General features: G+C 68.4%; 83 protein-coding genes and 2 pseudogenes (1 of these 85 only partly in view). 56 read left to right on the top strand and 29 right to left on the bottom strand.

Features of this window, described 5'->3' with window-relative positions:
* The 3 genes in view from RZR99_RS00725 to RZR99_RS00735 are tightly spaced (at most 55 nt apart) and all read left to right on the top strand, a layout consistent with a single transcriptional unit that may run on beyond the window.
* On the top strand, positions 1-105 hold the 3' portion of the coding sequence (locus RZR99_RS00725) for a sensor histidine kinase (RefSeq protein ID WP_323118020.1). It extends 966 nt beyond the left edge of the window; the window shows 105 of its 1,071 coding nt (coding positions 967-1,071); its start codon lies beyond the left edge, outside the window; it ends in the stop codon at positions 103-105.
* A 55-nt stretch (positions 106-160) separates the two neighbouring features.
* Entirely contained in the window at positions 161-910 is a 750-nt protein-coding gene (locus RZR99_RS00730) for a response regulator transcription factor (protein ID WP_323118021.1), read from the top strand.
* On the top strand, positions 907-2,358 hold the full coding sequence (locus tag RZR99_RS00735) for a secretion protein (RefSeq protein WP_323117800.1): 1,452 nt from the start codon (positions 907-909) through the stop codon (positions 2,356-2,358). The genes RZR99_RS00730 and RZR99_RS00735 overlap by 4 nt, the downstream gene beginning before the upstream one ends.
* A gap of 173 nt (positions 2,359-2,531) precedes the next feature.
* On the opposite strand, the gene RZR99_RS00740 is transcribed toward RZR99_RS00735, so the two are convergent.
* On the bottom strand, positions 2,532-3,638 hold the full coding sequence (locus RZR99_RS00740; protein WP_323117801.1) for a type IV pilus twitching motility protein PilT: 1,107 nt from the start codon (positions 3,636-3,638) through the stop codon (positions 2,532-2,534).
* 299 nt (positions 3,639-3,937) lie between these two features.
* Here RZR99_RS00740 and RZR99_RS00745 point away from each other — a divergent pair, with 299 nt between their 5' ends.
* The 10 genes from RZR99_RS00745 to sctC all read left to right on the top strand — a co-directional run bounded on the left by RZR99_RS00745 (position 3,938) and on the right by sctC (position 15,328).
* Positions 3,938-4,471, top strand: coding sequence for a toxin co-regulated pilus biosynthesis Q family protein (locus RZR99_RS00745; protein ID WP_323117802.1), 534 nt, complete (start codon positions 3,938-3,940; stop codon positions 4,469-4,471).
* Positions 4,471-6,210, top strand: a complete 1,740-nt coding sequence (gene pilN / locus RZR99_RS00750) for a PilN family type IVB pilus formation outer membrane protein (protein WP_323117803.1) — start codon at positions 4,471-4,473, stop codon at positions 6,208-6,210. The genes RZR99_RS00745 and pilN overlap by 1 nt, the downstream gene beginning before the upstream one ends.
* Positions 6,207-7,487: a type 4b pilus protein PilO2 gene (pilO2, locus tag RZR99_RS00755; protein WP_323117804.1), complete on the top strand. Its 1,281-nt coding sequence runs from the start codon at positions 6,207-6,209 to the stop codon at positions 7,485-7,487. Before pilN ends, pilO2 begins: the two co-directional genes overlap by 4 nt.
* 16 nt (positions 7,488-7,503) lie before the next feature.
* On the top strand, positions 7,504-7,992 hold the full coding sequence (gene pilP / locus RZR99_RS00760; protein ID WP_323118022.1) for a type IV pilus biogenesis protein PilP: 489 nt from the start codon (positions 7,504-7,506) through the stop codon (positions 7,990-7,992).
* Positions 7,989-9,569, top strand: coding sequence for a GspE/PulE family protein (locus RZR99_RS00765; RefSeq protein WP_323117805.1), 1,581 nt, complete (start codon positions 7,989-7,991; stop codon positions 9,567-9,569). The genes pilP and RZR99_RS00765 overlap by 4 nt, the downstream gene beginning before the upstream one ends.
* Positions 9,559-10,635 (top strand): type II secretion system F family protein, encoded by a 1,077-nt coding sequence (locus RZR99_RS00770; protein ID WP_323117806.1) that lies wholly within the window; start codon positions 9,559-9,561, stop codon positions 10,633-10,635. The genes RZR99_RS00765 and RZR99_RS00770 overlap by 11 nt, the downstream gene beginning before the upstream one ends.
* A 38-nt stretch (positions 10,636-10,673) precedes the next feature.
* Entirely contained in the window at positions 10,674-11,228 is a 555-nt protein-coding gene (locus RZR99_RS00775; protein WP_323117807.1) for a type 4 pilus major pilin, read from the top strand.
* A gap of 37 nt (positions 11,229-11,265) precedes the next feature.
* A complete protein-coding gene (pilM, locus tag RZR99_RS00780) occupies positions 11,266-11,748 on the top strand; it encodes a type IV pilus biogenesis protein PilM (RefSeq protein WP_323117808.1) in 483 nt (160 codons plus the stop codon).
* Positions 11,748-13,412, top strand: coding sequence for a shufflon system plasmid conjugative transfer pilus tip adhesin PilV (pilV, locus tag RZR99_RS00785; RefSeq protein WP_323117809.1), 1,665 nt, complete (start codon positions 11,748-11,750; stop codon positions 13,410-13,412). Before pilM ends, pilV begins: the two co-directional genes overlap by 1 nt.
* 113 nt (positions 13,413-13,525) lie before the next feature.
* Positions 13,526-15,328 (top strand): type III secretion system outer membrane ring subunit SctC, encoded by a 1,803-nt coding sequence (gene sctC / locus RZR99_RS00790; RefSeq protein WP_323117810.1) that lies wholly within the window; start codon positions 13,526-13,528, stop codon positions 15,326-15,328.
* A gap of 64 nt (positions 15,329-15,392) precedes the next feature.
* Here the strand turns inward: sctC and RZR99_RS00795 are convergent, their stop codons facing one another.
* From RZR99_RS00795 to RZR99_RS00805, 3 genes and pseudogenes are all read right to left on the bottom strand, one after another.
* Positions 15,393-16,190, bottom strand: a complete 798-nt coding sequence (locus tag RZR99_RS00795) for a transporter substrate-binding domain-containing protein (protein ID WP_323117811.1) — start codon at positions 16,188-16,190, stop codon at positions 15,393-15,395.
* Positions 16,191-16,440: 250 nt separating this feature from the next.
* Positions 16,441-17,145 (bottom strand): annotated as a pseudogene (locus RZR99_RS00800) (GNAT family N-acetyltransferase); the annotation flags it as partial.
* Between the two features lie 116 nt (positions 17,146-17,261).
* On the bottom strand, positions 17,262-17,384 hold the full coding sequence (locus RZR99_RS00805) for a hypothetical protein (RefSeq protein WP_323117812.1): 123 nt from the start codon (positions 17,382-17,384) through the stop codon (positions 17,262-17,264).
* A gap of 532 nt (positions 17,385-17,916) precedes the next feature.
* On the opposite strand from RZR99_RS00805, the gene RZR99_RS00810 reads away from it, so the two are divergent.
* From RZR99_RS00810 to RZR99_RS00825, 4 genes are all read left to right on the top strand, one after another.
* Positions 17,917-18,102: a DUF1843 domain-containing protein gene (locus RZR99_RS00810; RefSeq protein ID WP_323117813.1), complete on the top strand. Its 186-nt coding sequence runs from the start codon at positions 17,917-17,919 to the stop codon at positions 18,100-18,102.
* A gap of 69 nt (positions 18,103-18,171) precedes the next feature.
* A complete protein-coding gene (locus RZR99_RS00815; protein ID WP_323117814.1) occupies positions 18,172-18,789 on the top strand; it encodes a DUF1842 domain-containing protein in 618 nt (205 codons plus the stop codon).
* A gap of 52 nt (positions 18,790-18,841) precedes the next feature.
* Positions 18,842-19,426, top strand: coding sequence for a DUF1842 domain-containing protein (locus tag RZR99_RS00820; RefSeq protein ID WP_323117815.1), 585 nt, complete (start codon positions 18,842-18,844; stop codon positions 19,424-19,426).
* Positions 19,427-19,499: 73 nt separating this feature from the next.
* On the top strand, positions 19,500-20,966 hold the full coding sequence (locus RZR99_RS00825) for a GDL motif peptide-associated radical SAM/SPASM maturase (protein ID WP_323117816.1): 1,467 nt from the start codon (positions 19,500-19,502) through the stop codon (positions 20,964-20,966).
* A gap of 43 nt (positions 20,967-21,009) precedes the next feature.
* Here the strand turns inward: RZR99_RS00825 and RZR99_RS00830 are convergent, their stop codons facing one another.
* The 3 genes from RZR99_RS00830 to RZR99_RS00840 are packed head-to-tail and all read right to left on the bottom strand — an operon-like array spanning position 21,010 to position 23,192.
* A complete protein-coding gene (locus RZR99_RS00830) occupies positions 21,010-21,729 on the bottom strand; it encodes a hypothetical protein (protein WP_323117817.1) in 720 nt (239 codons plus the stop codon).
* Positions 21,730-21,773: 44 nt separating this feature from the next.
* Positions 21,774-22,844 (bottom strand): radical SAM protein, encoded by a 1,071-nt coding sequence (locus tag RZR99_RS00835; RefSeq protein WP_323117818.1) that lies wholly within the window; start codon positions 22,842-22,844, stop codon positions 21,774-21,776.
* 27 nt (positions 22,845-22,871) lie between these two features.
* The gene (locus RZR99_RS00840; protein WP_323117819.1) at positions 22,872-23,192 is read right to left on the bottom strand and encodes a hypothetical protein; all 321 of its coding nucleotides are present in this window, start codon (positions 23,190-23,192) and stop codon (positions 22,872-22,874) included.
* A 520-nt stretch (positions 23,193-23,712) separates the two neighbouring features.
* Here RZR99_RS00840 and RZR99_RS00845 point away from each other — a divergent pair.
* The 3 genes from RZR99_RS00845 (at position 23,713) to RZR99_RS00855 (ending at position 26,838) form a co-directional block, all read left to right on the top strand.
* Positions 23,713-24,201 carry a hypothetical protein gene (locus RZR99_RS00845; protein WP_323117820.1) on the top strand — a complete coding sequence of 163 codons (489 nt, stop codon included), beginning with the start codon at positions 23,713-23,715 and terminating at the stop codon, positions 24,199-24,201.
* 211 nt (positions 24,202-24,412) lie between these two features.
* Positions 24,413-26,329 (top strand): collagenase, encoded by a 1,917-nt coding sequence (locus RZR99_RS00850; protein ID WP_323117821.1) that lies wholly within the window; start codon positions 24,413-24,415, stop codon positions 26,327-26,329.
* 137 nt (positions 26,330-26,466) lie between these two features.
* Positions 26,467-26,838 (top strand): MAPEG family protein, encoded by a 372-nt coding sequence (locus tag RZR99_RS00855; protein ID WP_323117822.1) that lies wholly within the window; start codon positions 26,467-26,469, stop codon positions 26,836-26,838.
* Positions 26,839-27,026: 188 nt separating this feature from the next.
* On the opposite strand, the gene RZR99_RS00860 is transcribed toward RZR99_RS00855, so the two are convergent.
* Positions 27,027-27,971 carry an AraC family transcriptional regulator gene (locus RZR99_RS00860; protein ID WP_323117823.1) on the bottom strand — a complete coding sequence of 315 codons (945 nt, stop codon included), beginning with the start codon at positions 27,969-27,971 and terminating at the stop codon, positions 27,027-27,029.
* A 135-nt stretch (positions 27,972-28,106) separates the two neighbouring features.
* On the opposite strand from RZR99_RS00860, the gene RZR99_RS00865 reads away from it, so the two are divergent.
* Complete coding sequence (locus RZR99_RS00865; RefSeq protein ID WP_323117824.1) at positions 28,107-29,072, top strand: SDR family NAD(P)-dependent oxidoreductase; 966 nt, start codon at positions 28,107-28,109, stop codon at positions 29,070-29,072.
* A gap of 176 nt (positions 29,073-29,248) precedes the next feature.
* The gene (locus RZR99_RS00870) at positions 29,249-30,076 is read left to right on the top strand and encodes a hypothetical protein (RefSeq protein WP_323117825.1); all 828 of its coding nucleotides are present in this window, start codon (positions 29,249-29,251) and stop codon (positions 30,074-30,076) included.
* 120 nt (positions 30,077-30,196) lie between these two features.
* On the opposite strand, the gene RZR99_RS00875 is transcribed toward RZR99_RS00870, so the two are convergent.
* Both RZR99_RS00875 and RZR99_RS00880 read right to left on the bottom strand, forming a co-directional pair.
* Positions 30,197-31,384 (bottom strand): YncE family protein, encoded by a 1,188-nt coding sequence (locus RZR99_RS00875; RefSeq protein ID WP_323117826.1) that lies wholly within the window; start codon positions 31,382-31,384, stop codon positions 30,197-30,199.
* Between the two features lie 99 nt (positions 31,385-31,483).
* On the bottom strand, positions 31,484-32,443 hold the full coding sequence (locus RZR99_RS00880) for a LysR family transcriptional regulator (RefSeq protein ID WP_323117827.1): 960 nt from the start codon (positions 32,441-32,443) through the stop codon (positions 31,484-31,486).
* Positions 32,444-32,557: 114 nt separating this feature from the next.
* Between RZR99_RS00880 and RZR99_RS00885 the strand changes: the two genes are divergently transcribed.
* Together RZR99_RS00885 and RZR99_RS00890 are read left to right on the top strand one after the other, a co-directional pair.
* The gene (locus RZR99_RS00885; protein ID WP_323117828.1) at positions 32,558-33,964 is read left to right on the top strand and encodes an MFS transporter; all 1,407 of its coding nucleotides are present in this window, start codon (positions 32,558-32,560) and stop codon (positions 33,962-33,964) included.
* 24 nt (positions 33,965-33,988) lie between these two features.
* Entirely contained in the window at positions 33,989-34,387 is a 399-nt protein-coding gene (locus RZR99_RS00890; RefSeq protein WP_323117829.1) for a DUF4440 domain-containing protein, read from the top strand.
* A gap of 128 nt (positions 34,388-34,515) precedes the next feature.
* Here RZR99_RS00890 and ahpF read toward each other — a convergent pair whose 3' ends face one another.
* The 6 genes from ahpF to RZR99_RS00920 all read right to left on the bottom strand — a co-directional run bounded on the left by ahpF (position 34,516) and on the right by RZR99_RS00920 (position 42,942).
* Positions 34,516-36,114: an alkyl hydroperoxide reductase subunit F gene (ahpF, locus tag RZR99_RS00895; protein WP_323117830.1), complete on the bottom strand. Its 1,599-nt coding sequence runs from the start codon at positions 36,112-36,114 to the stop codon at positions 34,516-34,518.
* A gap of 91 nt (positions 36,115-36,205) precedes the next feature.
* Positions 36,206-36,769 (bottom strand): alkyl hydroperoxide reductase subunit C, encoded by a 564-nt coding sequence (gene ahpC, locus RZR99_RS00900; protein WP_323117831.1) that lies wholly within the window; start codon positions 36,767-36,769, stop codon positions 36,206-36,208.
* A gap of 264 nt (positions 36,770-37,033) precedes the next feature.
* Positions 37,034-38,740, bottom strand: coding sequence for a M4 family metallopeptidase (locus tag RZR99_RS00905; protein WP_323117832.1), 1,707 nt, complete (start codon positions 38,738-38,740; stop codon positions 37,034-37,036).
* A 623-nt stretch (positions 38,741-39,363) separates the two neighbouring features.
* Positions 39,364-40,452: a lytic polysaccharide monooxygenase gene (locus tag RZR99_RS00910; RefSeq protein ID WP_323117833.1), complete on the bottom strand. Its 1,089-nt coding sequence runs from the start codon at positions 40,450-40,452 to the stop codon at positions 39,364-39,366.
* 66 nt (positions 40,453-40,518) lie between these two features.
* Positions 40,519-42,126, bottom strand: coding sequence for an FAD-binding oxidoreductase (locus RZR99_RS00915; RefSeq protein ID WP_323117834.1), 1,608 nt, complete (start codon positions 42,124-42,126; stop codon positions 40,519-40,521).
* Between the two features lie 501 nt (positions 42,127-42,627).
* Positions 42,628-42,942 carry a hypothetical protein gene (locus RZR99_RS00920; RefSeq protein WP_323117835.1) on the bottom strand — a complete coding sequence of 105 codons (315 nt, stop codon included), beginning with the start codon at positions 42,940-42,942 and terminating at the stop codon, positions 42,628-42,630.
* Positions 42,943-43,261: 319 nt separating this feature from the next.
* Here RZR99_RS00920 and RZR99_RS00925 point away from each other — a divergent pair, with 319 nt between their 5' ends.
* Positions 43,262-43,684 (top strand): hypothetical protein, encoded by a 423-nt coding sequence (locus tag RZR99_RS00925; RefSeq protein ID WP_323117836.1) that lies wholly within the window; start codon positions 43,262-43,264, stop codon positions 43,682-43,684.
* 317 nt (positions 43,685-44,001) lie between these two features.
* On the opposite strand, the gene phnN is transcribed toward RZR99_RS00925, so the two are convergent.
* Genes phnN through phnF form a run of 3 tightly spaced genes read right to left on the bottom strand, consistent with a single transcriptional unit; the run spans position 44,002 to position 46,062 of the window.
* A complete protein-coding gene (phnN, locus tag RZR99_RS00930; RefSeq protein WP_323117837.1) occupies positions 44,002-44,568 on the bottom strand; it encodes a phosphonate metabolism protein/1,5-bisphosphokinase (PRPP-forming) PhnN in 567 nt (188 codons plus the stop codon).
* Positions 44,565-45,308: a DUF1045 domain-containing protein gene (locus RZR99_RS00935; protein ID WP_323117838.1), complete on the bottom strand. Its 744-nt coding sequence runs from the start codon at positions 45,306-45,308 to the stop codon at positions 44,565-44,567. Before RZR99_RS00935 ends, phnN begins: the two co-directional genes overlap by 4 nt.
* Positions 45,289-46,062: a phosphonate metabolism transcriptional regulator PhnF gene (gene phnF, locus RZR99_RS00940; protein ID WP_323117839.1), complete on the bottom strand. Its 774-nt coding sequence runs from the start codon at positions 46,060-46,062 to the stop codon at positions 45,289-45,291. Before phnF ends, RZR99_RS00935 begins: the two co-directional genes overlap by 20 nt.
* A 181-nt stretch (positions 46,063-46,243) precedes the next feature.
* On the opposite strand from phnF, the gene phnG reads away from it, so the two are divergent.
* From phnG to phnE, 10 genes are all read left to right on the top strand, one after another.
* Positions 46,244-46,726: a phosphonate C-P lyase system protein PhnG gene (gene phnG, locus RZR99_RS00945; RefSeq protein WP_323117840.1), complete on the top strand. Its 483-nt coding sequence runs from the start codon at positions 46,244-46,246 to the stop codon at positions 46,724-46,726.
* Positions 46,726-47,346: a phosphonate C-P lyase system protein PhnH gene (phnH, locus tag RZR99_RS00950; protein ID WP_323117841.1), complete on the top strand. Its 621-nt coding sequence runs from the start codon at positions 46,726-46,728 to the stop codon at positions 47,344-47,346. The genes phnG and phnH overlap by 1 nt, the downstream gene beginning before the upstream one ends.
* Positions 47,346-48,491 carry a carbon-phosphorus lyase complex subunit PhnI gene (locus tag RZR99_RS00955; protein ID WP_323117842.1) on the top strand — a complete coding sequence of 382 codons (1,146 nt, stop codon included), beginning with the start codon at positions 47,346-47,348 and terminating at the stop codon, positions 48,489-48,491. The genes phnH and RZR99_RS00955 overlap by 1 nt, the downstream gene beginning before the upstream one ends.
* On the top strand, positions 48,488-49,432 hold the full coding sequence (locus tag RZR99_RS00960; RefSeq protein WP_323117843.1) for an alpha-D-ribose 1-methylphosphonate 5-phosphate C-P-lyase PhnJ: 945 nt from the start codon (positions 48,488-48,490) through the stop codon (positions 49,430-49,432). Before RZR99_RS00955 ends, RZR99_RS00960 begins: the two co-directional genes overlap by 4 nt.
* On the top strand, positions 49,429-50,199 hold the full coding sequence (gene phnK / locus RZR99_RS00965) for a phosphonate C-P lyase system protein PhnK (protein ID WP_323117844.1): 771 nt from the start codon (positions 49,429-49,431) through the stop codon (positions 50,197-50,199). The genes RZR99_RS00960 and phnK overlap by 4 nt, the downstream gene beginning before the upstream one ends.
* A gap of 8 nt (positions 50,200-50,207) precedes the next feature.
* The gene (phnL, locus tag RZR99_RS00970; RefSeq protein WP_323117845.1) at positions 50,208-50,975 is read left to right on the top strand and encodes a phosphonate C-P lyase system protein PhnL; all 768 of its coding nucleotides are present in this window, start codon (positions 50,208-50,210) and stop codon (positions 50,973-50,975) included.
* A 1-nt stretch (position 50,976) separates the two neighbouring features.
* A complete protein-coding gene (locus RZR99_RS00975; protein ID WP_323118023.1) occupies positions 50,977-52,134 on the top strand; it encodes an alpha-D-ribose 1-methylphosphonate 5-triphosphate diphosphatase in 1,158 nt (385 codons plus the stop codon).
* Between the two features lie 218 nt (positions 52,135-52,352).
* Positions 52,353-53,201 (top strand): phosphonate ABC transporter ATP-binding protein, encoded by an 849-nt coding sequence (gene phnC / locus RZR99_RS00980; RefSeq protein ID WP_323117846.1) that lies wholly within the window; start codon positions 52,353-52,355, stop codon positions 53,199-53,201.
* A 61-nt stretch (positions 53,202-53,262) separates the two neighbouring features.
* A complete protein-coding gene (phnD, locus tag RZR99_RS00985; RefSeq protein ID WP_323117847.1) occupies positions 53,263-54,225 on the top strand; it encodes a phosphonate ABC transporter substrate-binding protein in 963 nt (320 codons plus the stop codon).
* A complete protein-coding gene (gene phnE / locus RZR99_RS00990) occupies positions 54,222-55,043 on the top strand; it encodes a phosphonate ABC transporter, permease protein PhnE (protein ID WP_407655386.1) in 822 nt (273 codons plus the stop codon). The genes phnD and phnE overlap by 4 nt, the downstream gene beginning before the upstream one ends.
* A gap of 34 nt (positions 55,044-55,077) precedes the next feature.
* On the opposite strand, the gene RZR99_RS00995 is transcribed toward phnE, so the two are convergent.
* Positions 55,078-56,295, bottom strand: coding sequence for an FAD-dependent oxidoreductase (locus RZR99_RS00995; RefSeq protein WP_323117848.1), 1,218 nt, complete (start codon positions 56,293-56,295; stop codon positions 55,078-55,080).
* Between the two features lie 135 nt (positions 56,296-56,430).
* Here RZR99_RS00995 and RZR99_RS01000 point away from each other — a divergent pair, with 135 nt between their 5' ends.
* The 5 genes from RZR99_RS01000 to poxB all read left to right on the top strand — a co-directional run bounded on the left by RZR99_RS01000 (position 56,431) and on the right by poxB (position 61,856).
* Complete coding sequence (locus RZR99_RS01000) at positions 56,431-57,231, top strand: AraC family transcriptional regulator (RefSeq protein ID WP_323117849.1); 801 nt, start codon at positions 56,431-56,433, stop codon at positions 57,229-57,231.
* A gap of 123 nt (positions 57,232-57,354) precedes the next feature.
* On the top strand, positions 57,355-58,197 hold the full coding sequence (locus RZR99_RS01005; protein ID WP_323117850.1) for an aldolase/citrate lyase family protein: 843 nt from the start codon (positions 57,355-57,357) through the stop codon (positions 58,195-58,197).
* Between the two features lie 52 nt (positions 58,198-58,249).
* Positions 58,250-58,777, top strand: a complete 528-nt coding sequence (ripB, locus tag RZR99_RS01010) for a (R)-specific enoyl-CoA hydratase RipB/Ich (RefSeq protein ID WP_323117851.1) — start codon at positions 58,250-58,252, stop codon at positions 58,775-58,777.
* An 11-nt stretch (positions 58,778-58,788) separates the two neighbouring features.
* Positions 58,789-60,108, top strand: coding sequence for an acetyl-CoA hydrolase/transferase family protein (locus RZR99_RS01015; protein WP_323117852.1), 1,320 nt, complete (start codon positions 58,789-58,791; stop codon positions 60,106-60,108).
* 26 nt (positions 60,109-60,134) lie between these two features.
* Positions 60,135-61,856 (top strand): ubiquinone-dependent pyruvate dehydrogenase, encoded by a 1,722-nt coding sequence (gene poxB, locus RZR99_RS01020; RefSeq protein ID WP_323117853.1) that lies wholly within the window; start codon positions 60,135-60,137, stop codon positions 61,854-61,856.
* A 45-nt stretch (positions 61,857-61,901) separates the two neighbouring features.
* On the opposite strand, the gene RZR99_RS01025 is transcribed toward poxB, so the two are convergent.
* Complete coding sequence (locus RZR99_RS01025) at positions 61,902-62,684, bottom strand: class I SAM-dependent methyltransferase (RefSeq protein ID WP_323117854.1); 783 nt, start codon at positions 62,682-62,684, stop codon at positions 61,902-61,904.
* A 358-nt stretch (positions 62,685-63,042) separates the two neighbouring features.
* Between RZR99_RS01025 and RZR99_RS01030 the strand changes: the two genes are divergently transcribed.
* Together RZR99_RS01030 and RZR99_RS01035 are read left to right on the top strand one after the other, a co-directional pair.
* Positions 63,043-63,663: a response regulator transcription factor gene (locus tag RZR99_RS01030; protein ID WP_323117855.1), complete on the top strand. Its 621-nt coding sequence runs from the start codon at positions 63,043-63,045 to the stop codon at positions 63,661-63,663.
* Positions 63,664-63,905: 242 nt separating this feature from the next.
* Positions 63,906-64,034, top strand: coding sequence for a hypothetical protein (locus RZR99_RS01035; protein WP_323117856.1), 129 nt, complete (start codon positions 63,906-63,908; stop codon positions 64,032-64,034).
* Positions 64,035-64,225: 191 nt separating this feature from the next.
* Here the strand turns inward: RZR99_RS01035 and RZR99_RS01040 are convergent, their stop codons facing one another.
* The 3 genes from RZR99_RS01040 to RZR99_RS01050 form a co-directional block, all read right to left on the bottom strand.
* Positions 64,226-65,821 carry a S8 family peptidase gene (locus tag RZR99_RS01040; RefSeq protein ID WP_407655387.1) on the bottom strand — a complete coding sequence of 532 codons (1,596 nt, stop codon included), beginning with the start codon at positions 65,819-65,821 and terminating at the stop codon, positions 64,226-64,228.
* Between the two features lie 1,553 nt (positions 65,822-67,374).
* The gene (locus RZR99_RS01045) at positions 67,375-67,854 is read right to left on the bottom strand and encodes a hypothetical protein (protein ID WP_323117858.1); all 480 of its coding nucleotides are present in this window, start codon (positions 67,852-67,854) and stop codon (positions 67,375-67,377) included.
* 91 nt (positions 67,855-67,945) lie between these two features.
* Positions 67,946-68,566, bottom strand: coding sequence for a nitroreductase family protein (locus tag RZR99_RS01050; protein WP_323117859.1), 621 nt, complete (start codon positions 68,564-68,566; stop codon positions 67,946-67,948).
* Positions 68,567-69,156: 590 nt separating this feature from the next.
* Here RZR99_RS01050 and RZR99_RS01055 point away from each other — a divergent pair.
* Entirely contained in the window at positions 69,157-70,785 is a 1,629-nt protein-coding gene (locus tag RZR99_RS01055) for a ShlB/FhaC/HecB family hemolysin secretion/activation protein (protein WP_323117860.1), read from the top strand.
* Positions 70,786-70,904: 119 nt separating this feature from the next.
* The gene (locus RZR99_RS01060) at positions 70,905-73,010 is read left to right on the top strand and encodes a filamentous hemagglutinin N-terminal domain-containing protein (protein WP_323117861.1); all 2,106 of its coding nucleotides are present in this window, start codon (positions 70,905-70,907) and stop codon (positions 73,008-73,010) included.
* Positions 73,011-73,344: 334 nt separating this feature from the next.
* Here the strand turns inward: RZR99_RS01060 and RZR99_RS01065 are convergent, their stop codons facing one another.
* The gene (locus tag RZR99_RS01065; RefSeq protein WP_323117862.1) at positions 73,345-74,010 is read right to left on the bottom strand and encodes a cation diffusion facilitator family transporter; all 666 of its coding nucleotides are present in this window, start codon (positions 74,008-74,010) and stop codon (positions 73,345-73,347) included.
* Positions 74,011-74,112: 102 nt separating this feature from the next.
* Positions 74,113-75,099 carry a LysR substrate-binding domain-containing protein gene (locus RZR99_RS01070; RefSeq protein WP_323117863.1) on the bottom strand — a complete coding sequence of 329 codons (987 nt, stop codon included), beginning with the start codon at positions 75,097-75,099 and terminating at the stop codon, positions 74,113-74,115.
* A 298-nt stretch (positions 75,100-75,397) separates the two neighbouring features.
* Here RZR99_RS01070 and ansP point away from each other — a divergent pair, with 298 nt between their 5' ends.
* From ansP to RZR99_RS01105, 7 genes are all read left to right on the top strand, one after another.
* Entirely contained in the window at positions 75,398-76,897 is a 1,500-nt protein-coding gene (gene ansP, locus RZR99_RS01075; RefSeq protein ID WP_323117864.1) for an L-asparagine permease, read from the top strand.
* Between the two features lie 107 nt (positions 76,898-77,004).
* Positions 77,005-78,456 carry a circularly permuted type 2 ATP-grasp protein gene (locus RZR99_RS01080; RefSeq protein ID WP_323117865.1) on the top strand — a complete coding sequence of 484 codons (1,452 nt, stop codon included), beginning with the start codon at positions 77,005-77,007 and terminating at the stop codon, positions 78,454-78,456.
* Positions 78,457-78,522: 66 nt separating this feature from the next.
* A complete protein-coding gene (locus RZR99_RS01085; protein WP_323117866.1) occupies positions 78,523-79,464 on the top strand; it encodes an alpha-E domain-containing protein in 942 nt (313 codons plus the stop codon).
* An 8-nt stretch (positions 79,465-79,472) separates the two neighbouring features.
* Positions 79,473-80,414 (top strand): transglutaminase family protein, encoded by a 942-nt coding sequence (locus RZR99_RS01090; RefSeq protein ID WP_323117867.1) that lies wholly within the window; start codon positions 79,473-79,475, stop codon positions 80,412-80,414.
* Positions 80,415-80,568: 154 nt separating this feature from the next.
* Positions 80,569-83,976: a transglutaminase family protein gene (locus tag RZR99_RS01095; RefSeq protein WP_323117868.1), complete on the top strand. Its 3,408-nt coding sequence runs from the start codon at positions 80,569-80,571 to the stop codon at positions 83,974-83,976.
* A 200-nt stretch (positions 83,977-84,176) separates the two neighbouring features.
* Positions 84,177-86,780 carry a circularly permuted type 2 ATP-grasp protein gene (locus RZR99_RS01100; RefSeq protein ID WP_323118025.1) on the top strand — a complete coding sequence of 868 codons (2,604 nt, stop codon included), beginning with the start codon at positions 84,177-84,179 and terminating at the stop codon, positions 86,778-86,780.
* Entirely contained in the window at positions 86,771-87,817 is a 1,047-nt protein-coding gene (locus RZR99_RS01105) for a transglutaminase family protein (RefSeq protein ID WP_323117869.1), read from the top strand. Before RZR99_RS01100 ends, RZR99_RS01105 begins: the two co-directional genes overlap by 10 nt.
* Before the next feature lie 76 nt (positions 87,818-87,893).
* Here the strand turns inward: RZR99_RS01105 and RZR99_RS01110 are convergent.
* Positions 87,894-88,493, bottom strand: a pseudogene (locus RZR99_RS01110) (GNAT family N-acetyltransferase).
* A gap of 454 nt (positions 88,494-88,947) precedes the next feature.
* Here RZR99_RS01110 and RZR99_RS01115 point away from each other — a divergent pair.
* Together RZR99_RS01115 and RZR99_RS01120 are read left to right on the top strand one after the other, a co-directional pair.
* Positions 88,948-89,823 (top strand): lipid A biosynthesis lauroyl acyltransferase, encoded by an 876-nt coding sequence (locus RZR99_RS01115; protein WP_323117870.1) that lies wholly within the window; start codon positions 88,948-88,950, stop codon positions 89,821-89,823.
* Between the two features lie 235 nt (positions 89,824-90,058).
* Positions 90,059-90,319 carry a fucose-binding lectin gene (locus tag RZR99_RS01120; RefSeq protein ID WP_323117871.1) on the top strand — a complete coding sequence of 87 codons (261 nt, stop codon included), beginning with the start codon at positions 90,059-90,061 and terminating at the stop codon, positions 90,317-90,319.
* Between the two features lie 285 nt (positions 90,320-90,604).
* Here RZR99_RS01120 and RZR99_RS01125 read toward each other — a convergent pair whose 3' ends face one another.
* Positions 90,605-91,129, bottom strand: coding sequence for a substrate-binding domain-containing protein (locus RZR99_RS01125; protein WP_323117872.1), 525 nt, complete (start codon positions 91,127-91,129; stop codon positions 90,605-90,607).
* 19 nt (positions 91,130-91,148) lie between these two features.
* Between RZR99_RS01125 and RZR99_RS01130 the strand changes: the two genes are divergently transcribed.
* Positions 91,149-91,679 carry a YybH family protein gene (locus RZR99_RS01130; RefSeq protein WP_323117873.1) on the top strand — a complete coding sequence of 177 codons (531 nt, stop codon included), beginning with the start codon at positions 91,149-91,151 and terminating at the stop codon, positions 91,677-91,679.
* Positions 91,680-91,898: 219 nt separating this feature from the next.
* Positions 91,899-92,339 carry a hypothetical protein gene (locus RZR99_RS01135; protein WP_323117874.1) on the top strand — a complete coding sequence of 147 codons (441 nt, stop codon included), beginning with the start codon at positions 91,899-91,901 and terminating at the stop codon, positions 92,337-92,339.
* Between the two features lie 16 nt (positions 92,340-92,355).
* Here RZR99_RS01135 and RZR99_RS01140 read toward each other — a convergent pair whose 3' ends face one another.
* A complete protein-coding gene (locus tag RZR99_RS01140; RefSeq protein ID WP_323117875.1) occupies positions 92,356-93,264 on the bottom strand; it encodes a LysR family transcriptional regulator in 909 nt (302 codons plus the stop codon).
* Between the two features lie 126 nt (positions 93,265-93,390).
* Here RZR99_RS01140 and RZR99_RS01145 point away from each other — a divergent pair, with 126 nt between their 5' ends.
* Positions 93,391-94,410 carry a zinc-dependent alcohol dehydrogenase family protein gene (locus RZR99_RS01145; protein ID WP_323117876.1) on the top strand — a complete coding sequence of 340 codons (1,020 nt, stop codon included), beginning with the start codon at positions 93,391-93,393 and terminating at the stop codon, positions 94,408-94,410.
* Positions 94,411-94,441: the final 31 nt, after the last annotated feature.

Consider the following 94,441-nt stretch of genomic DNA (forward strand, 5'->3'; position numbering starts at 1 on the left):
GGCACGGTGTTCGTGATGCGACTGCCGCTGCTGGCGCGCGCCGCCGCACCGGCGATCCCCGACGGCGCGGCGCGCTGGCGATCGAGCGTCGCGCCGGACGGCTGAACGGCTGAACGGCGGAGCGCTTTCTTTTGATGGATTCACGTACTTCATGAACACGATGTCCGAACCGAACATGCAACGCACCGTGCAGCAGCCCAAGCAGATCGTCGTCGTCGAGGACGACCCGGTGCAGCGGACGCTGCTCGTCACCTGGCTCAAGGCCGAGGGCTACCGCGTCGAAGCGTTCGACAACGGACTCGACGCGCGCCGCTTCCTCGGCGACAGCTGGGCCGACCTGCTGGTGCTCGACTGGGATCTGCCCGGCATGACGGGCGAGCGCCTGCTCGGCTGGGTGCGCGGCCGCGCGCGCTCGATCGTGCCGGTGATCTTCCAGACGGTGCACTCGGAGGAGGAGGACATCGTCAAGATCCTCGATGCGGGCGCCGACGATTTTCTGATCAAGCCGCTCGAGAAGCAGACGCTGCTCGCGCGGGTGCGCGCGCTGCTGCGCCGCTTCGCCGCGCTGTCGGTCGACAGCGGGCGGATGCACGTGGGCCGCTACGTCCTGTCGCGCGCCGCGCTGACGGTCTCGGACGGCGAGGCCGCGCACCCGTTCAGCGCGAAGGAATTCGATATTCTCTGGCATCTCGCCGCACACCCCGGCGCGGTCGTGCAGCGCCAGGATCTGCTGCGGCTCGTCTGGGGGTCCGAGGCGCCCGCGCAAACCCGCTCGATCGACATGTACGTGAGCCGCCTGCGCAGCCGGCTGAAGGCGGCGGGCATCGGCTGGTCGGTGCAGGCCGCCTATGCGAGCGGCTACCGACTCAACCTGGGCGCGGAGTCCGATCCGGCGGACGGCGCGCCGTGACGCGGCGCCCGGCCGCGCTGGCGGCGCTCGCGCTGCTCGCACTGGCCGGGCCGGCTGTGGCGGTGCCGCTCGTTTGGCCGCTCGCGCGCTTCGATTACGCGGTGCGCGACGCGAGTGCCGCCGACGCGCTGCGCGCGCTGGCGCGCCGCTCCGGCATCGCGATCGAGGCGGACGAAGGCGCGGCGTGCCGGCTCGGCGTGCAGGATGCCGCGCCGCCGCAGCGGTTCGTCGATTCCGTCGCCGCCGCGTGCGGGCTGGTCGGATACTACGACGGCGCGGTACTGCAACTGGTGCCGCCCGATGCCTTTCGGCACGCGGCCGCGCGGCTCAATTACGCCACCTTGTCCGACCTGCGCGCGACGCTCGCGCGGCAGAAGATCGTCGATCCGCGCTGGCGGCCCGACTACGACGACGCCGCCCGGATCGTTCGTGTCACGGGACCGTCCCGCTATGTCGCGCTGGTGCTGGCCGCCGTGCGCGCGCTCGACCGGGCGGCGCAGGCGCGGGTGCCGGCCGAGACCCGCGCGTTCAAGCTGCGGGCGCGCACGGCGGCCGATCGCGTCGTGGCCGGCGCGACCGGCGATGCGATGCTGCCGGGCGTGGTCACGACCTTGCGGCAGCGGCTCGAGCAGGACGGCGTCGTGTCGCACGCCGCGCCCGACGTGCTCGAATACACGACCGCGCTGCCGGTCGTCGACGCGGACGCCCGCTCGAACACCGTGCTGATTCGCGATCTGCCCGAGCGGCTCGCCCGCGACGCTCGACTGGTCGGGCAACTCGACACGCTGCCGGCGGCGCTGCGGCTCGACGTGTTCGGCGCGACGCTGCAGGGGGCACCGTTCGACGCGGCGGGGCTGCGCTGGCGCGACGCGCCCGGTGCCGCGCCCGGTGCGGCCCCGCTGCGCGTGGCGATTGCCGCGAGCGGCTGCGCGCCGCTGCGCACGCGGCTCGAACAGCTTGCCGCGCACGGCGGCGCGGCGATCGATCTCGACCGTTCGACCTTGACGTCGCCCGACGGCAGCGCGGATTTCGAGCGCCTGCAGCGGAGCTTCGTCGCCACGCGCATGGGCAAGGGCGATACGCCGACGCTCGAAGCCCTTCGCAGCGGCTTCGCGATGCGGATCACGCCGCGCGAGACCGCGCAGGCGAGCCGGATCGCGCTCGACATGCGGATGGTGGAGCGCTGGGCGAGCGGCGACGGCGGCGGCGCGCCGGAGACCGGCTCGCGCGACAGCGCATGGACCGCCACGCTCGCGGCCGGCGAGTGCGCGGTGGTGGCGCTGCCGCCGCCCGCCGCGCGCATGGGGCCGCGGATCGTGCTGGTGGCGTCGCGCATGACGGCGGGGGCCGCGCCGGAACCGGTACGCGCGACGGCGGCCGCCGTTCGTCCGGTGGCCGCGGCGGGCAGCATCGGCCTGCGGATTCAAACCCGGCTGCTCGCCAATTGATGCCAATAATATTCATCATTAAAGGCCCGGCCGGACTTAATTGGAATTAGCCGAAAAAAACCGCCTATTAAATAAGGACCGTTGGTCGATCAATAAGCAGTTCGGCCTGTTTATCTGAATTTTTATTGATTTTAGTTGAATCGGTAAAATCGACTGACAACGCATTTGTGTACTTACCGATTAACAATCGACTGCATCATTTCATGTAGCTCGATGCGATTATAGGTGGCGCGCAACGCGTCCTTCGGCGCGATCCGGTTGCGTGCCGCCAGCGCGGCGAGATCGTCGTTCAGCGAGCGCGACATGTTGTCTTCCCGGCGCCGCATGAAATCGTTCACGAGGTGCAGCTTCGCCGGATCGGCGATCAGCTTCGCCACCTGGTTGTTGTTGTTGAAGAGCAGCTCGCTCGCGAGCACCAGGCTCTCGCCGTCGGCGCTCGGCACGAGGCTCTGGCAGACGATGCCGATCAGCGATTCCGCGAGCGCGACCGCGTGCCGGTCGCGCTGCTCGGCCGGAAAGAACGACAGCAGCTTGTTGAGCGCGCTGACCGCGCTGCCCGTGTGCATCGTCGCGAGCACCAGGTGCCCCGATTCGCCCGCCTGCAGCAGCGTGTCCGCCGTCTCGGCGTCGCGCACCTCGCCCACCATCACCACGTCCGGCTTCTGCCGCAGCGCCTCGCGCAGCCCGTGCGGGAAATTCGGCGTATCGGTCGGCACTTCGCGCTGGGAGATGATGGACTGGCGGCGCTCCAGATAGTATTCGATCGGCTCCTCGATCGTGACGATATGGGTGTTGCGGGTGGTGTTGATGTGCTCCAGCAGCGACGCGATCGTGGTGGTCTTGCCGGACCCGGTCGGCCCGGTGACGAGGATGATGCCCTTCGTGTTGTCGAGCATCGAGCGCACGTAGGCGGGCAGGCCGAGCTGGTCGAGCGGCAGCGGCGAGAGCGGCAGCCGGCGCATCGAGATCACGATCTTGCGGCCGCCGCCCGCCCGGTACACATGGCAGCGCAGCCGGCAGCGCGTGAGCACGAACGGGCGGTCGAGCGTGCCCCGGTGCAGCGCGCTCTCCCAGTGCTCGTCGATCGCGTCGAGCAGCGGCCGCATCTCGTCGAGCAGCGCGGGCTCCTCGCTGGTCTCGATCCAGCCGCGCGGGGTCTTGATCATGACCGGACGGTCCTGCTCGATGTGGATGTCGGTGAACATCTGCTTCAGGTCGATCAGGCCGAGCACTTCACCCGCGAGATCGCGAAGCGGCGCGGCGGCGGCATGCTGATTCATCTGGATTCGATTCGATTGAGCGGCGTATTGCGCGCGCGGCGGGTGGGAAATTGAATAACTTGTTGAATTTTGCACGCCAACTAGCTTTTGTCAAACTGTTCGGGTTATATTTGCCGCGAAATAATGAATTAAATAAAGCATATTCACGCGTAGATCCGACGTGTAAGACCATAGTAATCCAGGGTTCGATGCGGTTATTGCCGACCCATGGAACGGGGCGGTCCTGCACATGGGTCTTCGCGCTTCGGGATGCCGGAGCGCGGCGCGTGCGAATGCGCTCAAGTCACGAGGACATCACCATGCAGGGCGCCAGGGCCGCCGCGATCGTATCGCTTGCGATCGCGTTTTTTGCCACCGATTGCGCGGCGAGCAGCGCGTCGGTCGACTCCAATCCAGTCGAAAGTACCGTCGGCGAGCGCTTCGATCACGCGCCGCTCACGGCGCAATACGCGGACGTGTCGCGTCCGCCGTCGTCCGGGGGGCGGGCCGCGTCGACCGCGGTCGCCACCGTCGAGGCGGACGTCGCCGCGCCGGCCGCGATGCCGCCGTCCCGGCCGATGCCGCCGGCCGCGCCGCTGCCCGCCTGGGACGTGCGCGCATCCGACGGCACGATCCGGGGCGTGCTGACGCGCTGGGCGCACAGCGCCGGCTGGCAATTGGTCTGGGACGCGCCGGTCGATTTCAGCATCGATGCGCAGGCCACGCTGCACGGCTCGTTCGAGGACGTGCTGCAAACGCTGGTGGCCAGCCTGGGCCGTACCTCGACGCCGATCCAGGCGATTCTCTACCGTGGCAATCATGTGTTGCGCGTCGTCGCGCAGGGAGCGGGCTGATGCGCGTCTTCGTTGGCATTTCGTTGTTGGCCGCCGCGCTGCTGAGCGGCTGTACGGGTTTGCGGCAGGCGATCGATCGGGACGTGAAGCACGATTCGAGCGAATCCGCCGCGCTGATCAAACGCGCGTCGGACGGCGACAACCGCGTGCACGGGCTGCCGCCGGTCGTCGTCGACGAAGGACTGTGGGTGTCGGCCGGCGCGGTGAAGCTGCAAAGCGACGAGCGCCTGCCCGCGCTGTTCGACGAAGCGGCGTCGTTCGACCGTTCGGTGTCCTCGCTGTCGGAGTTCGCCGAGCAGATCACGCGGCTCACCCAGATCCCGACCCAGGTGTCCACGAACGCGCTGCAGGCGGCGGCGCGCTCGCAGCAGGGCGGTGCGGGGGACGGCGGCGGGCGCGGCGCGCCCGCGTTCCTCGATGCCGCGGGCGGCAAGTCCGTGCCGCCGCTGCCGCCGGGCATGCCGGCGGGCGCGGGCGGCGGCAAGGCGGCGGGCGGCTCGGACGGCGGCGGCGCCACGTCGTTCGCGGCGGTGCGCATCCTGTACGGCGGCGGCAGCCTGCGCGGCCTGCTCGACGCGGCCTGCGCGCGCTTCGGCGTGTTCTGGAAATATGAGCAAGGCACGATCCGCTTCTTCCATACCGATACCCGCACGTTCCAGGTCAACGCGATTCCCGGCGATTCGTCGCTCAACGCATCGGTCGTGAGCGGCGCGACGAGCGATAGCGGCTCGGGAGGCGCGCAGTCGGGGGGCGGCTCGTCGGGCGCGACCTCCAGCACGCCGGGCATCACCGCGAACAACACGGCGAACACGGCGGTCAATTCCCAGCTGTCGGTGTTCAACGGGCTGCAAAGCGCGATCCAGTCGATGCTGTCGCGCTACGGCAGCTCGGTCGCGTCGCCCGCGACCGGTTCGATCTCGGTGACCGACACGCCCGACGTGCTCGAACGCGTCGCCGCGTTCATGGCGCAGCAGAACCGTTCGCTGTCGCGCCAGGTGCTGCTCAACGTGACCGTGCTGAGCGTGACGCTGTCCTCCGGGGATACGTACGGGATCGACTGGACGCTGGTCTACAAGACCCTGTCCGCGCAATTCGGGATCAAGAACGCGTTCGCGGCGGCCGCGACGGCGGCGACGACGCCCGCCACGCTGTCCGCGTCGGTGCTGAGCCCGACCAGCCGTTTCAACGGCACGTCGCTGATGATCCGCGCGCTGTCGGAACAGGGCCAGGTGCGCCGCAAGACCTCCGCGTCGGTGACGACCCTCAACAACCAGCCGGTGCCCGTGCAGGTTGCGACCCAGGTCGGCTATCTGGCGGCGGTGTCGACCACCAACACGGCGAACGTCGGTTCGTCGACGGCGCTCACGCCGGGCACGGTGACGACGGGCTTCAACATGACGCTGCTGCCGCACGTGCTCGACGACGGCACGGTGATGCTGCAGTTCTCGACCAACATCTCGTCGCTGCTGCGGCTGAAGGAAGTGAAGAGCAGCGACGCGAGGGATGCGATGCGGATCCAGACGCCCGAGATCGACACGCGCAACTTCCTGCAGCGCGTGTCGATGAAGTCGGGCGAGACGCTCGTGATCAGCGGCTACGAAGGCGCGAACGATGCGCTGAACCGGCAGGGCGTGGGCACGCCCGACATGATCGCGCTCGGCGGCGGCTACGACGCGCAGCGCGCCCGCGAGGTGATCGTGATTCTGATCACGCCCGTGACCCAGCGGGGCGGCGTGTGACCGAAGAACGGACGTCCGGCGCGCAGGTGGTGCAGATCGGCCGCCAGCGCTTCGTTTGCGGGCTGTTCTGGCAGTCGCTGTCGCGCCGCAACGAGCTGCGCGCGGAGGCGGTCGAACTGGCGCGCAAGCTGAAATTCGACCTGATGGTGCTGCGGATCGACCGCAGCGTCGCGGCGGCGGGCTACGCGAATACGCGCGACGGCTTCGCGCCCGGCCATCTGTCGCTCGGCGCGATGGTGTCGCGCGCGATCGGGCTCGAAGGCGCGTTCTACAACGGCCGTCGCCAGCCTGCGCCGAACTGGCTCGGCGCATTCGCGCTGCCCGACGGGCGCTGGGCGTACTTCGCGGTGCGCGACCATGCGTTCATGCCGAACGGCGATTGGATCGGCAGCCGCGAGGAAGCGCTCGAACGGCTGCATACCGATTACGCATGGGGCGGCTGGAACGTCGTGATCGGCGAGCCCGAGCTTGAGCGGCAGGGCTTCCAGAATTTTCAGCCGAAGCGGCTCGACGATCTGCTGCCGCGCCGCGGCGGCCGGCCGCGCACCGAACGCTGGTGGGCGCTGCGGCCCATCGAACGGCGGCTGTCGGCGCGCACCCTGCTGATCGCCGCGACGCTCGCGTGCGTCGTGGGCGGCGGCGCGCTGGCGTATTGGCATCACCGCGCGAAGGTCGAGGCGCAAGAGCGCGAGGCGGCGCTCGAGCGCGTGCGCGCCGAGCTGGCCGCGCGGCAGGCGAGCGGCGCGCGCGCCGCGCATCCGTGGGCGGGTCTGCCCGATGCGCTGGCGTTCGCGCAGGCATGCGCGGCGCGCTTCGGCCGGCTCGCGCCGGGCGGCTGGCTGCTCGAGCGCTACGAATGCGTGCCGGATACGGCGCGCTATGCGTGGGCGCGCGGCGAATCGAACGTGCGCTATCTGCTCGCGGCGGAACCCGCCGCCGTCGTCGACACGGACGGCGAGCACGCGACACTCGACACGCCGCTCGCATTGCCCGCCTCGGGCGATACGACGATCGCCGACGATTCGTCTGTCAGGACGCAACTTCTGTCGCGTCTCCAACTGCTGGGCGTGGTCGCTAAACTCGACGTGCTGCCTGCCGAGCTCGGCTCCGGCGCGCCGCTTGCGTTCGCCTGGCACGCCTACCGGTTGAGCGCGAGCCTCGGCGGTCTGACGCCGCCCGACTTCATGCGCGCGATCGCCGTGCCCGGATTGCGCGTGCAGCGCATCGCGTATCAGAACAATCAGTGGACTCTCGAAGGGGTGCTCTATGCGAAATAGCTGTCAGGTTCGATGGATCGGCGCGCTCGGCGCGGTGCTGCTGGCCGGCGCCGCGTGCGCGGCCGAACCCGCGCTGCCCGATGACGGTGGCGACACCGCCGCACGGCTCACCCGGCTGCAAAGCGAGACGCTGCTGCTGCAGGCGCAACTGAAGAAGCTCGAGACGGAGCAGCAGGTGAGCGACCGGAGCGCACAGCTCGCGCGCTCGCGCGGCGGCGCATCGGCCGGGCAACTGGCGGTGACCGCGATCGAGGGCGTCGGCCGGCGCGCGTTCGCGACGATGCGGATGAGCGGCGGCGCCGAGTTCGAGGTGCAGCGCGGTGACGCACTGCCGGACGGCGGCCGCGTGGTGGCGATCGAGCCGCGCGCGGTGGTCGTCGCGAACGGCGGCCGGACCTACCGGCTGACGACGGCGTCGAGCGCGGCGGCCGCGTTCAGCGGCAATCCGCCCCTGCCGCGCGATGCGGTGCCGATGTTGCCGACCTTGCCCGCGAGCGGATCATGAGCCAGCCGACCCCCCTGTCGCCGGAAGGCGACGCCGTCCGGCCCCGCGATCCGCGCGCCGTCAGCGAGGCGGGCGATTTCGCGGCCAGCGTCGAGGAACGCAAGTTCGTCTGCCTGCTGGACGATGGCCGTCTGCTGATCGCCGACGGCCACGAGATGAATCCGTTCGTGCTGTCGTATCGCGCGCGGCTCGACCGGATGGGCCGACCCTACCGGCTCGCGCCCGCGACCATGCTGCAGGTGCGCGACGCGTACCGGCAGGGCATGTCGGGCGGCGGCGAGCGGCTCGACCACACGGTGATGCAGGTGCTGGCCAAGGAACTGATCGGCCGCGCCTGCCGCGAGCGCGCGTCGGATATCCATGTGCGCGTGCACCGTTTCAGCACCGAGGTGTTTTTCCGGATCCACAACGAACTGACGCGCGTCAACGAGCACACCCGCGAACACGGCGAGCGGCTGCTGGCGACGCTGTACGGCGCGATGACAACCGTCTCGGACAACAGCTACCGGCCGAGCGAGCGGCAGGACGCGAGCATCGGCGATCGCGACAAGCTGCCGGATGCGCTATACGGCGTCCGGATCGCGACGACGCCGACGAGCGACGGCAGCCTGATGGTGCTGCGGCTGCTGTACAACGACGCGGGCGATTCGACCGATCTCGCGGCGCTCGGCTTCGCGCCGGAGCATGTCGCGGCGTTCGACGCGCTGCGCGCGCAGCCGCACGGGATGAACATCATCAGCGGGCCGACCGGCTCCGGCAAGTCGACCACGCTGCAGCGCATGCTGGCCGCGCAGATCGACGAGTCGCACGGCAGCCTGCACGTGATCACGGTCGAGGATCCGATCGAATATCCGATCGACGGCGCGGTGCAGACGCCCGTCGCGAACGCGCCGACCGAGGAGGCGCGCGGGGCGGCGTTCACGGCGGCGATCACCAATGCGATGCGGCTCGATCCGGACACGATCATGATCGGCGAGATCCGCGACCGCGCGTCGGGGCAGACCGCGCTGCGCGCGTCGATGACGGGCCACCAGGTGTGGACGACCGTGCACGCGAACAGCGCGCTCGCGATCGCCGACCGGCTGATCGATCTCGGCCTGCCGGCGCGGATGGTCACCGACCATACGGTGATCTCCGGGCTGATCAGCCAGCGTCTCGTGAAACTGCTGTGCCCGCACTGCAAGCGCCGGCTAGCCGATCACGCCGACGCCGTCGATCCCGGGCTGCTCGCGCGGCTGCGCCATGCGCTCGACGGCCGCTTGCACGACGTCTGCATCGCGGGCGAGGGCTGCGCGCACTGCCGCGAGCTAGGCACGGTCGGCCGCACGGTGGTCGCGGAGGTGATCCTGCCCGATGCGCGCCTGTTCGAGTACCTGCGCGACGGCGACAAGGCCGGCGCGATCGAATACTGGACCCGCACGCTCGGCGGCGTGACGCTGGCCGAGCACGCGCTGCGCAAGGTCGCGGCGGGGCTGGTCGACCCGCGCGGCGTCGAGCGGGTGGTCGGCCCGCTCGCGCAGGCGGTGGGCGAGGCGAGGCAGCAGCTGTCGCTGGTCGGATTCAGTTATGGCACTTGAGCTGAACCGTCGCTGGGCGAAGTTTTCGCTGAACGCGGACGAACGGCTGCGCCTCTATCGCAAGATCGCGAAGATGCTCGGCAACGGGCTGCCGCTGCTGAAAGTGCTGGAAGAACTCGAATGGCGCGCGTCGCGCGAGGGCCGCAAGCCGAACGAGCCGCTCGCGATCGTGCTGTCCGACTGGCGCTTCGCGGTGCAGAACGGCCAGATGCTGTCCGAGGCGATGCACGCCTGGGTGCCCGCGACCGAACAGATGATCGTGTCGGCGGGCGAGCAGGCGGGGCGCGTCGAGGCCGCGCTGGTGTCGGTGACCGACATCGTGCTGTCGGCCCGCCGGATCCGCCGCGCGATCTCGGGCGGGGTCGCGTACCCGGTCGGGCTGCTCGTGATGATGCTCGGCTACCTGTACCTGTTCGGCACGCGGGTGATTCCGAAATTCGCGCTGATCGCCGACCCGGAGCATTGGCACGGCGCGGCGCGCTCGCTGTACGTGATGTCGCTGTTCGTGCAGAGCTGGATGCTGCTGGTGGTCGCGGTGCTGGCGGCGTTCGGCGCGGCGCTCGCGCTGTCGCTGCCGCGCTGGCGCGGCCCGCTGCGGATCTATGCGGACCGCGTGCCGCCGTATTCGATTTACCGCCTCGTCGCGGGCAGCGGTTTTCTGATCGCGTTCGCCGCGCTGCAGGGCGCCGGCGTGACGGTCGAGCGGGCGCTGCTGAAGATCGGCGCGATCTCGGGGCCGTGGCTGCGCGAGCGGATCGACGACACGCTGCTCGGCGTGAAGTCGGGCCTCAACGCCGGCGAGGCGCTGCATCACACCGGCTATCAGTTTCCGTCGCGCGAGATCGTCGAGGATCTGTGCATCTACGCCGAGTACGGCGGCTTCGACAACGCGCTCAAGACGCTCGCGGACGAGTGGCTGGACGAGGGGGTCGCCCGGATCGCCGCGCAGATGCGCGTGCTGAACGGCGTCGCGATCGTGGTGATGGCGATCGTGATCGGTTGGCTCGTGACGGGTTTTTTCGGAATTCAGCAGGAAATCGCCGCGATGACGCGCGCGATGCATTGACGTTGCCTACCTTCAATAACAGCACCAGGAGAACCACCGTGAAACCACTTGGCATGCCCGCCGCCTACCGGCACGAACCGGCTTTCTGCCGCCGTCACCACAAGCAGCGCGGCGCGTCGCTGCTGGAAAGCATCGCGTATCTGGGGGTCGCGGCGATCGTGATCGTCGGCGCGATCGCGTTGCTCGGCTCCGCGTTCTCGAGCGCGAATACCAACCGGCTGACGCAGGAACTCAACGCGATCCAGACGGGAACGCGCAAGCTTTACATGGGACAGATGAACAACTACGGGGCCGGCGACATGAATCCGAACCTGATCGCGGCCAAGGTGTTCCCCGGAACGCTGACGCCGGCCGACAAGGGCGCGGTTTCAAATACGTGGGGCGGGACGGTCAAGGTGACCGGCACGGGTCAAACCTTCACGGTTGCCTATACGCAGGTGCCGAAGGAAGTGTGCATCAATACGCTGACCGCGGGCGGTAACTGGAAGTCGGCAATGTTGGACGGCAAGAATGAAATGCCGTATCCCATCTCGCCCGACACGGCGACGGCGAACTGCACGGACAACGCGACCATTACCTGGAAGTCGAACTGACGCGGCCCGCGCCGCCGGCCTAGTCGCATCCGCCCTCATGTACGCCCTCGCCATTACCCTGATCCTCGCGTCGGCCGCCGCCGTCTACGCCACGCTGTCCGGCGGGGGCGCGTCCGCGCTGCCGCCGCCGCAGGCCGCGCAGGCGCTGGCCGAAAACCTCTCCGTGTACCGGCAGGCAACGCTCGACTACGCGCGCCAGAACCCCGGCACGCACGGGCCGGTGACCGCCGCGCAGCTGCAACCCTGGTTTCCGGCCTGGTACCGGAGCGCGAATCCGCTCTGGCGCAACTACGTGTCGGACGGCACCGTGGTCACCTATGCGGCGGCGCGGCCGGTCGTCAACATCGTCGGCGAGATCGAAACGCTCGCGCAGGGTTCGCTGTTCGCGGGGCAGGCGTATCGCGGCGCGGTCGTGCATTCGGGCTTCGCGGACGGACGGCTGCCGGCGAACGGCGTGCCGTTGCCGGCCGGCGTGACCATCGCCGACGGCCTGCCGGTCTGGATGGGACGGGCGTACTGATGGCATACGGACCGATTCGCCGCCGAGCGCGCGGCTTCGCGTTGATCGAAATACTCGGCGCGCTGGCGATCGCGGCGCTGATGCTGGCCGGCATCGCCGCGATGATGAACACGTCGATCGAGGACGTGCGCGCGCAGCAGGCCGCGCAATACCAGGCGCAGGTGACGGCGGCGGCCGCCCGCGCGCTGAAGCGCGACTACGACGCATGGATGCAGAAGGCCAATACGCAGCAGCCGGTCGTGATGACGCTCGATGACCTGAGGGGCAGCAACGATCTGTCGGCGACGCTGCGCCCGCTGAACGCGTATGCGCAAGGCACCTGCGTGCTGATCAAGAAAACCGCGAACGCGCAGGGGCTCGACGCGCTCGTCGTGACGACGGGCGGCGAGGCGATCAAGGACGTGGAGCTGGGGCCGATCGCGGCGGGGTCCGGGCCGGGCGGCGGCTCGGTCACGGCGGCCTATCCCGCGGAGGCGCGCGGCGCCTACGACAACTGGCGCATGGCGCTGGACGCCTACATGGGCGGCGCGACGCCCGACAAGTGCGCCCGGCCGGGCCCGGGCCACCTCGCCAACGAAATCTTCTTCAACGGCCCCGGCCAGCAGATCAACAGCGACTACCTGTACCGGGTCGGCGTCAACGGCCATCCGGAGGCGAACGCGATGCAGGTGCCGGTCTGGCTCACGCACACCTTCGTCAACGGCAGCGCGGACGCGGCCAACTGCGGCACGAACGGCAATTACGCGAACGGCAAGGTCGCGGCCGACGGCGCCGGTAACGTGCTGAGCTGCAAGGCGGGCTACTGGCGCAACGTGGGCGGGCACTGGAAGGATCCGGTCGCCACGGCCTACCAGCTGCCCAACGACAACACCAATGAACAGGGCGACGTGCGGCTCACGCTCGACACGTTTCGCGCATATGCGTGGACAGGCAACGGCTGGCAGGCGCTCGCCGTGGACAAGGACGGCAACATGATCGTGCCCGGCATCGTCGCGGCGAACCGGCTGGAGATCACCGGCACCGTGGTGGTGAACAGCCGGTGCTCGCCGGACCCGGCCCGGCCGGGCGCCGGCCAGGTGTCGATGGGCGCGGACGGCCAGCTGCTGACCTGCCAGAACGGCAAGTGGCTGCCGCAATCGGGCATCAAGGTCGGCGACACCGACATCGGCTGCGAGATCATCATGGCGACGCCGGGCGCCAACGACTTCAATTGCGCCCGCACCTATTACGGCCCCTACCACGGCGGCGCGGTCGGCCATTCGAGCGACGGCACCTACACGTACAACATCGAACGCCAGGTGAAGCTCGACAACAACGGCCTGATTTCGGTGAGCGCGTACATGCACATGAGTTACGCGAACTGCAACAAGACGGGCTGGGAAGGGCAGATGCGGCTGATGGTCGACATCGTCGACCTCCAGAGCGGCAACAGCATCGCGCACGGCGAGGCGCAATCGACCAAGCTCAGGGACGACGCGTCGACGATCAACGTCACGCTGAACCAGGCCGCCGAACCGCGCGGCGGCTACAAGGTGGTGCTGTCGAGCAACTGGGCGACCTACGACCGCGATGCGACGCCCTGGACGTCCAACTACTGCAACAGCACGCAAACCTTCCTGCAGACGCCGCTCGTCACCGGGTGGACCGTCAATTCGTTCTATTGAACGGACCTTCGCCACGCGCGGCACCCGCCGCGCCCGGCTGAGGTCTACTGCATGGGTCTCCTTTTCACGGTGCGCGACGGCCCAGCGGCCGCCCGCCCCTTCCGGACGGACCCATGAAGGCCAAGATTCCCGTTTTGCTGTCGTTGTTGCTGTTGTGCTCGTTCGCGGGCGCCCCCGCCGATGCCGCGCCGGTGCGCTGGCGCAGCCCCGAGATCCAGTATTCGGCGGAGGGCAAGGACGTGAAGGACGTGCTGCGCGACCTGGCCGCGAGCCAGAACGTCGCGGCCAACATCGCGTCCGGCGTGAGCGGCGTCGTGAGCGGCAAGATGAAGATGTCGCCGCAGAAATTCCTCGACACGCTCGCCGCGTCGTTCGGCTTCGTCTGGTATTTCGACGGCACGGTGCTGTACGTGACGCCCGCGAGCGACATGAAGAGCACGCTGCTCAAGCTCGATCACGCGAATACCGGCGACCTGCGCGACCTGCTCGAACAGATGAAGGTCGCCGATCCGCGCTACCCGATCGTCTACAGCGCGCAGCAGCGCACCGCGCTGGTCGCGGGGCCGCCGCGCTATGTCGAGCTGGTGGCGAGCGTCGCCGCGCGCCTCGACGAGAACTCGGCGCGCACCGGCGGCACCACGATCCGCGTGTTCTCGCTGAAGCACGCATGGGCCGCCGACCGCGACGTGAACGTCGACGGCAAGACCGTATCGATGCCGGGCGTCGCGGCGCTGCTCAACCGGATGTATCACCCGGGCAGCGGCAAACCCGGCTCGCAGACGACCGTGGGCCGCCCGATCAACCGCGCCGCGCCGATGACCGATCTCGGCGGCGGCCAGGGCGGCAGCGGTGGCAGCGGCGGCACGGCGCCGTTGCCGCCGCTGCCGCCCTACCTGCAGACCGGCCAGCCGGGCGCGGGCGGCGGGGGAACGGGCGCGCCGGGCGGGCTGGGCGCCGCGCTGTCGAGCCCGGGCGGGATGCGCGCGCCGGGCGCGCCCGGCGATGCGCCGGCCGGCGTGCAGGCCGACGGCGCCGATGCGAACGAACTCCCGGTGATCCAGGCCGATCCGCGCACCAACTCGATCCTCGTGCGCGACGCGCCCGAGCGCATGTCCCAGTACCCGGACCTGATCGCGCTGCTCGACGTGAAGCCCCGGCTGATCGAGATCGAGGCGCACATCATCGAGATCGACGAGGGCGCGTTGAAGCAGCTCGGCGTCGACTGGCGCGCGCACAACAGCCACCTCGACATCCAGACGGGCACCGGGCAGACCCTGCAGAATTCCTACGCGAACGGCTCGTTGAATCCGACCTTCGGATCGATTTCGCTATCGGGCAACGGCGATTCCGGCAGTGCGCTGGCGACGCCGATGGGGCTGTCGCTGACGGCGGTGCTGGGTGACGCGGGGCGCTATCTGCTGACGCGGATCAACGCGCTGGAATCGACCAATCAGGCGCGGACCGATGCCAGCCCGAAGGTCACGACGCTCGACAACATCGAGGCCGTGATGGACAACAAGACGCAGTTCTTCGTGCGGGTCGCGGGCTACACATCGGCCGATCTGTACAGCATCTCGACGGGCGTGTCGCTGCGCGTGCTGCCGATGGTGATCGAGGAGGGCGGGCGCACGCAGATCAAGCTCGACGTGCGGATCGTCGACGGCGAACTCTCGTCGCGGTCGGTCGACAACATCCCGGTGATCGTGTCGAACGAAATCAGCACGCAGGCGTTCATCGAACAGGGCCAGGCGCTGCTGATCGCGGGGTACAAGGTGGATTCGCGTTCCAGCATGCTGTCGGGCGTGCCGCTGCTGTCGAAGCTGCCGTTCCTGGGCGCGCTGTTTCGCTCGACGGACAAGAAGGATAGCCACACGGAGCGGCTGTTCCTGGTGTCGCCGCGGGTGATCGAGCCGTGAGAAAGCCCGGCATGAAGGCTCGGGCGCCGCGTGCATGCGGCGGACGGCACCCGAATCCTGTGCGTTACGCGGCGGGCTTCGTGTAGTCCGCCCCGAACCACTTCACCGACAGCTTCGCCAGCGTGCCGTCCTGCCGCAGCGCATTCAGCGCGCCTTCGAGTGCCGCCCCGAACTTCGGATTGCCCTTGTGGTACGGAATGCCCATCTGCGTCTCGCCGCCCTTCACCGTTGCTCCGGGTTTCAACGGCAGGTTCGAGGTCTTGATGAGGTAAGGCAGCATCAGGCGATCGTCCATGCTCGCGTCGACCCGCTTCGTGGCGACGTCGCGCAGCTTCTCCGGCGCGCCCGGATAGGTGAGCACGGTCACGCCGGGAATCGTCTTCGCGAGATCCGCGAAGTTGGTGCCGAGCGTCACGCCGATCTTTCGGCCGTTCATCGCGCCGGGCGCGCCGTAGTCGTGGTTGTCGTCGGCGCGCTGGATCAGTTGGGCCGCCGAGTACAGGTACGGCTGGCTGAAGTCGATCGCCTCGCGGCGTTGCGGTGTGATCGTGACTTGATTGACGATCACGTCGAACTTGCCCGCCTGCAGCCCCGCGATGATCCCGCTCCACTCGACCGTGACGAACTGCGGCTTCATGCCCAGCTTCGCCGCGACGGCCTTGGCGACATCGATGTCGAAGCCCTCGAGTTCACCCTTGTCGTTGCGATAGCCGAACGGCGGGTAGGTGCCTTCGATACCGATCTTCAGCACGCCGCTCGATTTGACCGAGTCGAGCACGTCGGCCGCATGTGCGGCGGGCGCGACGAAGTTCAGCGCGGCGGCCGCGACGACGGTGCGCAGCAGGAAGGACAGAGGTTTCATCGCAGTCTCCGGGTGGCGGGTTGTGTCCGGCCGGGACGGGGGAGCGGCGCGCTCGCGCGCGCCCGAACCTTCGGGCCGGCGGACCCGATTCTCGCCGTTTGGCCGGAAGATGGGAACCGGACAAAAATAACCGGCGCGCGCGACGCGGACGAGCCGGCGCGGCGGTGAGGTTTTTCGGGAGCGGCGGCGCGGGACAGACCGGGTGCGCGCGTCGCCCGCGCGCACCCGCAGCACGATCGCGCTACGCGTTGCGCGCGGCGCGGATCTCGGCCAGCGAGCGCCGCTGCGCGCCCGCCGCGTCGAAATTGCCGGCGGCGAGCCATTGCTCGAAGTCGTCGCGGCGGGCGGGCCATTCGCCGTCGACGATCGAGTACCACGCGGTGTCCCGGTTGCGTCCCTTGTAGACGATCGCTTGGCGGAAGATGCCTTCGAACTGGAATCCCAGCCGCGCGGCGCTCTGGCGCGACGGCGCGTTGAGGCTGTCGCATTTCCATTCGTAGCGGCGATAGCCGAGCGTATCGAACGCGTACTTCATCAGCAGGTATTGCGCTTCGGTGGAGCAGGGTGTGCGCTGCAGCAACGGCGAGAACGTGACGGATCCCACTTCGATCACGCCGTTCGCCGGATCGATCCGCATCAGCGCGAGCGTGCCGACCGCCTTGCCCGTGCGATGGTCGATCACCGCGAAATGGAAGGGATCGGCGCTGGCCGCCGCGCTTTGCGCATAGACGCGGTAGCCGGCGGCATCGGCGAACGGGCCGACGCCCATGTAGGTCCAGGCGCGATCGTCGGGCGCTTGCGCGTAGGCGGCGTACAGATCGTCCGCATGGCGGTCCGCGTCGAGCGGCATCAACGTGCAGTAGCGGCCCGCCAGCGTGTCGCGCGCGGGCCTCGGCCGCGGCGTCCAGCCGGCGAGCGGCGTGCCGATGGGTTGATCGTAGGTGTTGGTGGGCATGAGCAATCCTGATGAACAGTGGCACGGGACAACCGCTAAAGATACCGTGCCCTTGGCTCCCCGGGAAGAGCCAGGCGATGCAAACCGGCTGGGGCCATCGAGCCGTTGCGGCGCGCTTACCCCTTGACGGTCACGCACACCGGGTTCGAGCAGAACCCGTCGAGATTCGCTTTCGACTGCCGTCGTTCCGGCACGGTGCCGAGCGGCGTTTGCGCGTCGTCGGCCCGGGCCGCGTGCATATGCCGGTCTCCTGTCGTCCCTCCGCCGGCGTCGCGGCGCCGCCGTCGCCGCAGGCGGACCGCGACAGCGCGGCGGCGAGCGCGAAGCAGAGCGGGGCTCGCATGGCAACGATAAGGACTCGAAAGAAAATCACACCGCCTTCGCTTACAAGACGGCATCGGTGTTATCCGGCGGTAAGGCGCGCGATGCCGACGCGCATCGCCTACCAGATCTGGTAGATAGCGAACCCGTGGAAGCGACCTAATCTATTACACAGACCAGATCACGATACGCAAAGCGTTCCGCTCCGACGGCGGGACGCACGGGGCTCACTTGATTCGCCGTTGTCGCCGCATGGCGCGCCGATCTGTCCGCGATGGGCCAGTCGCGGTATCGCGCGCGGTGTGGGCCGCGCGTTTCCCCGAGCGGGCCGACACCGGCCCATGACTGTTTTTCGCAACGCGCGACGCCGCGCGCGGCGTCGGCATGGCCGCCGCCGTCCACGGGGATCGCCGGGCCGTCAACCGCCGTTCCTGTCCAACGAGGAAAACCATGAGTCAAGCCGAATCCCATCCGGCGCCGCCCTACGGCGTCGCGATTCACCAGGCCATCTCCGAGGGCGATCTGGCGCGGATGAAAGCGCTCCGCACGCAGGCGCGCTCGCTGCTGAGCGAGCAAGGCAACCTCGCCGTCGCGCTCGAGCTGCTCGAAGTCGAAATCGCCAGGCTCGAATCGTAGTCGCCGTCGCTTCCACGCTGTTTTTACCGTTCCGTTGTCGCTCGACAACTCGACCCCCAGGAGACACACATGTCCGAAGATCTGCGCGTTGGTCTGTTCCCGGTTCGCTACACCGTCGGCACCGGCGCACCCGGCGCGCCGCAACTCAAGCTGAACCTGCTCGTCTTTGCGCCGGAGAGCAGCGTCGCCGGCACCGCGGCGGTCACGCAGGTGGTGAGCCCTCCGTCCGTCGAGTTCCACGCGGACGTCTGGGGCACCTATCTCCGCGGCCACGGCCCCGCGCCGGGCGGCACGGTCGTGCACGTCTCGCTGACAGGCAACGACGGCGGCCCGCATTCCAATTCGATCCTGACCTTCCACGCGGAACTGCTGCTGGCCGCCGACGGACGCACGGGCGTCGGCACGTATCGCTATTTCTACGACGGCAGCTGGCGCGTCGTCGAGCACGTGCCGGTCAAGATCGATCCGGAGCTGGTGCCGTTCGAACCGGGCCCGGTCATCGACCCGGGTACCGGCCCGGTGCCGCTGTACGGCGTCGGCCTGCAGGCCGCGGCCGCGTCCGGCAGTCTCTCGCACATGCAGACGCTCGCCGCGTATGCCCGCCAGCAACTGTCGAGCCGCGACGAGATCGCGGCCGGACTGGACGCGCTCAAGGCGGAAATCAGCAAGCTCGAAGGCCGGCACTGAGCCGTCCCGCGATACCTCGTCGTCAATCATTCCTTCTCGCGGAGTTATCGTCATGACCATCGGTCTCTTTCACGTTCAATATCGCGTCGCAGTGCCCAATCTGCTGGGTCCGGTCCTGTACCTGAACCTGCTCGTCAACACGCCGGACAAATCCGTCTCCGGGTTCTCGGTCATCACCCAGGCGCTGGCGCTGCCGCCGATCCGCGGGCGCGTCTGGGGGCGCTACGCCGAGCTGAAGCCGGATCACGCGGCCGAGTCGCTGATCACGCTGTCGCTCCACGGCACCCCGGCCGGCCCCGTCAGCGCGCAGGTGGAAGTGCTGGAGTTCCACGGCCTGCTGAAACCCGACTGGCAGTCCGGCACGGCGCACTACCGGTTCTTCGAGAACGATCGCTGGCACGCGATCCAGCATGCCGTCGTGACCCGGGATACGTCGCCGATCCCGCACCTGCCGCCGCACGATCATCCCGTGCCGCTGTACGGCGTCGGCCTGCAGGAAGCGCGCGCGTCCGGGGATCTGAGCCGGATGAAGGCGCTCGCGCGGCAGGCCGAGCAGCAGCTTGCCGACCACGACGCGATCTCGGCCGCGCTCGCGAAGCTCGAGACGGAAATCTCGCGGCTGACGGCGCGCCGCTAAATCGCGACGAACCGCCGCGCGCGGGCCGCGAGGCCGTGCGCGGCGGCCGGCAGTTCGATCGGGAGACCTCGACATGAGCATCACGCAAGCGCGCCCGGCCCGCTATCTGACCGACCGGGACCGTCAACGCCTGGTGCCGGTGCACGCCGTCTGGGAAATCACGCTGGCCTGCGATCTCAAGTGCCTGCATTGCGGTTCCCGGGCCGGCCATCGGCGAACCGGCGAGCTGAACACGGCCGAGTGCCTGGAGGTGATCGACGCGCTCGCGCGGCTCGGCACGCGCGAGGTCTCGCTGATCGGCGGCGAGGCGTATCTGCGCAAGGACTGGACCCAGCTGATCCGCGCGATCCGTGCGCACGGCATGTATTGCGCGATCCAGACGGGCGGCCGCAACCTGACGCCCCGGCGGCTCGCCGAGGCGGTGGAAGCCGGCCTGAACGGCGTCGGCGTGTCGCTCGACGGTCTCGCGCCGCTGCACGACAAGGTGCGCAACGTGCCCGGCGCGTTCGAACGCGCGACGGATACGCTGGCGCGCGCCCGCGCGGCCGGCCTGGCGGTGAGCGTGAACACGCAGATCGGCGCCGCGACGATGCCGGATCTGCCCGCGCTGATGGACACCATCATCGAACTGGGCGCGACGCACTGGCAGATTCAGCTGACGGTCGCCATGGGCAACGCGGTCGACCACGACGAACTGCTGCTGCAGCCTTATCAGCTGGCGGAACTGATGCCGCTGCTCGCGAAGCTGTACACCGACGGCCAGAGCCGCGGCCTGCTGATGACGGTCGGCAACAACATCGGCTATTACGGCCCGTACGAGCATCTGTGGCGCGGCTTCGGCGACGAGCGGGTGCACTGGACCGGATGCTCGGCCGGGCAGTCGGTGATCGCGCTCGAGGCCGACGGCACCGTCAAGGGCTGCCCGTCGCTCGCCACCGTGGGCTTCGCGGGCGGCAACGTGCGCGACCTGTCGCTCGAGGACATCTGGCACGACAGCGAGGCGATCCATTTCGGCCGCCTGCGGTCGGTGGACGATCTGTGGGGGTTCTGCCGGAGCTGCTATTACGCGGACGTGTGCCGGGGCGGCTGCACGTGGACTTCGCATTCGCTGCTCGGCAAGCCGGGCAACAATCCGTACTGTCACTATCGGGTGCTGGAGCTGCGCAAGCAGGGGCTGCGCGAACGGATCGAGAAGGTCCAGGAAGCCGGGCCCGCGTCGTTCGCGGTAGGGCGCTTCGACCTCGTGACCGAGCGTATCGCCGACGGCGAACCGGTCTCGAGCATCGTCCGCTCGGGGCAGGTGATCGAGCTGACCTGGAAGAACAAGGGCAAGCGCGCGCCGGAGGTCGGGCGGATTCCGCCGAGGCTGAATCTGTGCCGGGGCTGCGACGGGTATGTGCAGGCAAGCGAGCAGACGTGCCCGCATTGCGGCGCGGATATCGAGGCGGCGGCGCACGCGTACGAGGCGGATGCGCGGCATCGCCGCGCGCTGATGCGCGACCTGGAACGGATGCTCGGCCTGCCGGCGGGCGATGCGTGATCCGGTCGGGGAAGGCGGGTGACCCTCCTTCCGCCTTCCTGTTTCAAGGAACCACCACGCCCGACTGGTTGCCGTCGCTCACGCCGGATGCCGTGCCGTGCAGCGTGAAGTTCATGCCTTGCGACGCGCCTTCGTTCGCATGCAGATAGAACACCGCGTAATTGGTGTTGACCTGCATCGTCGCGACGTACGGGCCGCCGCTGCGCGGGCCGTCCTGCGTGGCCGAGAACGAGACGATGGGCGGATTCGCGGTGATGGTGACGGCCATCGGCGTCGAGAGGGAGAGCACGCTGTCGAGCTGAACCACCGCGAATTGCGGTGTCGACAGCCCCGCGACGACGGGCGTCTGGTCGGCGGTTGCCGCGAAGAGCAGCTGCGGCGGCGTGAAGTTCATCGTGACCGACGGAAAGACGCAGAAGAAGCCGCAGGTGTCGTTCGCGACCAGCGCGTGCGCGGCGGTCGTCGGATAGTTGGCGGGCGACGGCGGCTGCGGCAGCGGCAGATGACTGGTGCCGCCGGCCGCGGGCGGCGGCGTCAGCTTCGACGTGACGTCGACGTTGTCGTAGGTCAGCGAGAACGCATTGGACGGATCGAAGTTGGTATTGAAGATGACGGTCGCGCTGGTCACGGGCTCGGTCGCCTTGCACGAGCCGGTCCCGTTCGCCGAGATCACCTGGCAGGGGTTCGTGAACGCGACGGGGGCGACGCAGCCCGACGACAGCAACGCGATGGCGGCTAGCAGCGGGGGCAGCAGGCTTTTCATGACGGTCTCCTTCGGGTTGTCGTTGTGTGTGATGCGGCGACGGGTCAAGGCGGCGGTGCGCGATGCGCGCGCGCGGCGCGCGGCGCCGGGAGCGGGACACCGGTGCCCGCCGCCTGGCTGCGGGCGACGATGCGTTCGTGCCAGTTCATCAGCAGCGGCGCGTCGCCCGCGCGGATCGCGGCGAATTCCTGCCGGCACAGCGCGGTGAAGCGCCGGTATCCGTCGTCCCGATAGGCCGGCCACGCATCCGCCAGCCGCTGCTCGTGGACGTTGCACAGCGCGTAGCGCCGGTCGAAGCCGTGCGACACCGGCACCACGGTGCCGTCCGCCTGCAGCACGATCACCTTGAGCAGCGACGCGGGCGAGGCGGTTTCGTCGGCGGCCGGATCCGACGCATAGACGAGATCCGGGCGCGCGGCGATCGTGTCCCGATGCAGCAGGTCGATCTGGATCTGCATGCGGTCCGCGTACTTGCCGGACAGCGCGGCGGCGAGCAGATAGGCGCGGCCCGCGACATCGAACGGCGGCGCGTCGCCGGGCATCGTGTCGGCGGCGCGGCCGCTCAGTTCCAGCGGATGGATCTGCAGCAGCCCCGCCTTCTTGCGCGCGGCATACGCGGCGACCCACATCAGGTGGGCCCACGTATGCTGGGTGAGCGTGTGGATGAAGCCGAACTCGATGCCGGCCCGGCGCACGTTCGCGAGCCCGGCCGCGAGCCGCTGGAACGCGCGCGGCGACCCGCGCATCGCGTTATGCAGCGCGGGCGGGCCGTCGAGGCTCAGCGCCAGCAGATCGACGCGGCCGCGCAGCGCATCGAGATGCTTCGCGTCGAGAAAGAAGCCGTTGCTCGTCACGGTCGTGAGCAGGCGTAGCGATTTCGCGTGGTCGAGCAGTTCCACGAGACCGTCGTAGAGCATCGGTTCGCCGCCCGATACCGACACCACGCGATACCCCATGCGCGCCGCGTCCGACACGGCGTCGCACGCGGTGGCGAGATCCAGCCGCAAGGCGGCGGACGGACCGGAATGCGAGTAGCAATGCCCGCACGACAGATTGCAGCGCAACGAAGGATGGATCTGGATGACCGGCAACTGCCCCGCGCCGTTGCACGCCATGACGCCCCCGGAATGGTGTGGACGGTGTCAGCCTTCGAGCGCGTTCGCCTGCTGGTTCGTCGCGCCCAGTTCCACCGTCACGCCGACCATCTCGACGTTCGGAATGCCGTACGGAAACACGATGACGCCGTGGACGCGCGCCGTCTGCAGCACGACGTTGGACAGGATGGCGCTGAACGCCTTCGGTTCGACCACGGCCTGCACGGTCAAACCGTCGACCACGGGCGGTATGCCGCGCGGAAACACGCGGATGTTCTGGAGTCCGGAGGTATGCAGCCCCGCGACCAGCGTGACCAGTTCGGCGAGATTGTCGTCGTCCAGTCCGCCGAAGCGGAGCGTTTTAAGCAAGGCCTTTTCGAAGGCGCGTGAATCTTCGGGCGTGGCAGCCATGTCGTCCCCCTGGCGTATTCGCTATTTAAACAGCTAGCGAGAAGCTGGATTTGAATCGCCGATTCGGATCGGATCGATGAACAACTTAAACGTATGGATATCGGGCTATCGGCATGGTTATGAGCGTAGGTCTCTAATTTCGGTATTGCAAACTTTTGCGGGAAGGATTTTCCCGCAGTGAAAATCGGTAAAGACACCGATAAGAAATGGTTCGGGAAACGGTTCCGCCCAGGCGGTAAAACGCATGACGACGCGGATCGGCCGAGGGTCGGTCGAGCGGGTCGGATCGGCGCGACGGCGGATACCGACGGCATGCTCGGCCGGCACCGCGACGTGCGTCGGCGCTCGGCCGATCGGGCAACCTGGGCGCGGCGTGGGCGGACCGATGCGCGCACGCGGGTAAAATCGCTGTTTTGCCTGTGCCGGCCGCTCGCCGGGCGAGCCCGGCGCGGATGTTTCCCCCGTATTTTCAAGACTTATGACCGATTCCGATTTGCAACCCGACGACACCGCGATTCACGAAAGCGGCCTGTGGCGCGACGACGGCTGGACCGCGCGCGTGATCAAGAACGAGGACGACGACGGCTGGGCGGTCGAGATGATCAAGGACGGCGAGGCCGAGCCGGCGCTGGTCGGCCCGTGGACGATGGGGCGCGACAAGAAGAATCCGAAGCCGCTCGATTCCGCCGCGTTCCGCACGCTGGTGAAGACCGCATCCGAGGTGTTGCGGCGGCACGAGCAGCAGCGCCACGCGATGCTGCACAAGGCGGTGACGGTGTGGGCGAACGAACAGGAAGTGACCGTGACGCTCGATATCGTGCCGGACGAGGACGACCCTTACGCGGATCTCAAGGCGTTCGCGCCGGACGGCACGCTGCTTGCGCAGGCTCGGGTGTCCGCGGGCTACAAGCTTTCCCAGACGAGCGCGCAGAAATGGATCGCGGCGGATTTCAACCGTCCCGACTAGGCCGCCGGCCCGTCGAGCGTCGATGCCGCGCCGCGCGCGGCTTGATTTGCGTCAGGCAATGGATAAATAAAAATATTGTTGAATTATTTGCCTAAATAATCTTAATCATTCAACGAAATGTAAATCTGCCGTAAATTTCGTAATTGAATTGACGGGAAAGTTTTCGCTGTTATAAATTCGCCCTCTTCTTTTAATAAGAAGAGTGGAAATCATGATAATAACGAGAGTCTCGAGGGCGGCATGCCAATGGGTTGCCGCGTTTGCCGTGCTGGGTGGCGTTTCCGTCGCGGTGGCCGGGCCGGCCCCGGGGCAGGCGCAGCAGGCGAGAATGCCGCGCGCGCCGCAGAACCTGCCGGTGTCGCCGGAACAGTCGGCGTACAACCTGCCGCTCAGCAAGCAGGATCGCGCCGCGCTGCTGCAGCCGTCGCAGCCGCGGCCGGCGAACGCGCGCAGCAAGCGCAGCACCGCCGGCGACGATTGCCGCGACATGAACGCGATCGCGCGCTACCGCGGCGCCGCGCTGGCCGACGCCATCGCGAACCTGCCCGACTACGAATGCCACTACGGCCTGTTCTCGGTCGACAAGCCGCTCGCGACGGTCATCTTCAGCGGAGAGAACGTGCACGCGGTCGCGAGCCGCTTCGTGCAGGAGATCCACGGCTACGACGCGAGCAACCTGGTGCTCGTCAACTTGCTGATCTATCTGCGCGCCGCGTATTACCAATACGACGTGAGCGGGCTCGCCGATCAGGTGCCCGGGTTGGCGGTCGCGCTGCGTCCGTACATCCAGCGCAGCCTCTCGGGCGACGCCTTGTACCGGGAAAACGCGCGCGCGCCCAGCACCGCGAGCGAGCTGATGAAGCTCATCACGAACCTGAAGGACGAGGCGTACTACCTGCCGACGCTCAAGCAGCGCGTCGCGGCGTACACCGCGAGCGCGGCCGACCCGCAGGCGGCAGCGCCGCTGCGTCAGCCGAGCGCGGCGGGCGGTTTCACCGGACTCCTGACGGTTTTCTTCTACGCGCATCAGCGGGCCGACGCGCGCCGCACGCTCGAGAGCGACGCATCGCTGCCGGACACGCTGAACCGCTTCGTCACCGCGAACCGTGCGAGCTTGTCGAACACGAGCGCCGCGTATCAGCTGGCGGACGCGGCGCGTGAAACCTACCGGTTCCTCCGCTATCCGGCGCAACTGCCGCGCGTGAAGCCGATGGTCCGGCAGATGCTCGCGTCGACCAGCATGACGGGGGCCGACAGCGACCTGTGGCTCGCGGCGGCGGAGGCCGTGCAGTACGGCGACCCGGATCACTGCGCGGATTACGGCGTCTGCGACTACAAGAGCAAGCTGACGGCCGCGGTGCTGACGCAGCGGTACGCGTGCAACGCGCAGGTCCGCATCGTCGCGCAGGAGATGACGACGGCGCAGATGCAGTCGGTTTGCGCGGCGGTCGCGCAGCAGGACGCCTACTTCCACCGGATGATGAAGACGGACCGCAAGCCCGTGGCCGGCGACCGCAACGATTCGATCGAACTCGTCGTGTTCGACGACTACGACAACTACCGCAAGTACGCGTCGGTGATCTACGGAATCGGCACGGACAACGGCGGTATGTACCTGGAAGGCGATCCGTCCCGGCCGGGCAATCAGGCCCGCTTCATCGCGCACGAGGCGTCGTGGCTGCGCCCGCAGTTCAAGGTCTGGAACCTGGAACACGAGTTCACCCACTATCTCGACGGCCGCTACGACATGGCCGGCGATTTCGCGGTGAGCACGGCGAAGCCGACCGTGTGGTGGATCGAGGGTGTCGCCGAGTACCTGTCGAGAAAGAACGACAACCCCGAATCGATCGAGGCGGCGCGCAGCGGCGCCTACCGCTTCTCCGACGTGCTCGCGACCCGCTACACGTCGGCCGACTACGTCGCGCGCGCGTACCGCTGGGGCTATATGGCAACGCGCTTCATGTTCGAACGGCATCGCGCCGACGTCGACGCGATCGTCGCGCGCTTTCGCACCGGCGACTACGACGGCTACGCGAACTATGTCGAGGACCTCGCGCCGCGCTACGACCAGGAGTTCGCCGACTGGGCGCGGGTGGCGACCACGGCGGGCGAGCCGCCGCAACCCTGAGCCGGACGGGGCCGCCGCCGGTTCTTGCAGCGCGGCAGAGGGCCCCGTCTAGAAAACCGGTGCGCGCGGGGCGGGGCGGGGTGCTAAGCTTCGGCGAATTCTGTCATTCATCGATGTAACAATCAGGAGACCCGGAGATGAACACGTCGCAGACCTGCCTTTTGATCGTCGCGTTGCTGCCGTTCGTCTGGACGATGTGCGCGAAGTCGCAGAAGGGCTACGACAATCGCACGCCGCGCGCCTATCTGGCGAAGCTGGAAGGCTGGCGCGCCCGCGCGAGCGCCGCGCACCAGAACTCGTGGGAGGCGCTCGCGCTGTTCACGGCGGCGCTCGTCGTCGCGTGGCACAACGGCGCGAATCCGCTGCGGGTCGATCAACTCGCGATCGCGTTCGTCGTGACGCGCGTGCTGCACGGCCTGCTGTATCTGGTGAACTGGGCGGCGCTGCGCTCGCTGGTGTGGTTCGTCGGGCTGATTTGCATCGTCTGGCTGTTCGTCGCGGCGGCTTAAGCGGGGCCGTCGAAGCCCGGATTGTACGGGGCGCGTACCGGGATGATGGGACGGTGTCGGTTAGGGGCGGGGGGCCGTAGCGATCCATGCGACCGGCCATCGCCATGACGTCCGCGCGTTCCATTCGGGTGCGTCCGGGTGGGGCACCCGGTCAGGATGCCTGAACGATCCGCGATCTGTCGGCCGGATCAACCCACCGGATCGGCGCTCGGCGCGCCGAATCGCGTCGCGGCCGGATCGTCGCGATAGTCCCGGGGCGAACGTCCGACGACTCGCTTGAATGCGTGGCTGAACGCGCTGTCCGAGTCGTAGCCGAGCGACTGCGCGATGACGGATACGGGCGCTTCCGAGTGCCGCAGCTCGCGCGTCGCGAGCTGCATGCGCCAGCGCATCAGATATTCGAGCGGCCCGAATCCCATCCGCTGCTTGAAACGCAGCGCGAACGTCGAGCGCGATACGTTGCAACGCGCGGCGAGATCGTCGACGGTCCAGCGGCGCGCCGGTTCCGCATGGATCGAGTCGAGCGCCGCCGCGATCCGCGTGTCCGCGAAGGCGGCCAGCCATCCCGTCTCGCCGTGTGCGCGCGAATCGGCATAGCACCGCAGAATCTGCACGAGCATCATGTGCGCGAGATGCCGGATCATCAGCGACGTCCCCGGAGACCGCGAGCCGAACTCGTGGGCGAGCCGCTGCAGCGTCCAGCGCAGCACCTCCGCCTGCTCGGAATGACCGTTCACGATCGCCACGGGCGGCAGGCCGCCCAGCAGCAGCTGGACGTTGTCCTCGAAAGAAAACCGTCCGCCGATCAGGAAAAAGTCCTTCGGCTCGCCATAGTGCGCGATGCCGTTCTCGACGAAGCGATAAATGTCGGCCGCTGGGACCGGAGGAACCGACGGATCGCTCGCCAGAGAAAACCTGCGCGGCTCCGTGAGCAGGAAGCAGTCGCCTTCATGCAGCAGCACGGGCGGTCCCGCATGCTCGACCGTGAGCCAGCAGCAGCCTTCGACGACCGCATTGAACTTGATGCCGTCCGGCGGGGGGATGTCGATCGCCCAGCGGCCGCCTGCGCGCAGGCCCGTGAAATACGAGCTGCGCGTTTCCAGCAACGACAGTACTTCCGACAACGGGTCCATGCATCGGCTCCGGACGATCTCGATAGAAATTCGGAGCCGGAGGCATTCACGGTCCGAGCGAGCGGTTCGAGAATGGTACTGCACGACGCCGCGGCCGATGGTCGGCCGCCGCGGCCGCGCAGACAAGGAACCCAGATGACGACTCGACAGCAGCCTCTTCACACCGGATTGGGCGCGGCCGCGACGGCGGCCGGCGTGCTCGACGGCCGCGATCTCGCCGGCATGACCGCGCTCGTGACGGGCGGCCATTCCGGCCTCGGTCTCGAAACGACGCGCGCACTGGCCGGCGCCGGCGCGCGCGTCGTGGTCGGCGCGCGGCAGACCGATGCCGCTCGCGATGCCACACGCGGCATCGCGGGCGTCGAGGTCGCCGCGCTCGATCTCGCCGATCTCGCGAGCGTCGGCGCGTTCGCGGCGCGTTTCGTCGAGGCGCGCACGAAGCTCCACATCGTCGTCAACAGCGCCGGCGTGATGGCCTGCCCCGAGACGCGCGTCGGCGACGGCTGGGAGGCGCAGTTCGCGATCAACCACCTCGGCCACTACGCGCTCGTCAACCGGCTGTGGCCCGTCCTCGCGCACGGCGACGGCGCACGCGTGATCGCGGTATCGTCGCTTGGCCATCGGATTTCGCCGATCCGCTGGGACGACGTGCAGTTCGCGCGCGGCTACGACAAATGGCGGGCATACGGACAGGCGAAGACCGCCAATGCGCTGTTCGCGCTGCAGCTGGATGCGCTCGGCGCGCGCGACGGCGTGCGCGCTTTCTCGCTGCATCCGGGCAAGATCGCGACGCCGCTGCAGCGGCATCTGACACGTGAGGAAATGATGGCGGCGGGGTGGATCGACGAGCGAGGCGAGCCGATCGACCCGACATTCAAGACGCCGGCGCAGGGCGCGGCGACGCAGGTGTGGGCCGCGACATCGGCGCATCTCGCCGGGCTGGGCGGCCTCTATTGCGAGGATTGCGACGTGGCGTCCGTCACGACGGGCAGCGAGGAAGCGGGCGTGCGGCCGCACGCCGTGGATCCGGAGCAGGCCGAGCGGCTCTGGACGCTGTCGGCGGAACTGACGGGGGTCGATGCGTTCGCATCGCGCGCCTGAGCGGCTGTAGAAGGCCCGAAGTGGCGGGCCCTGGCCTCGTTGCGGGAAGGTTCGGGCTGGAGAATTCGCTGCCGCTTCTCCGGCCGGTCTGTCCGGCTCACCTGTACGCGCGACAACGTTCCGGCCGATAATCGACCCCTTTCCTCTCGACGCTCGGGGACGCTCCCTCGCTCATCATGTTTCGCATCCTCTCCCAGCTTTCCGATCCGTCCTCGTGCCTGCCGTCGGAAGACGTGATCGGCTACGTGCAGCGCGGCAACCGCTTCAAGGCGTGGGCGATCGACGGCGCATCGCACCTGTCGGCCCATCCGTTCACCACGTTCGACGACCGCTCCGACGCGCACTGGTTCGCGACGGAACTGTCGGGGTTCCTGAGCCGCGATCTGAGCGAACGGGATTTCGATGCCGGCCGGCTTCGCCCGATGCTGGCAGCGCTGGGGCAGCGTTACCGGTCGATGTCCCGGGATACGCCGCTCTGGGCGTATCCGGCCGCCGCCTGCACGATCGTCGAACTGCAGCGAACGGACACGCACGTGATCGCGGACATCCATCAATACGCGGATTGCTTCGCGTTGTTCGGGGCGGCCGGAATCGGCGAACCGGCCGCCGGGGCGGGCGATTTCCCGTCGACGTCGGCGCAGCGCCGATGGCGGCCGTTTTCGGGGTTTTCCGGCGAACGGCTGGACGATCTCCGCGACCGGCGCATCGAGCAGCAGCACAACCGCAACACCACAGCGCTGACGCTCAATCCCGACAGCGCGGCGAACGGCGTGCATGCGCGCCGGACCCTTGACGCGCCGTGCCAGGTGCTCGTGGGCACCGACGGCGTGTCACGGGCGTGGGAGCACTACGCGCTGATCGAGCAGGACGACGTCATCGCATGGGTGTGGCGGGAAGGGCTGCCGGCGCTGTTCACGCGCTTGAGAAGCCACGAGGAAACGCACGCGCGGTGCGACATGAAATCGAAGGACGACGCGGCGGCGCTGCATATCGCATGTACCTGAATCGGCATTGCGCCGTTCGCCGCGCCGGCGCGCCGGGGCTGACATCGCGGCCGGCCGCGCGCGCCGTGCATCGCCCGGGCCGGAATGCGCGCCACGCCGCGGGCGCGCATTCCACCGCCCTCAGCGGGGCGTCGTCCGCAGCGATGAAGGCCCGCCCGTCAGCGCGATCCGTTCGCCGGTGTCGCGCAGTTTTCCGCCGTTGACCGCATACAGCGCGAGCTGGCGCTCGACATTGAACTGCACGATCAGGTGCCGGCTGTCGGCGGTGAACACGATGCCTTGCGCCGCCTCGCCGCCCGGCAGTTCCGCCGTCTTGACCGCACGGCCGTCGCGGATCGCGAACAGCAGCACCTTGCCGAGCTTGTGGCGCCCGGGGTTGTCGGGTGTCAGGTTCGAGCCGTCCATCGCCTGCACGCCGATCCATTTGCCGTCGGGCGAGATCGCGACGCCTTCCGGCAGCGACGGCACCGTGAGGTGCTGGACCGCGCGGAACGGCTCGCGCGACACGTCGATCAGCGTGACGGTATCGGCGTCGCCCGCGAGCTTGCCCGCGTAGCCGGGCAGCCCGGCGAGCCCGACGTCGCTCACGACCGCCCACTTGCCGTCGCCCGATACGTCGACCGTATAAGGCGCGACGCCGCTGCTCAGGCGCACGCCGCTGTCGGTGACGGTCGTGCCGTCGACGTTCAGCACGGCCACGCCCTGCTCGTCGCGCAGCGAGACGAGCGCATGCCGGCCGTCGTGCGTGAAGCTGATGCCCGCGAGCCGCTTGCTGCCGACCTTCAGTCTGCCGAGCAGCGCGACCCGGTTGCCGTCGATGCCGAGGATCGACACGCCGCCGTCCAGGTTCGCGGTGAGCGCGAGCCGTCCCGCGCGGTCGACGGCGATGCCCTGCGGATGGCTGCCGAGTTCGATGCGGGTGACGGCGGGCGGCGCGGCCGTCAGGTCGACCACCTGCACGAACGTGTCGTAGAACAGCTGCTTCGCGGCCGGATCGTAGCGGGTCGGCGCGCCGACCAGCGCGACGCTCGCATCCGGCGTGACGGCGACGGCCTGCGGCGGCCCCTGAATGCCGTTCTCGACGTCGACCTGCCGGACCACCTTCGGCGGGAACGCGCTCGCGTCGAGCAGCGTGAGCGTGTCGGCGGGCGGGTCGGGCAGGTAGGTGTCGCGTCCTTCCACGCGCTGATACTTGCCGTCGTTGCCCGATACGATCCAGTCGGCGGCGTGCGCGGCGCACGCCGCCGCCGCGATCGTCAGCCCCGCGAGCGCGCGGATTCGGCGCCCGCGCATGGCGGTTGAATGCATGGTGAAGCCCTCCATTGTCGGTCGTGTTGTCGAGGATCGGGTACCGCATGCCGGCCCGGACGCGTGCTGGCCCATCGCCGCGTCCGGCCGTCGGCGATCTTATCGCGTTCGCGCGCGGGACGGCGCCGGGCGGCGCGCGGGCGTCGCGTCGCGGCGGAGCAGATAGTCCTTCAGGAAATCGAGCCACACGCGCACCTTGCGCGGCACGTGGCGCGCGGCCGGATAGAGCGCGTAGACCGACTGGCGCGGGAACCGGTAGTCCGGCAGCGCATCGACGAGGCGGCCCGCGTCGAGATCGTCGCGCACCAGCCAGTGCGGCAGCAGCGCGACACCGGTTCCCTGCAGCGCGAACGAACGCAGGATCGATGCATTGTCCGCGATCAGGCACGGCTTGCCGGCGGGATGGTAGACGCGGGTCGCGCCTTTGCGGTCCTCCAGGGTCCAGCCGGCCACCCGCTCCAGGCTGCGATGTCCGAGGCGCGGCAACGCGGCGAGCGCCTCGGGCGTATCGATCCGCTTGCGGCCCGTCGTCGCGAGCAGCGCGGGGGCGATCACCGGGCGCACCTCGAATGCGTCGATGCAGACGCCGCGATAGCCCGACGCCTGCCGCGTGCGCAGCTGTCCCAGCCGGATCGCGATGTCGAAGCGCTCGCGCACGAGATCGACGTCCGCCGAATGGGTCTCGAGCTGCACCTGCAACGCCGGATAGACGCGCATGAACGCCTGCAGCGCGGGGGCGATCACCATCAAGCCGTATTCGACCGTGGTCGTCACGCGCAGGCTGCCGCTCAACCCGGTGTGCTCGCCGCGCGCTTCGTCGACGGCGATCCGCGCGTCCTCCAGCACCTGCGCGCAGCGCCGGTGGAAGCGCTCGCCCGCATCCGTCAGCGCGACGCGGCGGGTCGTGCGGGTCAGCAGCGTGACGCCCAGCTCGGCTTCCAGCTGCTTGACGTTGAAGCTGACGACGGCGCGCGTCTGGTTGAGCAGCGCGGCGGCGGCGGTGAACGAGCCGGCATCGGCGACCGCGCAGAACATCTCGAATCGATCCAGGCTGACCATCGGGTCGTGCCTCGCATTGTCAAAATAATTCCGCAAGTGTAGCCGGATCATTCGGCTTATTTTGCGCGGCGATGCTCCGTAGACTGTGCGGATCGCTTATTTGCGCGGGCCGCCATGCTGCAACGTTCGAGGATTGCCGTCGTCTACCTGCTCGGGTTCGGGCTCGATCTCGTCAACATGTTCGTCATCAATGCCGCGTATCCGGCGCTCGGCCGCGAGCTGCGCGCGTCGGTCGCTCAGCTCGCATGGGTCGGCAATGCGTACATGCTGGGGCTGACGATCGTGATTCCGGTCGGTGTGTGGCTCGCCGCCCGCTGCGGCGAGCGCCGCGTGCTGCTGGCATCGCTGCTGCTGTTCGCGGCCGGTGCGGCGGGCGCCGCGAGCGCGGAGTCGGGCGCCGCGCTGCTCGCCTGGCGGCTCGTGCAGGGGCTGGGCGGCGGCTTGCTGATTCCGGTCGGGCAGGCGATGACCTATCGCGCGTATCCGGTCGCCGAACGGGCGCGTCTGACGTCGCTGATCATGATGGTGGCGCTGCTGGTGCCCGCGCTGTCGCCGGCGGTGGGCGGGATCGTGGTCGATCGCCTGTCGTGGCGCTGGATTTTTATCGCGATGCTGCCGCTTGCGCTGTCGACCGCCGTTCTCGCGCTGCGCTGGGTGCCGGCGGATCCCCGCCCGTCCGCATTCCCCGGCGCGCTCGACCGCCGCGGGCTGATGCTCAGCGTGAGCACGCTGGTCGGGCTGCTGCTGGGGCTGACCTGGCTCGGCCGGCGCGGGCATGGCGTCGCGGCATCGCTGGCGCTGGCGATGGCCGCGCTCGCCGGTGTCGCGTACCGGCGCGGCGCGCGGCGGCACCCGGCGCCGCTGCTGGACCTGCGGCTGCTGTCGCAGCCGTTGTTGCGCACGGGCGTCGTGGTTTATCTGTGCGTGCCGGGGGTTTTCATGGGCGTCAGTCTGGTCGCGTCGCTCTATCTGCAGGACGCGCTGGGGTTCAGCGCGACCCGGACCGGCGCACTGATGCTGCCGTGGGCGGCCGCCGCGTTCGCGGCCATCGGGACGACGCGCGGCTGCTTCGCGCGGAGCGGTCCGAAGCCGCTGTTCGCGGCGGGCGTGCTGGTCCAGTGCGCCGGCATGCTGCTGCTCGCCGCGCCGTGGAGCGCCGCGCATGGGGAAGGGCTGGGTATCGCGTATGCGTTGATGGGATTCGGCGGCAGCCTGTGTTCGAGCACCGCGCAAAGCGCCGCGTTCCTCGCGGTGCCGGCTGCCTCGATGGGGCAGGCAAGCGCGCTCTGGAACATCAACCGCCAGCTGAGCTTCTGCCTGGGCGTCGCGGTGCTGGGCAGCCTGCTCAACGGCGGGCTCGCGAGCGTCGCGCCCGGCCACGATGCGGAGTCCGTGCGGCGTGTCTATCGTTACTGTTTCGCGGCGGCCGCGGTTTTGACCTTGCTGCCGCTGCCGCTGATCGTCCGGCTGTCGACCGGGGATACGCTGCGTTTGCTGCGCGGCGAAGCGACGGCTTCCTGAATCGAAGATCGGAATGGAGAGGTGATGAACCAACGCAACGTATTTTTCGACGAGGTGCGCGACGCGCACGTCGAGATCCAGCAATGGCTGCGCGGCGAAGCCGCACTCGCTCGCCTGCCGGCGCTGTTGGCGCGTTTCTCGCCGGCCTTTTCGATGATCTCGCCAGCGGGCGCGAAGCTCGATTTCTTGACGTTGACGGCTTTCTTCGCGGGCGCGCACGGCAAGCGCCCGGGGCTGGAGATCGTCATCGAGGATCTGGAGACGATCGACGGCAACGGCGATCGCGCGGTGATCGCCTATCGGGAGTGGCAGGCCGGCGGAGCAGGCGAGACGACGGCGCGTCATTCGACGGCGGTCATGGTGCGGGATGGGGAAGGCCGCATCGAATGGCTGCGGCTGCACGAGACCGCGTGCGCCGGATAGATCCCGAAGCGGCCGGGAAGGCATGTCCCTCGATCGGAGTCCCGTGCAAAAAAACGCCCTCATCGCGTGCTTCGCGGCACGACAACGAGGGCCAAGGGTAGATCGGGTGAATCCGGACGGCGGCCGGGTCAGGCGGCGAGCGCCGCGTCGCGCGCCTCGGCGCCGGCCGGCGCGGTGTCCAGGTCGTGGCGGATCAGGTAGTCGAATGCGCCGAGCGAGGCTTTCGCGCCTTCGCCGACCGCGATCACGATCTGCTTGAACGGCACGGTCGTCACGTCGCCCGCGGCGAATACGCCCGGCACCGACGTCGCGCCGCGCGCATCGACCACGATCTCGCCGTGCTTCGACAGCTCGACCGTGCCCTTCAGCCATTCGGTGTTCGGCACCAGGCCGATCTGCACGAATACGCCCTCGAGTTCGATGCGTTTCACGTCGCCCGAGCGGCGGTCTTCGTACACCAGGCCGTTCAGCTTTGTGCCGTCGCCCGTCAGTTCGGTCGTCTGTGCGTGCGTGACGATCGTCACGTTGGCCAGGCTGCGCAGCTTGCGCTGCAGCACTTCGTCGGCGCGCAACTGCGCGCCGTATTCGATCAGCGTCACTTCGCGGACGAGGCCGGCGAGATCGATCGCGGCCTCGACGCCCGAGTTGCCGCCGCCGACCACCGCGACGCGCTTGCCCTTGAACAGCGGGCCGTCGCAGTGCGGGCAGTAGGCCACGCCGCGATTGCGATACTCGCGCTCGCCCGGCACGTCGATCTCGCGCCAGCGCGCACCGGTCGCGAGCACGATCGCGCGGGCCTTCAGCACCGCGCCGCTCGCGAGGCGAATCTCGTGGATGCGGCCGGGCACGAGCGCGTCGGCGCGCTGCACGTCCATCACGTCGACGTCGTACTGCTTCACGTGCTGTTCGAGCGCGGCCGCGAACTTCGGCCCCTCGGTTTCCTGCACGGAGACGAAGTTCTCGATCGCCATGGTGTCGAGCACCTGGCCGCCGAAGCGCTCGGCGACGACGCCCGTCGCGATGCCCTTGCGCGCCGCGTAGATCGCGGCGGCCGCGCCCGCCGGGCCGCCGCCGACCACCAGCACGTCGAACACCGGCTTGCGCGCCAGTTCCTTCGCGGCTCGCGCGCTCGCACCGCTGTCGAGCTTCGCGAGGATTTCCTTCACGCTGCTGCGGCCCTGGCCGAAGGTTTCGCCGTTCATGAAAACGGTCGGCACGGCCATGATCTGGCGCGCCTCGACTTCCTGCTGGAACAGCGCGCCGTCGATCGTCACCTGGCGGATGCGCGGATTGATCAGCGCCATCACGTTCAGCGCCTGCACGACTTCCGGGCAGTTCTGGCAGGACAGCGAGATGTACGTTTCGAACCGGTAGTCGCCGTCCAGCGCACGGATCTGTTCGACGACCGCGTCGTCGAGCTTCACCGGATGGCCGCCGACCTGCAGCAGCGCGAGCACCAGCGACGTGAATTCGTGGCCCATCGGAATGCTGGCGAACCGGATGCCGGTGGTCTTGCCCGGCTCGCCGATCGAAAACGACGGCTTGCGTTCGGCGTCGTCACGGCGCTCCACCACCGCGACCCGCGGCGACAGCGACGCGATCTCGTTGAGCAGCGCACTCAGTTCCTGCGATTTGGCGCTGTCGTCGAGCGATGCGACAAGCTCGATCGGCCGGCTGATTTTTTCGAGGTACGACTTCAACTGAGTCTTGAGATTGGCGTCCAGCATGGCGATTCGATCCGTGACGAGAGGAGGAGAGAGGCGGCCGGCATCGCGGGCGCCGGCGCCGACGAGCGGCGCGGCCGCGAGGGCCGGGGGATCAGATCTTGCCGATCAGGTCGAGCGACGGCGTGAGCGTTTCGGCGCCCGGCGTCCACTTGGCGGGGCAGACTTCACCCGGATGGGCGGCGATGTATTGCGCGGCCTGCACCTTGCGCAGCAGTTCGCCGGCGTCGCGGCCGATGCCGTTGTCATGGATTTCGCACAGCTTGATCTCGCCTTCCGGATTGATCACGAAGGTGCCGCGCAGCGCCATGCCTTCCTCTTCGATCAGCACGTCGAAATTGCGCGAGATCGCGAGCGTCGGATCGCCGATCATCGGGTACTGGATCTTCGCGATCGTGTCCGACGTGTCGTGCCAGGCCTTGTGCGTGAAGTGCGTGTCGGTCGACACCGCGTAGATTTCGACGCCGAGTTTCTTGAATTCGGCGTAGCGGTCGGCCAGATCGCCGAGTTCGGTGGGGCACACGAACGTGAAGTCGGCCGGATAGAACACGACGACGGACCACTTGCCCTTCAGGGTGTCGTCGCTGACGGACACGAAATCGCTGTGGTGATAAGCGGTGGCCTTGAACGGTTTGATCTGGCTGTTGATGATCGGCATGTGCGCTTCCTTTGAATCGGTGAGTGATGAGGAAGCGCCAGTATGACGATGGGGTCCGCCGCTGTGAAATTGCTTGTCTCAATGGTGGACATCGCGAATTTCTATGTTCGCTGAAAGCGCCTGCCGGCGCGGCTCCGATGGGTCGGGCGCGGGGTTCCCAGGTGCGCCCGCCGACGTCGCGGCGAGCGGCATCGGCGGCTCGCGCGGCCGTGACGCTCCGCATGCGGCGAGCGTCACGGCCGGGGGGGCGCCGGCCGCGCGCCGTCAGTTCACGCCCACCGCGCTCCATGCGCGCGCAACGATCGCGCTCTCCGCCGAATTCGCGCCGTACAGGTCGTTCGCGGCCTGGATCGACGCGCGGCGTGCGTTCGGATAGCTCGAGTTGGCGTTCAGGTAGACCGTCAGCGTCCGGTACCAGATCTTGCCCGCCTTGTCGCGGCCGAGCCCGGTGAAGGTCGTGTCGCCGTTGCAGACCAGCTGGTTGCGCGACAGCGCGCTGTCCGTCGACGGCACCGTCGCGCCTTCCGCCAGCAGATAGAAGAAGCGGTTGCCGATCCCCGACGTGAAGTGCGGATCGTGGCGCGGATTCGACCACGAGAAGCCGCCGGACGGATAGCAGCTGTACGAGCGGCCGTCGAGTTCCTGCTTGTACATCTTGCGCAGCCCGCCGTTCACGATGCGCGCGCCGATCACGTAGTTGCCGGGATCGTTCGGATTGCTCGCGTAGAACTTGACGAGCGTACCGAAGATGTCGGAGGTCGATTCGTTCAGGCCGCCCGCGTCGCCCGAATACGCGAGGTTGGCGCTGGCCTCGGTCACGCCGTGGCTCATCTCGTGTCCGGCGACGTCGATCGACACGACCGGCTTCGACACGCTGGTGCCGGGGTCGCCGTCGCCGTAGGCCATCACGCCCGACGACAGCCACGCCGCGTTCGCGCCGCTCGCCCCGCCGCCCTGCGTACGGAACAGCACGTGCGCGTAGCTCTTCACGCCGCGTCCGTCGTTGGCGATGCCGTTGCGGTTGTGCGCGCTCTTGTAGTAATCCCAGGTCATCGCGAGGCCGTAGTCGATGTCGGCGGCGACGGTCTGGCGATCGGTGGTCGAGCCGGTGCCCCAGACGTTCGTGCTGCTGGTGAAGATCGGCAGATCACCGGCTTGCTCGACCGCGTCCGAGGTCAGCCCGCGGCCGTCGTACACCGAACCGTTGCCGCGAGTCGGATCGAGCATCCGATAGGCGTTCGCGCCGGTCTGGTCGGTCGTGAGCGGGATGTTGCCGTAGTAGAGCGAGCGGCCGGTGCCGGCCGCGGCGGCGGTCTTGATCAGGTCCTGCGCGTCCAGCAGCGCGCCCGTGTGCGCATCGACGTAGTAGCGCACGCCTTCCGTATGCGCGTCGCTCGCGCTGCCGTACACGCTCACCGCATAGGCGAGCACCGTCGCCGGGCCGCGCGCGAACACGACGAGCGACGGCGCGTCGATCCGGGTGACGTCGGCGGCAAAGCGGGATACCGCGATCCGTTGCGCCGCGGCCGCGCTGACGTCCGGCGCGTTGCGCACGAATGCGCGGTCGCCGCTCTTGCCGATCCGGCCCGCGAGCTTGACGGGCGCGGTCTGGGTCAGGCTGCTCTGTTTCAGCTGCCCTTGGCTCGAATGAACGACGACGTCGCCGCCGACGACCGGCAGGCCGCCATGGAAGCGATCGAAGCGGACGTGTTCGGTGCCGTCGCGATCGACGATGACGTCGCGGACCTTGAACTGGTCGCCGTCCGCCGGTGCGTTCGCGAAGGTGGAGAAATCCAGCGCGCGGGCCGTGCGCGCCGACGGGCTCGCGGCCAGGTTGAAAGCGGCCGGATTGTTTTGGATAACCAGCAGCGCGCGGTCGACGATAGTCTGCCGATCCGCGTTTTCTGCCCAAACGGCGGCACTGGTCAATGAAATGATGCAGGCGGCGGCTAGATATGACAGTTTATTCATGCAATCCCCCAAATGATTTAAAGACACGCGTTGATTCGATTAACGGATTAAGCGTCTGCTGTAAACGTCGAGGTGCATCGTGAACTGCCAAGTCATGCTAGGCACCGGATTGTGCAATTACAAGGGAATTACTCATAAATTAATATTGGCTGTATTTGTAAATAAAACGGCTTATTTTTATTCCGGATATCGAATTCGAGGCGGATTGATTTATTGGCGCGCATTAATGACCGGAGGGAGTCGTCGCGAGGCGCCGGTTTTCATGGCAGGGTGGCGGTGCGGATGCGAGCCCGGTTCGAGACCGCGGGCAGTCGAATCGATCAGCGGCGGGGGCGAGGAAAACGGCGGAAGGGGCGGTCCGGTATTCGCATCGCGCAGGGATGCGGTGTCGGAGGGAAAACGCGGAGGGAGGTGTAGGCCGGCCGCTTCATCGCGCTCGATGCGCGTCGCATACGGCGGAGACGCAGCGTCTCGTCAGAAAAAAGGGCGACGCACCGCGCGGAGCGGTGGTCGCCAACGGCGGATACCGAGGGAATATCCGCGGACACACACGACGTCCGGCGTCTTCGACGGGATGAGGAGCCGGACGCCGTTCACACGCACGATGATGCGTTCAGCCGTCCTTAGTTGCTGCCGACGATGCTGAGCGCGCTGCTGTAGTTCTGCTTCAGCCAGACCTTGTTCGCGGACGGATTCGCCGGGTCGTACGAGACGGCGTTGCCGGAGCGCACGCCGATGCGCACGATCGAGCCGTGCTGCGCGTTGACCTGATCGGCCAGCTGTTTCGCCCAGGCCGTCGATTCGAGATTCTTCGACGTGATCGGATAGCGCACGTCGACCACTTCCTCGCCGCGCGAATCCGCGCCGCCCATCACGCGGAACCGCACCTGTTGACCTGCCTGCGGCGCGAAGCCGCGCTGGACGAGCACGCCGTCCTCGATCCACGGGAAGCTCGCGATGCCCTGGTCGGCGCCGATCGACACGTCGCTACAGTTGAAGAAGCCTTCGTTGCCGGCGTCCTTGCGCTGCCAGTAGCTGTAGATCACGGCGTCGCCCGTGCGGCCGGGCGGCAGCGTCACGTTGAGCTTGTAGAACGACTGGATCGAACCCGGCAGGTGGCCTTCGCCGTTCGCGGGCGTCGGGGCGGCAGCGGGCGCGTCGTAGATCTGCTGCAGGTCTTCCCAGCGCAGCGGCTGCGATGCGTTGTACGACGGCTTGGAGATGAACACGCGCATCCGCGCCGGATTGTGCGATTGGGTGTTTTCCCAGACCAGTTCGATCTGGCCGTTGCGCGGCGCGATCTGCGTCTTGCGCCAGCTCGCGGCGGGCACGTCGAGGCCCGCTTTCTGGCGATCGCCGCCCGCGCACAGCAGACCGTCGGGCACGGCTTCCTTCAGCTTGGCCAAGTCGTCGCCCTGGCCGATCGGGTTCGCCGACACCTCGTTCCATTGCGTGAACGGATAGGCGGACTGACTGGCGGCGCGGCAATCGTCGTGCGGAATCGCCGAGCCGTCCTCCGGGTACCAGTAGCCTTCCTCGAGCCGGCACTGGTACTGCCGCGCGATCGGATAACCGACCGCGCCGTGCGCCGCGGCTTGCCGGACCGGCGCGAGCGTCGCGCCGACGGCGGCCAGCAACGTGAGGCCGGTGACGAGCGTGGCGGCTCGGCGGGCGGGGTGGTGGCGTGACGCGGTGCAGATTAGCGACTTCATCGGTTTTTCTCCTTGCATGTCATTGAAATGACGTGATGTCGGCAGCGCAGCCGCGCTGCGGCGGCTTCAGGGGGCCGCGCCCAGCGACATCGCGTGATGGAACACGTGTTGCGGATCGTAGGTGTGCTTGATGGACACGAGTTCGTCGTAGAGCGTGCCGTAGTACAGCTCGCCCCAGCGATAAAGCGGGGTGCCGGGCGCTTCGCCCGTCAGCATGTCGACGTCCGGGTAGTTGATGTAGCAGCCTTCGTAGCGCGAGCCGGGCAGCGCTGCGGAGTCCGGGTACGGCGTGCCGTTGAAGCCGTCGTGCCGGTAGACCGCGTAGTAGAGATCGCGCATCCATGTCAGGTGCTTGGCGTCGTTGGCCGGCTCGGTCCAGTAAGTCTGGTACTGCAGCTTCATGATCGAGCGGCGCTGCGGCACAGCGGTCTCGTTGCGCGCCGGGTCGAAGTGAGGGTTGCCGCTCGACACGTGATTGATCGCGCCGCCGTACGAGTCGATCTGCACGAGCGATTGCGCGAAATCGGGGTCGTCCTTGTGCACGTCGGTCAGATGGTGATGGAGCGCATCGAGTTCGTGCTGCGTGAAACGATGCTTCATGTACGCCGACTTGTACTTGCCGCGCTGGTTGTTGCCGGAACTGTTGAAGGTCTGGGTCGCGTAGAGCCAATCCATCGCCTGCGAGTGGTCGGGCAGCCCGCGCGCGGCGAGCGCGCCCGGCGGCGTGCCGACGAACGGCTGGCCCGCGCCGGGCAGGTAGGCATTCTGCAGACGCTTCTCGAACGGCGCGATGGCCTTCATGAAGGCCTGCAGCGGGCCGAGGTCGGCGATGCCGCCGTGGCGGTCGGTGTACTGGACCACGAGGCCGATGTTGCCGGCCGACACATGGGTCAGCTTGAGGATCGTGAAGAGGCCGTAGGTATCGGGTTCCCGGTCGGCCGCGCTCAGGAAATCGCCGTACGCGGTGACGAAGTCGTCGAAGCGCGCGCGGTTCGCGCCGGTGAATTGCGCCCACGGGAATTGCAGCAGCAGGACCACCACCTGGCGCGGCGCGACCGGCAGGTCGTCGAAGTAGTAATGCGTGATCAGGCCGGCGTTGTTGCCGCCGCCGCCGCGGCACAGCTTGAAGAGGTCGGGATGTTGCGTCGCGTTCGCGTGCACGGGCTGCGCGGATCGACCGTTCGCGATCACGATGTCGACGCCCGAGAGCCAGTCGACGGTCAGCCCGTGCAGTCTCGACAGCAGCCCGTAGCCGCCGCCGCAGATGTGTCCGCCGAAACCGACCGAATAGCACGAGCCGCCGGGAATCGTCTTGCCGAAATTCTTGTAGAGATTCAGGTACGCGTTCCAGTTCTGCTGGCCGGCGGCGACGCGAAACGCGTAGCGGCGGCCGCTTTCCGTCACGTTCGCCTCGATGCCCGTCAGGTTGCCGATGTCGACGATCACGCCGCCCGGGTTGTTCGAGACGAAGCCTTCGTAGCAGTGCCCGCCGCTGCGGATCGTGGGCCGCAGGCCGCTCAGCAGCGCGAATTCGATCGCCTGTCGCGCGTCCGCCGCCTGATTGCAGATCAGGATGCGCTGCGCTTCCTGGCCGGGGGAGGGCCAGCGCAGGTTGAAGCCTTTCTTGACGGTGTCGTAGCGGGCGTCGTGATGATCGATCGGAATGTAGCTCAAGCTCGCTTTCCCCTGAGGGTCTCTCGTTCGAGTGATGCCGTGTCGTTTTGATTGGGCCGCGATGCGCGTCGCGGCATGATTCCGCCGGAAGCCATTAATTAAATGTTAGTTGAGCGACGTTCGCGCGGGGAGCTACCAGAAATGGCAGGCGGCGAGGCGGGACGGTGTGGTGTAGGCCGGGGCAGCGCGGGTGCGTGGCGCATGAGAGGCTGCGATGCGTCGCGTGACGTGCATGAATGTTGGGGGGCAATGGCGGGAGCGTGCGCGAGCGAGAGGGCACGCTCATGCGCGAGCATCGAGCGGCTGATACCGATCGTCGTTAGAAAAGCCGGCGGCACATGCTTATCGCTTCTCAGGGCATGTGAGCGCCGGGCAATGTGAGGGTTTCGAGTGAGCTGCCTGCGCGATGGATGCCGGACGCGATTGGTGCCGGCATCTCGACAGGAGCGATCCGCGCGGCTTGATGTCGCGGCTGATCGTGTCAACAGGCTGAGCCGGGATCTACGATCCGGTATAAGCGGCGCTGAAGATGCAGCTGCTGATTACGCCGTATCCATCGGAGGTCTTCGCGCCCGTCGTGGTGACGGTCAAGGTACGGCCGGAATAGACGCTGGCCACCATGGCGGTATAAATGTGATCTATCGCCGATTGACCTCTCTGGGGGTCGGCTATGAATCGCGTATTGAAATTATTTCCTTTTGGGTCGGCCAGGGTGACCAGGAAGTTGTTGGTGTAAGAGAGAGAGGGGCTCACTTCGACGCGAGTGGCTTTCACGTTCTCATAGACATCTAGGATTTCGGGAATTTTTTGGTCCATTTTTCGTGTCCAGGTAATTTGGAAAATTTTTTGCCGAATAGACGGATGCGAATAGTCGGCTTTGTTTACTATAGAAATTGATGAAAGATAGTCAATTCAAATGATCGCGATCTGATTTATTGAATGCTGAATCGGATTGAGATTGAATGTGAGTGAGATACTGCGAAATCTGGTAGTTGACTATCCCGGCAGTGAGGTTGATCCTGATTTGCGCGCGAGCGGAAACTTGCTTGGCGTGAGTCGAATTCGATTTTAAAAATTGGAATGATTAAGGCGACTTATATATTGTCTGGCGCCAATCACACTATTCGAGGAAGTCATGACGACACGCTATGTATTGGTTGTGGTCAATGTCGGGAAAGCCATCCAGAATAACAATCTCGCCGATTATGTGTACATGGTGGATACGACCGGCCATGTGGGCTACAACGGAGAGGGCGGAAACGAGCTGCTGACCTTATGCAGAGTGCGGGATACGATTGTCTGGTCGGTCGTTTCAATCAATCCCGGCAACGATGTCGCGATTTCCGGGTTCGGTGGTCAGGCGATAAGGGAGGAGATGATCACGCCCACGCAGATCGCCGGGACGGGCGGCACATCCTGGTCGTCGATCGTCAGTAAGACCGGAACGGGCGTTCAGTACACGTTGTCGCTCATCCTCGATGACGACGTCGCTCATCCGAAATCATTCGACCCGTTCATTACTGCAACGCCGATTGGCAACATCACGGATGACGAGTGACCGGATTGGCGCTGCGATTCAGTTCGGTCTCGTCCGTGCGGCCGCGAATCGGGCAACCGGTGTATCCCGGCGTCCGGCGACCTAAAAAGGCCGTTGTTCCGCCGGGCTGAGGCCGGCCACGGCGGAAGAGCCGGTTGCCGGATGTGACTGGACGTATCGGTCCCGGCCGGTGGAGTCCGACGTTTCGTCCGCATCCACGACGGTCCGGCGATTCGGCGGTGTTGCAGGGCTGCGATGAGCGCTGCCGGGCGAGAAGGGCGTCACCCGACGCGAACGAGTCATCTTCCGGCGGAGCGGTAGAGCCCGGAGGCGAACCGTCATTGCTCGGCCGATTCCGGCAGGCTTTGCCGCAGCAGCGCGACAAGCGCTTGCCCGGCATCGTCGAGCGCGCCGGAGTTGTCGATCGATGCGATCGCCGCGCCGGCGGGCGCCGTCCACGCGACCTTGCGTTCGAGGCGTGCGCGCACCTGGTCGGCGGTTTCGCGGCCGCGTGTCGCGAGCCGTGCCGCGAGCACATGCGGTGCCGCGTCGATATGGACCACCCGAAGCTGCGGGTAGCGCGCGAGTGCGAAGGGCAGGTACGCGCGCGAGCCGTTGACGACGACCGTGCAGCCCTTCGCGAGCCACGCGTCGATCTCGATGCCGACCCCGTAGCGCAGCGCGTGGCTCGTCCATTCGAGCGCGAACAGGCCGAGCGCCGAGCGGGCGGCGAACTCCTCGTCGTTCAGCGCGATGTGATTTTCGTGATCGCTGCCGGTGCGCGTGATGTAGCGATGCGCGAACGCGATCCGCTCGTGCCGCAGCCGCGCGCGGGCGTACGCGAGCAATGCGTCCTTGCCCGCACCCGACGGCCCCATCACATAGACGAGCGGCGCGGCGCTCATGAGCACGCGGCGTCCGTCGCGAACGGCAGCCGCTGCCACAGCACGAACGGCGCGCCCGGTCCGGGTTCGACGAACAGCGCCGCGGCGTCGACGGGCAGCGGCCCGAGCGCGGCCGCCGCGTCCCGCCACCAGCCGATCAGCACGTCGCGCTCGGCCTGCCCGGCCAGCGAATCGGACAGGGTCATGTGGAAGCGGAATTCGTCGAGCACGTACGGATAGCCCCATTCGTCGAGCAGCGCCTGCTGGCGCGCGGTGAGCGGATGCGCGCCGCGCCGCGCGCGTTCGGCGGCCGACGGCATCGTGCGCAGCGGCGTGAATGCGCGCAGCGCATCGGCGGCCAGCGCGCGCATCGCCGTATCGCCGGCCTCGGTGGCCGCGCGCAGCGCGACGAAGCGCCCCAACGCGGCAGCCGCGATGTCGAGCGTGAATGCCGGCTGCCGCTGTGCCCAGCGGCGGGCCTGCGCGAGCAGATCGCCGGGCGCGACGCCGCCGGCGAGCCGGAACGGCGCCATCAGCGTGCCGTGCCAGCCGTAGCGGGCGGGCGACGCGGTGACGGCATCGACCGGCCGCCGCAGCGCGGGCGGCTGAGGCGGCGCGCAGGCGGCGCCGCTTTCCGGATCGCGGCCGAGCCACGCGCAGCCTGCCCGCCACCACGCCGAATCGCGCGGCGGCGCGTAGTAGATCGCGAAGCGCGCGTGCGCCGGCCAGCGCGCGTCGAACTCAGCGCCGGCCGGGCACATCGTCGTTCTCGATCATCAGCTGCACGCGATCGGCGACGAAGTGCGTGATGCCGTACTTGATCGGCTGGCCTTCGAGATCGACGTCGACGTTCTCGACCCACAGCACCGGCTGCTGCCGGTTGATGTTGAGCCGCCGCGCGATGGCCGCCTCGGGCAGCACGCTGCCGATGCGGCTCCACTTGCGCAGGTAGTCGGTCACGCCGTGTTCCGCCAGCGCGTCGGTCACGCGGCCGCTGCGTTCGAGCGCGGCCGGGAGGTTCGCGAAGCGCGCGGCGGGATACGAGCTGCGCGCGTAGGTGAGGGGAACGCCGTCCGCCTCGTGGATCGATTCGATCCGGTACACGTAAGCGCCGGCCCGCAGGCCGAGCGCTTTCGCGACGACCGGATCGGCCTTCACGCGCGCGGCGGACAGCATCTTGCCCACCGAGGTCTGATGGTGCCGGCCCAGGTTCTCGGTGAAGCGGGTGCGGCGGCCGATCGTGTAATCGATCGCGCCCGACTGCACGAAGGTGCCGCGCCCCTGCTCGACGCTGACGAGCCCGGCGGCGGCCAGCCCGAGCATCGCGCGGCGCACGGTGTGCCGGTTGACGTCGAAGCGCTTCGCCAGTTCGCCTTCGCTCGGCAGCCGGCCTTCGTCGCCGAAGCCGTTCGCCGCGATCTCGGCCGCGAGGATCTGCTCGATCTGCCGCCATACGGAAACGCCGCCGCCGCGTTCGAGGTGCGTGTCCTGCAGGGCCGGGTCGTTCGATGTCATGGCGTTGTCATTCCCTTGCGATTCAATTGGCGTCGCGCGCATTGTAGTGCGGCGCCGATGGCGATTGTGTGAAATCCCGTCGATATCGTCTAGACGTATCTTAACTCTAAACGTCTAGACGTTTAGACAATAGAGTGGTTAAATTGTCTCGGCCGATGGTCCCGATCCTCCCGGAGTTCCGATGAACGCCTCTTCCGTTGCCGATGCTTTTCCTTCCTCGTCCGAGCGGCGAGCCTGGCTCGCCGTGCTGGCGCGAGTGCCGCGCGCGGATCTCGAGGCGGCGCTCGATCGCGTGCTGGCGGGTACGGCCCGGCCGTCGTTCGACTGGCTGCGCGCCCCGGAAATCGGGCTCGCGATGGTGCGCGGCCGGATCGGCGGCACGGGCGACGCGTTCAATCTCGGCGAGGCCACGGTCACCCGCGCGACGCTGCGGCTGCGCGACGGCGCGACGGTCGGCGTCGCGTGCCATCTGGGCCGCGACAAGCGCCGGGCCGAGCTGGCGGCGCTGGCCGACGCGCTGCTGCAAATACCCGAGCGGCACGTCCGCGCGCATGCGGAGCTGATCGAGCCGTTCGGCGCGCGGCAGGCCGCCGCGCGCGCGGCGCGGGAGCGGGAGACCGCGACGACCCGGGTCGAATTCTTCACGATGGTGCGAGGCGACTGATGCTGCATCCGCAAATAGCCATTTCCGACGTTCCGCCCGGTTTCGCCGATCCGGTGCACGACACGCAGCGGGCGTTCCGCACGCTGCTCGACACGTTGTCCCGGCCCGGCACGATCGGCCATCTCGATCCGGTCCGTCCCGAGTCGCCGGCTCCGCTGCGCTCGCGGGTCGCGCCGGCGGCGTTCGCGTCGCTGCTCGCGCTGTGCGACGACTCGACGCCCGTGTTTCTCGGCGAGGCCGACGCGGTGCTGGCGTCCGCCGTGCGCTTTCATACCGGCGCGCCGATCGCCGGCGAACCGCACGACGCGCGGTTCGCCTATCTGCACGATCCGGACGCGCTGCCGCCCCTCGAGCGCTTCGCCTGCGGCATGCCGGACGCGCCCGAGCAGTCGGTGACGCTGTTCATCCGGGTCGAATCGCTGATGGGCGGTGCCGCCGTGCTGCTGCGCGGCCCCGGCATCGAGCAGGCCCGGACGATCGCGCCGGAGGGCCTGCCGCCGCGCTTCTGGCAGGAGCGCGCGGCGCTCGCGCCGCTGTTTCCGTGCGGGATCGATTGCTATCTGGTGTGCGGCCGGCAGTTGGTCGGCCTGCCGCGCACCACGCTCGTGGAGGTGTGCTGATGTACGTCGCCGTCAAGGGAGGCGAGCGCGCGATCGAGGCATCGTGGCGTTTGCTGGAACAGGCGCGCCGGGGAGACACCGCGCTGCCGGCGATCAGCGTCGCGCAGATCCGCGAACAGCAGCGGCTGGCCGTCGCGCGCGTGATGGCGGAGGGCTCGCTGTACGACGAGGAGCTGGCCGCGCTCGCGATCAAGCAGGCGGCGGGGGATCTGGTCGAGGCGATCTTCCTGCTGCGCGCCTATCGGACCACGTTGCCGCGCATCGGCTACACCGTTCCCGTCGATACCGGCGCGATGCGGATCGCGCGCCGCATCTCGGCCACCTTCAAGGACATTCCCGGCGGGCAGTTCCTCGGGCCGACCTACGACTACACGCAGCGCCTGCTCGATTTCGCGCTGCTCGCGGAGCAGGGCGACGCGGCGCCGGCGCCGGCCGCGCCGCTACCCGATACGCCGCGCGACGCCGAGCCGATGCCGCGCGTCGTGTCGCTGCTGGATCGCGAAGGGCTGATCGAGCAGGAAGCCGTTTCGCCGGACGCGGGAGAGCCGGGCGACCTGTCGCGCGAGCCGCTGCAATTCCCGGCGGATCGCGCCACCCGCCTGCAGAATCTCGCGCGTGGCGACGAAGGCTTCCTGCTCGCGATGGGTTACGCGACCCAGCGCGGCTACGGACACTCGCATCCGTTCGCGGGCGAGCTGCGGTTCGGCGCCGTCAGTGTCGAGATCGCGCTCGACGAACTCGGCGGGGACACCGTGGAGATCGGCGACATTGAACTGACCGAATGCCAGATGGTGAACCAGTTCGCGGGCGGCAAGGGCGTGCCGCCGACCTTCACGCAAGGCTACGGTCTCGCGTTCGGCCACTCGGAGCGCAAGGCGATGGCTATGGCGCTGGTCGATCGCGCGCTGCGCGCGCAGGAGCTGGGCGAGACGGCCGGCGCGCCGCCGCAGGACCCGGAATTCGTGCTGCTGCACAGCGATAACGTCGAGGCGTCCGGCTTCGTGCAGCATCTGAAGCTGCCGCACTACGTGGATTTCCAGGCCGAGCTGGAACTCGTGCGCCGCCTGCGCGCGGGCGCCGCGCCGGAACCGGCCGGTCACGCCGCGCCCCTCGAATCCGGCATCACGGAGGACATTTCGCGATGAACGCACCCGACAGGTCTCCGGCCGGCGAACCGGGCGAACGCGCGGCCGACGGCTACAACTTCGCGTATCTCGACGAGCAGACGAAACGGATGATCCGCCGCGCGCTGCTGAAGGCGGTCGCGGTGCCCGGCTACCAGGTGCCGTTCGCGTCGCGGGAAATGCCGCTGCCGTTCGGCTGGGGCACGGGCGGCATCCAGGTGACCGCCGCGCTGATCGGCCGCGACGACACGCTGAAGGTGATCGACCAGGGCTCGGACGAGACCACCAATGCGGTCAACATCCGCCGCTTCTTCGCGCGCACGGCCGGCGTCGCGACCACCACCCGCACCGCCGACGCCACGCTGATCCAGACTCGCCACCGGATTCCCGAAACGCCGCTGACGGAGCGCCAGATCATGATCTACCAGGTGCCGATGCCCGAGCCGCTGTTCAAGCTGGAGCCGCGCGCTACCGAGTGCGGCAAGCTGCATGCGCTGGCCGACTACGGGCTGATCAGCGTCAAGCTCTACGAGGACATCGTGCGCCACGGCAGCATCGCGACGACCTACGACTATCCGGTGATCGTCAACGGCCGCTATCTCAGCTCGCCGTCGCCGATCCCGAAGTTCGACAACCCGAAGCTGAACATGAGCCCCGCGCTGCAGCTGTTCGGCGCGGGCCGCGAGCGGCGCATCTATGCGATCCCGCCTTACACGCCGGTGCGCAGCCTCGATTTCGACGACCATCCGTTCGAGGTGCAGCGCTGGGACAGCGCCTGCGCGCTGTGCGGCTCGCGCGACAGCTTTCTCGACGAGATGATCGTCGACGACCGGGGCACGCGGATGTTCGTCTGCTCCGACAGCGACTACTGCGGCGAACGGCGCGACGCCGGATCGGGCGAGGCCGCGCCCGATCCGGCGCCCCGGCCGCGCGATGCGCGGACCGTGGGAGAGCCGACATGACGCCGCTATTGAGCGCCCGCCGCCTGACCCGGCGCTTCGGCGGCCGCAACGGCTGCGCGAACGCGAGTTTCGATCTGTATCCGGGCGAGGTGCTGTGCATCGTCGGCGAATCCGGCTCGGGCAAGACGACGCTATTGAACCTGCTCGCGCTGCGCGGCGAGGCCGACAGCGGCACGCTGCACTACACCCTGAGCGACGGCGAACGCGTCGACCTGTTCGCGCTGCCGGAGCCGCGCCGCCGCCTGCTGATGCGTACCGAATGGGGCTTCGTCCAGCAGAATCCGCGCGACGGGCTGCGGCACGGCGTGTCGGCCGGCGCGAACATCGGCGAGCCGCTGATGGCGGTCGGGGCGCGCCATTACGGCCGGCTGCGCGATACCGCGCGCGACTGGATGGCGCGCGTCGAGCTCGATCCCGGCCGGATCGACGATCTGCCGGCGACGTTCTCGGGCGGGATGCAGCAGCGGCTGCAGATCGCGCGCAATCTCGTGATCGGACCACGCCTGGTATTCATGGACGAACCCACGGCGGGCCTCGACGTGTCGGTGCAGGCGCGCCTGCTCGATCTGCTGCGCACGCTGACCTCGACGCTCCGGCTGTCGATGCTGATCGTCACGCACGACATCGGCGTCGCGCGGCTGCTCGCGCACCGGCTGATGGTGATGCAGGGCGGCGAGATCGTCGAGTCCGGCCTGACCGACCAGGTACTCGACGATCCGCAGCATCCGTACACGCAGATGCTGGTGTCGTCCGTCTTACCCGTATGAGGACCTCGATGCACGCCATCGCTTCGTTTGATCCGGCGCGCGCGTTCGCGTCGAACCCCGCGCTGATGGTGCACGCGGCGGGGGTCGGCAAGACCTTTACGCTGCACGGGCAGGGCGGCATCCTGATCGACGCGCTCGCGAACGTGTCGCTCGACGTCGAGGCCGGCGAATGCGTCGTGCTGACGGGGCCGTCCGGCGCGGGCAAGAGCACGCTGCTGCGCTGCATGTACGGCAACTATCTGGCGAGCGCGGGCGGCATCGCGATCCGCCGCGACGCTCGGGCCGGCGGCCACGTGGTGCTGACGGACGCGCAGCCGCACGAAGTGCTGCGGCTGAGGCGCGACGTGGTCGGCTACGTCAGCCAGTTCCTGCGGGCGATTCCGCGCGTCGGCGCGCAGGCACTGGTCGCCGCGCCGCTGCTCGCGCGCGGCGTCGACGCAGACGAGGCGCACGAGCGCGCGGCGCAGCTGCTCGCGCGGCTCAATGTGCCGCCGCGCCTGTGGCCGCTCGCCCCGGCGACGTTTTCGGGCGGCGAGCAGCAGCGGGTCAACATCGCGCGCGGGCTGATCGCCGGGCATCCGGTGCTGCTGCTCGACGAGCCGACCGCGTCCCTCGATGCGGAAAACCGCGACGCGGTGGCCGGCCTGATCGTCGAGCTGCGTCAGCGCGGGACGGCGATTGTCGGTATCTTTCATGACGAAGAGACGCGCCGGACGGTCGCGACCCGCTGCGTCGAACTGAGCGCGCCGGGACGCGGCGCGTCTTCCCTCCAATGAAATCGATGGATCGCAGGGGCATGCAATGTTGATCAGCAATGCGCGTATCGTGACGCGCGACGACGTTTTCGTGGGCGCGGTACGGATCGAGGACGGCACGATCCGCGATCTGACGCGCGGCGCGACCGCCGCGCGCGACGCCGAGGACTGGGACGGCGACTACCTGCTGCCGGGGCTCGTCGAGCTGCACACCGACAATCTCGAGAAGCATCTCGCGCCGCGCCCGGGCGTGCACTGGAACGTCGACGCGGCGTTCGTGATCCACGACGCGCAGATCGCGGCGGCCGGTATCACGACCGTGTTCGATTCGCTCGCGATCGGCACCCGCCTGAATGTCGGCGTGCGCGGGCGCGAGGTGCAGACGCAGTGCGCGCAGGCGCTCGAACGCTTCTCCGGAAAAGGCCTGCTGCGCGCCGAGCATTTTCTGCATCTGCGCTGCGAAGTCGCGACCGAGGACGTGGTCGACGTGTTCCGCGAGCTGGAGCGGCATCCGAAGCTCCGGCTCGCCTCGGTGATGGATCACACGCCGGGCCAGCGGCAGTGGCACGATCCGGACCAGTGGCGCCGCTTTCAGGAGCGTCACGGCAAATGGACGGACGAGCAGGCGGCCGCGACCTTCGCCGAACTGGCGGACGAGCAGGCGCGCTACGCCGACCGTCACCGGCGCGAGATCATCGCGCGCTGCGCGGCGCTGGGCGTGCCGGTGGCGAGCCACGACGACACCGTGATCGAACATATCGAACAGGCTGCCGCCGAGGGCATCTCGCTCGCGGAATTCCCGACCACGCTCGCGGCCGCGCAGGCGGCGCGCGAACGCGGCATCGCGACCATCATGGGCGCGCCGAACGTGGTGCGCGGCGGCTCGCATTCGGGCAACGTGTCGGCGCTCGAGCTGGCGCGGGCGGGCCTGCTCGACATCCTGTCGTCCGATTACGTGCCGTCGAGCCTGCTGATCGCGGCATTCGAACTGGTGCGCCGGGCCGAGTGGACGCTGCCGCGCGCCTTCGCGACGGTGTCGTCCGAGCCGGCCGCGCAGGCGGGGCTGCACGACCGCGGCGCGATCGCGCCGGGTCTGCGCGCCGACTTCGTCCGGGTCGCGATGCACGGCACGCTGCCGGTGCCGCGCGCAACCTATCGGGCGGGGCAGCGGGTGGTGTGAGCCGGCCGTCCGGGCAGTCGCGGGAAACGGGCCGGACCCTGCGCGGGGCCGGCCCGTTTCGTTTGTGACGCGGCGATGGCGAAGCGATGAAACGCCATCGGATCGCCTTCTCCATGTCGTATAGACGTTTATACATTTTCACCGGATTGTCACCGCGCGTTCCTAGAATCGCCCGCATCGATTCCCCGGCCGTGGCCGGATCTTTCGACGGGAGCTTCATGGACGCCATTCGCATCGAACGTCTTTCCAAGACGTTCGCCAACGGCCGCAAGGGACTGCACGAGATCGACCTGCGCATCGCGACGGGCGAGATGGTCGCGCTGATCGGCGCATCGGGCTCGGGCAAGTCGACCTTGCTGCGCCAGATCGCGGGCTTCGCGGCGGCCGATCCGCAACCGTCGCGCATCGAGATTCTCGGCCGGCCGATCCAATCGGACGGCCGGATCGCGCGCGAGGTCCGGCGCATGCGTCGCGATCTCGGCTTCGTGTTCCAGCAGTTCAATCTCGTCAACCGGCTGACGCTCGAAACCAACGTGCTGATCGGCGCGCTCGCGCGGCTGCCGGCGTGGCGGCGCTTGACCGGCCGCTTTCCGCGCGGCGAACGCTCGCTCGCGCATGCGGCGCTCGCCGAAGTCGGCATCGCGGACCATGCGCGGGAGCGCGCGGCGAATCTGTCAGGCGGCCAGCAGCAGCGCGCGGCGCTCGCGCGCGCCCTCGTGCAGCGGGCGCGCATCATCCTCGCCGACGAGCCGATCGCGTCGCTCGATCCGGCCTCGTCGCAGCGCGTGATGGAGATGCTGCGCAAGCTCAACGCCGACCACGGCCTGACCGTGCTGGTGTCGCTGCATCAGGTCGACATCGCGATGCAGTTCTGCCCGCGCACGATCGCGCTGCGGCGCGGACGGGTGGTCTATGACGGGCCTTCGGCCGAACTGAGCGCCGCGCGCCTGACGCAGCTATACGGCGACGACGCGGACGAACTGCTCGACGGCGCCGCCGCCGCGCCGCGCGCGGCCGTCGAACCGATGCCGCGCCGCGAGCCGCATCGCGCCGCATCGGTGCACTGACCGCGCGTTTCCGACCCCGCATGCCGATCCGGCAGGCTTCCCCCCTCGAACGGACTCACCGATGACACCCCTTCGCTCCCTGCTCGTCTGCGCTACCGCGCTGATCTGCGTCGCGGCCCGCGCCGACACGCTGAACTTCGGCATCATCTCGACCGATTCGTCCGCCGTGCTCAAGCAGCGCTGGCAACCGCTGATCGACGACCTCAACCGTCAAACCGGGCTGGACGTGAAGGCGTTCTTCGCGACCGACTACGCGGGCATCATCGAAGGCATGCGCTTCAACAAGGTGCAGATCGGCTATTTCGGCAACGCGTCCGCGCTGGAGGCGGTCGAGCGCTCGAACGGCGAAGTGTTCGCGAAGGTGCAGCACCCGAACGGCGAGGCCGGCTACTACTCGGTGCTGATCACGAACGTGAACAGCCGCTTCAAGACGCTCGACGACGTGTTTCGCCATCCCCGCGACGTGACGCTCGGCTACGGCGATCCCAATTCGACGTCGGGCTCGCTGGTGCCGGGCTATTACCTGTTCGCGAAGCGCAACGTGTCGGTGCGCAACGGTTTCAAGGCGGTGCTGCCGTCGAGCCACGAGGCGAACCTGCTCGCGGTGGTCAACAACAAGATCGACGTCGCGACCAACAACACCGATGCGCTGGGTACGCTGAAGGCCGGCCATCCGGCGCAGTACGCGCAGGTGAGGGTGCTGTGGACCTCGCCGCAGATCGCGTCCGATCCGCTCGTGTGGCGCAAGGATCTGCCGCCGGACGTGAAGGCGAAGCTGCGCGACTTCTTCTATCGCTACGGCAGGCGCGATCCGCACGAGAAGGACGTCATGGCGGGCATTCGCAGCTTCGTCGGGTTTCTGCCGTCGTCGGATCGGCAACTGGTGCCGGTGCGCAAGATCGTGCTGTTCCAGCGCAAGCAGAAGATCGAGGCCGACACGACGCTGTCCGACAGCGAGCGCAACACGCAGGCGGCCGCGATCGACGCGCAGCTGAGCGCGCTCGAGACGGCGGCGCAGCCGTGAACGCGGCCGATCTGCCGGCGGACGCGAACGGCCGGCCGCGAGGCGAGATCGCGCGCGCGGCCGGGAAGCGCGGCGCGCTCGCATGGATCGCGTGGATCGTCGCGCTGGCCGTGCTCGGCGCCGCGTGGCGCGGCGCCGACATGCGGCCGCTCGACCTGCTGGCCGACAGCGCGAACATGGGCGAGTTCGCGCGCGGCTTCTTCCCGCCGGACTTCTCCGAGTGGCGGCACTATCTGGGCGATCTGTCCGTGACGCTGTCGATCGCCCTGTGGGGCACCGCGCTCGCGATCGTCTGCGCGGTGCCGTTCGGGCTGATGTCCGCGCGCAACCTCGCGCCGGCGTGGCTGCTGCAGCCGGTGCGCCGGCTGATGGACAGCTGCCGCGCGATCAACGAGATGGTGTTCGCGATGCTGTTCATCGTCGCGGTCGGACTCGGGCCGTTTTCCGGGGTTCTCGCGCTGTGGGTGCATACGACCGGGGTGCTCGCGAAGCTGTTCGCCGAGGCGGTCGAGGCGGTCGATCCGCGTCCGGCGGAGGGCGTGCGCGCGACGGGCGCCGCGCCGCTCGACGAGATCGTCTACGCCGTGCTGCCGCAGGTGCTGCCGTTGTGGATCTCGTATGCGCTGTATCGCTTCGAGTCGAACGTGCGCTCGGCGATGGTGGTCGGGATGGTCGGGGCGGGCGGGATCGGCGTCGTGCTCTACGAGGCGATCCGCTCGTTCAACTATGCGCAGACGGCTGCCGTGCTGATCCTCGTGATCGCCGTGGTGATGCTGATCGACCTGCTGTCGGCGTGGCTGCGCGCCCGCGTCACCTGACTCCCGGCGGCGCGGGCCGACACCGGATTCCGATTCAGCTCGGCGCCAGCTGCGCGCCGAACAGCTTGTCCGATGCGCGGTCCGCCGCTTGCAGCGCGGCGTTCGCGCGGGTGCGCAGCGCCGCGTGGTAATCGCGCAGCGCGCCGGACCACGAGGCGGCGCCGGCCGCGCGCGCCTGCGCGAGCCGTCCGGCCAGATCGGCGGCGTCGGCGAGCGCCGTGTTCGCGCCCAGGCCGGCGGCCGGGCTCATCGCGTGGATCGCATCGCCGATGAAGGCGAGCGGGCCGGCCGGCAGCGTGCCCAGGTCGGGCGCGCGCCGCACCGGCTGCAGCGCGAGCGAATCGGGCGTCGCGTGCCGCAGCAGCTTGCGGACCCGCGGATGCCAGTCGCGGGTCCAGTGGGCGACGCTGTTCAGCCAGACATCGGCGGTGCGGTGCGTCCCGGCCGGTTCGATGCGCGGCAGGCGCGCGTCGGGGCCGATGAACGCCCAGTACAGATAGTCGTCGACGTGGGTGAGCCCGCAGGTGTGCACGAACGCGGGGCCGGGCACGACGAACGGCGCGCGAAAGCGCATCGCGTCCAGCACGGCGGCGAAGCCGTCCGCGAAGATCACCGAGGTGCCGGTGCCGAGATCGGCGCCCGCGACCGCGCGCAGCTCGGGTGTGAGCGGCGTCTGGCCGTATACGCATATCGCGCCCGTCGGCGCGGGTTCGGCGTTCGGCAGCGCGCGCCGGCGCACGGTCGAATGCACGCCGTCGGCCGCGACGAGCAGGCTCGTGCGCCGCAGCTCGCCGTCGCTGAAATGCACGGCTACCTGACGGTCCGCGTCGATCGCATAGCCGGCGAACGCCTTGCCGAAGTGCACGTGGGCGGAAATCCCGTGCAGCAGGATCTCGCGCAGCGTGAGGCGATGGGCGCTGAGATCGCCGGCGGCCTCCGGCCCGGTGGCGGCGGGCTGCCAGGTGTCGGCTGCGCGTCCGTCGAGCGCCGCGAGCCGCGGGTCGACGAACCGCCCCGCCGACGCGGCCGCCGCGCAGGTGTGCCGGAACAGCGCGTAGAGGTCGTCGGGCAGGCAGTGCGCGAGCGCGCGCTGGCCGGCCTCGTCGATCCGGATCCGGTAGCCCTGGGTGCGGCTTTGCGGCGCGGCATCGCGCTCGTACACGTCGAACGCGATACCCGCGCGCTTCAGGCCCTGGGCCAGGCACAGGCCGCCCAGCCCCGCGCCGACGATTGCTACGTGAAAGGAAGGCATCAGCGTGATTCCGCGAAGAGAGTCATGCGTGACAGCATGCGCCGCAATCGGTTTGCTACGATAACCGTATTCAGACCAGAAATAATGAATAACGGACAACGCGCGGCCCGGCCGGCGCGCATCGGAGCGAAACGGATGGCGATCATCGATTACACGGACGGGCTCGGCGGCCCGGCGCTCTGGGTGCTGGAGGGCTCGGACGATCCGTCGAGCGAATTCCGGCTCGGCACCCGCGAGTACGACTGGCACGGCCACGTACACGGCCAGTTCTTCTGTATCGAGAGCGGGCTGATACATGTCCGGACCGCGCAGGGCTCGTGGCTGCTGCCGCCGCATCGCGCGGGCTGGATGCCGCCCGGCGTCGAGCACAAGATCAGCGTGAGCGGGGTGATGCGCGGCTGGGGCGTGATGATCGAGCCGTCGAGCTGCGCGGCGCTGCCGGACGCGCCCTGCGTCGTCGGCCTGAACGAACTGGTGGCCGCGCTGGTGCGGCGCGCCGCCGGCTGGTCGCGCAAGAGCGTGCTCGATGCGGCGCAGGAGCGGCTCGTCGCGGTGCTGCTCGACGAGATCGTCGCCGCGCCGCGCGAGCCGCTGCATCTGCCGATGCCCGACGATGCGCGCCTGCTGCGGCTCGCGAACCGGCTCGCGCAGCACCCCGACCAGGGCGCGACGCTCGACGAACTGGCGCGGGCGGTCGGCCTGTCGGCGCGGACGGCGCGCCGGCTGTTCCTCGCGGAGACCGGCATGAATTTCGTGCACTGGCGGCAGCAGGCGCAATTGACCTACGCGCTGGAGCGGCTCGCCGGCGGCGACGCAGTGGGCGATATCGCCGACGCGCTCGGCTATGCGACCGCCAGCAATTTCATCGCGATGTTCCGCCGCGCGCTCGGCGCGTCGCCGGGCAGCTACTTCGCGCGGCGTTCGCCCCCGCGCTGAACGTCGCGCGGTGCGGCGAGCCTACTGTTTTTCCGAAGGCTGGCCACGGCAATCCCACATTGTTCGCCGCAAGCTTCGTCATGAGAATGACTGACATCGCATCCCGTCCACGAGTCAGTCGCCATGTTCCCGCTCCACGCCCGTCTCGTCGCCGCCCGCGCGCGCAGCTGGCTGTTCACGCCCGGCACGCGTCCCGATCGTTTCGCCAATGCGTCGAAACACGGCGCCGACGTATTGATCGTCGATCTCGAAGACGCGGTGCCGCCGAATGAAAAACGGCTGGCGCGCGACAACGCGCGCGTGCTGTTCGGCCGTGCCCGCGACGCCGCGCCGCTCGTCGCGGTGCGCATCAACTCGATCGCCAGCCGCCACGGCCTCGACGATCTCGCGCTCGTCGCCGATGCGGTGCAGCCGCCCGATTTCGTGCTGTTGCCGAAGATCGAATCTCCCGACCCGGTCGCGCAGGCGGCGGCGCTGCTCGGCGCGGCCGGCCGCGCCGCCGCGCTGATCCCGATGATCGAATCGGCGCGCGGGATGTTCGCGGCCGCCGCGATCGCCGGAGCCGGCCCGTGCGTGTGGGGGCTGATGTTCGGCGCCGCCGACTACGCATCGGACGTCGGCGCGCAGCCCGGGGCGCGCGCGCTCGAGCTGGCGCGCTGCACGGTCGCGGCGGCCGCCGCGTCGGCCGGCGTGCGTGCGATCGATGCGCCGTGCTTCGCGCTGCACGAGCCGGACGCGCTGCGGGCGGAGCTGGATTTCGCCGTCGACAACGGCCTGCACGCGAAGGCCGCGATCCACCCCGCGCATGCCGGCGCGATCAATGCGGCGTTCACGCCGTCGCCCGCGCGCATCGCGTGGGCGCGCGACGTGCTGGCCGCGAGCGAGCGCGGCGCGGGCGTCGTCGCCGGCCGGATGGTCGACGAGGCGATCGCTCGCGAGGCGCGCCGCGTGCTGGCCGGCGTCTGACGCGCGCCGCTTTGTCATTTTTTCGAACCCCGTCCCTGCCAAGGAGCCTCTCATGAGCGAACACATTGCCGCCTACCGCCGGATCGGCGAACACCGCTACCGCGAAACGTCGGGCCTCTACTACGAGGATTTCGTGCCCGGCACGATCTACGAGCATCGCCCGGGCCGCACGATCACCGACGTCGACAACATCTGGAGCACGCTGCTGACGATGAACACCCAGCAGGTCCATTTCGACGCGGCCTACGCGGCGAAGACCGAATGGAAGAAGCTGCTGGTCGACAGTACGTTCACGCTCGCGCTGATCACCGGGATGAGCGTGCGCACGGTCAGCGCGAAGGTAGTCGCCAACCTCGGCTGGGACAAGGTTCGCGCGACCCATCCGGTTTTCGCGGGCGATACGCTGTATGCGGAATCGACGGTGCTCGGCAAGCGCGAATCGGCGAGCCGCCCGACCCAGGGCATCGTGACCGTCGAGACGCGCGGCACCAACCAGGACGGCCGCACGGTGATGACGTTCGAGCGCACGATGCTGATCCACAAGCGCGGTCACGCGCCCGAAACCGAAACGAATTATTGAGGAGAGGCGAAATGGGTGCCGAAGCACGCTACCGGGATCGCCTCGCGACGCCCGACGACGCGGTGGCCGGCCTGCAAAGCGGCACGTCGATCGCGCTCGGGATGGCGATGTCGCAGCCGCCCGCGCTGCTCGATGCGCTGGGCCGGCGCGCCGCCGCGGGCGATATCGACGCGCTGAAGGTTTACTACTTCCATGCGGAAGCATTTCTGCGCGAGAACCTGCTGCGCTACGAACTGATGGGCCGCATCGAGCCGCACTGCATGTTCCTCGGCGCGCCGGAGCGCGCGCTCGTGCGGCAGGGCGTGGAGGACGGCAACCGCAAGGTCGTGTTCTACGTGCCGAACACGTTCAGCCAGTCGCCGCGCCTGTTCGCCGATCACATACCGGTCGACGCGATGCTCGTGATGGTGTCGCCGATGGACCGCAACGGCTACTTCACGTTCGGCACCAACAACGACTACACCAGCAGCGTCGCGCGCTCGGCGCGGCGCCTGATCGTCGAGGTGAATCCGAACATGCCGCGCGTGTTCGGCGCGTCGCTGCTGCACGTGTCGGAGGTGGACGCGATCGTCGAGTCGGACCATCCGCTGCCGGAACTGAAGCCGAAGGCCGCCACGGCGCTCGACCGGACCATCGGCGCGCTGATCGCGGAACTCGTGCCGGACGGCGCGTGTCTGCAGATGGGGATCGGCGCGCTGCCGAACGCGGTGTGCGACGCGCTCGCCGGACACCGGCATCTCGGCATACACACCGAGCTGCTGACGCCGGGGCTGGTCGAGCTGGTCAGGCGCGGGGCGGTGGACAACAGCCGCAAGGCGATTCATCGCGGCAAGAGCGTGTTCACGTTCGCGATGGGCGAGCGCGCGCTTTACGATTTCCTGAACGACAACCCGTCGCTGGAGAGCTATCCCGTCGACTACGTGAACGATCCGGCCACGATCGCCCGCAACGACTCGGTCGTCTCGGTCAATTCGACGATCGAGATGGACCTGACGGGGGCGTGCAATTCGGAGCACGTGAACGGCCACCAGTACAGCGCGTCGGGCGGCCAGCTCGATTTCGTGCGCGGTGCGTATGCGTCGCGCGGCGGCAAGTCGATCATCGCGTTCCATGCGACGGCGGGCCGGGGCCGGGTGTCGAAGATCGTCGCGCGGCTCGCCGGGCCGGTGACGACGCCGCGCACCGACACGCATCTGGTCGTAACGGAGTATGGTGTGGCGAATCTGAAGGGACTGTCGTCGACCGGCCGGGCGGCGGCGCTGATCCGGCTCGCGCATCCGGACGTCAGGGAGGCGCTGACGATCCAGGCGCGCGAGCTGCACCTCATCTGATTGTCTTCAACGGAGTGGAGCACAGCATGGCTAAATCAACCATCGCCGACTTTCTCGCCCGAACGCTCGAAGCCGCCGGCGTGGAGCGGATCTGGGGCGTCACGGGCGACAGCCTCAACGGCCTGTCGGACAGCCTGCACAGGCTGGGGTCGATCCGCTGGATGCACACGCGCCACGAGGAAGTGGCGGCATTCGCGGCCGGCGCGGACGCGGCCGCGACCGGCCGGCTCGCCGTCTGCGCGGGCAGCTGCGGGCCGGGCAATCTGCACCTGATCAACGGCCTCTACGATTGCCACCGCAACCATCAGCCGGTGCTCGCGATCGCCGCGCATATCCCGTCCTCGGAGATCGGCCTCGGTTATTTCCAGGAGACCCATCCGCAGGAACTGTTCCGGGAATGCAGCCATTATGTCGAGCTGGTGTCGAACCCCGCGCAGTTTCCGCGCGTGCTCGCGACCGCGATGCGCACCGCGATCGAATCGCGCGGCGTGGCGGTGATCGTGCTGCCCGGCGACGTCGCGTTGAGCGACGCGCCCGACGAAGCGCCGACGTGGAGCGCCAGCGCGCCCGCGACCGTGACTCCCGCCGAGGCCGACATCGACCGGCTGGCCGCGCTGCTCGACGCATCGGACGCGGTGACGCTGCTGTGCGGCAGCGGCTGCGCGGGCGCGCACGACGAGGTGGTCGCGCTCGCCGATCTGCTGGGCGCGCCGACCGTGCACGCGCTGCGCGGCAAGCAGCACATCGAATGGGACAATCCGTACGACGTCGGCATGACCGGGCTGATCGGCTTCAGCTCCGGCTATCACGCGATGATGTCGTGCGACACGCTGGTGATGCTGGGCACCGATTTTCCGTACCGGAATTTCTATCCGTCGCACGGCAACGTCGTGCAGATCGACCGGCGCGGCGCCGCGCTCGGCAAGCGCGCGCCGCTCAAGCTGGGCCTCGTCGGCGACGTGCGGGCGACCTTGCGGGCGCTGCTGCCGAAGCTCTCGCGCAAGGTCGATCGCCGCTTCGTCGACAATGCCCGGCAGCACTATCAGGCGGCGCGCAAGGGGCTCGACGATCTTGCCCGGCCGTCCGCGCCGGGCCGCGCGATCCATCCGCAATATCTGACGAGCGTCGTCGACCGGCTGGCCGCCGACGATGCGGTGTTCGCCGCCGACGTCGGCACGCCGACCCTGTGGGCCGCGCGCTATCTGACGATGAACGGCAAGCGGGCGCTGCACGGGTCGTTCAATCACGGCTCGATGGCGAACGCGATGCCGCAGGCGCTCGGCGCGCAGGCGGCGGACCCCGGCCGGCAGGTGATCTCGCTGTCGGGCGACGGCGGCTTGTCGATGCTGCTCGGCGATGTGTTGAGCGCCCGCCAGCTCGACCTGCCGATCAAGGTCGTGGTGTACAACAACAGCTCGCTCGGCTTCGTGGCGATGGAAATGAAAGCGGGCGGCTATCTCGATACCGGCACCGACCTGAGTCCGACCGATTTCGCGGCGATCGCGCGGGGCGCGGGCATCCACGGCATCCGGGTCGAGACGTCGGAGGCGCTCGAGGACGCGCTGCGCGACGCATTCGCGCGGCCCGGGCCGGTGCTCGTCGATGTCGTGACGTCCAAGCACGAACTGGCGCTGCCGCCCAAGATCCAGTGGGCGCAGGCGAAGGGGTTCAGCCTCTACATGCTGCGCGCGGTACTGAACGGGCGCGGCGACGAGGTGCTGGAACTCGCGCAGACGAATCTGCGCTGATACGTCGGCGTCGCGCGACGGCACGGCGGGCGGCCGCCGCGCGGTTCATTCGGCTTGCTTGATCGTGACGAATGCAGCCGTTTCGTAAGGAACGGTCACGGTATCGCGGCCGCGCAATTCGGGTTCCGCGTCGATCAGCGCGCGGACCTGCGCATCCACCCGCGCGCGTTCTCCGTCCGGCAGCGCCGCGATGAAGCTGGTCGAGCGCACCCGGTTCAGCACGACGTCTTCGGGCGAGCCGGCATGGCCGATCGAGAAATGCGCTTCGTGCAGCGGGCCGAAGCCGGGAAACGGAAACGCGCCGCGCCACGCGCCGCTTTGATAGCGCGGCGTATCTCCCTCGTATCGATCGACGATCCGGTCGAGCCGGGCGACCCAGCCGACGCGCGCGTCGCGCATGTTCCAGATCAGGCCGAGCCGGCCGCCGGGTTTCAGCACCCGGTGGATGCCGGCGAGCGCGTCGCGGGTCGCGAACCAGTGGAACGACTGCGCGCAGACGAGCGCATCGACCGACGCATCGGGTAGCGGGATCGCATCGGCGGTGCCGTCGAGCGCGGTGACGCCGGGCAGCGCCGCCAGCTTCGCGCGCATCGCGGCAACGGGTTCCACGGCGATCACGCGGGCGCCCGTGGCGACGAGGCGGGGCGTGAACTTGCCGGTGCCCGCGCCGAGATCGACGGCCGTCGTGCCCGGGCCGAGTCCGAGCGTGTCGCGCAGCCAGTCGGCGACGGCGGGCGGATAGTCGGGGCGGCCGCGCACGTAGGTATCGGCGGTCGTCGAATAGCCTTCGGACGCGGCGTGATGAACGGTACCGGCGGTCGACTTCATCGGAATGCTCCTGGATGGATCACGCGTGCGCGATGCCGCGCGTCGATCGCGCGATGATAAATCGCTTTCATCGCGGTCGCTCGCCGGGGGCGTCGCGCCGTCCGATACGGGTAACGTTGCGCGGTCGAATCTCCAGTCGGACAGTTTTACCGGTGGACTTTCGTCTGACGCGATTCAATTCGATTCAATCCGTTCATGTAAATATATTTAATGTCATGGAATTATTTCCTGTCGGGGTGAAATGAGCGAATTCGACTCGATGGATTGGACTTTGGTATTAGGACATCTTAAGATCTGAGCCCCACTCAATAAAATGTCGAGCGAATCGCTTGCGTCTTTTCGCCGCTGGGCTGCTTCCATGAAAATCCTGATCGTCGACGACCATCCCCTGGTGCGCGAAGGCGTGTCCGCGCTGCTGCATCGGGATGCGGCCGACACCGAAGTCGTGCAGGCGGGCAATGTCGCCGACGGATTGCGGATCGTCGCGGAGCAGGGCGATCTCGACATCGTCGTGCTCGACTTGCTGCTGCCGGGCACGGACGGCTTCGCCGCGATCGGCGAGTTCATCGACAGCCGGCCCGATCTGCCGGTCATCATCCTGTCGTCGTCGGAAGACCCCAACGTCGTGCGCAATGCTTTCGCGCACGGTGCGTCGGGGTTCGTGCCGAAATCGTCGAGCCGCGGCACGCTGGCCGCCGCGATTCGGCTCGTGCTGAGCGGCGATCTTTACGTGCCGCCGCTGATCATCGAATCGGTGTCGTCGATCCGGCCGTCCGGCGTGAGGAAGAACATGCTCACCGAGCGGCAGGTCGAGGTGCTGCGCTGCCTGTGCGAGGGGCTGGCGAACAAGACGATCGCGGCGAACCTGGGCTTGTCGGAGAAGACGGTCAAGGCGCACATCACCGCGATCTTTCGCGCATTGAACGTGGTCAACCGGACCCAGGCGGTGATCGCCGCCCGCGAGGCGGGCCTGATTTAGCGGCGCGGCGCGCGGGCGTGCCGCGTCGCGGCGGGAGGCGTTGCGGATCGCTGCGTGCGCTGGCAGCCGCGCGGCACATGCGGCGTATCGCGGCACAGGCGTGCTGCGTCGCCGCACAGGCCGCCTGCATGGCGACGTAGGTGTCTCGCGTCGCGTCGCACGCCGGCATGGCCGCGTAAGCGGCCCGCATCGCGGCACAGGCCCGCTGCATCGACACGCAGGCGGCCAGCATCGATGCATAGGTGCTGCGCATCGTCGGCGTGCCCGCGCCGCGGGTGATCGCGCCGGCGATCCGTATCGCGGTGCCGGCGGCCTGCATCGCGGCGGAGGCGGCCCGCATGGCTGCGCTCGGCGCGCGCATCTGCGCGTGACGCCCCGCTTCGGCCGCGAGCTTGCCGGCGAGCGTGGTCGCGTTCCGGCACGCCGCGAGAGGATCGGCGCCGGTCCGCGCGATCCTCACGAGACCGCGGCCGCGTTTGCGCGCTGCGCGGCGCATCGGAGCCGCGCCCTCGCGAGCCCGCGAGGGCGTCGCGCACACCGGCTCATCCACGATCGCCCGCCATCAGTTCGACGACGCGCGCAGCGCGGCGGCGGCGTCGAGGATCCCCGCGCCGGGCGGCGCGTTCGAGCAGGACGCGCCCGTTGTGGGGGACGCGCGCGCGGTGGCGGTCAGGCGCTGTGCGATCTGCGCGGGCGTCAGTTGCGGGTTCGTCGCGAGCATCAGTCCGATCACCCCCGCGACCTGCGGCGCCGCGAGGCTCGCGCCGTTGTTGGTCGCGTAGGTATAGGCGGCGGGCGTCGTGGCGCCCGTATTGGTGGTCGACAGGATGCCGGAGCCGGGCGCGCTCAAGGTGACATAGGCGCCGTAGTTGCTGTACGACGCACGCCGCGCGGTGTTGTCGGTCGCGCCGACCGCGATGACGCCTTGGCAGTTCGCGGGCGTGTCCTGCGCGTTCGCGAGCCCGTCGTTGCCCACGGCGACCACGACACTCGCGCCCTGTGCGTTCACGTCGTCGATCGCTTGCTGGAACGTGGTGCCGCACGGGCCGGTGCCGCCGAGGCTCAGGTTGATCACGCGCGCCGGATGCGGGTTGGCGGGCACGCCGTCGACCGGCAGTCCGGCGGCCCAGCGCATGGCGTCGACCACGTCGCCCGTGGTGCCGCCGCACTTGCCGAGCACGCGCACGGGCAGGATCTTGCCGTACCAGCTGACCCCCGCGATGCCGATGCCGTTGTTCGCGCTCGCGCCGACGATGCCGGCCACCTGCGTGCCGTGCCACGTGCTGTTGTGCGCGCCCGTGATGCAGTTGTAGAACGGTCCGCCGGGCGTGCCGTATTCCTGGGCGGTGACCCAGTCGCCGGGATCGGTCGCGTCCGCGCTGCGTCCGTGGCCGTTGTTGCCGGTGTCGAGGCTGGTGATGAAGTCGTAGCCGGGCAGCAGGTTGCCGACCAGGTCCGGGTGCGGGACGTAGCCCGTGTCGAGCACCGCGGTGACGATGCCGGGCGAGCCGGTCGTGATGCTCCATGCGGCCGGCAGATCGATGCCGCTGGTCGGATCGAACAGGTTCCATTGCTGCGCATAGTCGGGGTCGGTCGGCACGGAGCGGGCGGCCAGGCGGAGATCGGGTTCCGCGTATGCGACGTCGTCGTCCGCCGCGAACGTCCGGGCGAGCGTAGCCGCGTCCGCCGCGGCCAGCGTCTGCCCCAGCGACAGCAGCGCCGCGCCGCCCGAGACGGTACGTTCGAGCCGGATCGCGCCGCTGAAGGCCGATGCCGCGGCGAACGCCGAAGCCGGCGTGGCGTCGCGCGTGCCCAGGCGGCCGGTTACCCGCGCGATCACGGCGTCGATGCGGCTGGCGCTGTTCGTCGCGGCCATCATCGATCCGCCGCCGGCCGACGCGGTTTCGCTGCGCAGTTTGACGAGCAGGTGATCGACGAGCGCCTGCGGCGCGGTACTTCCCGACGATGGCGGCGTGCTTGCGGCCGCCTGCGCGACGGCGCACGCGGGGCTCGGCGACGATGCCGCCGGCGTGTCGGGCGCGGAGGCGGCGGGCGGCGCTGGCGACGCATTGCTCGCGCTGCTTCCGCCGCCTCCGCCGCCACCGCCTCCGCAGCTGACTGCGAGCAGTGCCGCCGCGATGGACGCAAGGACTGACAAGGGACGTGTCGAACCGGCCCCCGGCCGGTTGGGGACGATCTGATCCATAGGCATGTTGGCTGTCCTGCCGGGGCGTCGAGCCGTCGCGCTGAGCCGGAACGGTCGGAAGCCGCGGATAGGGAGAAGCCGTCGAGATCCTCGTTAATGGGCGGGACTCGATACGGCCTCGCCGGGTTTGGTTGCACTTTTTTTGTTGCGAACGCTCTGCGGCGTATAGGTAGTCGGTTGTTCGATACCGCGATTTCATTCGCGAGGAATGGATCGTTATTGCAATCGACGCGGCACCGGATTCAATATTGTCGATTCACTCAGGCTTGTAAATCGGTCAAAGGTCTCGGGACCGTGCTGATCGACTGGACCTAGGTCCAACCAGCGTCGAGAAATGCCGGAACGAAGGAATACCCGCGATGGAAAAGGACCGAAAAAGCCGAACGATAAAACCAATCGCGATCCGAAGGGCGGCGCGGCTAATTCCGATGAAATGGCAATGGCGATGAAGGGCTGCCGGATAGTCCGTCGGCGTCATGCCGACGGACTGTCGGGAATGCGACGGATTGCGGGATCGGAGGAGATCGGTGCGGTGCTATCGCGTAATACGGCGAGGATGCGGCACGAGCGCGTGGTATGACGATAGGCGCGATTCTCGCGTACCGGATGTGCAATGAATCGGTTTGAATTGAATAGCGCACTGTCGATGGACACTGAAATGCCTTTGTCGGGTGTTCCTGACAATGCTTGATTATCTTGAGCGGCCAGTGAGGGAAAATGGTCGTGCCTGAAAGTTTGTCCTCTCGGGCAGTTTGGTAGCTACGATCCTTTGTTCCCCCGGACAGCAGGGTTGTTTCACGCCACGCCCGTTTTGCGGGCGTGGCGTTTTTTTTCGTCGCGATCGATGCCGGGTTCGTCCGGTTGCGCGAAGCGGCGCGTGAATGTCAGGCTTCGCGTTGCGTCGGTCGCCATGCTGCACGGCCATGCCGTGGGATGCGAGCGGGGCTTTTTCTCGGCGATGGCCGCGAACGATGCGCCGACGCATCGCGGGCGATGCGGATTCCCGACGACGGGCGGCGGAGAGCGGACGCATCTCATGCGGGGCTCGATCGTCGGAGATCGCGTTCGATGGCGTCCGCTCCCATGCTTATCGTTATGTTGAAGAGTACATAGCGATTCGACGCCGGATCCGGCAGTCCATCGTTATGGATTGCATATCAATGTGCCCGGCCACGGGGAGCGATGCGAACAACCGGGACATCGGTTGCTTCATCCGGACGGATCCTTGCCGATGCCGGACGGCCTCGTCCGATGCCAAGTCAACGCAGTCCGGGAAACAGGCGAGATGGGGAGATGGCTACCCGGCCGGGGCACGCATGAGCGATACATGACGGATGCAGGAAGCGCAGCGTTTCCAGAAGACGGTTCATCGCGCGTGACGGCCGCGAAAGGGCGGTGCGCAATGGTCCTGCCGGACGGGGAGGGCGGCGATTCGGCGTACTTCGACTATCCGGAATCGCGACCAGACCGGATTCGTTTCGCGAGCGCGGCCCGCCTCGGCGGAGCTAGTGCATGTACGTGACGCTGCGGGCCCTGGCGCGGATCTCGAGCCCCGCGTCCAGCAGGGAAATCGAGAACCAGCGGGCGATCTTCAGCACGCCGCTGACGGTGAAGGACGGCAGCCAGTCGTTGAGAATGCGCATGGCCGCTTCGCTGTGCGTCGTCTGCAGATGCGCGATCGTCTGCAGCAGCGATGCCTCGTCGTTGGCGAGATCGGTCGCGCAGCGGCAGCGGGTATCGAGCGGCCGGCACGACGCGCAGGTCAGCGAATACATCAGCATGTCGAAATGATCGAGGCCGTCGGTGTGCAGCCCGGCGTCCACGAGTACGTCGCGCCACGACTTCTGCTCGCGGGCGGTGCCGCAGTCGGGATGCAGCCAGGTGCGCACGGCGGCCAGCACGGTCTGCTCGGCGAGATCGGGATGTTGCGCAAGCGAATCGTCGAGCAGCGAATGGTTGTGCGCGGCGGAACGATGGAAATTCATGGAACCTCCGAAGTCTGTCTGGGCGGGTCGCGCAAGGCGGCCCGGGAAAAATGGCGGGCGGCGCGCGGCGCCGCCGGCGACGGCGGGCGCGCTACGGCTGCAGGCCGCGCCATTCGCGCACGAACGCGTCGCGCGCCGGGCGGACGACGCGGTTCGCCCGCGCGGGCGGCGTACCGACGAACAGGAAACCCAGCAGGCGTTCGTCGGGGCCGAAGCCGAGTGCGTCGTGCATGTCGGCTTCGTAGCTGTCGGCGCCGGTGGCCCAGAAGCCGCCGTAGCCGAGCATGTGGATCGCATTCAGCATGTTCATCGTCGCGGCGCCCACGGCGAGCAGCTGCTCGACCTCGGGGACTTTCGACGCGCGGTTCACGGCTGCGGCGAGCGCGATGATGACCGGCGCGGCCAGCGCCTTCTGGCGGCGATGGTCGTGCGAGCCGGGCGGATCGTCGGGGGCGCGCGCGTCGGCGAGCCGCACCAGCACGTCGCCCAGTGCGTGCCGGGCCGCGCCGCGAATCACGACGAAGCGCCACGGGCGCAGATTGGCGTGGTCGGGCGCGCGCAGCGCCGCGTCGAAGATCGTGTCCAGTTCGTGGTCGCCGGGCGCGGGCTCCGACAAGGGCCAGCAGGACTGGCGGGATAGCAGCCACTGCAGCGGGTCGTGCGGATCTGCCGGGGCGGCGCGGGACGGCGCCGCGGAGAGAGGAGCATTCATGAGTAGAAGTCGTCCGAAGGATGCCGCCATCATCGGACAATTTCGACGTAATTGCAAATGATTCTCATTTGGAAGTTGATCTGGCTCGTATTTGTACCGGGCCGCCATGACGTGCCGACGTGCCCGGACATGGCCTCTTGCCCCCAAGCACATGAGATCTCGGGCCGGGGTGTGCGTTGCCTTGGTTTCGGCTCGGGAGCGTGAGTGCCGGGCTTCGGGGCGGCCGATGCGGCGCTGTGTGGATCGCCGTTTGATCCGCTCCGTTGACCCCATCCTGGATCAAATCCATCGCGTGGGACACGGCAATAGGACGAGTTAGTTTCTGCCGCAGACGTTGTGAAATCCCCGATTTATCCCGCCGACGCAATCCACGGGGAGTGGGACCGATTACTTTACCGTGCGTTACAAACGGTGCGACGCCAGCGGCCAAAGGTTCGCCGGCAGGGTGCCTGAAGTCAGGGGAACCGACCGCGCCGGTTGAAACGTATCCGTCCGAACAGCCTCGTCTGCTCGGGAATCGGTTCAATTGATTCGCAGTCCATATTTTGAAGATGGTTTGTCAAATGCTGTGCGCCGGCCTGGCGTCAGGCATGTTGTGGTCCGGGCCGTCCGCCCGTTCTCAGACCGTCATGCCGCCGTCCGCCGCCGCGCAGCGTCATCAGGAGCAGCAGCTCGACGCGGTGACGCGGCAGGCCGCCGACACGCCGGACGTGTTGACGCCGAGGGCGGCCGGGCAGGCTGGCGTGTTGCGCCTGCCGGCCGAGACGCCGTGCGTGGATATCGCGACGGTGGAATGGCGCGGCGCCGAGTCGTTCCCGTGGCTGGCGACCCAATCGCCCGGCGAGGGCGCCTGCGTCGGCGGGAAGGGGCTCGAAGCGATTCGGGCCTGGGCGACGCATGAGCTGGTCGCGCGCGGTTACGTGACGACGCTCGTCGCGGTCCCGGCGCAAAGTCTCGCCGACGGGCACCTGATTCTCGAGGTGCTGCCCGGCCGTATCGGCCGCATCGTCGACGGATCCGGCAGCCTGGGCCGGAGCGGCACGCTTTTGCCGCGTTCGGCCGGCCGTCTGCTCAACGTGCGCGACCTCGACCAGGCGATCGAGAACATCCGCAGGCTGCCCGGACAGGCGGCCACGGCGTTCGACCTCGTTCCCGGCGAGTCGGTCGGCGAGAGCGACATCCAGATCCGGCATCCGGCGGATGCGCGCCGCGTCCGGCTCATCCTGACCGCCGACAACGGCGGCCTCAATGCGACCGGCCGCAACCAGTTCGGCGCGATCGTCGCGATCGATTCCCCGCTTGGCCTCTACGACCAGTTGATCGCCACCGTCAACAACGACGCGAATCCCGGCCATGCCGTGCGCGGATCGCGCTCGCGCAGCGTCGCCTGGAACGTGCCGTTCGGCTATGGCTCGTTCTCCATCGGCGCGAGCGAGTGGGCGACCCGGCAGCCGCTCGACGGGCTGGGCGCCGATCTGGTCTACGCGCGCCGTACCCGGCGGCTGGAAGCGGGTATCGGCTACGTGCCCTACCGGTCGAGCCACGGCAAATCCATGGTCCGGTTCAAGCTCGTCAAGCGGAGCGACCGTTCGTGGCTGGCCGGAGAGGCGCTGCAGGTTCAGCGCCACGACATCACCAGCTACGACGTGTCGGCGGCGCATCACGAGAAATTCGCCCGTGCGTCGGTGGAGGCGGGCGTCGGCATGCGCGGCAGTCTCGCCGGCCTCAGCGGATTTCCCGGCTACGTCCATGGGCAGTCGAACTGGAGCGGGCGCTACCGGGTCGTCACGACGAACGTCGCGATCGACGCGCCGTTCGAAGCCGCCGGACACCGCCTCGGTTACCGGGGCACGTTCGTGCTGCAGCACGCGCCGGTTCCGGTGCCTTCGACGGAATGCCTGCAGATCGGCGGCCGCTACACGGTGCGCGGGTTCGACGGCAACCGGACCCTGGTCGGGCGCGGCGGCTGGGTCGCGCGCAACGAAGCGGCGGCCCGCGCGTTCGGCGCCGGCGAGGCCTATCTCGCGCTCGATGCAGGGCAAGCCTGGGGCGATTTCGACAACACGGGCAGCCGCCTGCTGGTCGGGGCGGCGCTGGGGTTGCGCGGCGGCTACCGCTGGTTCGGCTACGACGTCGCACTCGGGGTGCCGATCAGGAAACCGGCTTCCCTGTCCAGCCCTTCTCCCACCCTCGACGTGCAGCTCACCGCTCGTTTTTAACGCTCAGGCGGCGCCGTGCGGTGCCAAAGGGGGGCGCCATGTAATCCATACGCCGAGCGATTCACATAGAACGGGTGTGCGTCTCCGCCTGTCGTCTTTTCAATGAGTCTGGAATATCCATGAAAAACAAAATGCCTTGCCACTCGCCTCGCAGCCTGCCGTTCAAGGGCACGAAACTGGCGATGGCGTTCGCGCTCGTCCTGCCGGCCCTTGCCGCACACACCGCGCTTGCGCAATCCGCGCCGACACCGGACCCGAGCGCCGCGCAACAGCCCGGCATCGCCGCGGTCAACGGCACGCCGATCGTCAACATCGTGGCGCCGAACGGCGCGGGCGTATCGCACAACCGCTTCACCGACTACCAGGTCGGCCCGAACGGGTTGATCCTCAACAACAGCAGCACGGCGGTGCAAACGCAGCTCGGCGGCCGCATCGACGGCAACACGCAACTGGGCGGAACGTCGGCCAGCGTGATCCTCAATGAAGTGACGGGCGCCGGCGTTTCGCGGCTGCAAGGCGCGACCGAGATCGCCGGCCCGGCCGCCCGCCTGATCGTCGCGAATCCGAACGGCATCGGCACGGATGGCGCGAGCTTCATCAACGCGACGCGCGTGACGCTGGCGGCGGGCAATCCGGTGTTCGACAAGGACGGCGGCATCGCGAGTTTCGACACGCGCGGCCGGGTCGCGATCGACGGGGCCGGGCTCGATGCGGGCAACGTCGCTCAGCTCGATCTCGTCGGGCAATCGATCCGCGTCAATGCCGATCTGCGGGCGCGGACACTCGCGGCGGTCGCGATCGACGGCAACGTGGCGTTCGACGGCGACCGTGTCACGTACCGGGAGAAGGCCGGCAGTGCGCCGTCCGACGGCGACGTGCCGGACGTGCTGCTCGACGTGTCGAGGCTGGGCAGCATGCACGCCAATGCGATTACGCTCGTCGGCAAGTCGCGGGGCGTCGGCGTCAACGTCGCGGGCAAGGTGGACGTGGTGGCGGGCGACCTCGAGGTTTCGAAGACGCGCGGGATCGTCATCAACGGCAAGGAGGTGACCGGCGCGCCGGACGACGCCGCGCGCCGGAGCGCGCGCATGGCCGGCAACGGCGGGCTCGCGGTCGCGGGCAATCTGCGCAACGGCGGCACGGTGCATGCGGAGCGGGTGTCGATTCAGAACGATGTCGAGGTGGCCGACGGCGCGTCGTTGCAATCGGACAAGGATCTCGCGATCGAAGGGAGCGCCATCAATGCGGGCAGGTTGCGAGGTAGGGAAGCGGTCTCGATCCGCGGCAGCCTGACCAACCGGCAGGGCGGCCGGATCGACAGTGGCGGCGCGATCAGTATCGGCGGCGCGGCGGATAACGCCGGCGAATTGCGAAGCGCAGCGTCGACCACGATCGGCGGGAACCTGCTCAACCGGCAACGCGCCGAAATCGACAGCGGCGGCGCGATCAGTATCGGCGGCGCGGCGGATAACGCCGGCGAATTGCGAAGCGCAGCGTCGACCACGATCGGCGGGATCCTGCTCAACCGGCACCGCGCCGCAATCGACAGCGGCGGCGCGATCAGTCTCGGCGGCGCGGCGGATAACGCCGGCGAATTGCGAAGCGCAGCGTCGACCACGATCGGCGGGAACCTGGTCAACCGGCAACGCGCCGAAATCGACAGCGGCGGCGCGATCGATATCGGCGGCGCGGCGGATAATGCCGGCCAACTGCGAGGCAACGCGTCGATCCGAATCGGCGGCGGCCTGATCAACCGGCAAGACGGCCGGATCGACAGCGGGGGGGTGCTCGGTATCGGCGGCGGCGCGGATAACGCCGGCGAACTGTGGGGAGAGAAGGCCGTCAAGGTCGGCGGCAACCTGAAGAATCTCCAGGGTGCGCGGGTCGGCAGCGCGGGGGCGGTCACGGTTGACGGGGCGGTCAGCGGCCCTGGCGAGATCGAGCAGTTCGTCAAGCCCGACCCTGTGCCGCCGGTTGAGCCGCCGGTGGTTGAACCGCCGGTTGAGCCGCCCGTGGTCGAACCGCCGGTTAAGCCGCCAGTAGTCGAGCCGCCGGTTAAGCCTCCGGTAGTCGAACCGCCGGTGGTAGTTCCCCCGGTCGTGACCCCTCCGACGCCCCCGGTCGTCGTCCCGCCGGTCAAGGTGCCGGTTCCCACGATCGTGTTGCCGGCGTGGATGAAGCCGTACGTCAGCGAGCGCAACTTGCCTTACGTGACCTTCGAATAAGCGGGCATGACATCTATCGGCGCGGGGATGGGATCCACCGGTAAGGACGGCGCCTCGGCCCGACGGGAACCCCGGGCGGCGGGTATGCGTTTCGACCCGGTGCGGCCCGCGTCCGATGATGGCCCGGGTCATCTTGTATGGCCCGGCAAGCCGGCAGCACAGTCGTGTATGGAAGAGCCGGGGGGGGCGCCGCCCGGAGCCGAGTCACCCCGACCGCCATTCGCGGAACGGAATGGGCGGCCGCCGATGCCGCCGGCCCATGCGGCATGCGCCGTATCCGAATAGAAGAACCCGTCCGGCGCGGCCAACGGCGCGCCGCGCACGGCCGCAACCGTCACTGCCGCTGCGCGGCCCGCTCGCCGAACAGCGCCGGGGTGGCCCGCCCCATCAGGCCGCGTCGCAGGAATCCGTAACCGGTCCTGATGATGACCGCGCCGATCGCCATCGCCACTAGATCGTCGAGACGCCGGAACCCGGCCAGCGCGCCCGCGATCGCCAGCGTCGCGAGCAGCGACGACAACGCATCCGCCCACACGTGCGACGCACTTGCCTCCAGCAGCGTCGATCCGGTGACGCGCGCCTGCCGCCGGAGCCAGCGCGACAGGCCGGCCTTGACGAGCAGCGCGGCGATCAGCAGCACCAGCGTCAGGCCGTCGGGGCTGACCACCGGCGTCGTGCCGATGCGGGTGGCCGCGAGCCAGATCATCTCGAGGCCGGTGCCGGCCAGCAGCACGCCGAGCCCGAACAGCGCAAGCGGTTCGTAAGTCGGCCGCTGTCCGACCGGCAGCCGGGCGTCGAGCCGGCACGCCAGCAGAACGAGCGCGTCCGCGCCGAGATCGATGCTTGCATGCAGTGCGTCGGCTAGCACGCCCGACGAGTGTGCGGACCACGCCGCGCCCAGCTGGATGGCGACCACCAGCAGGTTGACGAACAGTCCGGCGGCCAGCGCCCGGGTAATGGCCGGGTAGGGAACAGGTGATGCATGCAACGGACTCTGCATGGCCGCTTGGCTTGTCTTGTGGGAAGAGTCAAGACAGTACCGGCCCCGAGTGGCAAGTCCGTGACACCCGGCGTCGCGCCTCCTCCGGCGAGGCCGGCGCGCTCAGACTTTCTCGGCCGCCGCCGCGATCCGCGCGGCACGCGTCCTGCCGCCCGCCGCACCGGCCCGAGCCGCCGGTTCGGCGGGCCGGTTGATGATGAACGACCACAGCTGCTCGGCCGCGAGCCCGCGCTTGCGCGCCGAGCGGTACAGCCGGATTTCCAGTTCGGTCACCCATTCGCCGGCCCCCGCCCGCACGAGGCTGCCGTCCTCCAGCTCCTTCGCGATGCAGCTCTCGGGCAGCCAGCCGATCCCGTGGCCCGCCAGCACCATGCCTTTCAACGCCTCCGACATGTGCGTCTCGAAGCAGCGGTGCATCACATACGGCTCCGCCGCGTTGAGCAGCAGCATCTCGACGACGTTGCCGAGAAACGCGCCGGACGAATAGGCAAGCAGCGGCAGCGGTTTGCCCGGCGTGCCGGGCAGCTGGAACTGCGGACGGCCGTCGGCATCGGGCGTCGAGACCGGCAGGATGCGTTCGACGCCGAGATTGACGAACGGAAAGTGATTCGGATCGAGCACGATCGGCAATTGCGGATGGTGATAGCCGAGCAGCAGGTCGCATTCGCCCTCGACGAGCTGCTGCACGCCCTCCGGCACGTTCACCGCGTTCACGCGCGCGGTGACGTTGCCGAAGTCGCGGTTCAGCCGCTTCAGCCATTCCGGAAACAGCGTGAAGACGAGCGTATGCGCGACCGCGAAGCGCACGACGTGATCGCTCTCGGCGAACTGGTCGTAGCCATTCACCAGATTACGGGCGGCATACATGCTGCGCAGGATGTCGGCGGCGAGACTGCGGAACATCTGGCCGGCGGGGGTGAGGGTGATCGGCGTGACGCTGCGGTCGACCAGCTTCGCGTCCATCCAGTTTTCCAGCGAGGCGATGCGCCTGCTGAAGGCCGACTGCGTCAGATGCCGGTTGCGGGCTGCGCGGGAAAAACTCTTGGTGTCCGCGAGGCTCAGGAAATCTTCCAGCCACTTTGCTTCCATATCGATCTTCGCTGTTCTTTTACCGGCGCGCGCCGAACGGCGGCGCGTTTGCGCACAGGCTCAAGCCTACCGCGCCGGGCTTCAAGCATACCGATGTTTTTTTTCGATGGGTGTCAGTCGAAATATGCATGGGCGTTGCCCGCATAAATACGGCTGCATACCGTTTCCTGTCCGGCCGGACCTGACCGGACGGTCAGCCCCGGTCTCCGGCGTCATGCCCGGAACCGGCCGGACCGCGCGCCGGCCCCGTCGCGCCACGCGCCGGGCGGCTCATCCGCATTCGACAGGGAGCACCACGATGTCCACACTGGATCAGCAACCGGCCGGCCCGACGGCCGGCGATTCCGGCCGCAAGGATTGGCTTGAATCGCACGAGGCGGGATACCACAAGACGCTCGGCAACCGCCAGGTGCAGATGATCGCGATCGGCGGCGCGATCGGCACCGGGCTCTTTCTGGGCGCGGGCGCGCGGCTGCAGACGGCCGGCCCCGCGCTCGCGGTCGTCTATCTGCTGTGCGGCGTGTTCTCGTTCCTGATCCTGCGCGCGCTGGGCGAGCTGGTGATGCACAGGCCCAGCAGCGGCAGCTTCGTGTCGTATGCGCGCGAGTTCCTCGGCGAGCGCGCGTCGTTCGTCGCGGGCTGGATGTACTTCCTCAACTGGGCGATGACGGGCATCGTCGACATCACCGCGGTCGCGCTGTACATGCATTACTGGGGGGCCTTCGGCGGCGTGCCGCAGTGGCTCTTCGCGCTCGGCGCGCTGCTGATCGTCACCGCGATGAATCTGATCGGCGTGAAGTGGTTCGCGGAAATGGAGTTCTGGTTCGCGCTGATCAAGGTCGCGGCGATCTCGCTGTTCCTGCTGGTGGGCGTCGCGATCGTCGGCACCGGCCTGTCGGTTGCCGGGCATCCGACCGGCCTGCACCTGATCACGGAGCACGGCGGTGTGTTTCCGCACGGTTGGCTGCCCGCGTTCGTGTTAATCCAGGGTGTGGTGTTCGCGTTCGCCGGCGTCGAGCTGGTCGGCACGGCGGCGGGCGAGTGCAAGGATGCGCGGCGGATCCTGCCGCGGGCGATCAACAGCGTGATCTGGCGGATCGCGCTGTTCTACGTCGGCTCGGTCGTGCTGCTCGTCTGCCTGTTGCCATGGAGTGCTTACAGAGCCGGCCAGAGCCCGTTCGTGACCTTCTTCGGCGCGCTCGGCGTGCCGGGCATCGGCTCGGTGATGAACGTGGTGGTGCTGTCGGCCGCGCTGTCGAGCCTGAATTCCGGGCTCTATTCGACGGGCCGGGTGCTGCGCTCGCTCGCGATGGGCGGCTCGGCGCCCGCGCTGCTCGGACGGATGAGCGCGCAGTCGGTGCCTTACGCGGGCATTCTGGTGACGGTCGCGATCTACGTGGTCGGCGTGGTCTTGAACTATCTGGTGCCGTCGAGCGTGTTCGAGATCGTGCTGAACATCGCGTCGCTCGGGATCATCAGTACCTGGGGGTTCATCGTCGTATGCCAGATGAAATTCCGGCGCGCGGTCGCGCGCGGCGAGGTGGAGGACGTGCCGTTCAGGATGCCCGGGGCGCCCGTGACCGCGTGGCTCACGCTGCTGTTCCTGGCGGGCGTGATCGTGATGATGGCGTTCGACTATCCGAACGGCACCTGGACCGTCGCGTCGATCCCGCTCGTCGCGCTGCTGCTGGTGCTCGGCTGGCACTGGGTGCGCCGGCGCACCAGCCGCACGATGCTGAAGCCGACCATTCCGTCGGTTGCGCTGACGCAGAGCATTCTGGAGGATGACGAACGGTAGCGCGCACCGCCGTGGTGCGGCGTGCCGCGTCTCAGTGCTAATCCGGATGAAGAAACCCGCTAGCGCAAGGCACGCTCTTTGCTCAATACTCTATACGCCGGTCCGGCATGTGCGATGCCGAGCAAAAACGATGGAGAAATTCAATGAAGCCATTCGACGAAATGCTGCAATCCGGCGATAACGTCAGAGCGCCTTACGCGCGCCTGAAGCAATGGCTCGATTCCCAGAACCCGGCCAGCCTGGCCCAGAAGGCGCACGACGCCGAGGGCGTGTTCCGCAAGACCGGCATCACGTTCGCCGTGTACGGCGACGCCGAAGCCGCCGAACGGCTGATTCCGTTCGACATCGTGCCCCGGATTATTTCCGGACAGGAATGGAATCGGCTGTCGCTCGGCATCGAGCAGCGCGTGATGGCGCTCAATGCGTTCCTCGACGACATCTATCACCGCCAGGAAATCGTGCGCGCGGGCATCGTGCCCAGGGAGCTGATCGCGCACAACAGCGCGTTCCTGCCCGAGATGATCGATTTCCGTCCGCCCGGAAACGTCTACACGCACATCATCGGCGTCGACATCGTCCGGACCGCGGAAAATCAGTTCTACGTGCTGGAGGACAACGCGCGCACGCCGTCCGGCGTCTCGTACATGCTGGAAAACCGCGAGACGATGATGCAGCTGTTCCCCGAGCTGTTCCAGCAGGTCAAGGTGCGGCCGGTCGAGACCTACCCGCAGCTGCTGCGCCAGTCGCTCGCCGCGGTCTGTCCGCCGGGCGGCAACGCCGACAACCCGACGGTGGCCGTGCTGACGCCCGGCATCCACAATTCGGCGTATTACGAGCACGCGTTCCTCGCCGATCAGATGGGCGTGCATCTCGTCGAGGGCAGCGACCTGCAGGTGGTGGGCGACCGCGTCGCGATGCGCACCACGGAAGGTTTCCGGCCGATCGACGTGCTGTACCGCCGGCTCGACGACGCGTTCCTCGATCCGCTCACGTTCCGGCCGGATTCGGTACTCGGCGTCGCCGGGATCATGGATGTCTACCGCGCGGGCAACATCACCATCGCGAACGCGCCCGGCACCGGCATCGCCGACGACAAGGCGATTTATTCGTACATGCCGGAGATCGTCGAGTTCTACACCGGCCGCAAGGCGCTGCTCGAGAACGTGCCGACCTGGCGCTGCGCGGAGGCCGACAGCCTCAAGTACGTGCTCGAACACCTGGAGGAGCTGGTGGTGAAGGAGGTCCACGGCTCCGGCGGCTACGGGATGCTGGTCGGCCCCGCGTCGTCCCGGGCCGAGCGCGAAGCGTTCGCGGCGAAGCTGCGCGCGCGTCCCGCCAACTACATCGCGCAACCCACGCTCGCGCTGTCGACCACGCCGATCCTGACCGAGAAGGGGCTGGCGCCGCGCCACGTCGACCTGAGGCCGTTCGTGCTGGTGTCGGACCGGATTCGTATCACGCCGGGCGGCCTGACGCGCGTCGCGCTGAAGGAGGGGTCGCTCGTGGTCAATTCGAGCCAGGGCGGCGGCACCAAGGATACCTGGGTGCTCGCCGACTGACGGCGTGCGGGGGCGCGGCGCCATGGGCGCGCGCCCGGGCGGAACAACGATCGGAGTGGACGACACATGCTTCTTGGACGGACGGCAAGCGGGCTTTACTGGATGTTTCGCTATATCGAACGCGCGGAGAACACCGCGCGGATCGTCGACGCGGGCCTGAGGATGGCGCTGACGCGCACGGCGGACGCACCCGCCGAGTGGTCGTCGGTGCTGGTCAGCTCGGGCGCGGACGAGGGCTACCGGGAGAAACACGACACCTACACGGCCGATGCGGTGGCCGAATACCTGCTGCGCGACCGGGACCACCCGTCGAGCGTGATGTCCTGCCTCGAATACGCGCGCTCGAATGCGCGGATGGTGCGCACCGCGCTGACCCGCGAGGCGTGGGAGAGCGTCAACAGCGCGTGGCTCGGGCTCAAGCGCGCGCTCGCGAAGCCGATCGCGCCGAGCGAGCTGCCGGCGATCCTCGACGAGATCAAGCGCGAAACCGCGCTGATTCTCGGCAGCTTCTACAGCACGATGCTGCGCAACGAGATCTTCGATTTCGCGCAGATCGGCGCGTTCGTCGAGCGCGCGGACAACACCGCGCGGATTCTCGACGTGAAGTACCACCTGCTGCTGCCGTCGGTGTCGCACGTCGGCACGATCCTCGACAACTACCAGTGGGAGTCGATCCTGCGCTCGGTGGCCGCGCACCGGTCGTACCGCTGGGTGTACGACGTGCAGTACAAGCCGCTCAACATCGCCGACTACCTGATCCTCAACGGCCGGATGCCGCGCTCGCTGCGGTTTTCGTACGGCCGGATCGTGAACAGCCTCGGCCATCTCGCGAAAGATTACGGACTCACGCACGGCTGTCACGAAACGGCGGCCAGAATCCAGCAGACGCTGGCGGACAACTCGGTCGAACGGATCTTCAAGAGCGGCCTGCACGAATTCCTTACCGATTTCATCGCCCGGAACAACAGCCTCGGCGTCGAGATCGCCCAAGCCTACAACTTCGATTGAGAGCCATCATGCGACTTGCTATCCGCCATATCTCGCACTATCGCTTCGATGACAACGCCGCCTACGTGCTGCAGCGCCTGCGGCTGCGGCCGCAGACCGGACCCGGGCAGACCGTGCGCGCCTGGCAGGTGACGATCGGCGGCGTCGAGCCGACGCTTACCTACGCGGACGGTCTCGGCAATCGCACCGATCTCGTCCGCCACGAGCGCGACAAGCCGGAGATCGTGATCATCGCGGCGGGCGTGGTCGAGACGCAGGATCGCGCGGGCATCGTCGGTCACGTCGAAGGCTACGCGCCGCCGTGGATCTTCGAGCGCGAAACCGATCTGACCCGCGCGGGCGATGCGATCAAGGCACTGGCCGCCGCGCTGCCGATCGAGAACCGGAGCCTCGATGCGCTGCACTGGCTGATGACCGAGGTGCACGGGCGGATCGCCTACGCGCCGACCGCGTCCGATCTGTCGAACGATGCCGAAACCGCGCTGCAGAGCGGCGAAGGGACGAGCCGCGACCATGCGCACGCGTTCATCGCGGTGGCGCGCGCGCTGAAGGTGCCGGCGCGCTATGTGTCGGGCTACCTGATGACGGACGGACCGATGCAGCGGATGGCCGAGGCGATGCACCAGTCGAGCGGCGCGATGCAGCAGTCGCAGCAGATGCAGCTCGATGCCGACGGCATGTCGCAGCGCGCCGGCGATCTGGTGCAGCAGGCGCCGCAGCGGCCGGCCGTCACCGCCACTCAGCCGCCGTCGGGCCATGCATGGGCCGAGGCGTATGTCGAAGGGCTCGGCTGGGTCGGTTTCGATCCGTTCATGAATCGCTGTCCGGACGAGCGCTACGTGCGGATCGCGACGGGCCTCGACTATCGGGACACGATGCCGGTCTCCGGCCCCGGCGCGGTGCCGGTCGCCGTCGAGATCAGCGTGATCCAGTCGCCGGAACTCGTCTGAGTGCGTCCGGCCGCGCGCAGCGGGTGGCGCGCGCCCCGGCCCGATTCCGTTCGCACGGCGACGAAGCGCGCCGCGCGGACGCGGCGCACGGCGGCATCGGTTCGATGCGCCGCGCGCTGCTCGTCCCATTCAACCTGAACCGAACGGCCAAGCCATGTCCATCCACGTCGCGCTTCATCACACCACCCGCTACCGCTACGACCGCCTGATCACGCTCGGGCCGCAGGTCGTGCGGCTGCGGCCCGCGCCGCATTGCCGGACGCCGATCCTGTCGTACTCGATGCGCGTCGAGCCGGCGCAGCACTTCGTCAACTGGCAGCAGGATCCGTTCGCGAACTACATGGCGCGGCTCGTGTTTCCCGAGCAGACGACACGCTTCGAGATCACCGTGGATCTGGTCGCGGAGATGTCCGTCTACAACCCGTTCGATTTCTTCCTCGAGGAGCGCGCGGAACGCTTCCCGTTCGATTACGACGCGGCGGTGCGGCAGGAACTGGCGCCGTACCTCGCATGCGACCCGGAGACGAGCGCATCGCCCGCGTTCCGCGCCTACCTCGCATCGGTCGACCGGACGGTCGCCGGCACCGTGAATTTCCTGGTGGCGCTCAACCGTCAGCTGCAGAACGACATCCGCTACCTGGTGCGGCTCGAGCCGGGGGTGCAGACGCCCGAACAGACGCTGAGGCTCGCGTCCGGGTCGTGCCGCGACAGCGGCTGGCTGCTCGTGCAGCTGTGCCGCCATCTCGGCCTCGCGGCGCGCTTCGTGTCCGGCTACCTGATCCAGCTGACGCCCGACGTCAAGTCGCTCGACGGCCCGAGCGGCACCTCGGTCGATTTCACCGATCTGCACGCGTGGTGCGAGGTGTATCTGCCGGGCGCGGGTTGGATCGGCTTCGATCCGACCTCGGGGCTGCTCGCGGGCGAAGGCCATATCCCGCTCGCGTGCACGCCGCAGCCGACCAGCGCCGCGCCGGTCGAAGGCATGATCGACGATTGCGAAGTCGAGTTCGAGCACGAGATGGCGATCGCGCGGATCTACGAATCGCCGCGCGTCACGCTGCCCTACAGCGATGCGCAATGGAGCGACGTGCTGGCGCTCGGGGAGCGCGTGGACGCGGCGCTTGCCGCGGGCGACGTGCGGCTCACGCAGGGCGGCGAGCCGACCTTCGTGTCGATCGAGGATCGCGACGGCGCGGAATGGAACACCGATGCGCTCGGACCGACCAAGCGCGGCTATGCGACCTCGCTCGTGCAGAAGCTGCGCGACGAATACGGCGAAGGCGGTTTCCTGCATTTCGGGCAGGGCAAGTGGTATCCGGGCGAGCAACTGCCGCGCTGGGCGCTGTCGATCTTCTGGCGCGCCGACGGCGAAACGGTCTGGCACGACCCCGCGCTGTTCGCCGACGAGCGCGAGCCGTCGCCGTACACGACGGCCGACGCCGAACGCTTCATCCACTCGCTCTCGGCCCGGCTCGGCCTGAGCGCCGCGCACATCGAACCCGGCTACGAGGACGTCTGGTACTACCTGTGGCGCGAGCGGCGCCTGCCGGTCAACGTCGATCCGTTCGACTCGCGGCTCGACGACGAACTCGAGCGCGCGCGCTTGCGCAAGGTGTTCGACCGGAAGCTCGACAGCGTGATCGGCTACGTGCTGCCGCTCAAGCCGCTCGAGACGAATCCCGGCCTGTCGGGGCCGCGCTGGGAAACCGGGCCGTGGTTCTTCCGCGACGAGCGGATGTACCTGATGCCGGGCGATTCGCCGATGGGCTACCGGCTGCCGCTCGATTCCCTGCCGTGGGTGAGCCGCGCCGATTTTCCGTATCTGATCGAGCGCGACCCGTTCGCGCCGCAGCCGGCGCTGCCCGGCGCGGACGCGTTGCGCGCGCGCTATCTGAGCGCGGGCGATGCGCCGCGCTACCTGGGCGGGCCGCGCGGCGCGCCGGCCGCGCGCACCGTGATGCAGGCGAGCGCCGGGGCCGACGGCGAGACGCCGTCTCTCGACGCGCTCAAACGCGCGCCGGCGCGTTTCGAATCGGCCGCGGGGGTCACCCGCACCGCGCTGTGCGTCGAGGTGCGCAACGGCGTGCTGTATGTGTTCATGCCGCCGCTCGCCGCGCTCGAGGATTATCTCGAGCTGCTGAACGCGGTCGAGCTGACGGCCCGTTCGCTCGAAGCGAAGCTCGTGCTCGAAGGCTATCCGCCGCCGCGCGATGCGCGGCTGAAGATGCTGCAGGTCACGCCCGATCCGGGCGTGATCGAGGTCAACATCCATCCCGCGCACGATTTCGGCGAACTGGTGCAGCACACCGAATTCCTCTACGACGCGGCGTTTCGCACGCGGCTGTCGAGCGAGAAGTTCATGGTCGACGGCAAGCACGTCGGCACGGGCGGCGGCAATCACTTCGTGCTGGGCGGCGCAACGCCCGCCGATAGTCCGTTCCTGCGCCGCCCGGACCTGCTGGCGAGCCTGATCGGCTACTGGCACAACCATCCGTCGCTGTCCTACCTGTTCTCGGGGCTCTTCATCGGCCCGACGAGCCAGGCGCCGCGCGTCGACGAGGCGCGCAACGACCAGCTCTACGAACTCGATCTCGCGTTCGCGGAGATCCAGCGCAACACGCTGCTGTACGGGCAGGAGATGCCGCCGTGGCTGGTCGATCGCGTACTGCGCAACATCCTGATCGATGTGACGGGCAATACGCACCGCAGCGAGTTCTGCATCGACAAGCTCTATTCGCCGGATTCGGCGACCGGCCGCCTCGGCCTGCTCGAACTCCGCGCCTTCGAGATGCCGCCGCACGCGCGGATGAGCATCGTCCAGCAACTGCTGCTGCGCGCGCTGGTCGCGCGCTTCTGGCGCGCGCCGTACACGGTTGCGCTGACCCGCTGGGGCACCGGGCTGCACGATCGCTTCATGCTGCCCGCGTTCCTGCGGATGGATTTCGACGACGTACTGACGGAGATGCGCGACGCCGGCTTCGATTTCGATCCGGCGTGGTTCGCGCCGCACTTCGAATTCCGTTTTCCGCTGTACGGCCAGATCGCGGTGCGCGGCATCCAGCTGAGCCTGCGCGGCGCGCTCGAGCCGTGGCACGTGATGGGCGAGGAGGGCGCGCCCGGCGGGACGGTCCGCTATGTCGACTCGTCGCTGGAGCGGCTCGAGGTGTTCGTCACGGGGCTCAACGACAACCGCCACGTCGTGACGGTCAACGGCGTCGCGCTGCCGCTGCAGCCGACCGGCACCGTCGGCGAGTACGTCGCGGGCGTGCGTTACAAGGCATGGGCGCCGCCGTCGGCGCTGCATCCGACGCTCGGCGTGCATGCGCCGCTGACGTTCGACATCGTCGATACCTGGATGCAGCGCTCGCTCGGCGGCTGCCAGTACCACGTCGCGCATCCGGGCGGGCGCAATTATGCGACGTTCCCGGTCAACGCGTACGAGGCGGAAAGCCGGCGGCTCGCGCGCTTCGTGTCGATGGGGCACACGCCCGGCCGGATGACGGCGGCGCCCGCGGCGCCGAGCCGCGAATTCCCTTTCACGCTGGACCTGCGGTGCCGGTGAGGCGACGCGGACAGCCGTCAGGAGAGCGTACGATGACGGATGCGCGGCCGCGCCGGACGGGAATGTTAGGATGCGGCCTGAATGAGCGGGGCCGGCGGCGGGCGAGCGATCGCGCCCCGCCGGTGGACCTGTCCGCTCGCCCATGACGAACCGATACTGTGTTGCCTCTTTCCCACGACGATCTGGCTGCCGACGACGCCATGCATACGCTCTTCGAGACGGGTTCGGACGCCGCTGAGCTGGGCGCCGCGCTCGCGGCGCCCGCCGTTACCGGCCGCTACGACGAACTGCGCGGCGGCGCGGCGGCGCTGCGGACCGCCTCGCTCGCGCCCGCGTGGCGCGATTTCTTCACGCAGCTCGGCAGCGTCGGCTTCGCCGACCTCGATCGCCGCGCGGACGCGCTGCAGCGCCGGATGCGCGAGAACGGCCTCGCGTACCAGCTGCACGAGACGCGCGCCGGCGACGGCGCGGTGGGGCCGTGGTCGCTGGACCTGCTGCCGCTCATCCTGACTCCGCGGGACTGGACGACGATCGAACGCGGCGTGCTGCAGCGGATGCGTCTGTTGAATGCGATCCTCGCCGACATCTACGGCCCGCAGACGATCCTGCAGCGCGCTCTGCTGCCGCCGTCGCTCGTGACCGGACATCCGGGCTACCTGCGGCCGATGTGCGGCGCGACGGTGCCGGGCGGCACCTGGCTGCATGTCGCGGCGTTCGATCTCGCGCGCGGGCCGGACGGCCAGTGGCGGATGATGGCGCAGCATACGCAGGGACCGTCCGGCCTCGGCTACCTGCTCGAGAACCGGGTGATCGTGTCGCGCCTGTTTCCGCGCGCGTTTCGCGGGCTGCGCGTGCAGCGGCTCGCCGCGAGCTATCGCGCGCTGCTGCAGAGCATGCAGGCACTCAGCCCCGCGCGGAAGAATTCGCGGATCGTGCTGCTGACGCCGGGGCCGCACGCGGCGACGTATTTCGAGCACGCGTATCTGGCCCGCTATCTCGGCCTGACGCTCGTCGAAGGCGGCGATCTGACGGCCCGCGACAATCGCGTCTACCTGAAAACCCTGCGCGGGCTGGAGCCGGTGCACGGCATCCTGCGCCGCGTCGACGATGAATGGCTCGACCCGCTGGAACTGCGGCCGGACTCGATGCTCGGCGTGCCCGGGCTGCTGCAGGCGGTGCGCGCGGGCAACGTGCTGCTCGCGAACGCGCCGGGCTCCGGCTTCCTCGAATCGCCGGGCGTGCTGGGCTTCCTGCCGCGTCTCGCGGAGAGCCTGCTCGGCGAAACCCTGTCGCTGCCGGCGGTGCCGTCGTGGTGGTGCGGCGAGCCGGCGGCCTGCCAGGAGGCGCTGCCGCTTCTCGCGCGCGGCATCGTCAGGCCGAGTTTTCCGGCGGGCGTGCAGGCGGGCGGGTATTTCGACCCGGTGATCGGCGCGCGGCTCGCGCCGCAGCAACTGGCGGACTGGCGCGCGCGCATCGCCGAGCAGCCCGCGCACTACACGATCCAGTCCGATCTGCCGCTGTCGCAGGCGCCGACCTGGCCCGGCCGCGCGAGCGCCGGCGACGGCGGCGCCCGGATCGTGCCGCGCCCCGTGCTGTTGCGGGTGTTCGCGCTGGTCGACGGCGCGGGCGTGTGGCGCGTGCTGCCGGGCGGCCTGTCGCGTGTCGGCAGCCGCGACACGCTCTTCAATGCCCCGATGCCGCACGGCGGCAGCAGTATCGATACCTGGGTGATGACGGAAGGCCCGGTCGACTCGACGACGCTGCTGCAGACGCATCTCGGCCCGGACGATCTGGTCGAGCGGCCGCGGACGATTTCCAGCCGCGCGGCGGAGAACCTGTTCTGGCTCGGCCGCTACACCGAGCGCGCGGCGAACCTGACGCGGCTCGCGCGCGCGGCGCTCGAACGGCTGCGCGGCGAGGACGACGTCGAGAGTTCCGCGCACCTGCATCTGCTCGACGCCCTGTGCCGCGACAACGGACTGCTGCCGGCCGAGACGCCGTCGGCTGCCGAGGCGCCGCAGGTCTTCCAGCAGGCGCTGTCGCTGGCGTTGTCGCACCGTGCCGACCGCGCGTCGGGCATCGCGTCCTGCCTGTTCGGGATGCGCGGCGCGGCCGCCGCGATTCGCGAGCGCCTGTCGCGCGAGCAATGGCGGCTGATCGACGATGCGACGCAGCTGTTCGACGAAAGCGGCCGCGACGATGTCGAGCCGGAGGAACAGCTCGGCAACGACGCGCTGCAGCTGCTCGACCGCCTGAACCTGCTGCTGTCCGCGATCACGGGCGCGCAGACCGACAACATGACGCGCGACGACGGCTGGCGCCTGCTGTCGATCGGCCGGCAGATCGACCGGATCGAATTTTTGTCCGGGGTGCTGAAGAGCGCGTTCGAGGACGGCGCCGTGTCCAAGCAGGACGTCTTCGAACTCGTGCTGGAGTTGTTCGACAGCACGATCACGTTTCGCTCGCGATTCCAGCGCTGCTTCGATGTCGCGCCGCTGCTCGCGCTGCTGGTGCTCGACCGGGACAATCCGCGCTCGCTCGCGTGGGTCGCGCAGACCTTGCGCGGGCGGCTGTCGAAGGTCGAGCGCAGCGAAGGCTATGCGCTGTCGGAACTGGCGGAGGGGATGCCGGATATCGGCGAGTGGCCGCTGCATGCGCTGTGCGAGACCGACGCCGGCGGCGGCTATCCGTCGCTGCTCGCTCATCTTCAGGGCAGCGGCGATGCGGTGCGGGCGCTGTCGAACCGGATCGGCGAGCGCTACTTCAGCCACGTCAGGGATGCGGGCAGGGCGCTATGGGGCTGACGGCGAAATCATCGGACAAGGCGAAGGGCGCCGAACGCACGCGCAAGGCGCAGGGGCCGTCGCAGCCGGCCGTCGCCGCGCCGGCCGCGCCGAAGGGCCGCCTGCTGAGCGTGACGCACGATACGCGGTATCGCTATGCGGCGCGGGTCGAGTCCGCGCAGCATCAGGCGCGGCTCAGGCCGCTCGAGACCGCGCGGCAGCAGGTGCTCGAATTCGCGCTCGAGATCGAACCCGAGCCGGAGAGCCTGAGCGTCGAAACGGATTCGTTCGGCAATCAGCGGACCTCGTTCGCGCTGAATCTGCCGCACGAGGAGCTGTTCGTGCGAAGCCGCAGCCTGGTCCGGGTGACGCCCGCCGCGCTGTCGGCGGGCAAGCGCGGCGAGCCGCCGCGCGCGATCGCCGCGCCGGCGGCCGGGCAGGCGAGCGCGTGGGAAGCGGTGCGGGACCGCCTCAGCTATCGGGCGGGCCGGCCGTTCGATCCTGCGAGCGAGTTCGTGTTCGCGTCGCCGCACGTCGCCTGCCATCCGGATCTGGCCGCCTACGGGGCGGCGAGCTTCACGCCCGGGCGGCCGCTCGCGCAGGCGGCTTGGGATCTGATGCGGCGGATTCACGCGGATTTCGCCTATGCGCCGAACAGCACCGACGTCACGACGAGTGCGCTCGATGCGCTGCAATTGAAGCAGGGCGTGTGTCAGGACTTCGCGCACGTGATGATCGGCGCGATGCGCTCGCTCGGTCTGGCCGCGCGCTATGTGAGCGGCTATCTGCTGACGCAGCCGCCGCCGGGACAGCCCCGGCTGATCGGCGCGGACGCGTCGCATGCGTGGGTCGAGGTGTACGACCCGGCCTGGCCGGAGGATCGGGGCTGGCTGCAGCTCGATCCGACCAACGATCGCACGCCCGGCGACGACTACGTGATGCTGTCGATCGGCCGCGATTATGCGGACGTCACGCCGCTGCGCGGAGTGATTCGCGGCGGCGGCGCGGATCAGGTGCTGACCGTGGGGGTGACCGTGGCGCCCGTGGGGAGCGAGTAGCCGGCGAGGCGGGGGCGCGGTCCTGCGTCGGGCGCCTGCGCGGCCCGGCCGGCGCTCGTCGGGGGGCGCAGCGTCTTCATCGTTCGAGGCGCCGCAGCAGCATGGCTTTCACGTCCGGCCATTCCGGGTCGATGATGCTGAAGCGCACCGAATTGCGTTTCCGGCCGTCCGGCATGATGCGCTCGTGGCGCACGATGCCTTCCTGCTTCGCGCCGATGCGCAGGATCGCCGCTCTCGAGCGCTCGTTCAATTCATCGGTGGTGAACTGCACGCGCGCGCACCGCATGGTGTCGAACGCGTGAGTCAGCAGCAGGTATTTCGCTTCGGTGTTGATGCCGGTCCGCTGCGCCGAGGCGCTCAGCCAGGTGTGGCCGATCTCCAGCTTTCTGTTGATCCGGTCGATCTTCCAGAAACGCGTGCTGCCGACCACTTGCCCGGTGTCGCGCCTCACGACGACGAACGGCATCACGGTGCCGCTGCGTTCTCCTTCGAGCGCGGCGGACACCTATTGCGCGACGGTTCCGGGGCCGGGAACGACGGTGAAGGTGAGATCCCAGAGCTTGCCGTCAGACGCGGCGGCCAGCAGCGCCGGCGCGTGATCCGCGCGCAGCGGATGAAGTTCGGCGATCCGGCCGGCCAGCACGGGTGTGGGCGGGCGAAGAGGGGCGTCGTCCATGAAAGGGTTGATCCGCGGTCCGAAACGATCATCATAGAGCGCCCAGGTGCGATTCGGCGGCTCATGTCCGGGGCGGATGCGGCTTCCGGTGCCGGAAGCCGCGAGCCGTCGGCGCGCGTCGTTCTACCCGTCATACGGGATTTCCCTGCCTCCGACCCGGGCCGGTTGTCCAGGGGAGCCGGTCGATAATCTGCGGTTACAAAAGGACATATCTAAAACGGGAGCAGGGTGATATGGTCCGGCAGCGCGCTTGAATCGCCATGCTTGTGGAGATGAAATTCGGCCGTCGTACGTAGAAATCCAGTCGCCCGATCCGTTCAGGCAGAAGCGCGTCGCGCCGCACCGGCGATGCACGGCGCGCGTTTCGCCGCCCGGCTGACTGGCCACGCCACTCCTGCTGCCCGCGTGCCGGCATACGGTACCGAATCGGCAGTCACTCCAGCAAAGCATCACGATGAAAACGTTTGGCTATTGGCTGCTGGTCGGCTTTCTGTGGCTGCTGTCGCGCCTTCCGTACTCGCTGGTCGCCAAAGCCGGCAGCGGACTGGGCGCGCTGCTGTACAAAATACCGAGTCGCCGCCGGCACATCGTCAACGTCAATCTGCGGTTGTGTTTTCCGGACCGGACGGAGCCCGAGCGCGAGACGCTCGCGCGGGCGCATTTCCGGCACGTGATTCGCAGCTACCTGGAGCGGGGGTTTCAGTGGTTCGGCAGCGCGGGTTCGATCAGGCGCCGCGTGCGGATCGACAGCCGAATCGATCTTCTCGATCCGGGCGCGCCTCCGACGATCTTCATGGGGTTTCACTTCGTCGCGATCGAGATGGGATGCATGCTGTATTCCATGGATCTGCCGGTTGCCGCGTTGTATACCCGCATGTCGAATTCCCGTCTGTGCGAGTTCGCCCGGCGTCAGCGCGGGCGATTCGGCGCGCAGATGATCGAGCGCGGCGCGAGCGCCAAGCGCGTGGTCAAGCTGCTGCGCTCCGGCGTGCCCGTGATGCTGGCGGCGGACATGGATCATGGCGCGGACGGGTCCGTGTTCGTGCCGCTGTTCGGCGTGCCGGCCTGCACGCTGACGTCCGTGTCGCGCCTCGCGAAACTGGGCGGCGCGCGGGTGGTGCCCTTCGTGACCGAAGTGCTGCCGGATTTCCAGGGATACAAGCTCACCATCTTCGAGCCGCTCGAGAACTATCCGTCGGACTGCGAGACGCGGGATGCCCGCGCGATGAATGCGTTCCTCGAGCAGCAGATCCTGCGCCTGCCGGACCAATATTATTGGGTACACCGAAGATTCAAGAGCCGCCCGGCGGACACGCCCGGCGTTTATTGATCCGCGCGACATGCAGCCGGATTGAAACCGGACGTTCGCGGCGATCCGGCACGCGCGCCGTCCGCTCCGCGCGCGGTGCCGCGCGATGCTGCCAAGCCTCGCCACCTACAAGAATGCGTAGGTATTCACTCGCGAGGCCGCTTGCTACTCTGGATGAGCTTCATCACGGTGACGCGCCTTTATCGATCACCGATATGTTTGAACTCATCCCTTAATGCAAGTCAGGAGTTTGAAAATGCAAACTGCCGCTATTTCTTGGGGAACCACCCCGTCGATCCGCGTCTATACGGTCAACGGCAACAAGATCACCGAACGTTGCTATGACGGCAAGGACTGGTACACGGGTGCCTTCAATCAATCCGGCGACAACGTTTCGGCAACCTGCTGGCTGAACGGCAGCGCGATCCACATCCGCGTCTATGCATCGAGCGGCAACGTGACGACCGAATGGTGCTGGGACGGTGAAGGCTGGCACAAAGGCGCTTACACCGGCTGATTTCCTTCGGGAATATGCGGAATGAATCCGGTTCCGCATTCGACGGCGTAGAGCGAGTGCCACGTTTGCTTTACGCCGTATCGCCTTGATTTCGATGCTCGCGGTTGCCGTATCGGCGATCTCCCCGAATGCGGCGTCGGGCAACGCGGTGCCGATGGAGCGCTCGACGCGCATGCGGGATGCCGCGTGACGGCGAGGCCCGGATTCCGGTGTCGATCGAAGCACCGCTCGACGGTTCGATGCGGCTGCGCGTGCGACGGCTTTCCCGCGAGAAGAAGGAAGCCGTCAGGAAACCGAAGGTTTCGCGCGCGGGCGTCGTCCTCCGGCTTTCTTGCCGGCACGCACGAGGCTGTCCACCACCCGCTGTCCGGCGGGCCCCGGCGGATGTCCCGACCGGTAGATCAGAAACAGAGGCATGCTCCGGCTGCGCGGCTCGCGCTCGGCCAGGTTCAGTTCGATCAGTCGGCCTATCCCCAGGTCTTCCTCCACGACGCTGTGCGGCATGAAGCCCCAGCCGAGCCCCGCGCGCAGCATGGCGTGCTTCGAGCCGAGGTCGGCCGTGAGGATGCGTTGCCTGGCGAAGACCGAGAACGTGCGCCCGGTGGTTCTTCCTCTATGGTCGGTGAGGACGATTTGCACGTGCTCCTGCAGCGTGGCGCGGGCAATCTTGCGTTTGCGCGCGAGCGGATGATCCGGCGCCGCGACCGGCGTGAGCGCGATCTCGATGCCGTCATGGCGGAGATCGCTTCTCGCGTGCCTCGGCGCGCTCGCCCGGGTGTCGGAACCGCGTGCCGATGCCCGCGCATTCATCACCGCTGGAAAACAGCGTATGAAAAAAGCAAAACCGCTACTCGGGAAATGCGTCACGCTGGCATTGGCCGGCGCGCTGGGCGCAGCCCCCGCCTTGAGCGTGAAGGCGGCCGAAACCGCCGCGCTTCCGCTCTCCGGCGATCCCGCCGTGAGTGCCGTCCAGCAGCAGGTGTACGGCGTGGTTCACCGGCACGAGACCTGGCTCAATGCGGGAGACGCGAGCGGGATCGTCGATCTGTTCGCGAGCGAGAACAGCGTGGCCGAGTGGGACGACAAGACGGCCTACGCGATGCGCGAACAGAAAATCGCCGGCTACAAGCGCCTGTTCAAGATCGCGACCTTCAAGACGGCGTTCGCGTACGACGCGATCAACGTGTACGGCGATACCGCCGTGGTGCGCACCCATCATCACAAGGGCGCCACGGTTGTCGAGAACGGCAGGCAGGTGCCGGACTACAACCGTGAGGTCTTTGTGCTGCACCGGATCGACGGCGCCTGGAAGATCGTGCTGTACACCTTCAATACCGACCCGGTGCAGGGCGAAGGCTGAGCGCCCGGGGCGCGGCCGCCGTTCGCGTGAGCCCGCCGCGGCCTGCCTCGGCGGCCCTGCCTCGCCGAAGAAACGCTTGTTTTGCCGGCCTTCCCGGCCCTCGATCCGGCGACTCGCCCATCCTGTTACATGTCTTACAAAGGCCGCTTTCAGGAATGACAAAAACCTTTCGTCGATTCGCTATACTCGCCTGCGTCTCAAAAACAACAGACCTGTTCCATGGCGAAGAAAATCATTCGGATCATTGCAATCGCGGCGCTCGGCGCTGCTGTGTCGTTGCCGGCGGTGGCCGGCGACATGAATAACGCACTCGGCGGCGCGCTGGGCGGCGTGGCCGGCGCGGCGCTGGGCGGCGCGGTAGGCGGCAGCACGGGCGCCGTGATCGGCGGCGCGGTGGGCGGCGGCGCGGGCGGCGCGGTCACGGCGAATCGCCGCGAGCGCACGGGCGCCATCATCGGCGGCGCGCTCGGCGGCGGTGCCGGCACGGCCGCCGGCAATGCGATGGGCGGCCGGACCGGCGGCCTCGTCGGCGCGGCCGTGGGCGGCGGGGCGGGTGCGGCGCTCGGCGGCAACGTGTCGCGCTCGAACTCGTATGCGGACGATCGCTCGCACGACTACCGGAAGGGCAAGCGGCATCACAAGCATCATCGCGGTTATTGATCGAACCCGGCCCGGCTCAGGTCTGCGCGAGCACGCGCGGGATGGCGTCGACGAGCGCGTCGATGGCGACCCGCACCTTGGGCGGCATGTGCCGCGATTTCGGACGCAGCGCGTGGACCTCGGAACCCAGCACGCTCTCGCTGTCCATCACGAGCGTCAGCCGGCCGTTGCGGAGATACGGTTCCATCAGCCAGCACGGCAGCCAGGCGAGCCCTCCGCCCGCGGCGGCCGCGTCGGCGATCGCCACGAGGTCGTCGTAGCGTAGCCGCGCGGCCGGGCTGTATTCATGCACGTCGCCGTCCGCGCCGCGGATGCGCCATGGCGAGATGTGTCCGCCGCGTCCGTAGAGGATGCCGTCGTGCGCGCCGATATCGGCGAGGCTCGCCGGCCTGCCGCGCCGCGCGAGATAGGCGGGCGACGCGCAGATGCCCATGCGCTGCACGCCGAGATAGCGGCCGACGAGCGTCGCGTGATCCGGCAGCGGACCGATCCGGATCGCGATGTCGAAACCGTCGTCCACCAGATCCGCGATGCGATCGCTGAACGACATTTCGATATCGAGCAGCGGATGGCGCTCGATCAGTTGCTGCATGACCGGCGCGACGCACTGCCGGCCGAACAGCACCGGCGCCGTGACGCGCAGCCGGCCGGCCGGTTCGCGGCGGCCGGCGTCGAGCGCCGCTTCCGCCGCGCCCAGATCGGCGAGCACGCGGCGGCACTGCTCGTAATACGCCTGCCCCTCGTCGGTCAGGCTCAGGCTGCGCGTGGTTCGTTGCAGCAGCCGCACGCCGAGGCGCTGTTCGAGCCGGGCGACGATCTTCGCGACGGCCGAGCGCGTGATGCCGAGACGCGTGCCCGCCGCCGCGAAGCTGCCGGCGTCGACGACATCCACGAATTCGGCCACGCCCCTCAATCGTTCATCCATGACGGCGCTCCGTTGCCGTTGCCCATCGATCGTGTCTTGTCGGGCGACAGTAAGTCATCCAATTCTCATCAATGTAATCTTGGGGGCAACACTAACATAACGGTTTCTATCCGGGCAGGAGCTGAAATGAAGGCATGGAAACTGAAGCCGGGCGCCGGTGTTGCCGGGCTGACGCGCAGCGACGCGGCGACCCGCGCGCCGGGACCGACCGAGGTCGTCGTCAGGGTGCGTGCGGCGGGGCTCAATTACCGGGATCTGATGTTCGCGCGCGGCGACTATCTCGGCATCGGCACCGAGCCGCTGATTCCGGTGGGCGACGGCGCGGGCGAGGTCGTTGAGGTCGGCCGCGACGTGACGCGCTTCAAGCCGGGCGATCGGGTGATCAATACGTACTTCACGCACTGGATCGACGGCGGACCCGCGCCGTGGAAGGTCGACGAATCGCCGGGCGCGCAGGTGGACGGCGTGCTGGCGGAACGGTTCGTGGTCGCGGAAAGCGCGCTGGTGTCGATCCCCGCGCATCTCGGCTACGAGGAGGCGGCGACCCTGTCGTGCGCCGGTATCACCGCGTGGAACGCGCTGTTCGCCGACGGCGGCGCGAAGCCTGGGGCGACGGTGGTGCTGCTCGGCACCGGCGGCGTGTCGATCTCCGCCTTGCAGCTGGCGCACGCGGCGGGGCTGCGCACGATCATTACGTCGTCGAGCGACGACAAGCTGGAGCGTGCGCGCCAGTTGGGCGCCGACGAGACGATCAACTACCGGGCCACGCCCGAATGGCAGAACGAGGTGCTGCGGCTGACGGGCGGCGAGGGGGCGGACATCGTCCTGGAGGTCGGCGGCCGCGATACGCTGCCGCGATCGGTGGCGGCGACGAAGATGGGCGGCCTCGTGTCGATCATCGGCGGGGTGAGCAGTTTCGCCGGACCGGAGCTTGGGCTGCTGTCCGTGATAGGCGGGGTGAGGCGGCTGCATGGTGTCATGGTGGGCAGCCGCACGATGCTCGACGACGTGGCGCGGCTGGTCGCCGCGCACCGGATCCGGCCGGCGGTCGATCGCGTTTTCGGTTTCGACGAGGCGCCCGCCGCGTATGCGTATCTCGAGTCGGGGCAGCACTTCGGCAAGGTGGTGATGCGCATCGACGCGTGAATCCGGCGTCGCCCCGCGCATGCCGCGGGGC

Source organism: Burkholderia alba (genome assembly GCF_034721475.1).
GTDB lineage: Bacteria > Pseudomonadota > Gammaproteobacteria > Burkholderiales > Burkholderiaceae > Burkholderia > Burkholderia alba.

Coding starts and splice junctions, on each gene's coding strand:
- RZR99_RS00730 (WP_323118021.1), top strand. CDS start 161: ATGTCCGAACCGAACATGCAACGCACCGTGCAGCAGCCCAAGCAGATC.
- RZR99_RS00740 (WP_323117801.1), bottom strand. CDS start 3,638: ATGAATCAGCATGCCGCCGCCGCGCCGCTTCGCGATCTCGCGGGTGAA.
- RZR99_RS00745 (WP_323117802.1), top strand. CDS start 3,938: ATGCAGGGCGCCAGGGCCGCCGCGATCGTATCGCTTGCGATCGCGTTT.
- pilN (WP_323117803.1), top strand. CDS start 4,471: ATGCGCGTCTTCGTTGGCATTTCGTTGTTGGCCGCCGCGCTGCTGAGC.
- RZR99_RS00765 (WP_323117805.1), top strand. CDS start 7,989: ATGAGCCAGCCGACCCCCCTGTCGCCGGAAGGCGACGCCGTCCGGCCC.
- RZR99_RS00770 (WP_323117806.1), top strand. CDS start 9,559: ATGGCACTTGAGCTGAACCGTCGCTGGGCGAAGTTTTCGCTGAACGCG.
- pilM (WP_323117808.1), top strand. CDS start 11,266: ATGTACGCCCTCGCCATTACCCTGATCCTCGCGTCGGCCGCCGCCGTC.
- pilV (WP_323117809.1), top strand. CDS start 11,748: ATGGCATACGGACCGATTCGCCGCCGAGCGCGCGGCTTCGCGTTGATC.
- sctC (WP_323117810.1), top strand. CDS start 13,526: ATGAAGGCCAAGATTCCCGTTTTGCTGTCGTTGTTGCTGTTGTGCTCG.
- RZR99_RS00795 (WP_323117811.1), bottom strand. CDS start 16,190: ATGAAACCTCTGTCCTTCCTGCTGCGCACCGTCGTCGCGGCCGCCGCG.
- RZR99_RS00805 (WP_323117812.1), bottom strand. CDS start 17,384: ATGCACGCGGCCCGGGCCGACGACGCGCAAACGCCGCTCGGCACCGTG.
- RZR99_RS00810 (WP_323117813.1), top strand. CDS start 17,917: ATGAGTCAAGCCGAATCCCATCCGGCGCCGCCCTACGGCGTCGCGATT.
- RZR99_RS00815 (WP_323117814.1), top strand. CDS start 18,172: ATGTCCGAAGATCTGCGCGTTGGTCTGTTCCCGGTTCGCTACACCGTC.
- RZR99_RS00820 (WP_323117815.1), top strand. CDS start 18,842: ATGACCATCGGTCTCTTTCACGTTCAATATCGCGTCGCAGTGCCCAAT.
- RZR99_RS00825 (WP_323117816.1), top strand. CDS start 19,500: ATGAGCATCACGCAAGCGCGCCCGGCCCGCTATCTGACCGACCGGGAC.
- RZR99_RS00830 (WP_323117817.1), bottom strand. CDS start 21,729: ATGAAAAGCCTGCTGCCCCCGCTGCTAGCCGCCATCGCGTTGCTGTCG.
- RZR99_RS00835 (WP_323117818.1), bottom strand. CDS start 22,844: ATGGCGTGCAACGGCGCGGGGCAGTTGCCGGTCATCCAGATCCATCCT.
- RZR99_RS00845 (WP_323117820.1), top strand. CDS start 23,713: ATGACCGATTCCGATTTGCAACCCGACGACACCGCGATTCACGAAAGC.
- RZR99_RS00850 (WP_323117821.1), top strand. CDS start 24,413: ATGATAATAACGAGAGTCTCGAGGGCGGCATGCCAATGGGTTGCCGCG.
- RZR99_RS00855 (WP_323117822.1), top strand. CDS start 26,467: ATGAACACGTCGCAGACCTGCCTTTTGATCGTCGCGTTGCTGCCGTTC.
- RZR99_RS00860 (WP_323117823.1), bottom strand. CDS start 27,971: ATGGACCCGTTGTCGGAAGTACTGTCGTTGCTGGAAACGCGCAGCTCG.
- RZR99_RS00865 (WP_323117824.1), top strand. CDS start 28,107: ATGACGACTCGACAGCAGCCTCTTCACACCGGATTGGGCGCGGCCGCG.
- RZR99_RS00870 (WP_323117825.1), top strand. CDS start 29,249: ATGTTTCGCATCCTCTCCCAGCTTTCCGATCCGTCCTCGTGCCTGCCG.
- RZR99_RS00875 (WP_323117826.1), bottom strand. CDS start 31,384: ATGCATTCAACCGCCATGCGCGGGCGCCGAATCCGCGCGCTCGCGGGG.
- RZR99_RS00880 (WP_323117827.1), bottom strand. CDS start 32,443: ATGGTCAGCCTGGATCGATTCGAGATGTTCTGCGCGGTCGCCGATGCC.
- RZR99_RS00885 (WP_323117828.1), top strand. CDS start 32,558: ATGCTGCAACGTTCGAGGATTGCCGTCGTCTACCTGCTCGGGTTCGGG.
- RZR99_RS00890 (WP_323117829.1), top strand. CDS start 33,989: ATGAACCAACGCAACGTATTTTTCGACGAGGTGCGCGACGCGCACGTC.
- ahpF (WP_323117830.1), bottom strand. CDS start 36,114: ATGCTGGACGCCAATCTCAAGACTCAGTTGAAGTCGTACCTCGAAAAA.
- ahpC (WP_323117831.1), bottom strand. CDS start 36,769: ATGCCGATCATCAACAGCCAGATCAAACCGTTCAAGGCCACCGCTTAT.
- RZR99_RS00905 (WP_323117832.1), bottom strand. CDS start 38,740: ATGAATAAACTGTCATATCTAGCCGCCGCCTGCATCATTTCATTGACC.
- RZR99_RS00910 (WP_323117833.1), bottom strand. CDS start 40,452: ATGAAGTCGCTAATCTGCACCGCGTCACGCCACCACCCCGCCCGCCGA.
- RZR99_RS00920 (WP_323117835.1), bottom strand. CDS start 42,942: ATGGACCAAAAAATTCCCGAAATCCTAGATGTCTATGAGAACGTGAAA.
- RZR99_RS00925 (WP_323117836.1), top strand. CDS start 43,262: ATGACGACACGCTATGTATTGGTTGTGGTCAATGTCGGGAAAGCCATC.
- phnN (WP_323117837.1), bottom strand. CDS start 44,568: ATGAGCGCCGCGCCGCTCGTCTATGTGATGGGGCCGTCGGGTGCGGGC.
- RZR99_RS00935 (WP_323117838.1), bottom strand. CDS start 45,308: ATGTGCCCGGCCGGCGCTGAGTTCGACGCGCGCTGGCCGGCGCACGCG.
- phnF (WP_323117839.1), bottom strand. CDS start 46,062: ATGACATCGAACGACCCGGCCCTGCAGGACACGCACCTCGAACGCGGC.
- phnG (WP_323117840.1), top strand. CDS start 46,244: ATGAACGCCTCTTCCGTTGCCGATGCTTTTCCTTCCTCGTCCGAGCGG.
- phnH (WP_323117841.1), top strand. CDS start 46,726: ATGCTGCATCCGCAAATAGCCATTTCCGACGTTCCGCCCGGTTTCGCC.
- RZR99_RS00955 (WP_323117842.1), top strand. CDS start 47,346: ATGTACGTCGCCGTCAAGGGAGGCGAGCGCGCGATCGAGGCATCGTGG.
- RZR99_RS00960 (WP_323117843.1), top strand. CDS start 48,488: ATGAACGCACCCGACAGGTCTCCGGCCGGCGAACCGGGCGAACGCGCG.
- phnK (WP_323117844.1), top strand. CDS start 49,429: ATGACGCCGCTATTGAGCGCCCGCCGCCTGACCCGGCGCTTCGGCGGC.
- phnL (WP_323117845.1), top strand. CDS start 50,208: ATGCACGCCATCGCTTCGTTTGATCCGGCGCGCGCGTTCGCGTCGAAC.
- phnC (WP_323117846.1), top strand. CDS start 52,353: ATGGACGCCATTCGCATCGAACGTCTTTCCAAGACGTTCGCCAACGGC.
- phnD (WP_323117847.1), top strand. CDS start 53,263: ATGACACCCCTTCGCTCCCTGCTCGTCTGCGCTACCGCGCTGATCTGC.
- RZR99_RS00995 (WP_323117848.1), bottom strand. CDS start 56,295: ATGCCTTCCTTTCACGTAGCAATCGTCGGCGCGGGGCTGGGCGGCCTG.
- RZR99_RS01000 (WP_323117849.1), top strand. CDS start 56,431: ATGGCGATCATCGATTACACGGACGGGCTCGGCGGCCCGGCGCTCTGG.
- RZR99_RS01005 (WP_323117850.1), top strand. CDS start 57,355: ATGTTCCCGCTCCACGCCCGTCTCGTCGCCGCCCGCGCGCGCAGCTGG.
- ripB (WP_323117851.1), top strand. CDS start 58,250: ATGAGCGAACACATTGCCGCCTACCGCCGGATCGGCGAACACCGCTAC.
- RZR99_RS01015 (WP_323117852.1), top strand. CDS start 58,789: ATGGGTGCCGAAGCACGCTACCGGGATCGCCTCGCGACGCCCGACGAC.
- poxB (WP_323117853.1), top strand. CDS start 60,135: ATGGCTAAATCAACCATCGCCGACTTTCTCGCCCGAACGCTCGAAGCC.
- RZR99_RS01025 (WP_323117854.1), bottom strand. CDS start 62,684: ATGAAGTCGACCGCCGGTACCGTTCATCACGCCGCGTCCGAAGGCTAT.
- RZR99_RS01030 (WP_323117855.1), top strand. CDS start 63,043: ATGAAAATCCTGATCGTCGACGACCATCCCCTGGTGCGCGAAGGCGTG.
- RZR99_RS01045 (WP_323117858.1), bottom strand. CDS start 67,854: ATGAATTTCCATCGTTCCGCCGCGCACAACCATTCGCTGCTCGACGAT.
- RZR99_RS01050 (WP_323117859.1), bottom strand. CDS start 68,566: ATGAATGCTCCTCTCTCCGCGGCGCCGTCCCGCGCCGCCCCGGCAGAT.
- RZR99_RS01055 (WP_323117860.1), top strand. CDS start 69,157: ATGTTGTGGTCCGGGCCGTCCGCCCGTTCTCAGACCGTCATGCCGCCG.
- RZR99_RS01060 (WP_323117861.1), top strand. CDS start 70,905: ATGAAAAACAAAATGCCTTGCCACTCGCCTCGCAGCCTGCCGTTCAAG.
- RZR99_RS01065 (WP_323117862.1), bottom strand. CDS start 74,010: ATGCAGAGTCCGTTGCATGCATCACCTGTTCCCTACCCGGCCATTACC.
- RZR99_RS01070 (WP_323117863.1), bottom strand. CDS start 75,099: ATGGAAGCAAAGTGGCTGGAAGATTTCCTGAGCCTCGCGGACACCAAG.
- ansP (WP_323117864.1), top strand. CDS start 75,398: ATGTCCACACTGGATCAGCAACCGGCCGGCCCGACGGCCGGCGATTCC.
- RZR99_RS01080 (WP_323117865.1), top strand. CDS start 77,005: ATGTGCGATGCCGAGCAAAAACGATGGAGAAATTCAATGAAGCCATTC.
- RZR99_RS01085 (WP_323117866.1), top strand. CDS start 78,523: ATGCTTCTTGGACGGACGGCAAGCGGGCTTTACTGGATGTTTCGCTAT.
- RZR99_RS01090 (WP_323117867.1), top strand. CDS start 79,473: ATGCGACTTGCTATCCGCCATATCTCGCACTATCGCTTCGATGACAAC.
- RZR99_RS01095 (WP_323117868.1), top strand. CDS start 80,569: ATGTCCATCCACGTCGCGCTTCATCACACCACCCGCTACCGCTACGAC.
- RZR99_RS01100 (WP_323118025.1), top strand. CDS start 84,177: ATGCATACGCTCTTCGAGACGGGTTCGGACGCCGCTGAGCTGGGCGCC.
- RZR99_RS01105 (WP_323117869.1), top strand. CDS start 86,771: ATGGGGCTGACGGCGAAATCATCGGACAAGGCGAAGGGCGCCGAACGC.
- RZR99_RS01115 (WP_323117870.1), top strand. CDS start 88,948: ATGAAAACGTTTGGCTATTGGCTGCTGGTCGGCTTTCTGTGGCTGCTG.
- RZR99_RS01120 (WP_323117871.1), top strand. CDS start 90,059: ATGCAAACTGCCGCTATTTCTTGGGGAACCACCCCGTCGATCCGCGTC.
- RZR99_RS01125 (WP_323117872.1), bottom strand. CDS start 91,129: ATGAATGCGCGGGCATCGGCACGCGGTTCCGACACCCGGGCGAGCGCG.
- RZR99_RS01130 (WP_323117873.1), top strand. CDS start 91,149: ATGAAAAAAGCAAAACCGCTACTCGGGAAATGCGTCACGCTGGCATTG.
- RZR99_RS01135 (WP_323117874.1), top strand. CDS start 91,899: ATGGCGAAGAAAATCATTCGGATCATTGCAATCGCGGCGCTCGGCGCT.
- RZR99_RS01140 (WP_323117875.1), bottom strand. CDS start 93,264: ATGGATGAACGATTGAGGGGCGTGGCCGAATTCGTGGATGTCGTCGAC.
- RZR99_RS01145 (WP_323117876.1), top strand. CDS start 93,391: ATGAAGGCATGGAAACTGAAGCCGGGCGCCGGTGTTGCCGGGCTGACG.